The organism is Rhizobium subbaraonis, assembly GCF_900220975.1.
Lineage (GTDB): Bacteria > Pseudomonadota > Alphaproteobacteria > Rhizobiales > Rhizobiaceae > Mycoplana > Mycoplana subbaraonis.
Map to the genome: position 1 here is coordinate 54,979 of NZ_OBQD01000010.1, position 113,967 is coordinate 168,945.

General features: G+C 64.1%; 104 protein-coding genes and 1 riboswitch (2 of these 105 cut by a window edge). Of the genes, 41 read left to right on the top strand and 63 right to left on the bottom strand.

Going from position 1 to position 113,967, the window contains the following annotated elements; translation table 11 throughout:
* On the bottom strand, positions 1-928 hold the 5' portion of the coding sequence (locus tag CRO48_RS16350; RefSeq protein ID WP_097140933.1) for an AAA family ATPase. Its footprint begins 2 nt before the window's first position; the window shows 928 of its 930 coding nt (coding positions 1-928); the start codon lies at positions 926-928; the stop codon is cut by the window's left edge — 1 of its three bases falls inside, at position 1.
* Between the two features lie 24 nt (positions 929-952).
* A complete protein-coding gene (locus CRO48_RS16355; RefSeq protein ID WP_097140934.1) occupies positions 953-1,447 on the bottom strand; it encodes a flavin reductase in 495 nt (164 codons plus the stop codon).
* Between the two features lie 186 nt (positions 1,448-1,633).
* On the opposite strand from CRO48_RS16355, the gene CRO48_RS16360 reads away from it, so the two are divergent.
* The 6 genes from CRO48_RS16360 (at position 1,634) to purB (ending at position 7,121) form a co-directional block, all read left to right on the top strand.
* Positions 1,634-2,710, top strand: a complete 1,077-nt coding sequence (locus CRO48_RS16360) for an ABC transporter substrate-binding protein (RefSeq protein WP_097140935.1) — start codon at positions 1,634-1,636, stop codon at positions 2,708-2,710.
* 1 nt (position 2,711) lies between these two features.
* Positions 2,712-3,719 (top strand): P1 family peptidase, encoded by a 1,008-nt coding sequence (locus tag CRO48_RS16365; protein ID WP_097140936.1) that lies wholly within the window; start codon positions 2,712-2,714, stop codon positions 3,717-3,719.
* A gap of 94 nt (positions 3,720-3,813) precedes the next feature.
* Positions 3,814-4,491, top strand: coding sequence for a ribulose-phosphate 3-epimerase (gene rpe / locus CRO48_RS16370; RefSeq protein WP_097140937.1), 678 nt, complete (start codon positions 3,814-3,816; stop codon positions 4,489-4,491).
* A 14-nt stretch (positions 4,492-4,505) separates the two neighbouring features.
* On the top strand, positions 4,506-5,216 hold the full coding sequence (locus tag CRO48_RS16375; protein ID WP_097140938.1) for a DUF2259 domain-containing protein: 711 nt from the start codon (positions 4,506-4,508) through the stop codon (positions 5,214-5,216).
* Between the two features lie 122 nt (positions 5,217-5,338).
* Positions 5,339-5,752, top strand: coding sequence for a hypothetical protein (locus CRO48_RS16380; protein WP_245423550.1), 414 nt, complete (start codon positions 5,339-5,341; stop codon positions 5,750-5,752).
* A gap of 61 nt (positions 5,753-5,813) precedes the next feature.
* The gene (gene purB / locus CRO48_RS16385; RefSeq protein WP_097140940.1) at positions 5,814-7,121 is read left to right on the top strand and encodes an adenylosuccinate lyase; all 1,308 of its coding nucleotides are present in this window, start codon (positions 5,814-5,816) and stop codon (positions 7,119-7,121) included.
* A gap of 91 nt (positions 7,122-7,212) precedes the next feature.
* Here purB and CRO48_RS16390 read toward each other — a convergent pair whose 3' ends face one another.
* Positions 7,213-7,527, bottom strand: coding sequence for a DUF1476 domain-containing protein (locus CRO48_RS16390; protein ID WP_097140941.1), 315 nt, complete (start codon positions 7,525-7,527; stop codon positions 7,213-7,215).
* Between the two features lie 231 nt (positions 7,528-7,758).
* On the opposite strand from CRO48_RS16390, the gene purC reads away from it, so the two are divergent.
* The 11 genes from purC to CRO48_RS16445 all read left to right on the top strand — a co-directional run bounded on the left by purC (position 7,759) and on the right by CRO48_RS16445 (position 15,330).
* Entirely contained in the window at positions 7,759-8,523 is a 765-nt protein-coding gene (gene purC / locus CRO48_RS16395) for a phosphoribosylaminoimidazolesuccinocarboxamide synthase (RefSeq protein WP_097140942.1), read from the top strand.
* A gap of 66 nt (positions 8,524-8,589) precedes the next feature.
* Complete coding sequence (purS, locus tag CRO48_RS16400) at positions 8,590-8,832, top strand: phosphoribosylformylglycinamidine synthase subunit PurS (RefSeq protein ID WP_097140943.1); 243 nt, start codon at positions 8,590-8,592, stop codon at positions 8,830-8,832.
* Between the two features lie 19 nt (positions 8,833-8,851).
* On the top strand, positions 8,852-9,100 hold the full coding sequence (locus CRO48_RS16405) for a hypothetical protein (RefSeq protein ID WP_097140944.1): 249 nt from the start codon (positions 8,852-8,854) through the stop codon (positions 9,098-9,100).
* Positions 9,097-9,771 (top strand): phosphoribosylformylglycinamidine synthase subunit PurQ, encoded by a 675-nt coding sequence (gene purQ / locus CRO48_RS16410; protein ID WP_097140945.1) that lies wholly within the window; start codon positions 9,097-9,099, stop codon positions 9,769-9,771. Before CRO48_RS16405 ends, purQ begins: the two co-directional genes overlap by 4 nt.
* Before the next feature lie 48 nt (positions 9,772-9,819).
* On the top strand, positions 9,820-10,221 hold the full coding sequence (locus CRO48_RS16415) for a hypothetical protein (protein ID WP_097140946.1): 402 nt from the start codon (positions 9,820-9,822) through the stop codon (positions 10,219-10,221).
* Positions 10,222-10,282: 61 nt separating this feature from the next.
* Positions 10,283-10,651: an arsenate reductase (glutaredoxin) gene (gene arsC, locus CRO48_RS16420; RefSeq protein ID WP_245423551.1), complete on the top strand. Its 369-nt coding sequence runs from the start codon at positions 10,283-10,285 to the stop codon at positions 10,649-10,651.
* Positions 10,652-10,759: 108 nt separating this feature from the next.
* Positions 10,760-12,997: a phosphoribosylformylglycinamidine synthase subunit PurL gene (gene purL / locus CRO48_RS16425; protein ID WP_097140947.1), complete on the top strand. Its 2,238-nt coding sequence runs from the start codon at positions 10,760-10,762 to the stop codon at positions 12,995-12,997.
* 20 nt (positions 12,998-13,017) lie between these two features.
* On the top strand, positions 13,018-13,251 hold the full coding sequence (locus tag CRO48_RS16430) for a BolA/IbaG family iron-sulfur metabolism protein (protein WP_097140948.1): 234 nt from the start codon (positions 13,018-13,020) through the stop codon (positions 13,249-13,251).
* A 9-nt stretch (positions 13,252-13,260) separates the two neighbouring features.
* A complete protein-coding gene (locus CRO48_RS16435; protein ID WP_097140949.1) occupies positions 13,261-13,530 on the top strand; it encodes a hypothetical protein in 270 nt (89 codons plus the stop codon).
* Positions 13,531-13,664: 134 nt separating this feature from the next.
* Positions 13,665-14,000, top strand: a complete 336-nt coding sequence (grxD, locus tag CRO48_RS16440) for a Grx4 family monothiol glutaredoxin (protein WP_097140950.1) — start codon at positions 13,665-13,667, stop codon at positions 13,998-14,000.
* Positions 14,001-14,121: 121 nt separating this feature from the next.
* Entirely contained in the window at positions 14,122-15,330 is a 1,209-nt protein-coding gene (locus tag CRO48_RS16445; protein ID WP_097141111.1) for a multidrug effflux MFS transporter, read from the top strand.
* A gap of 77 nt (positions 15,331-15,407) precedes the next feature.
* On the opposite strand, the gene CRO48_RS16450 is transcribed toward CRO48_RS16445, so the two are convergent.
* The 4 genes from CRO48_RS16450 to rpsD all read right to left on the bottom strand — a co-directional run bounded on the left by CRO48_RS16450 (position 15,408) and on the right by rpsD (position 18,782).
* Positions 15,408-16,235 carry an inositol monophosphatase family protein gene (locus tag CRO48_RS16450; RefSeq protein ID WP_097140951.1) on the bottom strand — a complete coding sequence of 276 codons (828 nt, stop codon included), beginning with the start codon at positions 16,233-16,235 and terminating at the stop codon, positions 15,408-15,410.
* Positions 16,219-17,091, bottom strand: coding sequence for a tRNA 2-thiocytidine(32) synthetase TtcA (ttcA, locus tag CRO48_RS16455; protein WP_097140952.1), 873 nt, complete (start codon positions 17,089-17,091; stop codon positions 16,219-16,221). The genes CRO48_RS16450 and ttcA overlap by 17 nt, the downstream gene beginning before the upstream one ends.
* Before the next feature lie 55 nt (positions 17,092-17,146).
* A complete protein-coding gene (locus CRO48_RS16460) occupies positions 17,147-18,076 on the bottom strand; it encodes a glutaminase (protein WP_097140953.1) in 930 nt (309 codons plus the stop codon).
* An 88-nt stretch (positions 18,077-18,164) separates the two neighbouring features.
* Entirely contained in the window at positions 18,165-18,782 is a 618-nt protein-coding gene (rpsD, locus tag CRO48_RS16465; protein WP_097140954.1) for a 30S ribosomal protein S4, read from the bottom strand.
* Between the two features lie 335 nt (positions 18,783-19,117).
* On the opposite strand from rpsD, the gene CRO48_RS16470 reads away from it, so the two are divergent.
* A complete protein-coding gene (locus tag CRO48_RS16470; RefSeq protein WP_097140955.1) occupies positions 19,118-20,110 on the top strand; it encodes a TerC family protein in 993 nt (330 codons plus the stop codon).
* A 3-nt stretch (positions 20,111-20,113) separates the two neighbouring features.
* Here CRO48_RS16470 and CRO48_RS16475 read toward each other — a convergent pair whose 3' ends face one another.
* From CRO48_RS16475 to CRO48_RS16490, 4 genes are all read right to left on the bottom strand, one after another.
* Positions 20,114-21,628 (bottom strand): ATP-binding protein, encoded by a 1,515-nt coding sequence (locus tag CRO48_RS16475; RefSeq protein ID WP_097140956.1) that lies wholly within the window; start codon positions 21,626-21,628, stop codon positions 20,114-20,116.
* Between the two features lie 133 nt (positions 21,629-21,761).
* A complete protein-coding gene (murI, locus tag CRO48_RS16480; RefSeq protein WP_245423552.1) occupies positions 21,762-22,550 on the bottom strand; it encodes a glutamate racemase in 789 nt (262 codons plus the stop codon).
* Positions 22,537-23,370, bottom strand: coding sequence for an RNA methyltransferase (locus tag CRO48_RS16485; RefSeq protein ID WP_097140958.1), 834 nt, complete (start codon positions 23,368-23,370; stop codon positions 22,537-22,539). Before CRO48_RS16485 ends, murI begins: the two co-directional genes overlap by 14 nt.
* 105 nt (positions 23,371-23,475) lie before the next feature.
* On the bottom strand, positions 23,476-24,111 hold the full coding sequence (locus CRO48_RS16490) for a hypothetical protein (RefSeq protein WP_176526788.1): 636 nt from the start codon (positions 24,109-24,111) through the stop codon (positions 23,476-23,478).
* 285 nt (positions 24,112-24,396) lie between these two features.
* Between CRO48_RS16490 and CRO48_RS16495 the strand changes: the two genes are divergently transcribed.
* The 3 genes from CRO48_RS16495 to CRO48_RS16505 all read left to right on the top strand — a co-directional run bounded on the left by CRO48_RS16495 (position 24,397) and on the right by CRO48_RS16505 (position 27,903).
* Positions 24,397-25,611, top strand: coding sequence for an NADP-dependent isocitrate dehydrogenase (locus CRO48_RS16495; RefSeq protein ID WP_097140959.1), 1,215 nt, complete (start codon positions 24,397-24,399; stop codon positions 25,609-25,611).
* Between the two features lie 173 nt (positions 25,612-25,784).
* Complete coding sequence (locus CRO48_RS16500; protein ID WP_097140960.1) at positions 25,785-27,122, top strand: glycosyltransferase family 4 protein; 1,338 nt, start codon at positions 25,785-25,787, stop codon at positions 27,120-27,122.
* 1 nt (position 27,123) lies between these two features.
* Positions 27,124-27,903, top strand: a complete 780-nt coding sequence (locus CRO48_RS16505) for an HAD-IIB family hydrolase (protein WP_097140961.1) — start codon at positions 27,124-27,126, stop codon at positions 27,901-27,903.
* Positions 27,904-27,964: 61 nt separating this feature from the next.
* Here CRO48_RS16505 and CRO48_RS16510 read toward each other — a convergent pair whose 3' ends face one another.
* The 3 genes from CRO48_RS16510 to recA all read right to left on the bottom strand — a co-directional run bounded on the left by CRO48_RS16510 (position 27,965) and on the right by recA (position 33,420).
* Positions 27,965-29,200, bottom strand: coding sequence for a GGDEF domain-containing protein (locus tag CRO48_RS16510; RefSeq protein WP_097140962.1), 1,236 nt, complete (start codon positions 29,198-29,200; stop codon positions 27,965-27,967).
* 111 nt (positions 29,201-29,311) lie between these two features.
* Positions 29,312-31,975, bottom strand: coding sequence for an alanine--tRNA ligase (gene alaS / locus CRO48_RS16515; protein ID WP_097141112.1), 2,664 nt, complete (start codon positions 31,973-31,975; stop codon positions 29,312-29,314).
* Positions 31,976-32,334: 359 nt separating this feature from the next.
* Positions 32,335-33,420, bottom strand: coding sequence for a recombinase RecA (gene recA / locus CRO48_RS16520; protein WP_097140963.1), 1,086 nt, complete (start codon positions 33,418-33,420; stop codon positions 32,335-32,337).
* 231 nt (positions 33,421-33,651) lie between these two features.
* Between recA and CRO48_RS16525 the strand changes: the two genes are divergently transcribed.
* The gene (locus tag CRO48_RS16525; RefSeq protein WP_097140964.1) at positions 33,652-34,599 is read left to right on the top strand and encodes a carbohydrate kinase family protein; all 948 of its coding nucleotides are present in this window, start codon (positions 33,652-33,654) and stop codon (positions 34,597-34,599) included.
* A gap of 75 nt (positions 34,600-34,674) precedes the next feature.
* On the top strand, positions 34,675-35,601 hold the full coding sequence (locus CRO48_RS16530) for a pseudouridine-5'-phosphate glycosidase (protein ID WP_097140965.1): 927 nt from the start codon (positions 34,675-34,677) through the stop codon (positions 35,599-35,601).
* Between the two features lie 17 nt (positions 35,602-35,618).
* Here CRO48_RS16530 and CRO48_RS16535 read toward each other — a convergent pair whose 3' ends face one another.
* Together CRO48_RS16535 and cckA are read right to left on the bottom strand one after the other, a co-directional pair.
* Positions 35,619-35,978, bottom strand: a complete 360-nt coding sequence (locus tag CRO48_RS16535) for a VOC family protein (RefSeq protein WP_097140966.1) — start codon at positions 35,976-35,978, stop codon at positions 35,619-35,621.
* Between the two features lie 133 nt (positions 35,979-36,111).
* The gene (cckA, locus tag CRO48_RS16540; RefSeq protein ID WP_097140967.1) at positions 36,112-38,724 is read right to left on the bottom strand and encodes a cell cycle histidine kinase CckA; all 2,613 of its coding nucleotides are present in this window, start codon (positions 38,722-38,724) and stop codon (positions 36,112-36,114) included.
* 269 nt (positions 38,725-38,993) lie between these two features.
* Between cckA and CRO48_RS16545 the strand changes: the two genes are divergently transcribed.
* Positions 38,994-40,049 carry a flagellar biosynthetic protein FliO gene (locus CRO48_RS16545; protein WP_141402066.1) on the top strand — a complete coding sequence of 352 codons (1,056 nt, stop codon included), beginning with the start codon at positions 38,994-38,996 and terminating at the stop codon, positions 40,047-40,049.
* A gap of 310 nt (positions 40,050-40,359) precedes the next feature.
* Here CRO48_RS16545 and dksA read toward each other — a convergent pair whose 3' ends face one another.
* Complete coding sequence (gene dksA / locus CRO48_RS16550; RefSeq protein WP_097140969.1) at positions 40,360-40,779, bottom strand: RNA polymerase-binding protein DksA; 420 nt, start codon at positions 40,777-40,779, stop codon at positions 40,360-40,362.
* Between the two features lie 373 nt (positions 40,780-41,152).
* Here dksA and CRO48_RS16555 point away from each other — a divergent pair, with 373 nt between their 5' ends.
* The 4 genes from CRO48_RS16555 to CRO48_RS16570 all read left to right on the top strand — a co-directional run bounded on the left by CRO48_RS16555 (position 41,153) and on the right by CRO48_RS16570 (position 45,016).
* Entirely contained in the window at positions 41,153-41,677 is a 525-nt protein-coding gene (locus CRO48_RS16555) for a SixA phosphatase family protein (RefSeq protein WP_176526789.1), read from the top strand.
* Positions 41,678-41,771: 94 nt separating this feature from the next.
* On the top strand, positions 41,772-43,244 hold the full coding sequence (locus CRO48_RS16560) for a YcjX family GTP-binding protein (protein ID WP_245423553.1): 1,473 nt from the start codon (positions 41,772-41,774) through the stop codon (positions 43,242-43,244).
* The gene (locus CRO48_RS16565; protein WP_097140972.1) at positions 43,241-44,332 is read left to right on the top strand and encodes a YcjF family protein; all 1,092 of its coding nucleotides are present in this window, start codon (positions 43,241-43,243) and stop codon (positions 44,330-44,332) included. Before CRO48_RS16560 ends, CRO48_RS16565 begins: the two co-directional genes overlap by 4 nt.
* Before the next feature lie 135 nt (positions 44,333-44,467).
* Positions 44,468-45,016, top strand: coding sequence for a hypothetical protein (locus CRO48_RS16570; protein WP_097140973.1), 549 nt, complete (start codon positions 44,468-44,470; stop codon positions 45,014-45,016).
* Here the strand turns inward: CRO48_RS16570 and folK are convergent.
* The 3 genes from folK to folP are packed head-to-tail and all read right to left on the bottom strand — an operon-like array spanning position 45,009 to position 46,793.
* Entirely contained in the window at positions 45,009-45,542 is a 534-nt protein-coding gene (gene folK, locus CRO48_RS16575) for a 2-amino-4-hydroxy-6-hydroxymethyldihydropteridine diphosphokinase (RefSeq protein WP_097140974.1), read from the bottom strand. The genes CRO48_RS16570 and folK overlap by 8 nt on opposite strands.
* Positions 45,532-45,900 (bottom strand): dihydroneopterin aldolase, encoded by a 369-nt coding sequence (folB, locus tag CRO48_RS16580; RefSeq protein WP_097141113.1) that lies wholly within the window; start codon positions 45,898-45,900, stop codon positions 45,532-45,534. Before folB ends, folK begins: the two co-directional genes overlap by 11 nt.
* Before the next feature lie 14 nt (positions 45,901-45,914).
* On the bottom strand, positions 45,915-46,793 hold the full coding sequence (gene folP / locus CRO48_RS16585; RefSeq protein ID WP_097140975.1) for a dihydropteroate synthase: 879 nt from the start codon (positions 46,791-46,793) through the stop codon (positions 45,915-45,917).
* 200 nt (positions 46,794-46,993) lie between these two features.
* On the opposite strand from folP, the gene CRO48_RS16590 reads away from it, so the two are divergent.
* Positions 46,994-47,611 carry a DUF922 domain-containing Zn-dependent protease gene (locus tag CRO48_RS16590; protein ID WP_097140976.1) on the top strand — a complete coding sequence of 206 codons (618 nt, stop codon included), beginning with the start codon at positions 46,994-46,996 and terminating at the stop codon, positions 47,609-47,611.
* Between the two features lie 286 nt (positions 47,612-47,897).
* Here the strand turns inward: CRO48_RS16590 and CRO48_RS16595 are convergent, their stop codons facing one another.
* From CRO48_RS16595 to CRO48_RS16605, 3 genes are all read right to left on the bottom strand, one after another.
* The gene (locus CRO48_RS16595; protein WP_097140977.1) at positions 47,898-48,578 is read right to left on the bottom strand and encodes an NAD(P)/FAD-dependent oxidoreductase; all 681 of its coding nucleotides are present in this window, start codon (positions 48,576-48,578) and stop codon (positions 47,898-47,900) included.
* A 57-nt stretch (positions 48,579-48,635) separates the two neighbouring features.
* Positions 48,636-48,956, bottom strand: coding sequence for a 2Fe-2S iron-sulfur cluster-binding protein (locus tag CRO48_RS16600; RefSeq protein ID WP_097140978.1), 321 nt, complete (start codon positions 48,954-48,956; stop codon positions 48,636-48,638).
* A gap of 237 nt (positions 48,957-49,193) precedes the next feature.
* The gene (locus CRO48_RS16605; protein ID WP_097140979.1) at positions 49,194-49,559 is read right to left on the bottom strand and encodes a hypothetical protein; all 366 of its coding nucleotides are present in this window, start codon (positions 49,557-49,559) and stop codon (positions 49,194-49,196) included.
* 551 nt (positions 49,560-50,110) lie between these two features.
* Between CRO48_RS16605 and CRO48_RS16610 the strand changes: the two genes are divergently transcribed.
* Positions 50,111-56,104: an apolipoprotein A-IV repeat region-like domain-containing protein gene (locus tag CRO48_RS16610; RefSeq protein ID WP_097140980.1), complete on the top strand. Its 5,994-nt coding sequence runs from the start codon at positions 50,111-50,113 to the stop codon at positions 56,102-56,104.
* Between the two features lie 662 nt (positions 56,105-56,766).
* Here the strand turns inward: CRO48_RS16610 and CRO48_RS16615 are convergent.
* From CRO48_RS16615 to CRO48_RS16630, 4 genes are all read right to left on the bottom strand, one after another.
* On the bottom strand, positions 56,767-57,381 hold the full coding sequence (locus tag CRO48_RS16615) for an ABC-type transport auxiliary lipoprotein family protein (protein WP_097140981.1): 615 nt from the start codon (positions 57,379-57,381) through the stop codon (positions 56,767-56,769).
* Positions 57,382-57,651: 270 nt separating this feature from the next.
* The gene (locus CRO48_RS16620; RefSeq protein ID WP_097140982.1) at positions 57,652-59,022 is read right to left on the bottom strand and encodes an MlaD family protein; all 1,371 of its coding nucleotides are present in this window, start codon (positions 59,020-59,022) and stop codon (positions 57,652-57,654) included.
* A gap of 130 nt (positions 59,023-59,152) precedes the next feature.
* Positions 59,153-59,947 carry an ABC transporter ATP-binding protein gene (locus tag CRO48_RS16625; protein ID WP_407071934.1) on the bottom strand — a complete coding sequence of 265 codons (795 nt, stop codon included), beginning with the start codon at positions 59,945-59,947 and terminating at the stop codon, positions 59,153-59,155.
* Between the two features lie 14 nt (positions 59,948-59,961).
* On the bottom strand, positions 59,962-61,116 hold the full coding sequence (locus CRO48_RS16630) for an ABC transporter permease (RefSeq protein ID WP_176526790.1): 1,155 nt from the start codon (positions 61,114-61,116) through the stop codon (positions 59,962-59,964).
* Between the two features lie 147 nt (positions 61,117-61,263).
* Here CRO48_RS16630 and dgcA point away from each other — a divergent pair, with 147 nt between their 5' ends.
* On the top strand, positions 61,264-62,247 hold the full coding sequence (dgcA, locus tag CRO48_RS16635; protein ID WP_097140984.1) for an N-acetyl-D-Glu racemase DgcA: 984 nt from the start codon (positions 61,264-61,266) through the stop codon (positions 62,245-62,247).
* Here the strand turns inward: dgcA and CRO48_RS16640 are convergent.
* Positions 62,199-63,419, bottom strand: a complete 1,221-nt coding sequence (locus tag CRO48_RS16640; protein ID WP_097140985.1) for an MFS transporter — start codon at positions 63,417-63,419, stop codon at positions 62,199-62,201. The two genes, dgcA and CRO48_RS16640, sit on opposite strands and share 49 nt — an antisense overlap.
* Positions 63,420-63,548: 129 nt before the next feature.
* The gene (locus CRO48_RS16645; protein ID WP_097140986.1) at positions 63,549-64,391 is read right to left on the bottom strand and encodes a UDP-2,3-diacylglucosamine diphosphatase; all 843 of its coding nucleotides are present in this window, start codon (positions 64,389-64,391) and stop codon (positions 63,549-63,551) included.
* A 274-nt stretch (positions 64,392-64,665) separates the two neighbouring features.
* Between CRO48_RS16645 and CRO48_RS16650 the strand changes: the two genes are divergently transcribed.
* On the top strand, positions 64,666-66,978 hold the full coding sequence (locus CRO48_RS16650; RefSeq protein ID WP_097141115.1) for an NADP-dependent malic enzyme: 2,313 nt from the start codon (positions 64,666-64,668) through the stop codon (positions 66,976-66,978).
* A 72-nt stretch (positions 66,979-67,050) separates the two neighbouring features.
* Here CRO48_RS16650 and CRO48_RS16655 read toward each other — a convergent pair whose 3' ends face one another.
* Positions 67,051-67,416 (bottom strand): winged helix-turn-helix transcriptional regulator, encoded by a 366-nt coding sequence (locus tag CRO48_RS16655; RefSeq protein ID WP_097140987.1) that lies wholly within the window; start codon positions 67,414-67,416, stop codon positions 67,051-67,053.
* Positions 67,417-67,526: 110 nt separating this feature from the next.
* Here CRO48_RS16655 and CRO48_RS16660 point away from each other — a divergent pair, with 110 nt between their 5' ends.
* The gene (locus CRO48_RS16660) at positions 67,527-68,231 is read left to right on the top strand and encodes a glutathione S-transferase family protein (protein ID WP_097140988.1); all 705 of its coding nucleotides are present in this window, start codon (positions 67,527-67,529) and stop codon (positions 68,229-68,231) included.
* A gap of 90 nt (positions 68,232-68,321) precedes the next feature.
* On the opposite strand, the gene CRO48_RS16665 is transcribed toward CRO48_RS16660, so the two are convergent.
* Complete coding sequence (locus CRO48_RS16665) at positions 68,322-69,878, bottom strand: TerC family protein (protein ID WP_097140989.1); 1,557 nt, start codon at positions 69,876-69,878, stop codon at positions 68,322-68,324.
* A 359-nt stretch (positions 69,879-70,237) separates the two neighbouring features.
* Positions 70,238-71,302, bottom strand: coding sequence for a phytanoyl-CoA dioxygenase family protein (locus tag CRO48_RS16670; protein ID WP_097140990.1), 1,065 nt, complete (start codon positions 71,300-71,302; stop codon positions 70,238-70,240).
* Between the two features lie 286 nt (positions 71,303-71,588).
* Between CRO48_RS16670 and CRO48_RS16675 the strand changes: the two genes are divergently transcribed.
* Positions 71,589-72,695, top strand: a complete 1,107-nt coding sequence (locus CRO48_RS16675; protein WP_176526791.1) for a DUF2865 domain-containing protein — start codon at positions 71,589-71,591, stop codon at positions 72,693-72,695.
* 33 nt (positions 72,696-72,728) lie between these two features.
* Here the strand turns inward: CRO48_RS16675 and CRO48_RS16680 are convergent, their stop codons facing one another.
* Positions 72,729-73,604, bottom strand: a complete 876-nt coding sequence (locus tag CRO48_RS16680) for a LysR substrate-binding domain-containing protein (RefSeq protein WP_245423554.1) — start codon at positions 73,602-73,604, stop codon at positions 72,729-72,731.
* A 99-nt stretch (positions 73,605-73,703) separates the two neighbouring features.
* On the opposite strand from CRO48_RS16680, the gene CRO48_RS16685 reads away from it, so the two are divergent.
* The gene (locus CRO48_RS16685) at positions 73,704-74,204 is read left to right on the top strand and encodes a tautomerase family protein (protein WP_097140992.1); all 501 of its coding nucleotides are present in this window, start codon (positions 73,704-73,706) and stop codon (positions 74,202-74,204) included.
* A 43-nt stretch (positions 74,205-74,247) separates the two neighbouring features.
* Here CRO48_RS16685 and bluB read toward each other — a convergent pair whose 3' ends face one another.
* The 4 genes from bluB to CRO48_RS16705 all read right to left on the bottom strand — a co-directional run bounded on the left by bluB (position 74,248) and on the right by CRO48_RS16705 (position 79,416).
* Positions 74,248-74,934, bottom strand: a complete 687-nt coding sequence (gene bluB / locus CRO48_RS16690; RefSeq protein ID WP_097140993.1) for a 5,6-dimethylbenzimidazole synthase — start codon at positions 74,932-74,934, stop codon at positions 74,248-74,250.
* A 45-nt stretch (positions 74,935-74,979) separates the two neighbouring features.
* A riboswitch (cobalamin riboswitch) is annotated at positions 74,980-75,196 on the bottom strand.
* 69 nt (positions 75,197-75,265) lie between these two features.
* Complete coding sequence (locus tag CRO48_RS16695; protein WP_097140994.1) at positions 75,266-76,789, bottom strand: diguanylate cyclase domain-containing protein; 1,524 nt, start codon at positions 76,787-76,789, stop codon at positions 75,266-75,268.
* 116 nt (positions 76,790-76,905) lie between these two features.
* Complete coding sequence (locus tag CRO48_RS16700; protein WP_097140995.1) at positions 76,906-77,724, bottom strand: TolB family protein; 819 nt, start codon at positions 77,722-77,724, stop codon at positions 76,906-76,908.
* A gap of 15 nt (positions 77,725-77,739) precedes the next feature.
* The gene (locus tag CRO48_RS16705; protein WP_097140996.1) at positions 77,740-79,416 is read right to left on the bottom strand and encodes an NAD+ synthase; all 1,677 of its coding nucleotides are present in this window, start codon (positions 79,414-79,416) and stop codon (positions 77,740-77,742) included.
* 239 nt (positions 79,417-79,655) lie between these two features.
* Between CRO48_RS16705 and CRO48_RS16710 the strand changes: the two genes are divergently transcribed.
* A complete protein-coding gene (locus CRO48_RS16710; RefSeq protein ID WP_097140997.1) occupies positions 79,656-81,584 on the top strand; it encodes an LTA synthase family protein in 1,929 nt (642 codons plus the stop codon).
* Positions 81,585-81,861: 277 nt separating this feature from the next.
* On the opposite strand, the gene CRO48_RS16715 is transcribed toward CRO48_RS16710, so the two are convergent.
* The 9 genes from CRO48_RS16715 to CRO48_RS16755 all read right to left on the bottom strand — a co-directional run bounded on the left by CRO48_RS16715 (position 81,862) and on the right by CRO48_RS16755 (position 92,618).
* Positions 81,862-82,221: an RcnB family protein gene (locus tag CRO48_RS16715; protein WP_097140998.1), complete on the bottom strand. Its 360-nt coding sequence runs from the start codon at positions 82,219-82,221 to the stop codon at positions 81,862-81,864.
* Positions 82,222-82,392: 171 nt separating this feature from the next.
* Positions 82,393-83,424 carry an L-glyceraldehyde 3-phosphate reductase gene (mgrA, locus tag CRO48_RS16720; protein ID WP_097140999.1) on the bottom strand — a complete coding sequence of 344 codons (1,032 nt, stop codon included), beginning with the start codon at positions 83,422-83,424 and terminating at the stop codon, positions 82,393-82,395.
* Positions 83,425-83,573: 149 nt separating this feature from the next.
* On the bottom strand, positions 83,574-84,758 hold the full coding sequence (locus CRO48_RS16725; protein ID WP_097141000.1) for a Gfo/Idh/MocA family protein: 1,185 nt from the start codon (positions 84,756-84,758) through the stop codon (positions 83,574-83,576).
* Positions 84,759-84,769: 11 nt separating this feature from the next.
* A complete protein-coding gene (locus CRO48_RS16730) occupies positions 84,770-85,531 on the bottom strand; it encodes a sugar phosphate isomerase/epimerase family protein (RefSeq protein ID WP_097141001.1) in 762 nt (253 codons plus the stop codon).
* 42 nt (positions 85,532-85,573) lie between these two features.
* A complete protein-coding gene (locus CRO48_RS16735) occupies positions 85,574-88,054 on the bottom strand; it encodes a glycoside hydrolase family 2 protein (RefSeq protein ID WP_097141117.1) in 2,481 nt (826 codons plus the stop codon).
* 252 nt (positions 88,055-88,306) lie between these two features.
* On the bottom strand, positions 88,307-89,398 hold the full coding sequence (locus CRO48_RS16740; RefSeq protein ID WP_097141002.1) for an ABC transporter ATP-binding protein: 1,092 nt from the start codon (positions 89,396-89,398) through the stop codon (positions 88,307-88,309).
* A 4-nt stretch (positions 89,399-89,402) separates the two neighbouring features.
* On the bottom strand, positions 89,403-90,296 hold the full coding sequence (locus CRO48_RS16745; protein ID WP_097141118.1) for a carbohydrate ABC transporter permease: 894 nt from the start codon (positions 90,294-90,296) through the stop codon (positions 89,403-89,405).
* 67 nt (positions 90,297-90,363) lie between these two features.
* Positions 90,364-91,269, bottom strand: coding sequence for a carbohydrate ABC transporter permease (locus tag CRO48_RS16750; RefSeq protein WP_097141003.1), 906 nt, complete (start codon positions 91,267-91,269; stop codon positions 90,364-90,366).
* Positions 91,270-91,382: 113 nt separating this feature from the next.
* The gene (locus CRO48_RS16755; RefSeq protein ID WP_097141004.1) at positions 91,383-92,618 is read right to left on the bottom strand and encodes an ABC transporter substrate-binding protein; all 1,236 of its coding nucleotides are present in this window, start codon (positions 92,616-92,618) and stop codon (positions 91,383-91,385) included.
* A 417-nt stretch (positions 92,619-93,035) separates the two neighbouring features.
* Here CRO48_RS16755 and CRO48_RS16760 point away from each other — a divergent pair, with 417 nt between their 5' ends.
* Positions 93,036-94,067, top strand: a complete 1,032-nt coding sequence (locus tag CRO48_RS16760) for a LacI family transcriptional regulator (RefSeq protein ID WP_097141005.1) — start codon at positions 93,036-93,038, stop codon at positions 94,065-94,067.
* Positions 94,068-94,505: 438 nt separating this feature from the next.
* On the opposite strand, the gene gndA is transcribed toward CRO48_RS16760, so the two are convergent.
* The 5 genes from gndA to ccoG form a co-directional block, all read right to left on the bottom strand.
* Complete coding sequence (gene gndA, locus CRO48_RS16765; protein WP_097141006.1) at positions 94,506-95,942, bottom strand: NADP-dependent phosphogluconate dehydrogenase; 1,437 nt, start codon at positions 95,940-95,942, stop codon at positions 94,506-94,508.
* A 179-nt stretch (positions 95,943-96,121) separates the two neighbouring features.
* A complete protein-coding gene (ccoS, locus tag CRO48_RS16770) occupies positions 96,122-96,310 on the bottom strand; it encodes a cbb3-type cytochrome oxidase assembly protein CcoS (protein WP_097141007.1) in 189 nt (62 codons plus the stop codon).
* Positions 96,307-98,613, bottom strand: a complete 2,307-nt coding sequence (locus tag CRO48_RS16775; RefSeq protein ID WP_097141008.1) for a heavy metal translocating P-type ATPase — start codon at positions 98,611-98,613, stop codon at positions 96,307-96,309. Before CRO48_RS16775 ends, ccoS begins: the two co-directional genes overlap by 4 nt.
* Positions 98,610-99,113 carry a FixH family protein gene (locus CRO48_RS16780; protein WP_097141009.1) on the bottom strand — a complete coding sequence of 168 codons (504 nt, stop codon included), beginning with the start codon at positions 99,111-99,113 and terminating at the stop codon, positions 98,610-98,612. Before CRO48_RS16780 ends, CRO48_RS16775 begins: the two co-directional genes overlap by 4 nt.
* Positions 99,110-100,693 carry a cytochrome c oxidase accessory protein CcoG gene (gene ccoG / locus CRO48_RS16785; RefSeq protein ID WP_097141010.1) on the bottom strand — a complete coding sequence of 528 codons (1,584 nt, stop codon included), beginning with the start codon at positions 100,691-100,693 and terminating at the stop codon, positions 99,110-99,112. Before ccoG ends, CRO48_RS16780 begins: the two co-directional genes overlap by 4 nt.
* Positions 100,694-100,873: 180 nt before the next feature.
* Here ccoG and CRO48_RS16790 point away from each other — a divergent pair, with 180 nt between their 5' ends.
* Both CRO48_RS16790 and CRO48_RS16795 read left to right on the top strand, forming a co-directional pair.
* Entirely contained in the window at positions 100,874-101,287 is a 414-nt protein-coding gene (locus CRO48_RS16790) for a polyketide cyclase (RefSeq protein WP_097141011.1), read from the top strand.
* On the top strand, positions 101,287-101,643 hold the full coding sequence (locus tag CRO48_RS16795) for a VOC family protein (RefSeq protein ID WP_097141012.1): 357 nt from the start codon (positions 101,287-101,289) through the stop codon (positions 101,641-101,643). Before CRO48_RS16790 ends, CRO48_RS16795 begins: the two co-directional genes overlap by 1 nt.
* 75 nt (positions 101,644-101,718) lie before the next feature.
* On the opposite strand, the gene ccoP is transcribed toward CRO48_RS16795, so the two are convergent.
* From ccoP to ccoN, 4 genes are read right to left on the bottom strand one after another with little or no spacing between them, the layout of a single operon-like run.
* Entirely contained in the window at positions 101,719-102,597 is an 879-nt protein-coding gene (gene ccoP / locus CRO48_RS16800) for a cytochrome-c oxidase, cbb3-type subunit III (protein ID WP_097141013.1), read from the bottom strand.
* A gap of 4 nt (positions 102,598-102,601) precedes the next feature.
* Positions 102,602-102,754 carry a cbb3-type cytochrome c oxidase subunit 3 gene (locus CRO48_RS16805; protein WP_097141014.1) on the bottom strand — a complete coding sequence of 51 codons (153 nt, stop codon included), beginning with the start codon at positions 102,752-102,754 and terminating at the stop codon, positions 102,602-102,604.
* Positions 102,755-102,766: 12 nt separating this feature from the next.
* Complete coding sequence (ccoO, locus tag CRO48_RS16810) at positions 102,767-103,498, bottom strand: cytochrome-c oxidase, cbb3-type subunit II (RefSeq protein WP_097141015.1); 732 nt, start codon at positions 103,496-103,498, stop codon at positions 102,767-102,769.
* Positions 103,499-103,508: 10 nt separating this feature from the next.
* Positions 103,509-105,140 carry a cytochrome-c oxidase, cbb3-type subunit I gene (gene ccoN, locus CRO48_RS16815; RefSeq protein WP_097141016.1) on the bottom strand — a complete coding sequence of 544 codons (1,632 nt, stop codon included), beginning with the start codon at positions 105,138-105,140 and terminating at the stop codon, positions 103,509-103,511.
* Positions 105,141-105,338: 198 nt separating this feature from the next.
* Between ccoN and CRO48_RS16820 the strand changes: the two genes are divergently transcribed.
* Positions 105,339-105,830 (top strand): hemerythrin domain-containing protein, encoded by a 492-nt coding sequence (locus CRO48_RS16820; RefSeq protein ID WP_097141017.1) that lies wholly within the window; start codon positions 105,339-105,341, stop codon positions 105,828-105,830.
* A 21-nt stretch (positions 105,831-105,851) separates the two neighbouring features.
* On the opposite strand, the gene CRO48_RS16825 is transcribed toward CRO48_RS16820, so the two are convergent.
* From CRO48_RS16825 to CRO48_RS16850, 6 genes are all read right to left on the bottom strand, one after another.
* The gene (locus tag CRO48_RS16825) at positions 105,852-106,796 is read right to left on the bottom strand and encodes a lipid A biosynthesis lauroyl acyltransferase (protein WP_097141018.1); all 945 of its coding nucleotides are present in this window, start codon (positions 106,794-106,796) and stop codon (positions 105,852-105,854) included.
* Positions 106,797-106,801: 5 nt separating this feature from the next.
* A complete protein-coding gene (locus CRO48_RS16830) occupies positions 106,802-107,830 on the bottom strand; it encodes a zinc-binding dehydrogenase (protein WP_097141019.1) in 1,029 nt (342 codons plus the stop codon).
* 344 nt (positions 107,831-108,174) lie between these two features.
* The gene (locus CRO48_RS16835; RefSeq protein WP_097141020.1) at positions 108,175-109,461 is read right to left on the bottom strand and encodes a beta-ketoacyl-ACP synthase; all 1,287 of its coding nucleotides are present in this window, start codon (positions 109,459-109,461) and stop codon (positions 108,175-108,177) included.
* A 10-nt stretch (positions 109,462-109,471) separates the two neighbouring features.
* Complete coding sequence (locus CRO48_RS16840) at positions 109,472-110,674, bottom strand: beta-ketoacyl-ACP synthase (protein ID WP_097141021.1); 1,203 nt, start codon at positions 110,672-110,674, stop codon at positions 109,472-109,474.
* A gap of 14 nt (positions 110,675-110,688) precedes the next feature.
* Positions 110,689-111,165 carry a 3-hydroxyacyl-ACP dehydratase FabZ family protein gene (locus CRO48_RS16845; RefSeq protein ID WP_097141022.1) on the bottom strand — a complete coding sequence of 159 codons (477 nt, stop codon included), beginning with the start codon at positions 111,163-111,165 and terminating at the stop codon, positions 110,689-110,691.
* A gap of 130 nt (positions 111,166-111,295) precedes the next feature.
* The gene (locus CRO48_RS16850) at positions 111,296-111,574 is read right to left on the bottom strand and encodes an acyl carrier protein (RefSeq protein ID WP_097141023.1); all 279 of its coding nucleotides are present in this window, start codon (positions 111,572-111,574) and stop codon (positions 111,296-111,298) included.
* 400 nt (positions 111,575-111,974) lie between these two features.
* Here CRO48_RS16850 and CRO48_RS16860 point away from each other — a divergent pair, with 400 nt between their 5' ends.
* Positions 111,975-112,700 (top strand): Crp/Fnr family transcriptional regulator, encoded by a 726-nt coding sequence (locus CRO48_RS16860; RefSeq protein ID WP_097141025.1) that lies wholly within the window; start codon positions 111,975-111,977, stop codon positions 112,698-112,700.
* Between the two features lie 4 nt (positions 112,701-112,704).
* On the opposite strand, the gene cbiB is transcribed toward CRO48_RS16860, so the two are convergent.
* Positions 112,705-113,685: an adenosylcobinamide-phosphate synthase CbiB gene (gene cbiB, locus CRO48_RS16865; protein ID WP_097141026.1), complete on the bottom strand. Its 981-nt coding sequence runs from the start codon at positions 113,683-113,685 to the stop codon at positions 112,705-112,707.
* A 3-nt stretch (positions 113,686-113,688) separates the two neighbouring features.
* Positions 113,689-113,967, bottom strand: the 3' portion of a protein-coding gene (cobD, locus tag CRO48_RS16870; RefSeq protein ID WP_097141027.1) for a threonine-phosphate decarboxylase CobD. It continues 726 nt past the right edge of the window; only the last 279 of its 1,005 coding nucleotides appear in the window; its start codon lies beyond the right edge, outside the window; it ends in the stop codon at positions 113,689-113,691.

Genomic DNA, 113,967 nt, shown 5'->3' on the forward strand with positions numbered 1-113,967 from the left:
AGCCCGTCGCGCGAAGTTCGGACCTGACCTCGTCCAGGAGCTTGCGCCCTTCGCCGCCCTCGATCCGGGCTATGTCGTCCTGATACTTCAGAAGCGTGCCGAGCGTGTCGGAAATCGTCTCCGGGTCGAGTGCGGAGCGATCCAGCTCCGTCAACGCCGTCGCCCAGTCGATCGTTTCGGCCACACCGGGATTCTTGAACAGATCGAAAGTGCGCAACTTCTGGACATAGGCGACGATCTGGCGCGACAGGGCCTCGTTGCAGCCCGGCACCTTGCGCCGGATGATCTCCAGTTCCTGCTCCGCCAGCGGATAGTCGACCCAATGGTAGAGACACCGCCGCTTCAGCGCGTCGTGCACCTCTCGCGTGCGGTTCGTCGTGATGATGACGATCGGCGGCTCCGCCGCCCGGATCGTCCCAAGCTCCGGCACCGTCACCTGGAAATCGGAAAGCACCTCCAGCAAGAAAGCCTCGAACGCCTCGTCGGTGCGGTCGAGTTCGTCGATCAGGAACACCGGCGCGCGCCCGTCCGGCGATGATAGCGCCTGCAGGACAGGACGGCGGATGAGGTAACGGTCTGAGAAGATGTCCGCCTCGATGCGTTCCCGGTCGGTGGTGCCCGCAGCCTCGGCAAGCCGGATTTCCAGCATCTGCGCGGGATAGTTCCACTCGTAGACCGCCGAAGCGATATCCAGCCCCTCATAGCACTGCAGCCGGATCAGCGGCCGGTCCAGCGCCTTTGCGAGAACCTTGGCGATTTCCGTTTTGCCGACGCCGGCCTCTCCTTCGAGGAACAGCGGTCGCTGCATCTTCAGCGACAGGAACAGAACGGTCGCAAGCGACCGCCCGGCAAGGTAGTTGCCGGCGGCGAGCATTTCCTGTGTCTCTTCGATCGATCGGGGAATGCTCCCCTTCTGGCGGGCTGTCATGCTTCCTCCACTTTGGAGGCAAAGTTACAGCGAGCGGTAGTCGCGGTCCATATAGATCAGGGCCGGTTTTTGTGGCCCGTACGCGATGCCGAGAACCTCGCCGAACAGGATCATGTGGGTCGCCATAACCTTCACCTCGGTCAGGCGGCAATCGAACGACGCCAACGCATCGTTTAGGATCGGCGAGCCGGTGACAAGTTCGCCCCACTGCCCCTCGGTGAACCGGTCGCCGGGAATGGTGGGATCGCGACCGGAAAAGATGTTGGCAAGCGCCACCTGATCGGCGGCAAGCGCGTTGAGAGCGAAATGCCCGCTGCGCCGGAAGATCTCATTGCGCGGATTGGAAACGTTCAGGCAGGCAAGCACCATCGCCGGATTGTCGGATACCGAGCAGGCGGCGGTAATGGTCACGCCGCGCCTTTCACCCTCGAATGCAGTGGTGACGATCTGGACGTGCCCCGCATAGCGGCTCATGGCATCGCGGTAGAGCGGCGGATCCAGCATCAGTCGGTCCAACACAACAAACTCCCTTGTTACAAAAGGGGATACATGGAAAGAATAAAAAAATATGTAAGCCCGAAGATGGCGTTTTCCAATGCCTTTTTGCCTGCACGGCATCGGATTGCGTCGTGCCCCTCGCGCGCCCTTGCGGCCCGGGGCGCTTCATTCCTTCAGTAGTTGCAGCCAGATCGCCCGGACCCCTTCATGCCACGCCGCCTTCTAGCCCTCGCTACCGCAGTCGTTTTGTTCGCCGGCGAGACCGACGCCGCGGCGCCGAAGATTGCCGTCGTCGCACCCGACCAGGGACCGCTCGCAATCCTCGGCGACCAGGTGCGGGCGGGCGCGCGCTTCGCGGCACGGGCAGGCGGCGCCGAACTGGTGGAGATCGGCGAGGCCTGCACCGAGGGAGGCGACGAGAGCATCGCGTCAGCCATTCGCGCCTCCGGGGCGACGGCGGCGATCGGCTTCCTTTGCAACGAGGACCTGCAGGCTACCCTGCCCGCGCTGGCAGACGCCGGCGTCGCAGCGCTCACGCTGTCGGCGCGCTCGGGCGTGCTGATGGAGGACGCCCTGAAAAAGGGCTGGCCGCTGTTCCGCCTGGCTCCCGCACCGGGCATGGAGGCAGAAGCGGCAACGGACATCATCGTTGCGCATTGGGCGGCCGAACCCTTCGCCCTGATCGACGACGGCACGATCCACGCCCGCGAACTGGTCGAGGCGGTTCGCATCAAGCTTGAGGAGAACGGCATGAAGCCGGTCTTCGTCGATACCTATCGTCCCGCCCAGGAGCAGCAGATTGGCCTGGTGCGCCGACTGGCCAAGGCCGGCGCCACGCGGATCTTCGTCGGCGGCGACCGGGGCGACATGGCGGTCATCCAGCGCGATGCGCGCGCCGAGGAACTGCCCCTCACCTTCCTCGGCGGCGAAACGATGATGGCGGCCGACGGGCCCGTACCCCTGCCGGAGGGTGCGCAGGCGATCGTCCTGCCGCTCGACGGCGCCACGAAGGCAAGCGCAGCCCTTGCAGACGAGATGAAGGCGGACGACATCGCCGCGGAAGGCTACGTCCTGCCCGCGCATGCGGCCGTCACGCTGCTCACGGAAGCCACCGCAGCGTCCGAAAAAGCAGGCGTGCCGTTGATCGAAACGCTTTCCAGCGAGACCTTCCCCACCGTACTCGGCACGATCGGCTTCGGCGCCGACCATGAACTGCGCACGAACCCCTATCGGCTGATGGAATGGACGGGCAGCCATTTTGTGCCGGTCACGGAGAGCAATTGAGATGAGACCCGGTCCGCGCAATCTGATCACCGACGTACAGGGCCTTACTGTCGGCAACGCGACGGACGAGAAATTGAAATCCGGCGTCACGGTGATCGTCTGCGAAGAGCCCGCCGTCGCCGCCGTCCAGGTGCTGGGCGGAGCACCGGGAACGCGCGAGACGGACCTGCTCGACGTCCACAACACCGTGCAGACGATCGACGCGATCTGCCTTTCCGGCGGTTCCGCCTTCGGGCTCGACGCCGCCTCGGGCGTTCAGGCGGCCCTGCGTGAACAGGGACGCGGCTTCGAAGTCGGCGCCTTCCGGATCCCGATCGTTCCGGCAGCCATCCTCTTCGACCTGACGAACGGCGGCGACAAGGACTGGGGACGCTATCCGCCCTATCGGGAACTCGGTCACGCGGCCACGTTTGCTGCTGCGGCCGATTTTGCGATCGGAACGGCGGGCGCAGGCGCAGGCGCCACGACCGCCACCTTCAAAGGCGGCCTCGGTTCGGCATCGACCGTTCTCGAAAATGGCGTCAGCGTCGGCGCCCTCGTCGCCGTCAACGCGCTCGGCTCGGCAACGGTCGGGAGCAGCCGGCACTTCTGGGCGGCACCGATCGAGGAAAATGGCGAATTCGGCGGTCTCGGCCTCCCGGCAGCACTTTCGGACGATGCCCGGCAGATCAGGACGAAGATGAACGCCCCGGCCTCCGGCCTGCAGAACACCACCATCGCCGTGATCGCTACCGACGCCGTCCTCACCAAGGCCGAGGCGAAGCGGCTGGCCGTCTCCGCCCATGACGGCTTTGCGCGCGCCCTCTGGCCGGCGCACACCCCGCTCGACGGCGACCTCGTCTTCGCGATCGCCACTGGTCGTAGCGGCAAGGCCATGACGCTGGAGGATTTCGTTCCGCTGTGCGCCGCCGCCGCCTCGACGATGGCGCGCGCGATCGCCCGCGGCGTCCATGCGGCAACGCCGTCTGCCGGCGATCTGGTACCGACATGGCAGGAGGCGATACGCTGAACGTTGACGCGAGCGGCGATCCGGCGTTGTCCGCCGCTGCCGCCGGTGCTATGGGCACGCCAGACCAATCATGACTTGACGCCTGGAGCAGAACATGACGCCGCCCATCCGGATCGCCCCCTCCATCCTCGCCGCCGACTATGCCAAGCTGGGCCAGGAAGTGCGCGACGTCGTCGCTGCCGGCGCCGACTGGATCCACCTTGACATCATGGATGGACATTTCGTTCCGAACATCTCCTTCGGGCCGGATGTCATCAAGGCGCTGCGCCCGCATACGGACGCCTTCTTCGACTGCCACCTGATGATTGCGCCCGCCGATCCCTATCTCGAAGCCTTCGCCAAGGCGGGCTGCGACAGCATCACCGTCCATGCCGAGGCCGGTCCCCACCTCGACCGGTCCATTCAGGCGATCAGGGCCCTCGGCAAGAAGGCGGGCGTCTCGCTCAATCCGGCCACGCCCGAGGCGGTGCTGGACTACCTCATGGACAAGCTCGACCTCATCCTCATCATGACCGTCAACCCCGGTTTCGGGGGGCAGAAGTTCATCCCGGCGATGGAAGAGAAGATTGCCCGGGTGCGCAAGATGATCGGCGACCGCCCAATCGAGCTTCAGGTGGACGGCGGCATCACCGTGGACACGATCGCACGTCCCGCCGCTGCCGGCGCCAATGTCTTCGTCGCAGGCTCGGCGATCTTCGGTGGCGGCCATGTTGACGCCTATCGAAAAACAATCGACACTCTGCGCGCAAATGCGGAAAGGGCTCGCGATTGAGGAAAACCGGAGTATTGGCCGCCTTTGCCGCCTGCACGATGCTGGCGCCCGCGGCTGCCGTGGCAGGCGATTTCGCGCAGGTTCGGCCGATCGGGTTTTCCGCGGACGGCGGAATTTTCGCCTACGAGGAGTTCGGAATCCAGGATGGTTCCGGCTCCGCCTACTCCAATATCTACTTCATCGACACCGCCAAGGACGAATACCTGCCGGGTTCTCCGATCCGCGTGCAGGCGCCGGAAAACGACTCGAGCCTGCGCCGGGTCCGCGCCGAAGCCGCGGCAAAAGCGAGCCCGGCGGTTGCCCATTACAGTCTGAACGAGCATCCCGGCCAGCTCGTGGCGCTCAATCCCTATAGCGAGGTCGGCCCGGCCGGCGACACGCTTCGATATTATGCCTTTCCCGCAGAGCCGCGTGTTGGCCAGCCATACACGATCAAGCTCACCGAAACGCCTGCGCCGGTGCCGGAAATCTGCAGCGGCCTGGTCGAGAAAAGCGTCGGTTTCCGGCTCGAGTTCACCGAGAAAGCCGGAAAGCCCTCCAATCAATCCGCCTACTCGGAAAACCGCACGCCCCAGAGCCGCGGCTGCCCGACCGGCTACCGCATTGCCGGCGTCGTCACCTACGACGGCGCGCCGCAGACGATCCATATGGCGCTTGTGATGGTGCTGCGGCTGGGTTTCGAGGGGATGGACGGGCGCTGGCTCGCCGTCCCGCTAAAGCCCTGACCATGGACGCGCAGCCCCGGCATATCCGCCTCCGGAATGCCGGCCGCGGTGACCGACTTTCGGTGTCGCTTCCCTCCCGCATCGCCCGCCTATTCGCGGGCGCACTCGCATGGGGCGGCCTCATGGCATTGTCGGCGTCGATCTCGCTTTACTTTCGCAACGGCTTCGAGACGCTCCATCTGACGGAACTGGTGACGCTTTTCTTTCTGGGCGGAGCACTGGCCTGGCCGCTTATCGTGCTCATGGCAGGTCTGTTCGCAAGAGGCGCCGCATTGGAAACCCGATTTGCCGCCTGCTTCGTGCTGCTGGCTCTCGGCACGATCGGCGTGACTGCGCTGCTCTTTGCGATGGACTACCGGGTCTTCTATGCGGAATGGCACGAGCCGGTCCTGTCGAAGATTGGCTTGAAGCAGCTCTTTGGCACGACCGTGTCCGCCTCCTACCAGTTCGCCGTGCTCGGCATGCGGCTTTATCTGCCGGTCGGTCTGCCCATTCTTGGCGGCGCGAGCCTGTGGCTGGCCAAAGCGATGCGTTGAGCTTTTCGGCCATTCTTGGTAGAGGGGCGCCAACGCCCCTTCCAACGAAAGCAGAAAGCCTATGATCCCCCGCTATTCCCGTCCGGAAATGGTCGCCATCTGGTCGCCCGAAACCAAGTTCCGCATCTGGTTCGAGATCGAGGCGCATGCCTGCGATGCGCTGGCCGAACTCGGCGTCATCCCGAAGGAAGCGGCAAAGACGATCTGGGACAAGGGCGGGAAGGCCGTCTTCGACGTGGCCCGTATCGACGAGATCGAGGCCGTCACCAAGCACGACGTCATCGCCTTCCTGACCCACCTGGCGGAGATCGTCGGTCCGGACGCCCGCTTCGTCCACCAGGGAATGACGTCGTCCGACGTGCTCGACACCACCTTGAATATCCAACTCGTGCGCGCCTGCGATATCCTGCTTGCAGGTCTCGACCGTGTTCTCGCCGCGCTCAAGGCTCGCGCCTTCGAGCACAAGGACACGGTTCGCATCGGCCGCAGCCACGGGATCCACGCCGAGCCGACCACGATGGGCCTGACGCTCGCCCGCTTCTATGCCGAGATGGACCGCAACCGCGCCCGCCTCGTCGCGGCCCGTGCTGAAATCGCAACGGGTGCGATTTCCGGCGCCGTCGGCACCTTCGCCAACATCGACCCGCGCGTCGAGGAGCACGTCTGCGCCGCCCTCGGCCTCGTGCCCGAGCCCGTCTCCACGCAGGTCATCCCGCGCGACCGCCACGCGATGTTCTTCGCAATTCTCGGCGTCATCGCGTCGTCGATCGAGAACGTCGCCATCGAGATCCGCCACATGCAGCGCACCGAGGTTCTGGAAGCCGAGGAATACTTCTCGCCCGGCCAGAAGGGCTCGTCCGCCATGCCGCACAAGCGCAACCCGGTGCTGACCGAGAACCTCACCGGGCTCGCCCGCCTCGTGCGCATGTCCGTCGTTCCGGCAATGGAAAACGTCGCCCTCTGGCACGAGCGCGACATCAGCCATTCGAGCGTTGAGCGCGCGATCGGCCCCGACACGACCGTGACCCTCGACTTCGCGTTGCACCGGCTGGCCGGCGTCATCGAGAAGCTCGTGGTCTACCCGGAGAATATGGAGAAGAATCTCAATAAGTTCCGCGGACTTGTTCACTCGCAGCGCGTGCTTCTCGCCCTCACCCAGGCCGGCGTATCCCGTGAAGACAGCTACCGCCTCGTCCAGCGCAACGCAATGAAGGTGTGGGAAGAGGGCAAGGACTTCCTTGAAGAGCTGCTGGCCGATCAGGAGGTGCGGGCCGCCCTCTCCGAAGAACAGATCCGCGAAAAGTTCGACCTCGGCTACCACACCAAGCATGTGGACACGATCTTCAAGCGCGTCTTCGGCGAGGCCTGATCTGCAGGATCCGCAATCCCGAGAATGAGAAAGGGCGCAGCCAAGGCCGCGCCCTTTCTTTTTGGCGTCTCGAAGGAAGTAAGGTCGACCGTCAGTCTTTCTGGAGCTGGTCGATGGCGACGCCGAGAAGCTCGACCATCTGCAGACGGATATCGTCCTCGCTCTTGGCGATACCGGCCGCATCGAAATCGGCCTTGACCTTGCGCACGACGTCCTCGTGGCCGGCTTCCTCGAAATCGGCCGCCACGACTTCCTTCGCATAGGCCTCGGCATCGCTCTTGCCGAGAAGCTGAGCGGCCCAGAGACCCAGAAGCTTGTTGCGCCGCGCCTCGGCCCTGAAGCGAAGCTCCTCGTCCTTGGCGAATTTCGCTTCGAAGGCCTTTTCGCGATCTTGCATGGCGGTCATGTCTCGACTCCCGTATATTTGGATCTGTTCCGGTTGGGACTACGATCCATAAATCAAAGCCTGTCGAAAGTGCAATGTGTAGTTTTCAGGCGCACGATGCCGATTGCGTGAAGGCCCGGAAATAAGGGGATCGATCGACGGACCGATTGTTAAACTGGTACAATTCGTTTATGGACCCGGGAAGAATTGATATTTGCGCTACCCAAGGGCGCCAACTACAGAGAAAAATCCATGAACCGTCGCCGCCGTATCTACGAAGGCAAGGCCAAGATTCTCTATGAGGGTCCTGAGCCGGGCACGCTGATCCAGTTCTTCAAGGACGATGCCACCGCCTTCAACAAGAAGAAGCATGACGTCATCGACGGGAAGGGCGTGCTCAACAATCGCATTTCCGAATATCTCTTCACCCATCTGAACAAGATGGGCATCCCGACCCATTTCATCCGCCGCCTCAACATGCGCGAGCAGCTGATCAAGGAAGTCGAGATCATTCCTCTGGAAGTTGTCGTGCGCAACGTCGCCGCAGGCTCCCTTTCCAAGCGCCTCGGCATCGAGGAAGGCACGGTGCTGCCGCGCTCGATCATCGAGTTCTATTTCAAGGCCGACAACCTTGAGGATCCGCTTGTTTCAGAAGAGCACATCACCGCCTTCGGCTGGGCAAGCCCCCAGGAACTCGACGACATCATGGCGCTTGCCATCCGCGTCAACGACTTCCTCTCCGGCCTCTTCCTCGGCGTCGGCATCCAGCTCGTCGATTTCAAGATCGAGTGCGGCCGCCTCTACGAGGGCGACATGATGCGGATCATCATCGCCGATGAGATCTCGCCGGACAGCTGCCGCCTGTGGGACGTCAACACTCAGGAGAAGATGGACAAGGACCGCTTCCGCCGCGATATGGGCGGACTGCTGGAAGCCTACCAGGAAGTGGCGCGCCGTCTCGGCATCATCAACGAGAACGAGCCGATCCGCGGAACCGGCCCGGTTCTGGTCAAGTAAATCAAGGGCGGAACTTTTACCGCCGGGCCTGTGTGGCCATATAGGAAAGCGACTGAAGAGGAACACATGATCAAGGCACGCGTAACGGTGACGCTGAAGAACGGCGTTCTCGACCCGCAGGGCAAGGCGATCGAAGGCGCGCTCGGCAGCCTCGGTTTCGACGGCGTAGGCCACGTCCGCCAAGGCAAGGTCTTCGACCTCGAGCTGCAGACCGCCGACAAGGCAAAGGCGGAAGCCGAGCTGAAGGACATGTGCGAGAAGCTTCTGGCCAACACGGTAATCGAGAATTATACTATCGCCCTCGCCTGATGGTTGAAAGAGCGCGCGAATGGCTGAGATCGACGGCACCCTCATCTACGAAATGCTGAAACGCATTCAGACGGACATCGGTACGCTGAAGGATGGCCAACGCGACCTGCGCCAGGACAATCTCTCGCTTCGAAACCAGATACACACGCTGCAGGGCGACGTGAACAACCTTCGCGGCTCGGTAGCTCATATCGAAGACCGTATCGAAAACCGCCTCGAATTGCGCGAGCTTGGAGAGGCCCAGGCAAAGTTTGAGCCACACCCATGAAATCAGCCGTCGTCCAGCTCCCAGGCCTCAACCGTGACCGTGACATGATCGCGGCCCTCACCAAGATCGGCGGCAAGGCGCCCGTCACCGTCTGGCAGACGGAGACCGAGATTCCAGCCGGCGTCGACCTGATCGTGATCCCCGGCGGCTTCTCCTACGGCGACTACCTGCGCTGCGGCGCGATCGCCGCGCGCATGCCGGTGATGCAGGCGATCAAGTCCAAGGCCGAAGCCGGCGTGAAGGTGCTGGGCGTCTGCAACGGGTTCCAGATCCTCCTCGAAGCGGGAATGCTGCCGGGCGCGCTGATGCGCAATGCCTCGCTGAAATTCGTCTGCAAGGAAATCCGGCTGGAAGTGACCAACGCCGAGACGGATTTCACCCGCGCCTATGAGAAGGGCCAGATCCTGCGTTGCCCCGTCGCCCACCACGACGGGAACTTCTTCGCCGATGCGGAGACGGCAGAGAGGATCGAAGGAAACGGCCAGGTGGTGTTCCGCTACGCCGAGGGCACGAACCCGAACGGCTCGCTGAACGACGTCGCCGGTGTGATCAACGAGCGGGGCAACGTGCTCGGCATGATGCCGCACCCGGAAAACCTCATCGAGGCGGCCCATGGCGGCTCGGACGGACGCGGCCTTTTCGCTTCCGCGCTCGACGTAATCGCCGCTTAACCATAAGCCTCTATTCAGGGGCGCGTGTTCCCGTCTGAAAGGCCCTTCATGCGCCCTCATGCCCTCTCAAAGGCTGTCTGCGCGGCTGCGCTCGCAGCCGCTGCATCCCTCACCGCCTGCCAGTCGACGCCACCGGCACCGAAGGCAAATACCGCAGCCTTGCCGACGATGGAACGCATCGCCCTGGGGGCCAACGGTTGCTGGTTCAAATCGGGCGACGCAGCCTTCAAGACCTATCGCCTCGCCCCCGAGCTGAACTCCTTCTCGGGTAAGCCGCGCATCCTGGTGGTCCCGCGGCGCTCGCCGGAATCGCGCCCCCTCCTTGTCGTCCAGGCGGAAGGAAACCCGGCACGGCTCAGTGCCTTCGGCCCGCTGATGGACGAGCCGGTGTCGGCCCGCATTGCCAGCGACGTCAAGCGCTGGGCCGCTGGCGCAACCGGCTGCAGCTGACACGCTTTCCACAAGTTCATATAATCTCAAGAAAAAATCGCCGTGCCGGAACCTTTCGGCGGTGGCGTCGTTTCTGGCCACCATGACCATACAGATCCTTCATAATCCCCGCTGTTCCACTTCCCGAAACACGCTGGCCAGAATTCGCGACACCGGCGCCGAGCCGGAAATCATCGAATATATGAAACACCCGCCGACCCGCGAGGAACTTCTCGGTATCCTCGTTTCGATGGGCGCTGAGCCCCGCGATATCCTGCGGACGAAAGAACCACTGGCCAGGCAACTGGAACTTCTGGATCCCGCCCGCACCGATCGCGAGATCATGGACGCCATGCTGGACAATCCGATCCTGATCGAGCGCCCGATCGTCATATCCGCCAGGGGTGCACGGCTGTGCCGTCCGATAGAGCGGGTCGACGAGATCCTCTGACCTCCTTCGGATCGTAGGTTGTTGGCGCGGGCATTTTCCTGTCGCGCCGTCCGTGCTCATGCGATAAAGAGACCGCAAAGCCCCCATTCACGGACAAGACGAGAGACGATGACCATCTCCAACAGCCGCCCGATCACCCCGGAGCTCATTGCCGCCCATGGTCTGAAACCGGATGAATATGAGCGCATCCTGTCGCTGATCGGTCGTGAGCCGACCTTTACCGAGCTCGGCATCTTTTCGGCGATGTGGAACGAGCACTGCTCCTACAAATCCTCCAAGCGCTGGCTGCGTACACTGCCGACCAAGGGCCCGCGGGTCATCCAGGGTCCGGGCGAAAATGCCGGCGTCGTCGACATCGACGACGGCGACTGCGTCGTCTTCAAGATGGAGAGCCACAACCACCCCTCCTACATCGAGCCCTACCAGGGGGCTGCCACGGGCGTCGGCGGCATCCTGCGCGACGTCTTCACCATGGGCGCACGTCCGGTCGCGGCCATGAACGCGCTGCGCTTCGGCGCGCCGGATCATCCCAAGACCCGCCACCTTGTCTCCGGCGTCGTTGCCGGCGTCGGCGGCTACGGCAACTCCTTTGGCGTGCCGACGGTCGGCGGCGAAGTCGAATTCGACGAGCGCTACAACGGCAACATCCTCGTCAATGCCTTTGCGGCGGGCCTTGCGAAGTCCGACGCGATCTTCCTGTCCGAAGCCAAGGGCGTGGGCCTGCCCGTCGTCTATCTCGGCGCCAAGACCGGCCGTGACGGCGTGGGCGGCGCGACCATGGCATCGGCGGAATTCGACGAATCGATCGAAGAGAAGCGCCCGACCGTGCAGGTCGGCGACCCCTTCACGGAAAAGTGCCTGCTGGAAGCCTGCCTTGAGCTCATGCAGACCGGCGCCGTCATCGCCATCCAGGACATGGGTGCGGCCGGTCTGACCTGCTCGGCCGTCGAAATGGGCGCAAAGGGCGACCTCGGTATCGAGCTGAACCTCGATCTCGTGCCGGTCCGCGAGGACCGGATGACGGCCTATGAGATGATGCTGTCCGAAAGCCAGGAGCGCATGCTCATGGTTCTGGAGCCCGAGAAGGAAGAAGTCGCCAAGGCGATCTTCGTCAAGTGGGGTCTCGACTTCGCCATCGTAGGCTACACGACCGACGACCTGCGCTTCCGCATCCTGCACCAGGGCGAAGAGGTCGCAAACCTGCCGATCAAGCAGCTTGGCGACGAAGCGCCGGAATACGACCGCCCGTGGCGCGAGCCGAGCAAGCCCTCGCCCCTGCCTGCGTCCCTGGTCGCCGAGCCCAACGACTACGGCCTGGCGCTGCTGAAGCTCGTCGGCTCGCCGAACCAGTCGAGCCGCCGTTGGGTTTACGAGCAGTACGACACGCTGATCCAGGGCAACTCGCTGCAGATCCCGGGCGGAGACGCCGGCGTCGTGCGCGTCGAGGGCCATCCGAGCAAGGCGCTCGCCTTCTCCTCCGACGTCACCCCGCGCTACGTCGAGGCCGACCCCTTCGAGGGCGGCAAGCAGGCGGTTGCCGAATGCTGGCGCAACATTACCGCCACCGGTGCCGAGCCGCTGGCGGCCACCGACAACCTGAACTTCGGCAACCCCGAGAAGCCGGACATCATGGGTCAGTTCGTCATGGCCATCAAGGGCATCGGCGAAGCCTGCCGTGCGCTCGATTTCCCTATCGTTTCCGGTAACGTCTCGCTCTACAACGAGACCAACGGCGTGGCGATCCTGCCCACCCCGACCATCGCCGGCGTCGGCCTGCTGCCTGACTGGTCCAAGATGGCCAAGGTCGGCGGCGCCAGGGACGGCGACGAGATCGTGCTGATCGGCATCGACGGCAGCCATCTCGGCCAGTCGGTCTACCTGCGCGACGTTCTCGGCATCGTCGACGGCCCGGCGCCGGAAGTCGACCTGGTGGTGGAACGCCGCAACGGCGATTTCGTCCGCTCGGCGATCCGCAACGGCCAGTTCTCCGCCTGCCATGACATCTCCTCGGGCGGCCTCGCAGTCGCGCTTGCCGAAATGGCGATCGCCTCCGGCAAGGGTATGCAGGTCAGCCTGAAGGACTGCAACGGTCCCGCCCATGCGCTGCTGTTCGGCGAAGACCAGGGGCGCTACGTCGTCGCCATGCCCGCGGACATGGCGAACTTCCTCTGCGCCAATGCGGAAGGTGCGGGCGTGCCTTTCCGCCGCCTCGGCAAGGTAGGCGGCAGCGAACTCGTCGTCGACGATCTTCTCAGCGTGTCGATTGAGCAATTGCGCGACACCCATGAATCGTGGTTCCCTGACTTCATGGATGGCAGCTCGAACGCAGCCGCTGCCGCCGAATAAAACAAAAGGGAGCACGCATTATGCCCATGGCACCAGGTGAAATCGAAGACATGATCAAGGCCGGGATTCCCGGAGCCAAGGTCACGATCCGCGATCTGGCAGGCGATGGGGATCACTATGCCGCAGAGGTCGTCGCGGAAGCCTTCCGCGGCAAGACCCGCGTTCAGCAGCACCAGATGGTCTACAACGCCCTCAAGGGAAACATGGGCGGCGTCCTGCACGCCCTCGCCCTGCAGACGTCGGCGCCGGAGTAAGCGATCCACATGGCCGGTGTCATCGAGGATTTCGTATCCAGTGTCGTCAGCAGTGCCTTGCAGGAAGTGCTGAAGAAAACCGGCGTCAGGAAAACCACCAGACGCACTCGCCGGCGCGCCGCCAAACCGAAGTCAGGCGGCCTGATCGCCGACATCGTCGAGGCGGCGTTGAAACCCCAGTCCGCGCGCAGCAAGCCGGCTCGCAGCAAGCCCGCGCGAAAGCAGGTGAGCCGGCGGCGAACGGCGGCTGCCCGCAGCAAGCAGCGCAGCCGGGCCTGAATCCGAAACCGAGCCCGACATCATTACATTTGATGAATCAATTCCGTGCGAGTGGTGGAAAATCGCCTCGCACATGTTATCTAAGGGACAACAGCGGTCCGGACCTTGCATCCGGGCAGGAAAGGATTCGGACTATGAGTGGCATTCACGATTTCATCGACAACGAAGTCAAGAACAACGACGTCGTGCTCTTCATGAAGGGCACCCCGCAGTTCCCGCAGTGCGGATTCTCCGGCCAGGTCGTGCAGATTCTCGACTATGTCGGCGTCGACTACAAGGGCATCAACGTGCTGGCGGATGCCGATCTGCGCCAGGGCATCAAGGACTATTCCAACTGGCCGACGATCCCGCAGCTCTACGTCAAGGGCGAGTTCGTCGGCGGCTGCGACATCGTCCGCGAGATGTTCCAGTCGGGTGAATTGCAGACACATCTTCAAGGACAGGGTATCGCGGTGAAGGGCGCCGCCTGAGCGTCAACCGCGTGACATCATCAGATTGTTACAAGGCGCCGTTACCGACGGCGCCTTCTCTCATTTTTGGATTTTCATCATGACCGCAATTTCACCCGAAGCGTCCCAGCGCCTGAACGGCATGGGAAAAGGGGAATTCATCGCGCTGATGGCGATGCTGATGGCACTCAACGCGCTCGCCATCGACATCATGCTGCCCGGCCTGCAGGAAATCGGCGCGAGCCTCGGCGTTGCCAACGAAAACCATCGCCAGTACGTGATCTCGGCCTACCTGATCGGCTTCGCCTGCGCCCAGCTTCTCTATGGCCCGATTTCGGATCGTTTCGGCCGTCGTACGCCCATGTTCGTCGGGCTGGCGATCTACATCGTTTCCGCGCTCGCCGCCGTCGTCGTCCCCTCCTTCGCTGCGCTGCTTTTGCTGCGCTTTGTCCAGGGCATCGGTTCGGCCGCCATGCGCGTCATCACGATCTCGATCGTCCGCGACATCTTCGGCGGCCGCGCCATGGCTGAGGTGATGTCACTGATCATGATGGTCTTCATGGTCGTTCCGGTTCTGGCGCCCGGCACCGGCCAGATCGTCATGCTGTTCGGCGACTGGCACCTGATCTTCATCTTCATGGGTGTCATTGCGGCCGCTGTGGGCGCCTGGATGTACCTGCGGCTGCCCGAGACACTGGCGCCGGAAGACATGCGCCCGTTCACGCCGGCCTCCGTCATCGAAGGCTTCCGCATCGTGCTGACCAATCGCGTGGCACTCTGTTACACGCTTGCCAGCACCTTCATCTTCGGCGCGCTGTTCGGCTTCATCAACTCGGCGCAGCAGATCTATGTCGGCATCTATGAGCTGGGCGTCTGGTTTCCCGTCGCCTTTGCGGGCGTCGCGGCCTTCATGGCGTTCTCCTCTTTCGTCAATGCCAGGCTGGTCGGGCAGTTTGGCATGCGGCAGCTGTCGCACGGCGCGCTGCTGGGCTTCCTCGCCATCAACGCCTTGTGGCTGGTTCTGACGCTCAGCTGGACGAACCATCTCGTGCCGTTCCCGATCTTCATCACGCTGTTTGCGCTGTCGATGTTCCAGTTCGGCTGGATCGGTTCGAACTTCAATTCGCTGGCGATGGAGCCGCTGGGCCATGTCGCGGGCACCGCCTCCTCGGTCCTCGGCTTCATGGGCACCGCCGGCGGCGCCGTCATCGGCGGCATCATCGGCCAGGCCTACAATGGCACCGCCCTGCCGCTTGTGACGGGCTTCTTCGCGCTGGCGGTCATCGGCCTGGTATTCGTTCTGATCGCCGAGCGCGGCAAGCTGTTCCAGCCGCACAACAAGGCGGTCTGAGCGGCGAGCGGACACCCAGAATACAAAAGGCCCGGACAATCGCTCGTCCGGGCCTTTTGCCTTGAGTGTGACGTCTATCAGTCGAGAACGAAGACTTCCCGGCGCATCATCTCCCAGCTGTCCTTGTCGGGTGCGATCAGAAGGCCACCTTCGACATGCCGCGGCAGGTAGGGCGAGCCGTCGAAACGCGCCGCATGGGCGCCGGCCTCCTGGCTGATCAGGGTACCGGCCAGGTGATCCCAGGGCATCAGCTTGTTGTACATCAGGAAATGGACGTGACCTGCGGCGAACGTGCGGTACTCGTGCGCAGCGCAGCGATAGTTCGAGGCGAACGCGACCTTTGCGAGGTTGGCCATGATCCCTGCGCGCTTGTCCGCCGGCAGGAATCCGGTCGAGGCCATGCCGGTCATCTCGGCGAGTGGCACGGCATCGGCAGCCTTGAGCCGTGCAGCCGGTCGATGGCCGCCCGTCTGCCACGCACCGGCGCCCTTTTCGGCCAGCACGAAATCGTCGCCCATCGGATCGTAGATGACGCCCGCGATCGTCTCGCCGCCGGAGACGACCGATGCCATGACGCCGAAGAGCGGCACGCCGGCTGCAAAGTTGAAGGTCCCGTCGATCGGATCGACGATGACGGCGAGATCCGCATCGGCAAGCTTCGGCAGCAGCGCAGGATCGGCCGCCACGCTCTCCTCGCCGATGAACAGCGCTCCCGGCAGCACTGCATCCATGCCGGCCTTGATGAAACGCTCCGCCGCGACGTCAGCCTCCGTCACGAGGTCGATGGCGCTGGTCTTTTCCCGTATGTCGTCTTTCCCGAGCGCCCGGAAACGCGGGCGAATCTCGGCCTCGGCCGCCGAACTCAGCAGGAACGCAAGCGCATTGATGTCAAAATTGATCGTCATTTGAAGTTACCGTTGCCAGGGAGGAAAAATCGAAGAGCTTGGGATCGAGCAGATGCGACGGGTTCACATGCGACAGCGCCCGCAGCATGGTGTCCTTGCGGCCCGGCATGCGCGCCTCGATATCGGCCAGCATGGCCTTCATGGCGTTGCGCTGCAGCCCGTCCTGGGAGCCGCACAGGTCGCAGGGAATGATCGGAAAGCGCATGGCGGCGGCGAATTTGGCAAGGTCGTCCTCTGCCGCGTAGGCAAGCGGCCGGAGCACCATCAGGTCGCCGTCGTCGTTGAGCAGCTTGGCCGGCATCGCGGCCAGCCGGCCGCCATGGAAGAAATTCATGAAGAACGTCTCGAGGATGTCTTCACGGTGATGGCCGAGCACCAGCGCGTCGCAGCCCTCCTCGCGGGCGATGCGATAGAGATTGCCGCGCCTGAGGCGTGAGCAGAGGGAGCAGTAGGTCGCCCCCTGCGGCACCTTCTCCTTCACGATCGAATAGGTATCCCGGTATTCAATGCGATGTTCGACACCGATCGAGGCAAGATAGTCCGGCAGGACGTGCTTTGGAAAATTCGGCTGGCCCTGGTCGAGATTGCAGGCGATCAGGTCCACCGGCAGGAGACCCCGCCATTTCAGATCCATCAGCAGCGCCAGCAGGCTATAGCTGTCCTTGCCGCCGGAGACGCCGATGAGCCAGCGCTTCTGCCCATTCAACATGGCAAAGTCGTCGATCGCCTGGCGCACCTGCCGCAGCAGCCGCTTGCGCAGCTTGTTGAAGGAGACCGACGAGGGCGCATCGGAAAACAGCGGGTGGCGCGGGCCGCCATCGTCGGCCTCTTCATCGGTCCTGAGCGCGAGCGTCATCAAAGCTTCCGTCGTTAAGTCGTCCGCGTTGGAATGCCCCGAACGGGCGCGACAATCAAGCGCCAAAAACCGACCAGCCGGTGCGCGCAGCCAGCATCTCCAGGGCGACCGTCCCGAGTGCGGAGTTGCCCACGTCGTTCAGCCCCGGCGACCACACCGCAATGGAGGCATTGCCGGGCGCGATGGCGAGAATCCCCCCGCCGACGCCGCTCTTTCCCGGAAGGCCGACGTGATAGGCGAAATCGCCCGATCCGTCGTAATGTCCGCAGGTGAGCATCAGCGCGTTGATGCGCCGCGCGCGCTGGCGCGAGACGACGCGATGGCCGGTCAGCGGATTGCTGCCGCCGGCGGCGAGGTAGAGACCGGCGCGCGCAAGCTGCCGGCAACTCATGGCGATGGCGCACTGGTGGAAGTAGACGCCGAGCACATGCTCGACGGGATGGTTCAGCCGGTCGAAGGAGCGCATGAAATTCGCAAGCGCGGCATTGCGATATCCTGTTGCAGCCTCCGAGCGGGCCACCTCGTGATCGATGACGATGTCCTCGTCGTCGGCGAGGTAACGCACGAATCGGAGGATCTCCCCGATCGCCGCCTTCGGCGGATGGCCCGCAAGCAGAAGGTCGGTGATGGCAAGCGCCCCGGCATTGATGAAGGGATTGCGCGGAATGCCCGCCTCGCGCTCCAGCTGCACGATCGAATTAAACGCAGTACCGGAAGGCTCCCGCCCCACCCGCTTCCAGATCGCATCGCCCAGCTTGCCGAGCGCGATCGTCAGCGTGAACACCTTCGAAATGCTCTGGATGGAAAAGGAAACGTCCGCGTCGCCCGCAAGATGGACGCCGCCGTCGACCGTCTGCACCGCAATTCCAAACCGGTCCGGCCGGACCCTTGCCAACTGCGGAATGTAATCCGCCACGCGCCCTTCGCCGAAGCGCGGCGACAGCTCGCGATGTATTTCGTCGACGACCGTCTGCAGGTCCGGCATGCGGCAATCCTCCGGTTTCAGACTGCGTATGACAAAAAAGCCGCCCGTTTCGGGGCGGCTTTCGTATTCGATAGGCCTTTGGCCGAAATTAGCGCGAATAAAATTCGACGACCAGGTTCGGTTCCATGACGACCGGGTACGGTACGTCGGAGAGGCCCGGAACGCGTGCGAAGGTGGCAACCATCTTGTTGTGGTCGACTTCGATGTAATCCGGAACGTCGCGCTCTGCGAGCTGGACCGATTCCAGAACCGATACGAGCTGCTTGGACTTCTCGCGGACTTCGATCACGTCGCCGGCCTTGCAGCGGTAGGAACCGATGTTGACGCGAACGCCGTTGACCTTGACGTGGCCGTGGTTGACGAACTGGCGGGCAGCGAAGACCGTCGGAACGAACTTGGCGCGGTAGACGATCGCGTCAAGACGCGACTCGAGCAGGCCGATCAGGTTCTCGCCGGTGTCGCCCTTGCGGCGGTTGGCTTCCTCGTAGGTGGCGCGGAACTGCTTTTCGCGCAGGTCGCCATAGTAGCCCTTCAGCTTCTGCTTGGCGCGCAGCTGCACGCCGAAGTCGGAGAGCTTGGACTTGCGGCGCTGGCCGTGCTGGCCCGGGCCGTATTCGCGGCGGTTGACCGGGGACTTCGGACGGCCCCAGATGTTCTCGCCCATACGGCGGTCGATTTTGTACTTGGATGAAGCGCGCTTGCTCATCGCATTTCCTTTCATACTGTTACACCGGATCGTTGCCGAACCGGATCAAGGAAACACGCCCTCCTCTGAATGCCGTTTTAGGCTTTCTGACAGGTTTCTCACGATACGCGACCGGAGAAACCACGGGACATGTCAATGAAACACCGGACATTTCTGCCCGGCGTTGAGCGGGTCTCTAGGACGTTTTCACAAGAATGTCAACGCATCTTGCGGATGCAAAGCCCCACCCCCATCTGCCGCCTCACGCAGCGCCGGGCCCCTCTGACGTGTGAAGCCGGATGACCCGTGATGTCGGAGCTGCAAACATCAACATATCCGGCATAGGAAGCCCTTTCATGGATTTTCTTATGCACGACTTCCAGGGGACCGCAGTTTGGATGTGGCTCTCCTTCCTCGTGATCGTTCTCGCTCTCCTCGCCATCGATCTTGGCGTTCTCCACAAGGAAAACAAGGAGATCGGCATTCGCGAGAGCCTTCTTCTCTCCGCCTTCTACATCGCGCTCGGTCTCGCCTTCGGCGGCTTCGTCTGGCTTCAGTCCGGCCAGCAGGCCGGCATAGAGTACCTGACCGGCTTCATCGTGGAGAAGAGCCTGGCGATGGACAACATCTTCGTCATCGCGATGATCTTCGGCTATTTCGCCATTCCCCGCCACTACCAGCACCGCGTCCTGCTCTACGGAATCCTCGGCGTCATCGTGCTGCGCGGCATCATGATCGGGGCTGGTGCGGCCGTCGTCGAGAACTACGGCTGGGTGCTCTACCTCTTCGCAGCCTTCCTCGTCTTCACCGGAATCAAGATGCTCTTCGCGTCGGAAGAAGCCTATGACGTCGCCAACAACCCGCTGCTGAAATTCCTGCGCCGCCGCCTCCCCGTCACCGACCGGCTGCATGGCGACCGCTTCCTCGTCCGCCAGGCCGACGAGAAGACAGGCCGCATACGCACCTTCGTCACCCCGCTCCTGCTGGCGCTGGTGCTGGTCGAATTCGCCGATCTCGTCTTCGCCGTCGATTCGATCCCGGCGATCTTCGCAATCACCACCGATCCGTTCATCGTATATACGTCGAACATCTTTGCGATCCTCGGCCTGCGGGCGCTCTATTTCGCGCTCTCCGCCCTGATCCACCGCTTTGCCTATCTGAAATATGCGCTGGCGACCGTGCTGATCTTCATCGGCTCGAAGATCTTCGTGGCTGACATGTTGGGTCTCGCCAAGATCCCGCCGATGATCTCCCTTGGGGTCACCGTCGCGATCCTTGCCGCCGGCATCGTCGGCTCGCTGTGGGCCACCCGCAACAAGGAGGCAAAGCCGCTGACGGAAGACGTCTAAACCCTACTCGGCGGCGGCGCGGGAATCGGCGCCGGGGTCCGACGCGTTCGGATCGCCCGGCGCCGTTTCGCATGCGAGATCCGGGAAGGCGACGATGCGGTGACCCGCGATATCGCTGTGGACGACGACGAGCCCCTGCTCCTCGAAATAGCCGAGCAGCCGCCGGGCGCGACGCGCCGAATGCGTGCCGTAGGCGCGCGCGATCATCGCGTCCGACGGGCAGGCAAGCCCGCGCACCGCCGACTGCGCGACCAGCAGGAACACGCCCTGCAGGTCCTCGCTCACCTGGCGGGAGAGGTCGAGCGCGGTCTGCCAGACCTCGGTGGCCGCCGTCTCGGCATCGACGCCGGAGCGGGCCACCGCCATCTTGCGGCGGAATGCCGGCAGCGACAACGGCGCGCCAGGCACGCGACGAATGCGGCAGCGCACGAGGAAGTCCTGGAACAGCTCGGCATCTGCCCGGAAGGCAGCGCCCGGATTGTCGAGGATCTCGGCCAGCACGTGATCGAGCATCGCCTCGCGCTCCTCGGGGGCCATTTCGGGGGCCGCAGGCCGGGCGGTCTCGACCGCGACGGGTTCGGGCCGCGCGCGCGACAGCTCGGCGAGGATGTCGGTCGTCGGCCGCGGTTGCGGCGGGGCGCGGCGCACGATCGGACGGGTGAATTCCTCCGGATCCGGCGTGAAGATCAGATCGGCGACATCCTCCGGCGCTTCCGGCAGCGGCATCAGTTTCGGGCTGGTCGAGCGGGCCGAGGTCTCCACCGCACCGATCGTCACCGCAAGCGGGCGCCTCGACAGGGCCGGTCCGAGTGCGACGAAGGAGCCACGCTTCAGGTCGCGGAACATCTCTGCCTGGCGGCGGTCCATGCCCAGGAGGTCGGCCGCCCGTGCCATGTCGATATCGAGGAAGGTACGCCCCATCAGGAAGTTGGACGCTTCGGCGGCGACGTTCTTGGCGAGTTTTGCAAGGCGCTGGGTGGCGATCACGCCGGCAAGCCCACGCTTTCGCCCGCGGCACATGAGGTTGGTCATGGCGCCGAGGGAAAGCTTGCGCGCCTCCTCGCCGACGTCGCCGGCAACCGACGGCGCGAACATCTGCGCTTCGTCGACCACGACGAGCACGGGATACCAGTAGTCACGGTCGGCATCGAACATCGCGTTGAGGAAGATACCGGCGGTGCGCATCTGCTGCTCCACCTCCAACCCCTCCAGCGACAGGACGCAGGAGACGCGGTGCTGGCGGATACGGTTCGCGATGCCGACCAGCTCGGCATCGGTCCGCTCACCCTCTATGACGATGTGGCCGAACTTGTCGGCAAGCGTGACGAAGTCGCCCTCGGGATCGATGATGCACTGCTGCACCCAGGGCGCCGACTGTTCCAAAAGCCGCCGCAACAGGTGCGACTTGCCCGAACCGGAATTGCCCTGGACGAGAAGACGGGTCGCAAGCAACTCCTCGATATCGAGCGCGGCCGGCGCGCCGCCCTGCGCCGTTCCCATGTCGATGCCGACCTTCATGCGACCCTCGTGCCCAACCAATCGATTCGTCCGGCGCGCGTGGCCGGGAAAAACGGCGAAGACCTAGCATGAAGAGAGTGCCTGCGGGGACGCGAAATGCAAAACCCACAGGAAGGTTTCGCCTCGCCCGAAACTACACGCGCAGCCCGAAGCCCTGCATCAGCCGCCGCGTCGAAAAATCGGGATTGCCGGAGGTAAAAACGGCAACGTCCTCGCCGGGCGCAATGGCTTCGAGCGCCGGCACCAGTCGCCGCGCCTGGCGGGCGATCGCCTCGGCGGGATCCAGCCAGTCCACCGGCCACGGCGCCAGCCTGCGAAAGAGGTTGGCCATGAACGGATAGTGCGTGCAGGCCAGCACGACGATGTCGGTCTTGCGGCCGTCCTGTTCCAGAAAGCACTGCGCGATCTCGGCAAGAACAGCCTCGTCCGAAAGCGTCTCGCCGCGAATATAGGCTTCCGCCATGCGCGCGAGGTTTTCCGAGCCCACCAGCCGCACATGGCATTGGCTGGCGAAGGACTGGATCAGGTCGCGCGTATAGGCGCGCCTGACCGTTCCCGGGGTGGCCAGTACGGAGACGAGACCGGAGCGGGTGCGTTCTGCCGCAGGCTTGATCGCAGGCACCGTGCCGACGAAGCGCATCTGCGGAAACGCCGCGCGCAGATCCGCGCCGACCAGCGTGAAGGCGGTATTGCAGGCGATGATGCAGATTTCCGGGTCGTGCAGGGCCAAAAGCTTGTCGAACAGGGCGACGATCCGTGCCTTCAGCGCGCCCTCCTCCCAGCCGCCATAGGGAAAGCCGGCGTCGTCAGCAACATAGGTGAAATGCCGCTCCGGCATCATCACGCGCGCCTCGCGCAGCACCGTCAGCCCGCCGATGCCGCTGTCGAAAACCAGGATGGGCTTGGGGCTATTCGTCGTCACGTTCGGCCTTCGGCCTTCTGTTGCGCGTGCGGTTCGGCGATGGAGTCCCGCGTGGCGCATCCCGCGTGAAACGATCGAGACAGGAAACGATGCCGCGCAAGACCTGGATTTCCGAGCCGGTGAAAGAGGGGCGGGTAAGGGCGGAACGCAGGTTTTCGATCAATTTCGGCTTTTTGGCGGCGGGGCGGAAATAGCCGCGTGCGTCCAGCGCCTCCTCCACATGGTCGAACAGGCCCTGCAGTTCGTCCTTCTTCGCCGGCCGTTGCGGCAGGGCGGAAAAGGCGGTCTCCTCGAGCGAGCCCATGCCCGTCTTCATCCATTCGTAGCTCATCAGGAGCACGGCCTGCGCCAGATTGAGCGAAGCGAAGGCGGGATTGACGGGAAAGGTGACGAGTTCGTCGGCAAGCGCGATTTCCTCGTTGGTCAGCCCGGTGCGTTCGCGTCCGAACAGGATGCCGGTCGCCTCCCCGGCCCGGAACCGGGTCCTCAATGTCTCTGCAGCCACCACCGGCGAGCGCACTTCCTTGTAGCCGTAGCGGTCACGCGCCGTCGTCGCGTAGACGAAATTGAGGTCGGCGACCGCCGCCTCCAGCGAGGAGTACACCTTCGTCGCCGCGATCACATGGTCGGCCTTGCTCGCCGCCGAGATCGCCTTCTCGCTCGGCCAGCCGTCGCGCGGATTGACCAGGCGCAGTTCGGCAAGGCCGAAATTGGCCATGGCGCGCGCCACCATGCCGATGTTTTCGCCGAGCTGCGGATGCACCAGGATGATTGCCGGTCCCTCCGCGATCAGTTGCCGCTCGCTGTTCGTGCCCGCCATGCCTTCTTCAATCCTTCGTGCCGGTTTACGGCCTCACTGGCATAAATGGCGCGAAATGAGAAGGTGCCCCGTGAGGCGGCATGGCTGGCATTTTCCGCGCGGCCGCTACTGACCGTCCTGAAATGCACCGCTCTCGCCTGAGCCGCTCTGGCCTGCACCGTCCTGACCGGGACCTTCCTCACCGCCGCCATCCTGCGGGGTGGAGGCCGCTTCTGTGCTGATTTCCTGCATCTCCGCCTTCAGCGAGCCCGGATCGCCGTCCTGCGGACGAAGAATGTCGTCGATCACGGCGCGGCCGTCTTCCTCGATGACGTTGAAATCGACCTCCGCCGGCTTCCAGTCCGGCTCGCGCTCGCCGAAGCAATAGGTGTTGTCGAAGGTGGTCTTGACCACGGTCATGCCATTGACGGGCGGCTGCGCCTCGATCTTCAGATCCTTGAAGGAGCAGCCGTCCTGCCCCATCGCGATGACGTCGTAGTCGAACGGCGAGCCGCTGTCCTCGAACACGGGATACTTTGCGGCGTCGCGATATTTCGCGACGAAATCCTTGCTGTAGAGCCGCGACAGGAAGGTGTCGTCGAAGTAGTCGACATAGTCGGGCGGCGTGGCGTTGTCGTCGGGCGCATCGGCCCAGTTCTTTGTCGCCAAATCCATGATCTCGCGCACCGGCGCGGTCGCGTCGGCAGCGACGGCCAGCGACGGCAGGGTGAGAAGGGCGGCAGCAAGGCTCATTCGTATCATGGTCGTCTCCCGAGCAGGTCGGCTATCGGGCCGATGGCCCTATCGTGATGTGTCAGGCGACAAGCCTAACAGCGTCAATTGGGACAAATTCCGGCAGCGCGAATCAATTCGGGGCGCAGCCGGTACGAGGCGGCGCGGACCATAGTCGAAGCCGTGGCGAAATGGAAAATAATCCCTCCGCGGGCCGCGCCGCCTTTGCCTTGCGCACGCGCGATGCTATAGGCGCACACGATCCATCCTTTCACGAAACGGGGCCATTCGCCCCATCAGGCAGCGAGGAATTTCATGGCTAAGATCAAGGTCGCAAATCCGGTCGTCGAGCTCGACGGCGACGAGATGACCCGCATCATCTGGCAGTTCATCAAGGAAAAGCTGATCCACCCCTACCTCGACATCGACCTGAAGTACTACGACCTCAGCGTCGAGAACCGTGACGCCACCGACGACCAGGTGACGATCGACGCCGCCAACGCCATCAAGCAGTACGGCGTCGGCGTCAAGTGCGCGACGATCACCCCGGACGAGGGCCGCGTCGAGGAATTCGGCCTGAAGAAGATGTGGAAGTCGCCGAACGGCACGATCCGCAACATTCTTGGCGGCGTCATCTTCCGCGAGCCGATCATCTGCAAGAACGTGCCCCGCCTCGTTCCCGGCTGGACCAAGCCGATCATCGTCGGCCGACACGCCTTCGGCGACCAGTACCGCGCCACCGACTTCAAGTTCCCCGGCAAGGGCAAGCTGACGATGAAGTTCGTCGGCGAGGACGGCAAGGAGATCGAGTACGACGTCTTCGACGCGCCGTCCGCCGGCGTCGCCATGGGCATGTACAACCTCGACGACTCGATCACCGAATTCGCCCGCGCCTCGTTCAACTACGGCCTGCAGCGCAAGGTGCCGGTCTACCTGTCGACCAAGAACACCATCCTCAAGGTCTATGACGGCCGCTTCAAGGACATCTTCCAGGAGGTCTTCGACGCCGAGTTCGCCGAAAAGTTCAAGGAAGCGAAGATCTGGTACGAGCACCGCCTGATCGACGACATGGTGGCGTCTGCGCTGAAGTGGTCGGGCGGCTATGTCTGGGCCTGCAAGAACTATGACGGCGACGTTCAGTCCGACATCGTCGCACAGGGCTTCGGTTCGCTCGGCCTGATGACCTCGGTGCTGATGACGCCGGACGGCCAGACGGTCGAAGCCGAGGCCGCGCACGGGACGGTCACCCGCCACTACCGCCAGCACCAGAAGGGCGAGGAGACCTCGACCAACTCGATCGCCTCGATCTTCGCCTGGACCCGCGGGCTTGCCCACCGCGCCAAGCTCGACGGCAATACCGAACTCGCCAAGTTCGCAACCACGCTGGAAAAGGTCTGCGTTGACACCGTCGAGTCGGGCTTCATGACCAAGGACCTGGCGCTCTTGATCGGGCCCGACCAGCCCTGGCTCTCCACCACCGGTTTCCTCGACAAGATCGACGAGAACCTGCAGAAGGCCATGGCCGCCTGATCGGCCACACCTGCAGAAGATACAATCGGAAGGACCCGGCCTCGCGCCGGGTCTTTTCGTTTGCGGGGTTCATCCCCAAGGGAGAACCGAGTATTGCGTAACATGATCGATGGAACAAAATGCGGGCACAGGGGTTGACGCTCAACTCCCCTACCCTATCCTAGATCAGCGACATGATTGAAAAGACAGAAACTGAATCTCTCCCGCGAATAGCCCTCGTCTCTACACACGGCTATGTTGCGGCAATTCCACCGCTTGGCGCGGCCGATACCGGCGGACAGGTCGTCTATGTTCTTGAACTCGCCAAGAAACTTGGTCGGCTCGGCTTTCTCGTGGACATATACACGCGACAGTTCGAGGAGCAGCCGCAGTTCGATGAAGTCGACGATCGGGTCCGCGTCGTGCGCATCCCCTGCGGTGGTCGCGACTTCATTCCCAAGGAATATCTGCACAACCACCTGATGGCCTGGTGCGAGGCGGCGATCCGCTTCATCAAGTCGAACGACCTCGACTACTTCTTCATCAACAGCCATTACTGGGACGCTGGCGTCGCCGGCCAGCGGCTTTCCGAAGCGCTCGCAGTGCCGCATATCCACACGCCGCATTCGCTCGGCATCTGGAAGAAGCGGCAGATGGAGACCGACTATCCCGACAAGGCCGACAGCTTCGAGGCCGAATTCAATTTCTCCGAACGCATCAAGCACGAGCTCATCGTCTATCGCAGCTGCAACCTCGTCATCGCCACGACCCCGATCCAGCTCGACATGCTGACCACCGACTATGGGCTCAAGCCCGACCGCGTCCACATGATCCCGCCGGGCTACGACGACAACCGTTTCTTCCCTGTCTCCGGTGCAACGCGGGAGATGGCCCGCCAGAAATTCGGCTTCCACGGCAAGACCGTGCTGGCGCTGGGACGGCTTGCGACCAACAAGGGGTACGACCTGCTCATCGAAGGCTTCTCCGTTCTGGCGGAGCGCGAGCCGGAAGCGCGGCTGCATCTGGCCTTGGGCGGGGAACACCTGGACGAACAGGAAAAAGCGATACTCGACCAGCTCAAGCAGTTGGTTGACGAGCGCGGGCTTATAGACCGGGTCGATTTCGCCGGCTTCGTTTCCGACGAGGACCTGCCGGATTATTACCGCGCGGCCGATCTCTTCGTTCTGTCCAGTCGCTACGAACCCTTCGGCATGACTGCCATCGAGGCTATGGCCAGCGGAACGCCCACCATCATCACGATCCATGGCGGCCTGTTCCGTTCGGTTAGCTACGGCCGGCACGCGCTCTTTGCCGATCCCTTCGACAAGTACGATCTCGGCATCACGATGATGAAGCCGCTCAAGCATCCGCGGCTCTACAACCGCCTTTCGCGCATGGGTGCCCATAAGGCACGCAGCCTGTTCACCTGGACCGGCATCGCCCAGCAATTGATCGCCCTTGTCGAGGGACGGCCGATGCGGCACGCGCTCGACGGCGACGACTGGGCAGAACCCTGGAACGATGGAGACTGACATGACCGTCAGGCTGCTGTCATCGGATCTCGACGGCACGCTGCTCGGCGACCACCGGGCGACCCAGCGCTTCCGAAGCTTCTGGGAAAGCCTAAACCCGGCGAACCGCCCGGTTCTGGTCTACAACAGCGGCCGGCTGATTGACGATATCGAAGCCCTGCTCGCGGTCTCCGACCTGCCGCAGCCGGACTACCTGATCGGCGGGGTCGGAACGATGGTCGGCGGCGAATTGAATGAGACACGCCGTCGCCAGTTCGGCGAGATGCTCGGCGCTCCGTTCGACCGCGACGCACTGCTGCGCGTCATGCGTCACGTGGACGGCATAGCGCTGCAGGACGCGGTGTACCAGCATGACCACAAGTCCAGTTGGCATCTGCACGACGCGAGCGAGGAGGTGATCGCCGAGCTGGAACAGGCGCTGGCCGACGCCGGCGTCGAGGCGCGGCTGGTCTATTCCAGCAAGCGGGACCTCGACGTTCTTCCGCGCCAGGCCAGCAAGGGCGCGGCACTTGCCTGGCTCTGCCGCGAGCTCGGCATCGATCTCGATGAGGTCGTCGTGGCAGGCGATACCGGCAATGACGCCGACATGTTCCTGCTGCCGGCCGTCAACGGGATCGTGGTGGGCAATGCGCTGGACGAACTGCGGCAACTCGCATCGACCACCGGCAGGCACTATCAGGCGCGCCGGGCAAATGCCGACGGCGTCGTGGAAGGCCTGCAGCACTGGATGGATGCGGCGTCGTCCCGGCAACGACCGCGGTCCGCTGACGCACGCGGATAACGCGGTCTAGTCGCAACAACGGCAACCCCGTCCTAGCGACTGCGCGAGCGAACGGGCTGCTCTAGCGCGCCACAGACGTGAGCGGAGCCTCGAAATCGGCCAGACGCATGCGGCCGGCGATCTGCATCAGACTTTCCGCGGGCCCGGCGACGCAGCTCCGGTTCCGCCCTTCCGCCTTGGCCCGATAGAGTGCGAAGTCTGCCGACGCCACAAGGCTGTCGATGTCGCCGCCGCTGAGGACCACGGAAGAGACCCCGATGCTGACGGTCGCCGATATCATCGTGCCGTAGTGGCCGATCTCCAGACCTTCGATATCCCGGCGCAGCGCATCGGCAAAGGCAGTCGCCTCGTCGAGGTCCAGCGCCGGGGCGAAGAGCGCGAACTCCTCGCCGCCAAACCGGCCGAAGACCATTTCGCCCCGGAGCTTCGCCGACACGGCCCCGGTGAACCGCTGCAGCACCTTGTCTCCGGCCTGATGGCCGTAGGTGTCGTTGATCGCCTTGAAATGATCAAGGTCGAGCAACATGAGCACGCCCCCCTGCGGATGCCGCCGCAGCATGCTCGCTGTCTCCTCCATGAACGCGCCACGGTTCAGGATCCCCGTGAGCGCATCCGAGCGTGCAGCCTGACGATAGATCGCCTCGCTGCGCTCCTTGAGGAGGATCAGGACTGAAACCGAAAGGACAACCGTGTGAACGAAGATCTCCACGGCGAACGCGGCGAACCAGGGCGATACATAAGGTTGCGCGCCATCGGATACCGGCGCAAGCAAGGTGAACGGAATGCGCAATCCGTAGAAAACGGCATGCAGTGCGAGAAGGACGGCGATGAACCGGCGCGATGGAAGCGGCTCCCCCTTCCGGCCCCGCATCACTTCCGCAGCGATCGCCAGCGAATAGACCACGACGATGACCGACATCAGGATCACGCGCAGGTTCATGTCGGCGGCGAAGGTATCGGAGAGGCCATAGGCGAGACACCAGGCCACCGGGGCGGCTGCGACGGCAAGCCGCGACACCCGCCGGCCGTCGAAGGAGCGAAACCCGCCCCAGGTCATCGCATAGGCCAGGGCCGCAAGCGCGTTGCCAAGACCGATCGACAGTTCCGGCGCGATAACCGCGCGCAGCGCCAGAAAAACGCTTGACGCCGAACCGATCCACATGGCCACGCACCAGTAGACGGCAGCGGCGGGCGCGCGCCCCGATGCCCAATGCTGGCTGAGGAAAACGGCGACGACGAGCGTCGACAAAAAGGTGCAGAGCAGCAGCGTCGGGACGCTGACGAGAACTTCGAGCAAGGAATCACACTCCGTCGGGACTGGGAAGCTACCACGGAAAATTGAAGACTTCACAAACAGCAACGGCGGGAAAAATCCCGCCGTTGCCAAAATCTTCTAAGGTGCAATGCGTTATCCGGCCAGTGCGGCCGCGACGGATTCGATCGCATCGTTCGCCCGCTGGCCGTCCGGCCCACCGGCCTGCGCCATATCCGGCCGCCCACCACCGCCCTTGCCGCCAAGTGCGGCCGATGCGACGCGTACGAGATCGACGGCGCTGAAGCGGCCGGTCAGATCGTCGGTGACGGCGACCACGGCGCTGGCCTTGTCGTCGGCGGATACGCCGACGAAGGCGACGATGCCCGAGCCCAGCCCCTTCTTGCCTTCGTCGGCCAGGCCCTTGAGGTCCTTCGGCTCGACGCCGCTGACGACCTTGCCGAGGAACTTCACGCCGGCAATCTCGCGCACGGCGTCGCCGCCACTTGCCCCGCCGCCGCCGAGCGCCAGCTTCTTCTTGGCATCCGAAAGTTCGCGCTCCAGCTTGCGGCGTTCGTCGAGAAGGGTCTCGACGCGGGAAAGAACCTCGGCCGGCTGAACCTTGAGGCTTGCGGCCAGCGTCTTCACCCGTTCGTCCTGCTCGGCAAGGTAGGCCCGCGCAGCTTCGCCCGTCAGCGCTTCGAGGCGCCGTACGCCCGAGGCGACAGCACTTTCGCCGACGATCCGCACCAGGCCGATCTCGCCGGTGGCGCCGACATGGGTACCGCCGCACAGTTCCACCGAATAGGGCTTGCCGGCCTTGGCGCCGCGGATGCCCGTGCCCATCGAGACGACGCGAACCTCGTCGCCGTATTTCTCGCCGAACAGCGCCATCGCACCCTCGGCGATCGCGTCGTCGACGCTCATTAGGCGGGTCGTCACCGGCGTATTCTGCACGATGATCTCGTTTGCCATTTCCTCGACCACCTTCAGCTCGTCCGCCGTCATCGGCTTCGGATGCGAGACGTCGAAGCGAAGCCGCTCCGGCGCCACCAGCGAGCCCTTCTGCGTGACGTGGGTGCCGAGAACCTCGCGCAGCGCCTCGTGCAGCAGATGTGTGGCGGAGTGGTTCGAGCGCAGGCGTCCGCGACGGGCATGATCGACGTCAAGGGCGACCGCATCGCCAAGCTTGACCGTTCCCTCTTCCACGATCGCGTTGTGGACGAAGAGGCCGTCGGCCTTCTTCTGCGTATCGGTGACGCGCAGCCGCGCATGGTCGTGGCTGATGACGCCGGTATCGCCCATCTGGCCGCCGGATTCGCCATAAAACGGCGTCTGGTTCAGCACGAGCTGGACCGTATCGCCAGCCGATGCAGCATCCACGGTTCTCCCGTCGCGGACGATCGCCTGGACGACGCCTTCGGCAACCTCGGTGTCGTAACCCAGGAACTCGGTGGCACCGTGCTTCTCGCGCAGCTCGAACCAGATCGTCTCGGCGGCCGCATCGCCAGAACCCGCCCAGCTCTTGCGCGCCTCGGCCTTCTGACGCTCCATCGCATCGCTGAAACCGGAAAGATCGACGCCGATGCCGCGGTTGCGCAGCGCGTCCTGCGTCAGGTCAAGCGGGAAGCCGTAGGTATCATAGAGCTTGAAGGCCGTTTCGCCGTCGAGGATGTCGCCCTTGTGCAGATCGGAGGATGCATCCGAAAGCAGCGACAGGCCGCGCTCGAGCGTCTTGCGGAAACGGGTTTCCTCGAGCTTGAGGGTCTCGGAGATGAGCGCCTCGGCGCGCACGAGTTCCGGATAGGCGCGACCCATCTGCTGGACCAGTGCCGGCAGAAGCTTCCACATCAGCGGATCGCGCGCACCCAGCAGCTGGGCATGGCGCATGGCACGGCGCATAATGCGGCGAAGCACGTAGCCGCGGCCCTCGTTCGAAGGAAGAACGCCGTCGGCAATCAGGAATGCGGACGAGCGCAGGTGATCGGCGATCACGCGATGGCTCGCGCGCCGTTCCGGATCGTTCGCATCGACGCCCGTCGCCTCGACCGAGGCGGAAATCAGCGCCTGGAACAGGTCGATATCGTAGTTGTCGTGCTTGCCCTGCAGCAGGGCCGCGATGCGCTCGAGCCCCATGCCGGTATCGATAGAGGGCCGCGGCAGATCGATCCGCTCCTCCTTCGTCAGTTGTTCGAACTGCATGAAGACGAGGTTCCAGATCTCGATGAACCGGTCACCGTCCTCTTCCGGCGAACCTGGAGGGCCGCCCCAGATGTGGTCGCCGTGGTCGTAGAAGATCTCAGAGCACGGACCGCACGGACCGGTATCGCCCATCGCCCAGAAATTGTCGCTGGTCGCGATGCGGATGATGCGGCTTTCCGGCAGGCCTGCGATCTTCCGCCACAGGTCGAAGGCCTGGTCGTCGTTATGGTAGACGGTGACGAGCAGGCGATTCCTGTCGATGCCGAACTCCTTGGTGATCAGCCCCCACGCAAGCTCGATCGCGCGTTCCTTGAAATAGTCGCCGAACGAGAAATTGCCGAGCATCTCGAAGAAGGTGTGGTGGCGGGCGGTATAGCCGACATTGTCGAGGTCGTTGTGCTTGCCGCCGGCGCGGACGCATTTCTGCGCCGTCGTCGCCGTCGAATAGGGACGCTGCTCCAGGCCGGTGAACACGTTCTTGAACTGCACCATGCCCGCATTGGTGAACATCAGTGTCGGATCGTTGCGCGGCACCAGCGGACTGGAGGCCACGACCTCGTGGCCGTTCTTGCGAAAATAGTCGAGAAAGGCCGACCGGATCTCATTCACGCCGCTCATCTTGCGTCCTTCATACCTACCGGCGGCCGGGCCGAGCCCCGCCGTCCACCACATGTTCCATCGGTTCGCCGCAGCTTCGAACCATCCGCCCGCCTGCATCCGCGTCGTGCAGTGCCGGTTCAAGTCGCGGTCGATCGCTCGGCATAGCCGTTTCCATTACTGGCAGGATGGCGAAAGACGCCGGCGCCCGACCGTGCGGCCTCGGCATTCTGCGGCGCAAACGCACCGGCCTCCTCCCGGACCTCGGAAAACTGAAGGCTTTTATCGTTCGCCTTCCTGCCTGTCCAGACACGAAAACCGGTCCCCGCAAGGCGAGGACCGGTTCGTCGAAGCAAATTCACCCTGCAGTGGCAGGCGGCTCACATCTCGGCGAGATTGTCACCGTCGTCTTCTTCCGGCTTGCCATCCAGGAGCTTTTCGGCGATCAGGCCCGCGTTCTGCCGCAGCGCCATCTCGATCTCGCGTGCCGCATCGGGATTGTCGCGCAGGAACTGCTTGGCGTTCTCGCGGCCCTGCCCCAGACGCTGGCTGTTATAGGAGAACCACGAGCCGGATTTCTCCACGATGCCCGCCTTGACGCCGAGGTCGATCAGCTCGCCGGTCTTGGACACGCCCTCGCCATACATGATGTCGAACTCGACCTCCTTGAAGGGCGGCGCCATCTTGTTCTTGACGACCTTGATCTTCGTCTGGTTGCCGATGACCTCGTCGCGCTCCTTCACCGCACCGATACGGCGGATGTCGAGACGCACGGAAGCGTAGAACTTCAGCGCATTGCCGCCCGTGGTAGTCTCCGGCGAGCCGAACATGACGCCGATCTTCATGCGGATCTGGTTGATGAAGATGACCATGGTGTTCGACTTCGAGATCGATGCCGTCAGCTTGCGCAGCGCCTGACTCATCAAACGCGCCTGAAGTCCCGGCAGGCTGTCGCCCATCTCGCCTTCGATTTCCGCACGCGGCGTCAATGCCGCGACCGAATCGATGACGAGCACGTCGAGCGCGCCGGAACGCACCAACGCATCGGTGATTTCCAGCGCCTGCTCACCGTTGTCGGGCTGCGAGATCAGGAGATTTTCCAGATCGACGCCGAGCTTGCGGGCATAGACCGGGTCGAGCGCATGTTCGGCGTCGACGAACCCGCAGATGCCACCCTTCTTCTGCGCTTCCGCAATCGTCTGCAGCGCGAGCGTGGTCTTGCCCGAGCTCTCGGGACCGTAGATCTCGATGATGCGCCCCTTCGGCAGGCCACCGATTCCGAGCGCGATGTCCAGGCCGAGAGAGCCGGTCGGGATCGTCTCGATCTCGACGACGCTGTCCTTCGAACCGAGCTTCATGATCGAGCCCTTGCCGAAGGACCTCTCGATCTGAGAAAGTGCCGCTTCGAGTGCCTTGCTTTTGTCCACCGATTTATCCTCTACGAGCCGCAAAGAGTTTTGTGCCATTTGCTCCACCTTTAGGTTATTGGGGCCAGACAGGCAATGAAGCCGCCGATGAAAGCTATGTACACTCTTTGTTCTCTTTTGGCAACCGCACACCATGCAATTGATTAGTTTGGCGTTTCAGGGGCGTGTTCTCATTATGTTTCGAACGCCTTCCAAGACAGTATACCACCGCACGTGCGGCGACCAAAACCGCGTTGTCGGTGCGAATCGGCTGATAGCGGGAGCGGCACGATGACGGGTGCCGGCATCCTTGTTCTCGGCGGCGCCCATGTGGACCGGCGTGGCCGCATCCATGGCGATACCGCCCCCGGCGCCAGCAATCCGGGCAGCTGGTTCGTGGAAGCCGGCGGCGGCGCCTTCAATGCCGCGCGCAACCTTTCCCGCCTCGGCCACGCCGTCCGCCTGATCGCCCCGCGCGGCGGCGATGCCGATGGCGAGATCGTTGCCGCAGCCGCCCTTGCCGCCGGCGTCGAAGACACGCCCTTCACCTTTCTGGACCGCGCCACGCCGAGCTATACGGCGATCATCGAGCGCGACGGCAACCTGGTGATCGCGCTCGCCGACATGGAACTCTACCGGCTGTTTTCCCCGCGCAGGCTGCAGCAACGCGCCGTGCGCGACGCCTTCGCACAGGCCGACGCGATCCTGACCGACGCCAACCTGCCGGCTGAAACGGTCCTGGCGATCGCCGATACGGCGCACGCTGCGGGAAAGCCGGTCTACGGCATCGCCATCTCGCCGGCAAAGGTCGTCCGCTTCCGCAACGCCCTTCCCGCGCTCACCGGCCTCTTCATGAACGAGGCCGAAGCACGCGCACTGACGAATGCGCGGCCCGACGATCCGCGGCACTGGCCAAATCTCCTTCGCGACATTGGCCTGACGTCCGCGGTCGTGACCCGGGGCAAGGATGCGGCGATCGCCTTCGATCCGACCGGCGTCGCAACATTGGCGCCTCCCGCCCTGGAAACGCTGGGCGACGTGACGGGTGCCGGCGATGCGATGGCGTCGGGCTTCCTTTCCGCCCGGCTGGAGGGCAGGCCGCTGGCTGCGGCGCTGCGCCAGGGCGCGGCTGCGGCGCTGATCGCCGTCCGCTCGCCGCTGGCCGTCGCCGAAGAACTGGAGTCGGACCTGCTCGACCGCGTCACGGGGCTTGTCCCCGAGGCGGAAATGCTGTCATGAGACAATGAGAATGCCGGCAACCGCCAATCGACCCCACGTATCGAAGCCGGCACCCAGATATTCGAGGTAATCAAGATGACCAGATCGGCTTCCGGGCTGTTGCCAATCGCCTATTCCGCAGAGGTCGCGGCCGCCAAGGAACGCGGCGCTCCGCTCGTGGCGCTCGAATCCACCATCATAACCCACGGCATGCCCTTCCCCGGTAATCTCGAAATGGCGCGCAGCGTCGAGCGGATCATCCGCGAGGAAGGCGCCGTACCGGCCACGATCGCCGTCATCGACGGCGTCCTCCATGTCGGCCTTGACGATGCGGAACTGCAGGCGCTGGCGCAGACGAGCGGCGCGATGAAGCTGTCGCGGGCCGACCTCGCCTTTGCCATCGCCGAACGCCGCACCGGTGCCACGACCGTCGCCGCCACGATGATTGCGGCAAGCCTTGCCGGAATCCGCGTCTTTGCGACCGGCGGCATCGGCGGCGTCCACCGCAAGGCGGAGGAAAGCTTCGACATCTCTGCAGATCTGGACGAGCTTTCGCGGACCGGCGTCATCGTCGTCTGCGCCGGCGCCAAGGCGATCCTCGACATTCCGAAAACGCTGGAAGTGCTGGAGACGCGTGGCGTACCGGTCGTAACCTATGACAGCCCCAGCTTCCCGGCCTTCTGGTCGCGCGATTCGGGGCTTGCAAGCCCGCTGATGCTCAACAGCCCGGCCGCGATCGCTAACTTCCAGAAGGTGCGCGAACAGTTCGGCATCGACGGCGGCATGCTGATCGCCAATCCCGTCCCGCAGGAACACGAGATCCCCCGCCGCGAGATGGAAATCTACATCGAACGGGCGCTCGACAATGCCGAGCGCGACGAAATCTCCGGCAAGGCGGTGACCCCCTACCTGCTCGATACCATCTTCCGCCTCACCGATGGGCGCAGCCTGGCGACCAACATCGCACTTGTGGAGAACAATGCGCGGCTGGCGGCAGAAATCGCGGTGGCGCTGGCAGACTGAGAGCTGCCGCGCCTTCGCTATATGGATAGGCGAAAGGCTCGGCTCGAAACCTGGATCGGAGTGCCGGAGGGATCCTTCGCATTGGCAAAGGCATAACCCTCCGCCCTGTGTACCGGGCCGAACTGAAGACCCGCCGCGGCACTATCCCGGCAGAAGGCATCGACGTCTTCCACATCGAACACGAGCTTCACCGTCGACTGCCCCAAGCGCTGGCCGCGGGCGGCAGGGTGCAGCATGATGTTCGCGCCGCCATCACCGAGCAGTTCCACGATGCGGTCATCATCCCGCCGCGACACCTCGTAGCCGAAGAAGCGCTGATAGAACTGCGCAGTCTCCTCGATATCCCTGACGTAGAGAAGTATCCGGCCGAGCCTCATCGGGATCCTTTCGCACGAACACGGGAAGAAAGCGGGGCGGACAGGCCTTTTACCAATGATCGATGATCGGCCCCCTCGCGTGGACTGTATCCGGTCATCCGGCGCACTTGGCCCCGATCATCGATCTTCGGTTCTATCCGTCCAGCATCTCGCGCACCGCCTCGGCCAGTTGCTTCAGCGAGAACGGCTTCGGCAGGAAGCCGAACTTCGCGTCCGCCGGCAGGTTGCGGGCAAAGGCATCCTCGGCATAGCCGGAAACGAAAATAAACTTAAGGTCGGGATAGTTCTTGCGCAGTTCGCGCAGCAGCGACGGCCCGTCCATTTCAGGCATCACGACGTCGGACACGACGATATCGACCGCACCGCCGAGCTCTTCCATGATGTCGAGCGCCTCCACCCCGGAGCCAGCCTCGTGCACGGTGTAGCCGCGGGTCTCCAGCATGCGCTTGCCACCGCGGCGCACCGCCTCTTCGTCCTCGACGAGCAGGACTACCGCGGAGCCGGTCAGGTCGCGCGGCTCCTTGGAGGGGTCGATCGCCGGCGCAGGAACGGCGCGCGGCACAGCCTCGCCGCCGGACATGCCAGGGGCCTGCAGCGCCGGTGCGGGAATCTCCTCGACATGGCGTGGCATGAAGATGCGGAACGTGGTTCCTCGGCCCACTTCAGAATCGACGAAAATGTAGCCGCCGCTCTGCTTGATGATGCCGTAGACCATCGACAGGCCGAGACCGGTCCCCTTGCCCACTTCCTTGGTGGTGAAGAAGGGCTCGAAGATCTTGTCGCGGATCTCCGGCGGAATGCCGGTGCCCCGGTCCATGACGTCGATCTCGACATAGTCGCTTTCCGGCAGCTCGCGGTAACCGAGCGCCGGCACGTCCGCCGCATCGACGTTTCTCGTGCGGAACGTAATGGTTCCGCCGTCCGGCATCGCATCGCGGGCGTTCACCGCCAGGTTGACCAACACCTGTTCGAACTGGCCGAGATCCGTCTTCACCGGCCACAGGTCCCGGCCGTAGTCGACCTCGATCTTGACGTTGGTGCCCGTCATCCGGTCGACCAGCATACGCAGGTCGCCGATCACATCGGTCATCTGCAGCACGGTCGGGCGCATGGTCTGCTTGCGCGAGAAGGCCAGCAGCTGGCGCACCAGCACCGCCGCCCGGTTGGCGTTGCGCTTGATCTCCATCAGATCGGCAAAGCTGGCATCGGCAGGCCGCGCCGACAAGAGTAGGTGGTCCGACGAAAGCAGGATCGCCGTCAGCACGTTGTTGAAATCGTGCGCGATGCCGCCGGCAAGCGTGCCGACCGCGTTCATCTTCTGAGTCTGCGCCATCTGCTTCTCGAGCGCCTTCTGCTCGGTGATCTCGACGGCATAGACGATCGCGGCCTCTTCGGGCGACTGGTCGTTCTGGTCAATGACGGCGTTCACGTAGAAGCGGAAATGGCGCCCCTCGTCGCCCGGAAGCAGCGAATCGATCGGCGCGATGTCGCCCTGACGGTCGCGCGCTGCCTCAAGCGCCGCCACTAGCCGCGAGCGGTCGGTCGTGTGCACGATGCTTTCCAGCCGCGCGCCCTTGTCGATGTCGTCGCGCGAAACGACGCCGGAGAACAGCTTCAGGAACGGCGCGTTCGTGCGCAGGATTCGCCCGTCGCCGTCGACCGAGGCGATCGCCATCGGCGTGTTGTTGAAAAAGCGCGTGAAGCGCATGGCGGCCACCGAGGCCGACTGGTCGCCGTCATCGGTAACGTCGCGCGCAAGGACGATGGTCCGGCTTTCTCCAGGCGCGCCGTCGCGGTTGGCGGTGACGCGGTGAACGAGACGGACCGGCAAGCTCTGGCCGTTCGACTTTCGCAGGTCCAGGTCGAGCACCTCGGTCTTCTTCGCCCCCGGCTCGGCCTGCACCGACTGCACAAGCGCCAGCCCCTCGCCCGCGATCAGATCGCCCATCGACAGCGAACCGGGATGGAATTTCGTCAGGTCGATGCCGAGCCAGTCGGCCAGCGTCGCATTGAGATAGACCACCTCGCCCTTGCGCCCGGCGGAGAAGAAGCCGGCCGGAGCATGGTCCAGATAGTCGATCGCGTTCTGCAGTTCCTTGAAGAAGCGCTCCTGATCGTCGCGTTCGGAGGTAATGTCGGCGATCTGCCAGACATAGAGCGACGGACCGCTTCTTTCGCGATTGGGCAGGACCCGGGCCTTCAGCCGGTACCAGCGGGCGCCGGTTCCGCCCGCAGCGGCGGGGTTCAACGGCTTCAGCAGCCTGAACTCTTCCGCCCCCTCCTTGCCCTCATGCAGGCCGTTGGTGAGGCGGTAGACCGATTCGGTGGCCTCCCGGTCACGCGAGAACAGCGTCTCCAACGTCTGCGCCTCGTTCTCGTGGGCGGCACCGGTGAGCGCGCCGTAGGCCGCATTGGCATAGATGATACGCCCCTTGCGATCGGTGATCAGCGTCCCTTCCGGCTGGGTATCGACGAAGGTGCGCGCCAGTTCGTCCGGACGAGACTGCGGCATGATCTCGATGAAACCGATCATGGCCGAGACGAAGAAAAAGATGCCCACCATCGCAAGCACGCCAAGAATGCCCAGCACGATCTCGTTCTCGAGCTGGTTCTTGAAGAGAATGAAGGCGCCCGCCGATGCGGTCAGCACGATCGCCAGAAGCACGATCCGCAGGATCACGCCCGGCCGGCTGCTCCGCTCGACGATCGGTGCGTGATACTCAATCTCCTGCCGGATCTTAGACATCGCCCTCTCTCTTGGCCTGAAACTCCTGAAGGCCGCGCGGCGCGGGAGCCATTGGAATCACTTTAGCTTTTTGAGGGAAACCCAAAAAGCAAAGGAATGAAAGCTGCAAGCCCCAATTCACAGGGAATATCGCTCGCTCACGTCTATGTCCCGGCCGGCGATTGCGTGGGCCGGTGGCAGCCGTTAGAGGACAACCTGCCCGCCGAACTTGTGCGAGCCCGAAAAAAGCCGTCAAATGAACGCAACCTGTGGCCAAGGAGTTAGCCTTCATGTTCGAGGAGACCATCGCTCAACACGGCACGAAGTTCCTGGTTGCCGCACTCGCTGTTCTGATTGGCCTGGCTTGCCTGGCGCTGGTGCTGTGGATCGTCCGGCGCCGCCCGTCATCGCCCTTCATCCGTGGCGGGCGCAACCGCCAGCCGAGGCTTTCCGTGCTGGATGCCGCCGCCGTGGATACGCGCCGCCGGCTCGTGCTTGTCAGGCGCGACGACGTCGAACACCTGCTGATGATCGGCGGCCCCACCGACATCGTCATCGAAAGCCGCATCCTCGCCCCGACGCAGGATGACGCACAGGAAACGGCGCCTTCCGGTATCGTCACAGCGCCCATACCGGGCGAGCAGAAGACGGCAGAGCCGGCGATTGCCGCAACTGTTCCCGCCCAGGAACCAGCACCGGCCGCGATTGCGGCTCGCCCCGCCGCCGCCCCGATCGCAGTTCCGCCAGCGCCCGCCGCGGTGCGCACGACTGCGAGCGTCCTGCCGGCGCGCGCCGAACCGCCGGCACCGCCCCTGCCGGCTAGCGGCATCTCCGCGATGGGGAACATGTTCTATGGCGCAGACACCGGCCCGGCCGCAGCGGTGCCGCGCGCGAGCCAGCCGGAGCCTGCGGCCGCGCCCGCGCGCCCTGCGCCGACCACCCCGCCGTTCCAGCAGCCCCATGCGCCCGCACCGTCGCTCGAACGCAACGCCATCGACGCGCTCGATCGCGCCCGCGATCGCGTCCTGACAAGTCCGGTCGGCACCGGCAGCGAACGCCTTGCACCTCAGGCCATGCCGACGCCGTCACCGGCACAGCCACAGGCTCCGGCCGTCGCACAGCAACGACCAGCGGTCGAAAATGCAGCGCTGGTCAGCGAGTTCGAACGCATCCTGGAGCAGGAGATTGCAACCGCCCCGTCCCGCAGCACCGGGGCCGTCGCCCCTGGCGCGCGAATGGAGCCGGCAGCACCCGAGGCAGGCCCGCAACAGCCCAAGAGCCGTGAGGAAACCGAAGCCGAGATGGCGCGCCTGCTCGGCGAGATATCCGTCACCCGCAACTCCTGAAAAGGTCGCAGGAGCGCCGACCGGATGTTTTCGGCGCCGGTGGTGCGCTGAATAGCGCTGCAATATCAACAAGCCGGGTGCGGCGCGGGAGATCCCTTGCCACTTTACCACCCATTCTCGAGCCGGCGGATGCCGCAGCCGGTCGGTGTCCTGCTGATTCCATCAACATTGAGGCCATCCCTTCCGAAACAGAAAAGCCCGCCGACAACAGCCGGCGGGCTTTTGTTCGCCCCCTTCTACAGGGACAGACTGGACGCTCAAGTAAGCCAGCTGACGGCGTGACGACCTCCTCGTCGCACGCCGCAGCCGATCACTCGTCGCGGTAGACCTTCTCGCGACGCTCGTGGCGCTCCTGCGCCTCGATCGACAGCGTTGCGATCGGTCGGGCGTCGAGGCGCTTGAGACCGATCGGCTCGCCGGTTTCCTCGCAATAGCCGTAGGTGCCTTCATCGAGCCGCTGCAGGGCTGCGTCGATCTTCGAGATCAACTTGCGCTGACGATCGCGGGCTCTCAGTTCGATGGCACGGTCGGTTTCGGAGGATGCCCGGTCCGCAAGGTCGGGATGGTTGGCACTTTCTTCGGCGAGGTGATCGAGGGTTTCGCGCGCCTCGCGCAGAATGTCGTTTTTCCAGGCGTTCAACTTCGCTCGAAAGTAGGCACGCTGGTTGGCATTCATAAACTCTTCGTCTTCATTGAGGACAAAGGTACTAAGATCGATCTTCTCACTCAACGCGATTCTCCTGAAGAACATCTCAAGGGCGCTGTATATCCCTCTGAAAGAGCCGATTCAAGCCTGACTGTTCTTGCACACCGTTTTTTGAATCTGCTCGAATTTCAGACTATCCGGCTAATATTTCATCACGATAACAGCAGCTTGCCAATTTCGCCCGTTTCCTGTCTCACGCCACGTCAGTCGCGCCCTCCACAGGGATGTTCACCGTTCCTTCCGCCGACGAGTCAGGCGCCTGCGGCGTAGACAAGTAACGCGCGGTCGATCTATTTGGTTCCCCGCCTTGCCAGGGAAGCAAAATGAGTTGATCTTTTTGCCCCGGGGACCGAAAACGGAACGCGAAGGCAGCGCGGCGGGCAAAGGGGAACCGGACTTGGCAACGACGGCATCAGGCGTCTACAGATTGTACCTGCTCAGGCATGCCCGCGCAGGCTGGGCTGCTCCTGGAAAGACCGATTTCGACCGCACGCTCGACGACGAGGGTTATGCGGAAGCGGAAGTGATCGCCGCCGAAATGGCGGATCAGGGCTATCACCCGCAGCTTGTCATCTCTTCCACAGCCATCAGGTGCAAGGAGACGGCCGAACCGCTGCGCCGCGTGTTCGGCGAGGAACTGCCAATCCAGTATGTCGACACGCTCTATGGCGGCACGATCGATTCCTATGCGGAAGTTGCCTTTGCGGAGCGCCAGGAGACGGCCGTGCTGATCATCGGCCACAATCCGATAGTGGAGGAATTCTTCCGCATCCTGGTCGGCCAGCCGATCGCCGATGCGACCGCGCCAAACGGCTTCCCGACGGCTGCGCTTGCCACGATCGACTTCGACCGTCGGCCGAGCGACAGGGATTATATGGGCGGCCGCCTATCCTGCTTCATGACGCCGCGCTCCGGCCGCTGAGCGGCTGTTACGGCATTTCCGTTCGTCCTCGCCTTTTCCCGGCTGCCGCCGGCACCTATATCGCCATTGAAGCCGACTGACGTGGAAGATGCGATTGCCCACACTGACAAACCTTGCTGACGATGCGCTGATCGCACTCGACAATCTGGGCGACCGCGCCGCCAGCCTTGTGAACCCCACGATCAGGCTCGGCGTGACCGGCCTTTCCCGCGCCGGCAAGACCGTGTTCATCTCTTCCCTCGTGCACAACCTCCTCAACGGCGGCCGCCTGCCCCTGTTCGAGCCCATGCGCTCCGGCCGCATCTCCCGCGTCCGCCTCGAGCCGCAGCCGGACGACGCCGTGCCCCGCTTCCAGTACGAGGACCACGTCCGCGCGCTGGTCGGCGAGCGGATATGGCCGGACTCGACGCGCGCGATCTCGCAGTTGCGCATCACGCTCGACTACGAGAGCGCCAGCGGCTGGGGTAGGCTGTGGTCTCCCGGCCGCCTTTCGGTCGATGTGATCGACTATCCGGGCGAATGGCTGCTGGACCTGCCCCTGCTCTCCCAGGACTTCCGCACGTTCAGCGAGACGACGATCGCGCTCGCGCACACGGGTGTCCGCCGCATCCTGTCGGCGGAATGGTTCTCCGCCATGGCGCTGTCCGATGCGCGCGCGCCTGCGGAAGAGGCCGATGCCCGCCGCCTGGCAGACGCCTTCACGGCCTATCTGAAAGCCTGCAAGTCCGACGAGCGGTCTCTGTCCACGCTGCCGCCCGGCCGCTTCCTCATGCCCGGCGACCTTGAAGGCTCGCCGGCACTCACCTTCGCGCCGCTGCCGAAACTGCCGGAGGGCCGGGCAGCGAAGGGGTCGCTCTGGGCCATGATGGAGCGCCGTTACGAGGCCTACAAGGCCCATGTGGTCAAGCCGTTCTTCCGGGAGCACTTCGCGCGCCTGGATCGCCAGATCGTGCTGATAGACGCGCTCCAGGCCGTCAACCGCGGCGCCGAGGCCGTGCAGGACCTCGAACGCGCGCTGGGCGACGTCATGGCGTGCTTCCGTCCTGGCGCAAACGGCTTCCTTTCTTCGTTCCTGACGCGCCGCATCGATCGCGTGGTGGTGGCGGCGACCAAGGCCGATCACCTGCATCACGAAAGCCATCCGCACCTGGAGGCGCTGACGCGCCGGCTGGTCGATCGGGCGATCACCCGCATCGGTCTCAGCGGGGCGGGCGTGGAAGTGATGGCGCTGGCGTCCGTCCGCGCGACCCGCGAGGCGACGGTGAAGCAGGACGGCATGACGCTTCCCGTCATCGTCGGCACACCGATGGCGGGCGAGCGCATCGACGGCGAGACCTTCGACGGAAAGCGGAAAACCGCCATATTTCCCGGTGACTTGCCGGAGAATCCGGATTCATTTTTTCAAGCCATTGAATCGAATTCCGAAGAACCGCTGGCGCCGACACTCAACTTCGTCCGCTTCCGCCCGCCGGAGATGGAGGCGCCCGGCGGCGAGCTCAGGCTCGCAATCCCCCACATCCGCCTCGACCGCGCGATGCAGTATCTGATCGGAGACCGGCTGGCATGACCGACAAACCCAACGCCGGCCGGCGCCCCGCAGCCTTTGCCATCCCCGGCGATCCGCAGGGAGATCAGAACGAACCGAAACAGGCGCGCAAGGCGCCGCGCGCGCCCTCTCGCCATGACGAGGGCCTCGTCCTGACGCCGGACACGGACGATCCGTTCGCGGAGACCACGATCGACCTGCCTGAACTCGTCCGACAGGAAGAGGCGCTTCCACGGCGGCGCCGGCTGACCCTCGGCAAGGTTGCCTCCGCCGCATTCGCAATCCTGTTGTCGCTTGCGATCGGCCTGTGGATCGACAGTCTCATCCGCGACCTTTTCAGCCGCAGCGACTGGCTTGGCTATCTCGCCGCCGGTGCCGCCGCCGTCGGCGTGATTGCCGTCCTAGCCGTCGTGGCGCGCGAACTCTTCGGTCTCCGACGACTGGCAGCGGTGCAGGACATCAAACAGGAGGCGATCGAAGCGGCGGCCCTGCCCGCCCCCGCGCCTGCCAGAAAGGTCGTTGCCCGCCTCGTCCACCTCTTTGCCGGCCGGCCGCAGACAGCCCGCGGGCGGACCCGCCTGCAGGAAACCGAAGGGGACATCATAGACGGGCCGCATCTCCTCGATCTTGCCGAGCGCGAGATGCTGGCGCCGCTCGACCGCGAGGCCCGCGCCCTCATCCTCGCCGCATCGAAACGGGTCTCCATCGTCACCGCGGTCTCGCCCCGCGCGCTGGTGGATCTCGGCTACGTTCTCTTCGAGAGCAGCCGGCTGATCCGCGCCATGGCGGAGCTTTACGGCGGCAGGCCGGGCAGTCTCGGCTTGCTGCGCCTGATGCGCGACGTTATCGCCCACCTCGCCGTCACCGGTTCGATCGCCGTCGGCGACAGCCTTGTCCAGCAGGTTCTGGGCCACGGGCTGGCGTCGAAGCTGTCGGCGCGGCTCGGCGAAGGCGTGATCAACGGGCTGATGACCGCCCGGATCGGCATTGCCGCCATGGACCTCTGCCGTCCCATGCCCTTCCGCGCCTTGAGGCGTCCCGGCATCGGCGATTTCCTCTCCGACCTCGCTCCCGGAGCGCTCGGCGGCAGGGGCAAGGACGCAGTGTAGCACGTGCGGCACGGGCGGTGGACAACCGCTGCAAGTCGCCTCAAAACCATGCTGGCGGCCCGGCGCGAAACCGTTCGTTAACCATTTTAGCGCAAGGCTGGACCCAACAACCGACCAGCCCGTCAAGGATCGTTCATGTACTCGCGCACCTCTTTGATTGCCCGCGGCGCCGCAGCGGTTCTCCTCGCCGCCTCCACCGTCGCAAGCCCGGTGCAGGCTGCCGAGCGTGACAAGGCGTTCTTCGACCAGGTCAGCGGAAGCTGGCAGGGCCCCGGCGAAATCGTCGCCGGCAAGTACAAGGGCACGAAGTTCACCTGCAATCTCAGCGGTGATTCCGAAGTTTCTGAAGGCACCGGCATCAAGCTCGACGGCCATTGCCGCGTCGGCGTGTTCAAGCAGCCGATGTCCGCCCTCATCACGCGTGCGGGCGGCACCTACAAGGGCAAGTTCCTCGACGGTGCGGCCGGCAAGGGTCTGGATATCCTGTCGGGCAATGTCACCGGCAACAAGGTCGTCGTCGCAATCAACCGTCAGAAGCTGAACGGTGCCATGATCGCCCGTCTCCAGGACGACAACACGATGAACATCACGATCTCGGTCAAGGTCGAGGACAAGATGGTGCCGGTGATCGGCATGTCGCTGAACCGCAAGTTCCACACGATGGCGGTCGGCTCGATCAAGTAGGATCGGCCGGTTTCAGCCACCAGTCGCCATCGTCGCTCGCCTGTTCGATTCCCGTGGCGTCGGCCTGCTCAAGCCATGACCAGACCGGACTGCCCTCCACGACGAGGTCCGGCGCGATATCGGCAAGCGGCATTAGCACGAAGCCGCGCTGCGTCATGCGCGGATGGGGAATTTCCAGCGTCTCGCCGGCAAGCGTCACCTCGTCATAGGTCAGCACGTCGATATCGATCGTCCGCGGCCCCCAGCGCTCGATGCGCTCGCGCTTCATCTCCCGCTCCATCGACAGGCATGCGTCGAGCAAGGCCTCAGGAGAAAGGTCGGTCGCAATCAGCGCACAGGCGTTGAAGAACCAGTCCTGGTCGGTCTTTCCCCATGGCGGCGTGCGGTAGAGACGCGACACGGCAAGGACGCGGCAATCCCCCCGCCGGTCGAGACCGGCAAGTGCCTTGCGCATCGCCCCAACGGGATCCCCGATATTGCCGCCGAGGCCCAAAGCCGCGCGATGAGGCCGCACCTCAGACGACATGATCGACAGTAACCTGCACGTAGTCGAGCACCCCGGCCACAGGCGCGTTCGGCTTGCGGACGGAAATTTTGGCGCGCCGGATCTGCGGGAAGCGCGCACAGAGCGCGACGGCGATCTCCTGCGCCAGCGCCTCGATCAGGAAACGCCGGCGTCCCGTCACGATCGCCTCGATCGCCTCGAATGCCACGCCGTAGTCCACGGTCGATTCGATCTGGTCGTCTGCCAGCGGCTGCGACGGCGAGACCTCCAGTTCGGCATCGACGAAGAAGCGCTGGCCGAGAAACTCCTCGGCATCATGCAGTCCGTGCCGGGCGAAGAACGCGCAGTTCTTGAGTGTAATGGTGTAGATCGTCGTCATCTTGCGTTCTTTCTTCAGGCGCCCGTGCGCCCGCAAAGCCTAAGTCGTGCGTCCACCATAGCATCAGCCATCATCAGCGCATCCCTGTTGATTGCGACATCGTGGACCCTGAATATCGCCGCGCCCGCCTGTCGCAGCAGCGCCGTCGTTGCCGCTGTGCCAGCGTCGCGGTCCGCGGCATCGCGCCCGGTGACAGCGCCGACGAAACGCTTGCGCGAGGTACCGACGAGGATCGGCCGCGCAAATCGCGCCAGTTCCTCGAAGCGGACCATCAGCTCGATGTTCTCGTCCGTATCCTTGGCGAAGCCGAAGCCGGGATCGAGCACGATCGCGTCGTCGGAAACGCCCGCCTCGCGGGCGATCCGAAGGGACGTCTCAAGGAAGGCGAACTGGTCTTCAACGACATCGGGCAGCTTCTGCCGGTCACGGCCGGTGTGCATGATGCAGAGCCCGGCGCCGGTCGCCGCGGCCACTTCGGCGATCACAGGTTCCCGTTGCAGGCCGTGCACGTCGTTGACGATATGGGCGCCGGCGGCGATCGCCAGCCGTGCGGTTTCGGCCCGATAGGTGTCGATGGAGATCACGGGTTGTCCCGCCTGCACGAGAGCCTCGATGACAGGGAGCACGCGGTCCTGCTCCTCGCCGGCCGAAACCGATGTCCCGCCGGGTCGGGTGGACTCGCCGCCGATGTCGATGATGTGCGCGCCCTGCTCCAGACAGCGCAGCGCATGTTCGACTGCCCTGTCGACCGTATCGTGGCGTCCACCATCGGAAAAAGAATCGGGCGTGACGTTCACGATTGCCATGATCAGGCCTTGTGGCCCGAGTAGCAGGCTGCGTCCGTGCGCAAGGGACCACTGAAAAGGCTGGAAAGGCGTGAAGGCAGAGAACATGGCAAGATCCTTCAACAGGACGCGATCAGTCCGGAAAGCTGTTGCGCGCGCTGAGGCTATGCCTCAAGCTCAGACCGAGTTCAACTGCCATCGACGACAGCCGTCCACAGCGACCGAGACCGCATTAAACCTTTGAACAATAAACCAGCCTAGAGTGGCGCCATCTCACAGACCGACCGACCCGGCGCCCGAGGAAAATCATGCAGTCCATCGCCAAGAAGCTCCGCCCGCTCCTGGTTCTTGCCTCATTGACCGCCGCAGCAACGCCGTCTCACGGCGACACGATCACCAACAAGACCTTCTCCTATTTTTCGGTCGGCGGACGCACCGCGGCCGAGCTTGACGACGAACTCAGCAAGCGCGGGCCGAAGATGAAGAACACCGGTTCGCGTCATCCGGGCGCCACGCGCATTCGCTTTGGCGGTTCGGTCACCTACGTCAAGCGAGGCGGGAAATGCTATGTCGGCGATACGAAGGTCACGCTGACGACCAATATCATCCTGCCCCGCTGGAAACATCGCCGCTCCGCTTCCAAGTCGCTCGGTCTGATCTGGGATACGCTTTCATCCGACATCAAGCGACATGAAGAGCGCCACGCGGAGATCGCCCGCAACCATGCCCGGGACCTGGAACGCTCCCTGAAGGCGCTGCGCCCCGAAAGGGACTGCACCAAGCTGCAGGCCAAGGTCGATCGCATCACCGCCGCCGCCGTCGAGGCACATGACAAGGATCAGGCCCGCTTCGACCGTGTCGAAGCCCACAATTTCAACGAGCGGATGCTACGGCTTCTGACCCACCGTCTTGAGCGCACACAATAGCTCTTCACCATACGTTACGTGTCGCACGGTTCCGCGACGGATCAGAGCCCACAAAATGAATGGTGAATTCTAGCGATGGCGTGAAGGGGCGAATCAGCCTAATTTGGCAAATGACAAATGTTCGAAGACTTCAAGAAGTTTTCGATAGGAAGTTTGCGGATTTTTAGCGGTTTCTCCTGGCGCGTCCTCTCTGTGATGCTGGCGTCACCTCCCACGCGAGCTAACGATGCGCCCTCCTCGCCTCGCTTGTCCCTGGACCGGCGAGGCACTTTTTTGGACGTTGTCCTCAATCCCTCCCGAGCATCTCCCGAATCCGCTTCGATGTGGTCGTATATTCGATCGGAACGCGTCCGCCACCTGCCACGCGCTTTCGGATTTCCTGCGTTGCAAGCGCAGCTTCGTGAAATGCCGACAGGATGAGCTTGACCTTGCCGGGGTAGTCGCAGGCATCACCGATCGCAAAGATGCCTGCGCAGGACGTTTCGAATGTCGAGGGATCAACAGTCATGCCGCCGCGACTGCGCGCGAACGGCCAGTCCGCAACAGGACCGGAAACCAGCTGCGCCTCCTCCGTCCGTCCTTCGGGAGGTACCGAAAAGAGCCCGAGACCGGCTGCCAGGATGATATATCCGGCCCGCACGCAGGTGCCGTCATCCAGTCGCAGCTGCCACCGCCCGTCCCCCTGTGGTGCAACGTGGAGCACCGTACAGCCGAAGCTGAAACGGGGATTGAAGGGTGCGGCCTGCGCCAGAAGCCGCTCGGTCAGCGCGCCGCCGTCGATCTGCACAAAGGCCGGCACATCATAGATCGGCTTGTCTGGATAGAGCACGACACACTGGCCGCCTGCCTTGTCGAGCCCGTCCACCAGATGGCAGCGCAGGCCGTAAAGGCCGAGCTGGAAGACGGCGAACAGGGCCGCAGGTCCGGCCCCTACGATCAGTACGTCAGCGTCCGTGCCGCCCGTCATCGCCTCTCCCGTCGGCCCTCACAGGCTCGCTCATGCAGCCGGGCTCAGCCCTGCTGCTCAGCCCTGCCGCTCTGGTACATGGACCACGAGGCCGTCCAGCGCATCCGACATCTTGATCTGACAGCTGAGCCGCGAGGTCGGGCGGACGTCATAGGCAAAGTCTAGCATGTCCTCCTCCATGGCCTCCGGAGGCCCCACGATCTCGGTCCATTTTTCGTCGACATAGACATGACAGGTGGCGCAGGCGCAGGCACCGCCGCATTCGGCTTCGATCCCTGGGATCGAGTTGCGCACCGCATTTTCCATGACGGTTGAGCCGTTGGCCACCTCCAGCTCGTTGGCGGTTCCATCGAATGCGACGATTGTAAGCTTGGTCATCGTGAATTCCGGATCGATTGTTTCGTCTCGCGTCGAATGCGGGCATGTTGCGCCCGCAACTCCCGAAGGGAGCCGCAATATGGCGTTGCCGGTTACTTCCAACAATTCCAAACGACAGTCAACATGGCCTCCCGCCAGGGCCTACGCCATCACGACGGGCGCAAGCACAGGCGCCACACCCGTTTATTCTGCGTCATAACGTTTCCATGACGAAGGGCGGGATGCCGCCGGCCTTCCCTATCGCAGGCCGGCGATGAACGCCTTTGCGGAAGAGACGGCTGCCGCCAGGTCGCTCAGACAGTTCGAAGACGCCGGGTGGGCTTCGAGCGCTTGGGCGGCTGCGGCGACCGAATGCGCTCCGATGCCGCGCGCGGCCCCCAGCAGCCGGTGGGCCAGCGCTGCGCGCTTCACCTCGTCAGCGATGGCAAGCTCAGTGAGGACATCGTCAGCGACATCCACGAACAGGGCCAGCACCTCGCGCCGGACGTCGTCGTCCCCCATCGTCTGCCGGGCCAGATGGTCGAGATCGACTGCCGGCGCCTCCGACTGCCCCGACCCTGCATGTGCCGGAGCCGTCTGCGAAAGCGCGCTTTCCGTTGTCATGGCGATATCTCCCTGTTCGGCGCGCGGCACGAAGCCCTGAAGGCGCGCACCGGCGAATTTGCGCCCATGGCAGCCACACCGGCCGCGCGTGCCGGCCGGTGTAGTCTGGATGCGAGAGATGTGCGCTCAAGTAATTCCGTCCCCCGGAGCCCGAAAATCGCCAACTATGGTTAACAGCTAGCGGAATGTGCGAATTTCGTGTCTTTCCGCTATGATACACCGGATTTTGTCATTAACTTTCTGTTAGGAACCATGCCAGCCGGCATGCCCGTCAATTGTGCGAGACACGCTAATGTGTCACTACGATACGATTAGGTCACGTTCATGCCAGATCGGCGGGACAGTCCTGGTGGATAAACGAATTCCAAAGGTAACAGCGTTAGGAAATTCGGGTTATCAGACGCGTTTAGAGTAGGAAGTGGCGGACACGCCGCAGACGGCATGATGCCTCTGCATTTGGCGCCCGCCGCGATCGGAAGGACGGTTCGGTCACCTGACTTGGCGGCAGGAGACCCATATCGCTTCCGTACAATGTAACGAGGCGTATTCGCATGGCGACGAAGAAAACAACAGAGTCGATCGACGACACCGCCTTCCAGGCCCTGGAAGAAGCGCTGAAAATCGACTTCGACGATCTCGCACCGGCGACACCAGCAAATCCGGCCCCCTCGCCTTCCGCAAGCTCGGCATCCGCAAGCTCGGCCGCGGCGAATAGTGCCGATGCCTCGGTCAAGCCGGCTCTGCGTGCCGGCGCAAACACGGAGAGGGCCGATAAGAAGGCCGCCTCGCCCGAACCCGCCCCCAAGAGCCCGGCCTTTACGCCGGCCAACGACGCATCTCGCAAATCCCCGGCTGCGATCCTGCGCACGCTCGAAGTGCGATCCAGCCGTTCGGCGATCCGCATGGCGGCGCTGATCTCGCTCTTCTGGGTCATCGGTGGCCTCGGTATCGCCAATCTTCTCTATGCGCCGCAGATCTGGCAGATCCGCTCGGTCGCCGATCTGATCGCCCTGCCAGGCGCCATCGGCATGCTGGTCGCGATCATCATGCCGATCATGCTGTTCTTCGCCTTTGCGACGATGATCGCCCGCGCCCAGGAACTGCGCAACGCGGCGCGCTCCATGGCCGAGGTCGCCCTGCGCCTCTCCGAGCCAGAAACGGTCGCCGCCGAACGCATCATGTCCGTCGGCCAGGCCGTCCGCCGGGAAGTCTCGGCGATGAACGAAGGGATCGAGCGGACCATCGCGCGCGCCACCGAACTCGAGACGCTCGTCCATTCCGAAGTCAACGCGCTGGAGCGCAGCTACGCCGACAACGAAATCCGCGTCCGCACACTGGTGCAGGAACTCGGCACGGAACGCGAGGCGATCGTCAATCACTCCGAGCGCATCCGCACCACCATCTCGAGCGCCAACGAACAGCTCCGCCAGGACCTCGAGTCGGCCAGCGAAAACATCGCATCCCGCATCGCCACCTCGGGCGAGGCCTTCGCCGCGATGATCGATACTCGTTCCGCCATGCTGATGGAGAAGTCGGACGGCGCGACGCAGACGATCGGCGCCATGCTCGCCGCGCGCACCGATTCGCTGCTGTCGACGCTCAATTCTTCCGGCTTCGCGCTGGCGAACGAATTCGACAATCGTCTGGAGAACCTGTCCTCCACCCTCGACAAGCAGGGCCAGGCCCTGCTGAAGCAGTTCGAGACCCGGGCCACGTCGCTGGATGCGAACACCGAAAAGCTCAACGCCGCGCTCAACGAACGCGCCCGCCAGCTCAACGAGACGCTGATCGCCCGCACCCGCGAGATCAACGAAAGCCTGACCGTCGGCCAGCACGCCATCACCAGTGGCCTCGACGACGTGATCCAGACGATGAACGCCACGCTCGACGAGAAGGGTGCGCAGTTCCGCCAGAACCTGAAGAACGCTGCCGACGATACCATCATGGATCTCGACCTGCGCTCCGGCTTCTTCGACGAGAAGCTTCAGGCGACGATCGGCCATGTCGCCGGCGCCTTCGACCAGCGGCTGTCGGACTTCGCCGAAGCGTTCGACCAGCGCGCAGGCTCGCTCGACACCAAGCTCATGGAAAGCCTCGGTCGCCTGAACGAGACCCTCAGCGGCGGCAACGAAGCAATTGAGGGTATCCTCAATTCGAGCATCGAACGTATCGGTGCGACGCTCACCGACCAGTCCTTCGCCATCACCACCGCGCTCGGCACTGGGCAGGAGGTCTTTGAAAGCGCCGTCAAGGGCCATGCGGACCAGATCCGCGCTTCCGTCGATGGTGCCCAGGAACAGATGCGCACCGTCATGAAGGACGCCCACAAGCGTCTGCAGGGTTCGCTCGTGGATGCGCAGGAAAAGATGCAGTCCGCTCTCAGCGAGCGCACCGACGCCCTGCTCGGCAGCCTTGGCCAGACCCAGGACCGCCTTGAAAGCGGCTTCGGAGCCCGCGCCGACCGCCTGGTCGAGACGATTGCGGCGAGCGAGGAACGCCTCACCGGCGCGCTTGACGCGCGCACGCTGGGTTTCGTCGCCAGCGTCGACACCGCCCGGACCCGCATGGAAGAGGCACTGGCAGACCGCTCCGACCGTCTGGTCGAGACGATTGTCGCCGGCGAGGAACGCCTCACCGATGCACTCGATGCCCGCACGCTGGGTTTCGTCGCCAGCGTCGACACCGCCCGGACGCGCATGGAAGAGGCGCTGGCAGACCGCTCCGACCGTCTGGTCGAGACGATTGCCGCCGGCGAGGAACGCCTCACCGATGCGCTCGATGCCCGCACGCTCGGCTTCGTCGCCAGTGTCGATACGGCACAGTCACGCATGGAAGAAGCGCTCGCAGGCCGCGCCGACGAAATCACCTCGACGATCGCTGCAAGCCACAGCCGGATCGACAACGCGCTTTCCGATCGCACGGCCGCGCTGACGGCGATGCTGGAACAGTCCGGAGGCGCGCTGGAATCGACCGTGCGCAGCGCGGCCGACCGCGTCGAAAATGTGGTGACCGGAGCGGCCCGCCAGATCGCCGGCGCGGCCCAGGATATCGACGACGTCGTCAGCGTCCGTACCGCGGCGCTCGGCACGCTGCTCGATAGCAGCACGCAGACGATGAAAGCTGCGTTGACGGAGGCTGCGGACCGCGTCGAAGGCGTTCTCTCCGAGGGCACCCAGCAGATCGGCGGCGTGCTCCACGGGCAGGTCGCAGAGTTTGCGGATGCCTTCTCCGGCCGCGCCGCGGAGATCGCCGGCACGCTGTCCGAGCGCGCCACCGAACTGGCCGGATCTCTGGTTTCGACGCATGAGCAGATCCGCTCGACGCTGGACGACCGCATCAACGCGATCAACGTTGCGATCACCGACGGCAAGCAGCAGCTTTCGGATACCCTGAGCGACCAGGCCACCGCCATCGGCACGTCGATTGCCACGAGCGCCGGCATGCTGGAAATGTCGCTCGAGCAGCACGAAGAGAATTTCCGCAAGGCGATCGACGAGAGCGCCGCTAACCTCGAACGCCGCGTCCGGGACGGCGCAGGTGCCGTGGCCGATCGTCTCAGCGCCGCGTCCGAGGAAATCACCCAGGCCGCCGACAGCTTCGGCAACCGGATGGATGCGACGCTCAACAACGTCAACGTTCGCCTCGACAACACCGGCAGCCGTCTCGAAGGCAATCTGGGCGCACTCGAAAACCGCATCCAGAGCAGCGTGGAACATGTGTCCGGTCTGGTCGACGCCGCCGGCAACCGCATTGCCGACACCCTCTCCGATCGCCTGAGCGATCTCGAACGGGCTGCGAGCGACGCATCGGCGCAGATTGGTTCGTCGATCTCGGGCAGCATCGTCGAACTCGAGCGGGCCTCGGCGGCTTCCGCCGATGCGATCAACGTTGCGATCTCGGGCAATCTCGACCAGTTCGAACGCGCGGCTTCCGCTTCCACCAGCACGATCGGCCGCGCGGTTTCCTCCGGCATCGGCGCTCTGGAAAGCGCCAGCGATGCCGTCGCCGAGCGCATTTCCGCAACGCTGACCGGCCATGCCGCCGAAATCGACCGCGTGACCGAGGTAGCCACGAGCCGCATTTCCGGAACGCTCGACGAACGTACCGGCCGCATCGAGGAACGCCTGTCCACCATGGACAAGGCCCTGTCCATCGGCCTCGAGAACGTCAACCGCACGATCGACGGCAAGGCTGCCGGACTGGCGCAGACGCTTCGTCAGGCGGTAACGCAAGCCGCGCAGGAAATGGACACCGAAGCGGTCCGCTCCGCCCAGTCCCTCGCCAAGACCGGCGAGGAATTCGCAAGCCTCAGCAGTTCGCTTAGGGGTGCGGTCTCGCGTGCGGCACAGGACATGGGTACGGAAGCGCAGCGAGCGGCCGAAGCCATCTCCCGGGCCGGCGAGGAATTCGCCGAGAACCTGGCCGCTCGCAACGAGGCGTTCACCCGAAACGTCGAGGAGACGACGAGCGCCGCCGTCACCCGCTATGCCGAAGTCGAGGGTCGCATCGAAGGCCACAGCCAGTCGATCCGCACTGGCCTCTCCGACATCGAGAAGGCGCTGGACGCCCGCGGCAACTCGATCCGCTCGACGCTCGACGACCGCACCCGCGAGCTCAACTCGATGCTCGCAAGCCGGTCGGCCGAACTCGGCAGGCTCATCGACGAGCAGGCCAAGCCGATCATCGATCAGTACGCCGCGACCGGCCGCGAAGCCGCCGAGCGCATCTCGGCTACGATGCAGGAAAGCACCGACCGGCTTCGTTCGGAAAACGCCGCCCTGCTGAATGCGATCTCCGCCCGCACCAACGACACGCTCGAAGCGATTTCCGCCCGTACACAGCAGGCGGCGACCGCCCTGGGCGAAGTCGAATCGAGCCTGCAGAGCAGCGTTCTCAGCCTGATCGACCGACTTTCCGGCAGCAACGACGCGATCGCAAATCTCGTCAGCGAGGCGACATCGAACCTCTCCAAGGTCGATCACCAGCTAACCGCATCAAGCGAACGCTTCAGCGCCTCCGCCGACATGGTCTCGACCACGTCGCGCCTGCTGGAAGGCAAGATCGACCGTCTCTCGGACGTCGCGTCCGGTACGCTTTCGCAGATCGGCGGCATCGTCGGACGGTTCGAGGACCACTCCAAGCTGCTGTCGCAGGCCTCCGACCTGCTGTCGGCCGCCCAGTCGAACCTCGTCAGCACGCTCGAGGAACGTCAGGACGCGCTCCGCAACCTGTCGGTCGGGCTGGTCCAGCGTTCCGAGGAAATCGAAAACTCCATGCGTTCGCTTGAAGGCATGGTGGAAGGCGCCTTCGCCCGCGCCGAGGAACGTTCCGGGCAGGTCGCAACAAATCTGCGCAGCGGCATCCAGGCATCCTTCGCCGACGTCGGCCGCCTGCTGAGCGAAACCGAAGAACGCGCCCAGACCGCGTCGAACACGCTGCGCGACACGCTGTCGCGCGCCGGCGAGGATGCCGGAAAGGCTGTCGAGGAAGCATTCGCCAACGCCGAGGAGCGCAGCCGTTCCGTCGCCAACCGCCTGCGCGGCAGCGTCGGCGCCACGCTTTCCGACGTGGATCGCCTCGTGGCGGAGACGGGCCAGAAGTCCGACGAGACGACCAGGCAGATGGGCGAGACGCTGCGCCAGGCCGTGGAGGATGCGCTCGGCAAGTTCTCCGGCGCCACCGACGAGATCCGGCGGGCCGCCTCCGAGATCCGTCGCGAGCTCGACCAGACCCGGACCGAACTCAAGCGCGGCGCCTTCGATCTTCCGGAAGAAGCCAAGGAAAGCGCGGCCAGCATGCGCCGTGCCGTATCCGAGCAGATCAAGGCCCTGCAGGACCTTTCCGATATCATCGGCAAGTCCTCGCACGGTCTTGAAATCTCCAGGCCGGCGCCCCGTCCGACCGCAGCCCAGACGGTCGCCCAGGCGATCCAGCAGGTCTCCACCCCGGCGCCGCAGCCGCGTCAGGAAGAGTCTGCACCGGCACTGCGGGGCACACTCGGCATCGAACGCGCAGCATCCCCGACAATCCGCGAAGCGGCACCGGCAACTCCGGCCGCCGAACCGGTCCGCCCGGCAGCAGCGGGCGGCGGCTGGATGAGCGACCTCCTGCGCGGCGCCTCGCGCGAAGAGCAGCAGTTCGGCCAGCCGCAGCGGCAGGAAAACCAGCCGCAGCGCGCGGCCGACACCCGCAACCCGCATCACGTCGTCGAATCGCTGAACTCGCTGTCCGTCGATATCGCCCGCGCCATCGACCATGATGCATCGGTCGACCTGTGGCGCCGCTACCAGCGCGGCGAGCGCGACGTCTTCACCCGTCGCCTCTATACGCTGAAGGGCCAGCAGACATTCGACGAAATCAAGCGCAAGTACGAGCGCGAGCCGGAGTTCCGCACGGCCGTCGACCGTTACATCAGCGACTTCGAGAAGCTTCTCGCAGACGTCGCCCGCAACGATCGTGACAAGGTTCTGACGCAGTCCTACCTGACGTCGGACACCGGCAAGGTCTACACGATGCTGGCCCACGCCGCCGGTCGCTTCAACTGAGACGTAGCGTCAACCGATAACGAAGACACGGCCGCGCGAGCGGCCGTTTCTCTTTTCTGAATGACCGCACAGCTCGACCGCGACCCTCTTCGCCTGGAATCAGTTCCTGAGTTCGACCCCGCAAAGACGCTCGTGGTCGAAGAAGGGCATCGCTGCTCGGGCTGTGTCCCATGCGGCCGTTCCATCCGGCGCCGACAATCACATTTATGACATCCGGCGTGATGTCGCGCGCATCCGCTGCCGGCATGATTAGCGCGATAGTAGCTGTCGCCGCCAAGCGGCCCCGGCAGCGGCGCGCCCCGATGCCGATCGTCAGACACACTCTTTTTGCGGCAGGCCTCGTGGCGCAACGCGTCTCGACTACAGGGGCTGATTCGAACGTACTGCCGTCACGCCTGCACCGTTGTCGCTGCGACAGGCTGAGTCGGCACCATCGACCGCCTCAACCCACGACAGGCCAAGGCGGGATCGGCCATGCGCCACCGGCGTGTCTACGACCGCGACAGCCGCCGCGCGTCCTTCGGGCAGAACGCCTGCAACATGCGGCGACCGGAAGCGCGTTCGAATGCCGCAACGGGCCTGATGAAGATTGGTGAGCAACAAGCTGCGGGGCGATCAGGGCGCACCCAGTTCCTGCTGGACACGCCCGCCCGGTCGAGCCGTCAGATCGCCTTCAGCGTCCAGCCGACGATATCGGCGGTGGCCCTGGCGAAGGCCGCATCGAGGGCGGAGACGAAGGCTGGGCCGCCGCTGCCGGAGACAGGCGCGGTTGCGCGGAAAAGCTGCTGGGCCCGCACAGTGCCGTTCCGGTCGTTGACGATCTTGACGTAGAGTTCGACAACGGCCGTCGCCGGACCGTTCGTGCGCACCTCGAAGGCCCTGAGCGTGGTCACGACCTGATAGTCGATCGCCAGCCCCTCGCCCGGCTTGCCGACGCCGCCGAGCGCACCCGAGGCCTCGAAGGCCTGGACGAGCTTGGACTGCACCAGCTTCGGCAGCGTATCGCTCCATTGCGCCTTTGCGAGATACTGGATCTCGGACGTCGCCGGTCGCACCACGACCTGGTCGCTTCCCAGTGCCTTCAGCGCCGTCGGCTCGGGAACCAGGATCTGCTTGCCGCGGACCGATCGTCCTTCGACGACGGGCACGGACGTCAGGCTGTAGGTGTCGTTGACGGGCTTGGTGCCGCAGGCGGGCAAGACCGATAGCGACAGGAACGCGAACGCGACCTTCGTCGTCCACCCGTATCCCCGTCTCGCCGTTTCAGAACTCGTCATGCTGTGCGAATCTCTCCGATATGCAATCTGTAGCAGCGGCGCAGCGGGCTGTCACCGCTGGCAGAAGGCACAAATGCTAGGAAAGCCAATCGCTTCACGCGCTGTGGAGTTGTCGCCACAGTTTCAAGCGCGGCAGGCGCGGGCGACGCGATGGCGATCGCCTCCTCCACCGTCGATGCGATATAAATCGGCTATTGGGAACGGTTGCTGCGGCCCCGCGCGGGTCAACGCCGGCGATTCGCTTTCAAATGTCTCTTGGCAGGATGTCCGTTACCGGCGGGTGCGGCCGTCGTACTGCTTTACCGTTTCGCCGCCGAACAAAAGCCGGCTCGGGTTCTTGTCGAAGTCGGAGATGGTGCTCTGCAGGCTCTGGACCGTCTGACGGGTTTCGCTGACGAGCGCCTCGACATTGCGCAGACCACCGCCGGAGAAGCGCTGCAGATTGTCGGCGATCGGCCCGATCCGTGCATTGAGCGTGTCCGCCGCCTGCTTGAAGGATTGCAGCGTTGCCTTCGCATCCGCAAACAGCGACTGCGAATCGCCCTCGCCCAGGAAGCTGTCGAGCTTGGCCAGCACTCCGTCGACGCGGCTGGATGCAGCATTCAGCTTGCCGGCCATCTGGCGGATGTCCGTGATCGTCTGGTCGATATCGTCCTTGCGGGCGCCGAGCTTGTCGGCCACCTGCCGGATGGAGGCGATCGCCTGGCGGGCGTCAGAGCTTGCCGCGTTGATATCGTTGATCGTCAACTGGACCTTCTGGCTGTCCACGGCCGCGACGAGCTTGTCCACCTTGTCGAGCGTTGCGGTGGCGTTGCGACCGACCGTGTCGAAGGTATCCGCCGTCCGCTTGAAGCTCTCGATTGTGCCCTTCACGTCGCCCGACGCCGCAGCCAGGTCCGACGTCACCTTGTCCACGTTGGAGACGACGCGGTCGATCTTCTGAGCATCCACGGCCTTGATCAGCGAATCGATCGCCGCCATCGTCGAATCCAGTCGGCCCGAGACGCTGCTGAACGTGTCGGACAGCCCGCCGACGCTCTGCAGGAACTTGTCGATATTGCCGGAGTTGCGCGTCAGTGCGTCGGAGAACTTCTCCGCATTGCGGATCGTCGTCGTCAGCGGTCCGCGCGCATCGGCCACGAAGCCCTGCACGTCGGAAATGGCGTCGTCTGCACGCTTGAGAATCTTGTCGGCGGTGGCAAGCAGATTGGTGACGCTCGATTGCTCGGCGATCAGAACGGCCGTCCCTTCCGACTCCAGAGCCATCTTGAGGATGTTCTGGTCTTCCGGCCGCCCGCCGGAAAGCTCGACATAGGCCGCACCGGTCAGCCCCTGCACTTCGAGGACCGCGGAGGTGGACTGCTTGACGGGTGCTTCCGTGGAGACCTCCGTCAGCGCTATCGAATAGCGCGGATCGTCGGAATCGATGGCAAGACTGCGCACCGATCCGACCGGAATGCCGTTGAAGCGCACGGGCGAACCGACGCTCAGGCCATTGGCCGAACCCGGAATTCGGATCGCCAGCGGCGCCATCTCGCCGCTGCGACCGTACTGTGACATCCAGTAGACGAACCCGAAGGCGGCCGCGATCACCAGAAGCGTGAAGAACCCGACGATAGCGTAGTTTGCCTTGGTTTCCATATGTCTCTCAGTCCATCCGTATCCACCGCAACCGCCAAAGGGCGCAGTCGCAGAATACCCAAGCACCGGGAATCGGCGCCCGGACGCGGAAATTCAACCCCACCCTGCGGGCGGCGTCCAGTCGGCGGCGCTACGACCGCACGATCGTGCGGGCGCGCTTTCCCTTGAAATAGGCCTGCACCCAGGGATCGTCAAACGTCAGCATGTCTTCGACCGTCCCTTCGACCAGCACCCGCTTGTTACCAAGCACGGCGATACGGTCGCAGACCGAAAACAGGCTGTCCAGATCGTGAGTCACCATATAGACGGTAAGCCCGAGGGTGTCTCGCAGCTTGGCGATCAATTCGTCGAATTCGGCAGCCCCGATCGGGTCGAGCCCGGACGTAGGCTCGTCCAGAAAGACGAGATCCGGGTCCAGCGCCAGTGCGCGCGCAAGGGCCGCGCGCTTGATCATGCCGCCCGAGAGCTCGGAAGGATATTTTTCGGCTGCTTCCGGCGCCAGACCCACCAGCTCGATCTTCAGCCGCGCCAGTTCGTCCATCATCGCCTGCGGAAGGTCCAGATATTCCCGCATCGGCACCTGGATGTTTTCCAGAACCGTCAGTGAGGAAAACAGCGCCCCCTGCTGGAACAGCACGCCGAGCCGCATGTCGAGCGCCAGCCGTTCCGCCTCGCTGGTCTTGTCGAAGTCGGCGCCGAGGATGCGGATCGTGCCGCCGCGGCGCGGCAAAAGCCTCAGAACGGTCCGCATCAGCACCGATTTGCCGGCACCCGAGGCGCCGACGAAGCCGAGAATCTCACCGCGATAGATATCGAGGTTCAGCTTGTCGAGGACGAGGTGGTCGCCAAAGCCGACGGTCAGGTCCTTGACCGAGAGCACGACCTCGCGATTCGTCTTTTCGCCCTGTGCCGTCTTGCTGTCCAAGTGCGTCTCTTCCATCAGAAATCGATCGCCGCATAGAACATGGCAAACAGCCCGTCCATCAGGATGACGACGAAGATCGATTTCACCACCGACGTCGTGACGTGCAGGCCGAGCGATTCGGCGCTGCCGCCCACCTTCAGCCCCTCGACCGAAGCGACGATGCCGATTACCAGCGCCATGAACGGCGCCTTGATCATTCCGGAAACGATGGTGGAGATGTCGATCGCTTCGCGAAGGCGCGAAAGAAAGGTGTCGTAGGTGATGCCGGAATACGCGTTGGCGACGACGGCAGCACCCGCCAGCGCCGCGAAGTTGGCGATGATCGTCAGAAGCGGCAGCGCCACCGTCAACGCCACCAGCCTCGGGAACACCAGCACGCCGACGGGCGAAAGCCCCATCACCTTCAGCGCGTCGATCTCCTCGCGCATCTTCATCGAACCGATCTCGGCTGTGATCGCGCTGCCGGAGCGGCCGGCAATCATGATCGCGGTCAGGAGAACGCCGATTTCGCGGAGCTGCAGGATGCCGACGAGATCGACGACAAACACCTCGGCGCCGAAGTACCGCAGCTGGAAAGCGCCCTGCTGGGCGATGATCGCTCCGATCAGGAACGACATAAGCATGATGATCGGAACCGCCTTGACGCCCATCTGGTCGATCTGGTTGACGATCGCCGCGGGCGACACACCGCTGCGCCGGCCGAGCTTGAGCTGCGCCCCGCGAACGGCCGACCCGAGGATGTACATCGCCGCAACCGTGTCGTTCCACACCTCCGCCACGTTTCGGCCGATGGGGGTGAAGAAGCGCACGAACAGGCTCGGCTTGCCCGCCTTCGTGCCCGCCGCCTCGCGTAATTTTTCCGGCAGCGCCTCGATCAGATCGGAGAAGCGTCCCTGGGGGTCAGTCAGCTTGACCTCTCCGCCCGCGTCCTCCCGTTCCCCGATCGCCTGTCGCACCAGCCAGGCCCCGGCGGTATCCATACGCTCGACCGCGCTGAGATCTATCTCGAGCGGCGCATTCGAATTTCCCTTCTCAAGCGAATCGAGCTTGCGCTTGGCGACGACGGCCGTCTGTGCCCCCCACGCCCCCTTCAGTCGCCAGACAGACCCGCTGCCTTGCGGATTGTCCGCGACCTCGATTTCAGCGGCTGGAACGGCTGAAGACTTCAATGCTCTTGCTTCTTCCCGGACGACTCGACCGAATGGTGATATGGATCAGATGACCGCGATTCATATCGGCTCGACCATGATCTGTCACCGACAGAAGCCGCTGCAAGGCACTGATCAAGGTAAAAAGTCCGGGAAGGAGCACGAGAGATGCGCAGATACCTGAGCTCGTCCGTCGAGCGCTTCCCGATCGCCGGCAGCTTCACCATTTCCCGAGGCACCAAGACCGAAGCGATGGTCGTCGTCTGCCGAATCACCCAGGACGGTCGTACCGGTTGGGGCGAATGCGTTCCCTATGCCCGCTACGGCGAATCGATCGAAGGCGTCCAGGCCGAAATCGAGACGGCGAAAGCGGCCGTCGAGGCAGGCGCCTCCCGCGAGGAGGTGCGAAGAGCCATGCGTGCAGGCGCTGCCCGTAACGCCATAGATTGCGCGCTTTGGGATCTTGAGGCGAAACTGACCGACCTTCCGGTGTGGAAGAGCATCAATCCCGGCGAACCGGGGCCGCTTGTGACCGCCTACACGATCTCGCTTGGCGAACCCGCCGAGATGGCCGCGAAAACGGCGGAACATGCCGACCGGGCCCTTTTGAAGGTCAAGGTCGGAACGGGCGACGACGCCGAACGCATTCGTGCCGTCCGCGCCGCAGCCCCAAACGCGCAAATCATTCTCGATGCCAACGAGGGCTGGAGCGAAGAGACGCTGGAGCACCACATGGCGGTCTGTGCGGAGGCGAATATAGCGCTTGTCGAGCAGCCCCTGCCGGCGGGCAACGACGCGGCCCTTCGTCAAATCGAACGGCTGGTCCCCATCTGCGCCGACGAAAGCGTTCATCTCGCCGCCGATCTCGTGCATCTGCGGGATCGCTACGATGCCATCAACATCAAGCTCGACAAGGCCGGCGGCCTGACCGAGGCGCTTGGCCTGCGCACGGAAGCCTCCCATCTCGGCCTGAAGGTGATGATCGGCTGCATGGTCGGCTCGTCACTGGCAATGGCGCCAGCGGTGCTGCTGGCACAGGGTGCCGATTTCGTGGACCTGGACGGCCCGCTGCTCCTGGCGCGCGACCGCGATCCGGGCCTGCGCTACGAGGGCTCGCTGGTCTTTCCGCCGAAGGCCAGCCTCTGGGGTTGAACGGCGCGCGCCGCCAGCACCAGCGCGCAACCCAGTGCCGCCACCACCGACATCGCATAGAAACCTGCGATACCGTACCAGGCGTAGAGATAGCCCGACAAGAATGTCGTCAGCGCCATCAGGATACCGTTGTAGAAGAAATAGAGGCCCTGCGTGGAGGCCTCTTTCTGCTCTGCGACCCGTTCGACGATCCGCCCCTGCACGCCGACATGGATGCTCGCATAGGTGAGCGCATGCAGACATTGCAGGACCATGTATCCGGAAAAGCCCAGGTCGTGCGGAAACACGATCCAGCGCAGAACGGCGAAAAAGCAGCCGGTGATGATCATCGCCCACAGGCTGAAATGCCGCCTCATGCGCGCGGCAAAGACGAAGAAGACGATTTCGGCTGCCACGCCGACGCTGAAGAGCAATCCGATCGTGGTGCCCGAAAAGCCTTCGGCCCCCCACAGGATCGCCGCGAAGGCATAGAACATGCCGTGGCTGGCGTTGACCAGCGCCGCACCGACCAGCATCAGCTGGACGTCGAGTTGACGCGCTGGCGCGGCAGGCGCCACCGCCAGAGCGGATATCGGCGAAGGCCGGCGCGGCTTGCCGATCCTGGGCGCGATGAACGCGGCGATGACGGTGGAGACGAACCCGACCGTCATCGCCGGCAGCACCATCGCGCCGCCGAAAATGCCTGCGAGCCACCCGCCTGCCATGGTCGCGACGATGAAGGCGACGGAACCCCAGAACCGCATGGAACTGTAGTCGAAGTTCCAGCGGCGGACGCCGCTGAGCGCGATCGCATCGGTGATCGGCAGGTACGGAGCGTACACGATGCCCTGCAGCGTGTAGAGCAGCAGCACCGGCCAGAAGTTTTCGGCAAACAGCAGGGCCACCGCCGTCGCCAGGGACATGGCACCAGACCAGACGAGCACGCTGGCGCGATCCCCGATGCGGTCCGCGATTGCGCCCGCAATCGGGGCGGAGATGACACGCACCACGAGCGGCACGGCCAATACCATGCCGATTTCCCAGTCGGTCATCGAAAGGGAGCTGAGCCATATCGGGAAGAACGGCAGGGCTATGCCGTTGACGAGCATCGGGGCGCAGAAGACGATCGCAGTTCGCAGGACGAAATGGCGCGGCGGAGCACCGATCGCGACCATGCCGTGAGGCGCGTTCATGATGGGAAACCTGTCAAAAGGAACGGTGCAGGATTATCACGCCGACAGGCGCCCGCCAATCCGCGATTTTTTACTGTCCCGATGGCGAGCGCGCGCGCTCCGCCAGGCCGCCACGCGCGTGGAAAGCGCTCAGGCGGCTTCCTGCGCCTTGTCGCTCAAGGCCGCCTTTTCGGCCTGCCGCGGCAGCGCCGCGACCGCCGCCGCTCGGGCGGCCGGCATTTGCCAGGTGATCAGCTCCATCGTGCCGTCCCAATGCTCGACGACGGCCGTGCAGCTCTCGACCCAATCGCCAGTATTGATGTAGCGGATCCCGTCGATGTCCTCGATCACGGCGTGGTGGATGTGGCCGCAGATCACGCCGTCTGCGCCGTGCTTGCGGGCTTCCTCCGCCACCACATTCTGGAAGGCGCCGATGAAGTTCACCGCATGCTTCACCTGCAGCTTCGCCCAGGCCGAGAAGGACCAGTAAGGCAGTCCGAGCCGCCGGCGGATCGCCGCGAGCGCGATATTGACGACGATGGCTGCGTCATATGCCCAGTCGCCAAGATAGGCGAGCAGGCGGGCATTGCGCACGACGACATCGAACTCGTCGCCGTGCAGCACCAGGTACCGCTTGCCGTCGGCCGCCTCGTGAACAATCTGCCTGGCGACTTCGATGCCGCCGAAATGGACACCCGGAAAATCGCGCAGGAATTCGTCATGGTTGCCGGGGATGTAAACGATGCGAGCGCCCTTGCGCGCCTTGCGCAAAAGCTTCTGCACGACGTCGTTGCAGTTTTGCGGCCAGTACCAGCTTCGCTTCAGCCGCCAGCCGTCGACGATGTCGCCGACAAGAACGATGGTCGCCGCCTCGTGGCAGCGCAGGAAATCGAGGAGGAAGTCGGTCTTTGCCGCCTTCGAACCGAGATGAACGTCCGACAGGAACAGGGTTCTCACGCGGCGGACGTTCGATGCTGCGTTGTGGACTGTCATGGTCTGCACTCCGGCAATCGGGCTCGAGCGGGCGTATGCCGCATGCACGCTCAAAACCAGACTCGTGTTGCAGCAGCATGACAGCGCCCTGCCGCCTTGCAGCTATCCGCCGGTTTTGCAGGACTGACGGTTCCGATCCGCCGATTGAGGCCCATGCGGCGGGATTGGCGGTTGCAAGGAACGGCAATTGGCGCTTTATGACATGGGCGCGCTTCGCTCAGCTCACCAGGGGCAGCAGAAGAGACGCGGCAGGATTGGACTTGGCAGGATGACGATGACCACTGGCGACAAATCGAAGACGAAACCCACTCCGGCAAGCGGAGACATCGATCAGCAGGCCCTCTTCTTCCACCGCCATCCCCGCCCCGGCAAGCTCGAAATCCAGCCGACCAAGCCGCTCGGCAACCAGCGCGACCTCGCGCTCGCCTATTCGCCGGGCGTCGCAGCGCCCTGTCTCGCGATCCGCGACAATCCGGAAATGGCGGCCGAATACACCGCGCGTTCCAACCTCGTCGCGGTGATTTCGAACGGCACCGCCGTCCTCGGCCTCGGCAATATCGGCCCGCTCGCCTCCAAGCCCGTCATGGAAGGCAAGGCGGTCCTGTTCAAGAAATTCGCCGGCATCGACGTCTTCGACATCGAGATCGATGCGGCGACGGTCGACGAGATGGTGAACGTGGTCTCCGCGCTGGAACCGACGTTCGGCGGCATCAACCTGGAGGACATCAAGGCGCCCGAATGCTTCGAGGTCGAGCGCCGGCTGCGCGAGAAGATGGACATTCCCGTCTTCCACGACGACCAGCACGGCACCGCCATCATCGTCGCCGCCGCGATCCTCAATGGCCTCGAACTGGCCGGCAAGGATATTTCCAAGGCAAAGATCGTCGCCTCCGGCGCCGGCGCTGCCGCACTCGCCTGCCTCAACCTGCTCGTCATCCTCGGTGCGAAGGTCGAGAACATCTGGGTCCACGACATCGAAGGCGTCGTCTACAAGGGCCGCGAGGTCCTGATGGACCAGTGGAAGTCCGTCTATGCGCAGGAAACCGACAAGCGCAGCCTTTCGGAGACGATCGACGACGCCGACGTCTTCCTCGGCCTGTCCGCGGCCGGCGTACTGAAGCCGGAGCTTCTGGCCCGCATGGCCGAGAAGCCTCTGATCATGGCACTCGCCAACCCGACGCCTGAAATCATGCCCGAGGAAGCGCGCGCGGCCCGTCCCGACGCGATGATCTGCACCGGCCGCTCCGACTTCCCCAACCAGGTCAACAACGTCCTCTGCTTCCCCTACATCTTCCGCGGCGCGCTCGATTGCGGCGCACGCACGATCAACGAGGAAATGAAGATGGCGGCGGTCCGCGCGATCGCAGCCCTTGCCCGCGAGGAAGTCTCCGACGTCGCCGCCCGCGCCTATTCCGGCGAGACCCCGGTCTTCGGCCCGAATTACCTGATCCCTTCGCCGTTCGACCAGCGGCTGATCCTGCGTATTGCGCCCGCCGTCGCACGGGCCGCGGCCGAAAGCGGGGTCGCGACCCGGCCGATCACCGATTTCGACGCCTATCTTGACCAGCTGAACCGCTTCGTCTGGCGCTCCGGCTTCATCATGAAGCCGATCTTCGTCGCTGCGAAGAACGCCGACAAGAAGCGGGTGATCTTCGCCGAAGGCGAGGATGAACGGGTGCTGCGGGCAGCCCAGGTGCTGCTCGAGGAAGGCACCGCGAACCCGATCCTGATCGGCCGTCCGCAGATCATCGAGACGCGGCTGAAACGTTACGGCCTGCGCATCCGCCCGGGTGCCGACTTCGAGGTCATCAACCCCGAAGACGACCCGCGCTACCGCGAGTATGTCGACGACTACTTCAAGCTCGTAGGACGCCAGGGCGTGATCCCGGAAGCGGCGCGCACCATCGTGCGCACCAACCAGACGGTGATCGGCGCGCTCGCCGTGCGCCGCGGCGAGGCCGATGCACTGATCTGCGGCGTCGAGGGACGCTACGCCAAGCACCTGCGCGACGTCCGCCAGATCATCGGCCTGCGTGAGGGCGTCACGGACTTCTCGGCCCTCAGCCTGTTGATCTCCCAGCGCGGCGCGACCTTCTTCACCGACACCTACGTCAGCTTCGACCCCTCGGCCGAGGAAGTGGCGCAGATGACGGTGATGGCGGCCAAGGAAATCCGCCGCTTCGGCATCACCCCGCGCGCGGCGCTGGTCTCGCATTCCAATTTCGGTTCCCGCGATTCCGTCAGCGCCTTCAAGATGCGCAAGGCCATGACAATCGTCCGCGAGACGGCGCCGGACCTGGAGGCGGACGGAGAGATGCACGGCGATTCGGCGATCTCCGAGGCGCTGCGCCAGCGCGTCATGCCGGGAAGCACTTTGACCGGCGAGGCCAACCTGCTCGTCTTCCCGAACCTGGACGCAGCCAACATCACGCTGGGCGTGCTGAAGACCATGACCGACGGCCTGCATGTCGGCCCGATCCTCTTGGGTGCGGCGATGCCCGCCCACATCCTTTCGCCGTCGGTGACCTCCCGCGGGGTCGTCAACATGGCAGCCCTCGCCGTCGTCGAGGCATCCTATCCGGCCTGACCATCGTATTCGGCTCCGAGCAAAAGGCGCGCCCGCACGGACGCGCCTTTTTTTATTTTCGCCGCCAGTTGCTCAGGACGCGACTTGCGGCGTTGGCATCTCGGCAACGTCCGAAGCCGCGGAGCGGGCCGGTGCGTTTTGCTCCCACCAGTCGGAGATGGCGTCGATCAGCGGCACCAGCGCCAGTCCCGCCGGCGTCAGGTCGTATTCCACGCGCAGCGGATAGCCCTCGAATGCCGTCCGCTGTACGACACCCGCCGCCTCCAGCTTGCGCAGTTCCAGGGTCAGAATGCGGTGCGAGACTGTCGGATTGTCGCGACGCAGGTCTGCGAAGCGCTTGGTGCCGTCCTTCAGGTAGTAGACCAGCAGGGTCGGCCACCGGCCGCTCAGCACCTGCATGACCTCTTCGATCGGACAGCGCGAGACGAGATCCTTCATGACATTCTCCGGCATGGTGACAAAAAGGTGCGTAATTTACATGGGGAATGGCGCGGTATAGGTCCAGTGTCGCTGCGCAGCGTGATCGACAGAAATCACGGAGAAAGACATTGGAACCGATCCTTATTTACGGCTTCCCCGCCGGAAGCTCCATGGGACTCGTCGCCGCGCTCGAATGGCTCGGCAAACCCTATCGCCTCTGCCGCGTCGACATGCTCGGCGAAATGCGCGATCCGTCGTATGCCCGCATCAACGGCCGGCACGAGACGCCCGTGCTGGTGACCGACGACGGCCGCGTCGTCACTGAAACGATGGCGATCGCTCACTGGCTGGCGGCGCGAGACGACGAGCGCCGCATAAGCTTCGCACCGCGCTCGCAGGAAGCAGACCGCATGGTCCAGTTGATGGCGTTCATCAACACCGGCTTCACCGGTGCCTTCGGTCCGCTCTGGACTGCGTTGGAACTGGACCGGCCCGAGCCGGCCTACGAGGCGGCATTGCGCCGCTTCGGCCGGGAGGCGGCGCTGCAGCGGCACGACAAGCTGGAGGCGATGATCGGCAACACGCCCTACCTCGTCGGCGACCGGCCGACCCTCGCGGACGGCGTCTTCGTCGGCGTCGCCCGCTGGCTCGATGTCCACCAGGTGGCGTCCCCGGATCGCTGGCCGAAGCTTGCCGCTCTTCGGCGCCGGCTCGAGCACGATCCCGCCGTCCGCTACGCCATTGCGCTGGAAAAGGGCGAGACGCCGGAAGGCTCCGGCGCCTGCCGCGGCCACGTGGCGCTGCGCGATATCATCGACCGCTACGGCGACTGAGGCGAACGCCCGGGTCGCATCGCCCGTCCCAAGGCGCTCACCGTCGTCGTCACGCCCTGCCAGGCCCGGTGCCTGGCGGGGCCGCCCGTCTCAGCCGTCCACCGCTTCCACGGCTCGCACCCGGATCTTTCCGATGCTGCGCTTGTCGAGCGAGACGATTTCGAACTCGAGGCCGTCGACCAGGAGCCTCTCGCCGGCAACAGGCAAGTGCGCAAGCTGCGTCATGACGAAGCCGCCGAGCGTGGAATAGCGGTTGGCGTCGTCCACCAGATCGTGGCCGATGGCGCTGCTGAACTGGCGGATATCGATGAAGCCTTCGGTCAGCCAGCTGCCGTCTTCCTGCTGCTCGAACGTGGCGGCCTCTTCGCCCATATCCGGAAACTCGCCAGCGATCGCCTCCAGAACGTCGGTCGGCGTGGCGATGCCCTCGAGCGAGCCGTGCTCGTCGACGATCATCGCCATCTGGACCGGCGAACGGCGAAGCTGTTCCATTACCTTCAGCACGTCGGTGGTCTCGTGGACGATCACCGGCTGGCGCGCGACGCGCGCCCAGTCGATCGACTTGCCGTCGATCAGCGCATTGAGCAGTTCCTTGGTGATCGCCACGCCGACGAACTCGTCCACCGTGTCGCGCGCCAGGATGACGCGGCTGTGCGTCAGCTTGCGGATGGCGGCATTCAGATCCTCGGGATCGTCGTTCAGGTCGAGCCATTCCACCTCGGTTCTCGGGGACATGATCGAGCTGACCGGACGGTCGCCAAGATCGAGCACGCCGCGGATCATCTCCTTCTCTTCCGGCTTGAAGAGGGCGCCCTGCGCCGCCTGTTCGGCCATGACGTCGGCGGCCTCGCCAAGCGTCTCGTCCCCGACGCGTCCGCCGAGAAGCCGCAGCACCGCCTCTGACGTGCGCTCGCGCAGGTCGCCCGTCGTGATGCGCTTCTCGCGGTTGTGGCGGCCGAGCTGGTTTGCGGCCTCGATCAGAACCGAGAAGCCGATCGCGGCATAGAGGTAACCCTTCGGAATGTGGAACCCGAAGCCCTCGACGACGAGGCTGAAGCCGATCATCAGCAGGAAGCCCAGGCAGAGGATCACGACCGTCGGATGCTTGGACACGAAAGCCATCAGCGGCTTGGACGCCAGCATCATCACGGCCATGGCCACGCAGACGGCGGTCACCATCACCCAGAGATTGTTGACCATGCCGACTGCCGTGATCACGCTGTCCAGCGAGAAGACCGCGTCCAGCACGACGATCTGGATGATGACCTGCCAGAAGACGGCGTGCACGACCTTGCCGTCCTTCGGCTTGTGCGCGCCCTCCAGCCGTTCGTGCAGTTCCATCGTTCCCTTGGCGAGCAGGAACACGCCGCCGAGAATCAGTATGATGTCGCGTCCGGAGAACGAAAAACCGCCGACGGCGAAGAGCGGCTGCGTCAGCGTCACGATCCACGAGATCGAGAACAGCAGCGCCACGCGCATGGCCAGCGCCAGCGAAAGCCCCAGCATCCTCGCCTTGTTGCGCTGGTGCGGCGGCAGCTTGTCGGCAAGGATCGCGATGAAGACGAGGTTGTCGATGCCAAGCACGACTTCAAGGACGATGAGGGTAACGAGGCCGATCCAGATGTTCGGATCTGCGAGGATTTCCATGATGAGACCTGTCAGAAGATAACGGTAAAACGCCGAAAGCCCCGGACGGATGATCCAGGGTCTATGGCGCGCTGAAGGAAATGAATTGAACTGTAGTTTCGCTGGCATCGCAGAAACGATGCCAGCCCGGATCGGTATCGACTTTCGCTGGTACTGTCGCCTTCGTCAGGCATGGCTGTCTTTGCTTCCGTTCCGGCCAAACAATTCGGTCGGACGCGCTGATAGCACGATCGCGGCGAACGGAAAAGCGCAGGCGGCGTCTTTTTGACACGCTGCCGGATGAACAAAACTTGATGAACCCGTCCTGCGGGCCGCCGCGCTGCGGGAACGCAGACGGCGCCGCCCGCCCGGAACCGGCATCACGAACCGGGCTGCTTCAGCCGCTTCGACCATTCGCCTGCTTTGCCGAGACCCGCAGGCACCCAGGGCGAACCCTTCAGGCCGAGCTTGCCCCGCAGCCCCATGGCGCCGATGATCAGGCGGTTCATCTGCGACTTGATGAACGGCAGCGAAGCAATGTGCAGGCCGGTGAAGGGGAGGAACGGATTGCGTCGCAGCGAGCCGTAGATCTCGATGCGGGTTGTCTGCTTGTAGCTCGGGCAACGGGCGTGGAAGCCGTGCGTGTCGGCGACGATCAGCGTGTTGGCCTTCACCACCATCTTGACCGGCTGGCCGTAGCCGAGCGCCGTCAGTTCTTGCGGCATGATGCGCAGCGAGCCGCGGGCGGAATACTTGTTCTCGATCGTATCGGCGCTCTCGCTGATGCGCTGCTCCCAGGCAAGCCGCTGCGGCGTGACCTTGTGCGAGCCGGGCACGTAGGAGAACGGCCCGTCCTCCTCGCCGACGTCCTTCAGGAACAGCCAGGCCTTGGCGGTCGGCTGGAAGGTGTCGCTGTGGAGTGCAGTCTGCGGATCGGCGGAACTTTCGTTCGACGGGGTCGAGGCAAGCGCCATCACCACCTGCACGACGAGAAGAGGCTGGCCGTCGCTCGAGGAAACGTAGCGCAGGAGGTTGCTCATGCGCGGATCGTTACGGGCAGCCTTGAAGCCCGGCAGGCGCTCAAGGTCGCTGTCGTCGATCAGGGCCCGGCGCGTGACCGTGGTACCCTGCAGCATGTCGTAACGGTCGAAATCACTGTTTTCCAGTTCGGACGTGACCTTCGAGAACACCTCCGGCGGCAGGAAATTCTCGATCTTGACGAAGCCGTTTTCGTCATACTCCCGGCGCTGCTCCGGTGTGACCAGCCCCGCCAGCGACTTTCGCCGCCAGTCGGCCATGTCCATGGCGAGCGACACGCGCTTTGCGTGCAGCCCCATACGGTTCAGCGTCTTGCTGCCAATGATCGGGTTGTCCGCGAAAGACTTGGCGCCCGAGGCAAGCTGGAGGGCATAGAACGGGCTCAGCAGAACGGAAGAAAGGCGCATGCAAAACCTGCTTTTGCTGATGATCTGAAGAAACCGGCGAAATCGGCTGCGCAGATGCAGACGCCACGCGCAGGATCAGCCGGTCCGGCTGCTTTTTGCTACACCATGGGCAGGGCGATAGCAATTCTGGCACCGGAAACATGAGTTGGGAAATCATCTATTTTGACATTCGTCATGCCGGTTAATCACATTTCCAGGAGCGCGTTGCGCAAACAGGAGAGCCACCTATGATCGAAGCATGTTCGCGCCCTGGCTCGGCTACAGAGACGAAAAAGGAACAGTTCAAGTGCCCGCTTGGCTCCGCCGCTCGAAAATCCTGGCAGCCGCCGTCGTGCTGTCATGCGTTTCGCTGCCGGCTGCGGCGTCGGAGATTTGCGCCAAATTGCAGGCCCGCCTGGCGAGCGTGCCCGTGACTGCGGATGCTCAGGACCGCACGCAGGTCTATTCCAGCGCGATCAGCCGCCAGAACCTCGAACTGCGCAAGGCGCGCTCCGACCTGCGCCAGCTCGGCTGCAGTGGCGGCAGCATTACTGTCTACGGCTCGTCCGGAGGCGGCGAATGCGCCGCGATCACCGCCTCCGTCAGCGAGATGGAGCGCAACCTGCAAATCCTGGAAAAGAAGCGAAGCGAAGCATCCTTTGTCGCCGACGACCGTGCCCTCCGCATGCGGATCCTGTCAGAGATGTCCCAGAACGGCTGCGACACCACCGCATCCATCGAATTGGGGACAACGGATGACAGGGATGCCGTGGCGACCGGAGCAGGAGAAAGGGACGCCGACACGCGGCGCAACGCGCCCACCACCTTCAGCAATGCCGCCGGGGCCGCCATGCCGGTTGGTGCACCATCCGGTGGAGCGCTGAGAACGGTCTGCGTCAGGACCTGCGACGGTGGCTTCTTCCCCGTATCCTCCTCTGCCTCGCCGATCGATTTCCGCCGCGACCAGCGCGCCTGCGCGGCAATGTGCCCGCAGACGGAAACGGAACTCTTCTACCAGCCGCTCGAATCGCCCGACAGCCGCGATATGGTGTCCACCGTTACCGGCCAGCCCTATTCCGCCCTGCCCAATGCGTTTGCCTATCAGAGCCGCGACCTTTCCGGGGATAGCAGCTGCGGCTGCGACCTCGGCGCCTACCATCGCAAGATGAGCGTGACGGATCCGTCCTCCCCGAACGGTAGCGGCGGCGGAAGCGCGTCCGGCACAACGCGGCAGGATGTCGGGTCGGTCACCACGATCCGTATCCATCCCGTCGCCAAGGCTCCCGAGCAGGCAAAGGCCGCCGAGGAGCGTCCCTACGATCCGGAGGAGAGGAAGGTTCGCATCGTTGGCCCAATCTTCCTGCCGAACGACCAGCCGGCGCTCGATCTGCGTCATCCCGCCGGCTCCGACTGAAGCATGCCGCGCGAAAGTCCTTTCGAAGCCGGATTAATCCGCCCTATGGATCACGGCTTCCTGAAGCAGCGTTCGCAACTCCTGCGCGGCCGTTGTCATCGCCTCGGGCTTGGCGTGGACCGCAAGTTCAATCGTTCCAAGCTCGGGCAGGCCCGCTTTGCCAGCATCGAGCACATGGAGATGCGCAGGCTTCCCTTCGGCCGTGCGCGCGGTCACACCAAGGCCCGCCGTTACGGCCGCCCAAATGCCCGCCAAACTAGGGCTGGCAAAGGCATGTCGCCATTCAATGCCTTGGGCTTCCATCGCGTTGACAGCAGCCTTGCGGAATTCACAAGGCGCGTCGAACGCGATAAGCGGCAGAGCTGCCTTCGGATCGCGCTGGAAGCTCTCCGGGCCGATCCAGACTATTTTCCTCTTGGCGACCACGTCGCACTGGGGACTGTCCAGGCGCCCCCACGTCAGCGCGAAATCGAGCTTTCCCGCTTGCACAGCCTCCAGCAGCGCCGAGCCGCGTTCGACGCGCGCTTCAACCCGAACTTTGGGATGCGCCCGCTCATAGCGGGCGAGCAAGCCGGGTAACCACGTTTCGGCAAAATCCTGCGGCAGCCCTACGCGCACCCATCCTTCAAGCTCGGCCAATCCGCGCAGCACTGTACGGGCTTCGTCATTGAGGTCGAGAATGCGACGGGCATAGCCGATGAGGATTTCGCCCGCCTCCGTCATGACAAGGCCCCGACCCTGTTTGTGGACGAGCGGCTGACCAATCTGATTTTCCAGCTTGCGCAGTTGCAGACTGATGGCCGAAGGGGAACGACCGAGACGATCGGCCGCCTTGGCGAAGCTCCCGAGGTCGATTCCGGTAACGAAGGTGCGCAGCACATCCATGTCGATGTTGACGAGACCCGTCATTGAGTTTTCCAAAACAGTCGATTTAAAACTACGAGATATTCCGAATGAATGTGTGATGCGATGATGCGCCGGTCAAGCAAAAGATCGGGAGCAATCACAATGCCCTTCGTGCATATCCGTATCGCCGGTGGCGACTTTGCCGCCGCTCAGGTTCAACAGCTTCAGACCGTGGTGACACAGTTGATGGCGGAGATCATGGGAAAGAAGGCCGATTTGACCGCCGTGCTGGTGGAGCACACGGCCGATACACTTTGGAGCATCGGCGGTGAGCCAGTCAGCGTTGCCGCCCATCTCGACGTGAAGGTGACGGCCGGGACGAATACCCCGGAGGAAAAGGCGGCATTCGTTGCAGCGGCTAGCCAGCTTTTCAAGGACACACTCGGCCCGAACTTGCCCCTGGCGACCTATGTTGTCGTGCATGAGATCGAGGCAAATGCGTGGGGCTATGACGGCCGCACGCAGCAGGCACGCCGGGCCAGTGCGCCCGTTGCGCCTCGATCCGTCGAGCGCGCAATTGCACCACGCTCGGCCTTGTCGGACACGCTGATGGCTGTTGTTCGCTTGCTCACCTTCAGCCGGGAGCGACGTAGACTGTCGTAGAACTCCCTCCTGGCGCGACAAGCTTCAAGCGCTTCGAACGGGCCTAACCCTGCTGCCCCCAGCGGTCCGCATGGACGAGTTCTTCCAGCGGCAGCCGCTGCCGCCAGCCTTTGACAGCCAGTTCCGGCTCCTCGTAGAGCGCGTCGACATAGCCGAGGCAGAGCCACGCCACGATCTCGATCCGATCGGGAATGCCGAGCAGCGCGCGGATGTCGTCTTCGTGAAAGATGCTGACCCACCCGACGCCAACCCCTTCGGCACGCGCGGCAAGCCACAGGTTCTGCACGGCACATACCGTCGAATAGACGTCCATCCGCGGATTGTGCGTGCGCCCCAGCACGACGCTGCCGGCCCGGTCCGGATCGCAGGTGACACAGAGACTGACCGGCGCCTTGAGGATGCCCTCCAGCTTGAGCGAGCGGTAAAGCTCCTGCCGCTCGCCCTCAAAGAGGTCGGCAGCCTCGGCATTGGCCCGCTGGAACGCCTGGTGCGCGCCCGCCTTGACCACGGCGTCGCGGATGACGACGAAGCTCCAGGGCTGCATGAAACCGACCGAAGGCGCGTTGTGGGCGGCCTGCAGAAGCCGGCGCAGCACCGGCTCGGGAATGGGGTCCGGGAGAAACTGATCGCGAACGTCGCGGCGCGTTTCGATGGCGCGATAGACCGCAGCCTTCTCGGCGGGCGAAAACGGGTGCGCGGGGGCCTGTTCGCCCCGCCTGGAAGGTCGCATCGTCATCTCCCCAACAATGCCTTCGACCGTCCGCCGTCCGCGCGGGCAGGCCCATCTCGCCAGGCCGGTCTTCTGACTTCGGTTCAACCGGCAAAGCCAGCCTTCCCGGCCCGAAAGCCAGTGGCATTAAGCGGAAGGATGCCTTCCCGACCTTGCCGTCCCCGTCACAGCGTTGGGCACGTTCCGGATTCGGGCGCCGCCCCCACCGGATTCCCGATTCTCCCCGCGCATGACGCGAGGCACCTGGCGGCGCCATTTGCCCATAGCCGGGCGATCTGCGCAAGCCCGTCCGCGGCTCAGCGATGTCGCAAACGACGCAAGCCGTCTTCCTTCAAGCGGCCCGGGTATCGGTATCCGGATCGTCCTTGGCGAATTCCGCCCCGGCGAAGATCGCGCGATTGCGGCCTCCCTTCTTCGCCTCGTAGAGGGCGTGGTCCGCCATCTGCATGATCCCGTCCAGCGATCGACCGTGCTCGGGGAAGCTTGCAGCGCCGGCGCTTCCGCCGACGCCGAGAAGCTGCCCGGCAAAGGGGATCGGCACCTGTGCGTCGCGCACAAGCGTCTGTGCCAGCGCAAGGATCGCTGCCGGATCGCCTTCGCCCGGGATCACCACAGCGAACTCGTCGCCACCGAGCCGCGCAAGCGTGCCGCGGGCGCCGATTCTCGTCCGGAAGCGATCCGTGATCGCCCTCAGCACCGCATCTCCGGCGGCATGACCGTGGCTGTCGTTCACCTGCTTGAACCGGTCCAGATCCACGGCGATGACGGCGAAGGGCGCGATCGCCTTCGCCGTCAGACCGCGGACGATTTCTTCGAAGCCGGACCGGTTGAGGGCGCCTGTCAGGGCGTCGTGTCGGGCGAGGCAGGCGTTGCGCGCCTCGCTCCGCTCCAGCGCCCGCACAAGCGAAGAGAACTTCCAGGCAACAAAGCCCATGACGGCGACGAAGATCGCCACCAGTGCTGCAATCTGGGGGACCGCCATCGTCCAGACGAACGAGCCGGGCCGGTTCGGACGCCAGGACGCCACCATCGGATTGAACGAATCGCCGCCGACGCCGGTGGTCAGCAGGTCGTCGTCCACAAGCGTGATCGGCGAGAAGCCGAGATCGGTCAGCCCCAGCCGCTGCTGAGACCGCAGAAGCATCTCCGCCGTCATCGGCTTGACCGTGACCATCAGGACCGGCGTCTTGCGATGATCGGGAATGAAGAGCCGTCGCGGCACCACTGCCTGCACCACGACGATACTCATGGTTCCCTCGATCATGCGCATGCCGGTCACGCTGATCGTGGGGATGGACGGCGAGAGAAGGTCGTCGGAGGCTTTCTGTGTCTCGATGAGCCAGCCGTCGCGCGTGCGCTGCAGCGCTTCGTAGTAGCTTGCCTCTGCCCGCTTCGTCAGGTCGATGATCCAGTAAAGCAGGTTGCCAGAGGTCTCGGCCTCTACGACGCGCCCGTCCCTCATCGCAAATACCGGTCCACCGGCGCTAGTGGCAAACACCATCCACGAGAATCCGGAATCTGCTCGAATGAGATGGCGCAGGTCGCGCCGGACGAATTCTTCGCTGATCGTTCCGGTACCAAGCTCGTCGAAGCTCTTGTCCCAGAATGAGATTCCGCTCTGGTAGAGCACCACCTGTTCTATCTGGTGACGGAACTCGTTCTTGACGAGCGTCTTTTCGGTGGTCGCGACGAAGTCGTTTGCCCGCCGGACAGAATAGTCCAGCACCATGAAATTGGCGCAGGCGAAAAGCGCGACGATCGCGACAGCCGCGATGCCGATCGTAATCTTCATCCGTCTGCGGCGCTGAGCCCCCAGCTCAATCACCAGATCCGACTTGCCAATCCCGGCCGACATGCGCGCTCATTCTGCCGCGTTTCGTTCTTCTTGGCCGGAGAGTAGCGGGGAAGGCGGAATATTCGCTTAAGCAGGCTGGTATTCAAAACGTTAAGGCCGGCGCCGACCGGCGCGCTTCACGGCGAGTAGCGCACGTAGGCGAAGGCGGATCCGTCCGGTGACCAGTTCGGAACGTTCATCGTCCCCTGCCCGCCGAAAAGTTCGAACAGTTCGCGTGCATTGCCGCCGTCCGCATCCATCAGTCGCAGGCGGACATTATGGTCGCGAGGATGATCGACCACGTCGCCGTCATAGGACAGGACCAGCAGCGACTTTCCATCCGGCGAAGGATGGGGGAACCAGTCGCCATAGATGCTGTCGGTAATCCGCTGAAGGCCGCTTCCGTCGGGCCTGATCCGCCAGATCTGCATGCGCCCGGTCCGGCTGGAGTTGAAGTAAATCCACCCGTCAGAAGACCAGTCGGGCCCGTCGTTTCGCCCCTCGCCGAATGTGAGGCGCGTTTCCTCGCCGCCGGCGACCGGGATCGTGTAGATGTCGAAGACATCGTTGCGGATGCCGCAGTAGCAGACATGCGCCCCGTCCGGCGACCAGCCGTGCCAGTAGGACGGCAGCGCCTTGGTCACAAGGCGCGGCATGCCGCCTTCGGCCGGCAGCACGTAGACGGCCGACTTGCCGAACATCGTCTTGTCGGTGATGGCAAGCCACAGTCCGTCCGGCGAAGGACCATGATCGTTGTTGCAACGAATGGCGAACCCCGTGTCGATCGGCTCCGGTTCGCCCTCGTCGAGCCAGAGCCTGAACAGCACGCCGTCGGCGTTGACGATCAGATGGCTGCCGTCGGGCGCGAAGTTCGGCGCCTCGACAAGATCGTCCGTCTGCCAGACGATGTAGGTCTCCCCGGTTTCGATGTCATGGATCTCGACGGAGCTGCGCATCGCAAATCCTGTTCTTCAGCGGTCGCGGAACCGGTTGGTGATCGGATAGCGGCGGTCGCGACCGAAGTTCTTCTTCGTGATCTTCACGCCCGGCGCGGACTGCCGGCGCTTGTATTCCGCGATGTAGAGCAGGTGCTCGACGCGATGTACGGTCGCCTCGTCATGCCCGCGCGCCACGATCTCCTCGGTGCCCATCTCGTTTTCCACCAGGCATTCGAGGATGTCATCCAGCACCGGATAGGGCGGCAGCGAATCCTGGTCGGTCTGGTTCGGCCGCAGCTCCGCGGAAGGAGCCTTGTCGATGATGTTCTTCGGAATAACCTCGCCGGAGGGACCGAGCGCGCCAGGCGGTACGACGGTGTTGCGCCACCGCGAAAGCGCGTAGACCTGCATCTTGTAAAGGTCCTTGATCGGGTTGAATCCGCCGTTCATGTCACCATAGAGCGTGGCATAGCCGACGGACATCTCCGACTTGTTGCCGGTCGTCACCACCATCGAGCCGAACTTGTTGGAGATCGCCATCAGGATCGTGCCGCGCGCCCGGCTCTGCAGGTTTTCTTCGGTGATCCCCGGCTCGGTGCCCTCGAACATGTCCGAAAGCGCCTCAATGAAGCCCGTCACCGGCGCCTCGATCGGCACGATGTCGTAACGGCACCCAAGCGCCCTGGCGCAGGCGGCCGCATCCGTCAGCGATTCCTGCGAGGTGTAGCGGTAAGGCAGCATGACGCAGCGCACGCGCTCCTCGCCGAGCGCATCGACCGCGATCGCCGCACAGATGGCCGAATCGATGCCGCCGGAAAGGCCGAGCACCACATTCTTGAAGCCGTTCTTGTTGACATAGTCACGAAAGCCCAGGACGCAGGCGCGGTAGTCCGCCTCCTCGCGTTCGGGAAGCTTGGACATCGGACCGCCGTCGCAATGCCAGACGCCGTCCACTTTCTTCCAGGTCACCAGCGCGACCGTTTCCTCGAACTGGCTCATCTGGAAGGCGAGCGTCTTGTCGGCATTGAGCCCGAAGCTCGCGCCGTCGAACACCAGTTCGTCCTGACCGCCGAGCTGGTTGGCGAAGACGAGCGGAAGCCCGGTCTCGATCACCTGCTTCAGCGCCACCTGGTGTCGCACCTCCACCTTGCCGCGGTAGTAGGGCGAACCGTTCGGCACCAGCAGGAGTTCGGCCCCGCTTTCGGCCAGCGTCTCGCAGACGCCGAGATCGTTCCAGATCTCCTCGCAGATCGGAATGCCGAGACGGACGCCGCGAAAATTCACCGGCCCCGGCATCGCCCCTTCGACAAAGACGCGCTTTTCGTCGAACTCGCCGTAGTTTGGCAGGTCGAGCTTGTCGCGCAGGACAAGGACCTTGCCGCCATCCAGGACGGCCACCGAATTGTGGCGTCCGGCCTCGCCCTGGCGGGGATACCCAACGATGACGCCGGGACCGCCATCGGCCGTGTCCGCGGCAAGTCCATCGACCGCCGCCTGGCAGGCCTTGAGAAAGGCAGGCTTGAGCACGAGGTCCTCCGGCGGGTAGCCGGAGATGAAAAGCTCCGTCAGAAGCAAAAGGTCGGCGCCCTGGCGCGCCGCATCCTCGCGGGCGGCCCGCGCCTTGGCCAGATTGCCGGCCACATCGCCCACCGTCGGATTGAGCTGCGCAACCGCGATGCGAAGTGTCGTCCTGTTGTTGTTCCCGGTCATTTCGATCCTCAAGCGTCTCGCCCGAACGCGTCGGGTCCGAATGCTCTTTAGAGGATGACGGGCCGTTTGAAAACGAAGGCTTTTCGATTGACGCCTTTGGCGGTGGCCACAGCGACGGACGGCCCGCCCGCCGAGGATGGACAGGTCACGGCGCTGTCTTCAGGTGCGCATTCATCCCCTGTTCAAGATGACAACGATATGACAGATAAGCGAAAATTTTGTGAAGTTTGGAGTAGCGTGTGAGATCTTCGACCTCTGCCGTAGCGGCCACAGCCGTCAAGGAAAACGTTTCCGTCGGCGTCGGCACGTCCACCCGCCTCGACGGGCTTTCGAAGACGTACGCATCACTTGCGCTGACGCTGCTATTTGCCGTCGTCAGCGTGGCGGTGGTTGAACTCATCACCCGCAAGTCGTTCGGCGACACGTTCACATTCCTCACGTCCGCCGCCCAGCCCGGCTGGACCACGTTCGGCCTCTTCTTCATCGCCTTTCTCGGCCTCGACGCCCTGATCGGCAGGCAGCACAAGGCCGTCCTGGTGCTGGCGCCGGCGGCCGTCCTGCTGGCCCTCATCTCCGAGCAGAAACAGATCTTCCTTACCGACCCGCTTTATCCGACCGACCTGCTCTTCGGCCGCCAGATCATGGAGCTGATGCCTGCGCTTGTGCGTGATCGCCCGATGACCGCGGTCGCCATCGTCGTCGGGTCGATCGCGGTCCTTGCAGCCCTCGTCTCGCTCTGGGTCTTCGCCTGGCGCCGTTTCCGCCCGCTGAGCCGCAAGGAACGGCTCGCCCGGCTTGCTGTCGCCCTGCCCCTCATCGTCGGCTTCGCCTCGATCATGGACTACAACCAGTATTTCTGGGTCCGTGACCGCCTGAAAGTCTCGCCAATCATGTGGGACCAGGCCGAGAACTACCGACACAACGGGTTCATGCTGGCTTTCGCGATCAACCTGCCGATGGCAAACGTCAAGGCGCCGGGCGGTTACTCTGCCGATGCCATCGACCAGATAAGCCAGGATCCGTTGCCGGCCGGCACGAGCCACCGCAGCAAGCCGGACGTGATCGTGATCATGAGCGAATCCCTGTGGGATCCGACGAAGCTCACCAGTCTCAAGGTGAGCCCCGATCCGATGCCGACGATCCGCAGGAATGCCGCGGGCGCGGTGTTCTCGCCGGAATTCGGCGGCCTGACCGCCAACGTCGAGTTCGAGGCGCTGACGGGTTTCTCGAATGCGTTTCTGCCCACCGGCAGCATCCCTTACCAGCAGTATGTGCGCGATCCGGTTCCCTCGCTCGCCACCTTCTTCCGCGGCGAAGGTTACACAGCGCGCGCCATCCATCCCTTCGCCGGCTGGTTCTGGAACCGGACATCCGTCTACAACTCCTTCGGCTTTCAGACTTTCAAGACCGAGGAGACGATGCCGCCGATGACCAAGCGCGGCATCTTCGCCTCCGACGAATCCCTGACCAAGGAGATCATGCGCCAGGCAGACGCGCAGGAAGACCCGTTCTTCTTCTTCGCCGTGACGCTGCAGGGTCACGGTCCCTATGAGGCGAGCCGCTACGCGAAGAATACGATCAAGATCGAGGGCGATCTTCCCTATGCGGACCGCCAGATGCTTGCAACCTATGCGCAGGGCGTCAAGGAGGCGGACGATAGCCTCAGGACGCTGATGAACTGGGCAAGGGAACGCGATCGCGAAACCATCATCGTGATGTTCGGTGATCACCTGCCGCCGCTCAATACCGTCTACACCTCGTCCGGCTACATGAACGATATCACAGCGGCACGCCGCGCCTCCGTGGAGCAGATGAAGCGCGAGCACGAGACCCCGCTGCTGGTCTGGTCCAACAAGACCGGCGCCCGCAAAGATATCGGCTCGATCAGCCCGGCGCTGCTGCCCTACCATATCCTCAAGGAGGCGGGCTACGAGCACCCCTACTACACCGGCTTCCTCGGCCGCGTACAGGAGCGCTACGACGTCATCGACCGCTACCAGCTGATCCGCCACGACGGAAAGTCAGTCACCGACTGGTCGCGCAACAAGAAGATTGATCCGTTGATCCGTGATTACCGCTACCTGCAGCACGACATCATGTTCGGCAAGCGCCGCGGCCTGGAACGCTTCTTCCCCGCCCACGCGGATGTGGTCAGCGCCGGCTCGTAAGGGACCCGCACCACGCAGATTGCAGCAGAGACTGAGATCGAAGGGCCCGTGCGATAAGAGCGCGGGCCTTGTCCGTTGGGCACGGTGGAAAGTCCGCTTCCGACATTCAGGCAAGGTCTGCCTGTAACCTGCGCTTGAAGTTATCGTCGAACCAGAGATCTGAAGCGGCCGTACGGCAGGCACCGGCAAGAGGCTCGCCGCTGATTCTGCAGGCACCGGCTGCAAACGCAAAAAGGGCGGCAAAAGTGCCGCCCTCTTGGTCACATACAGGAGTTGGTCAGTTCGCGGCTGCCATCCCGAGGATCAGGCCCGTTGCGGCACTGATGAGCAGGAACTGGTTGTCCACCCGCACCCACTGTTCGCCGCGGCGCGGCTGATGCAGGTGATGACGCCTGTAGTCGCGAGCATTGATGATCTGCCGCCGCTCGGACCGCGTCAGCTTGTTGCCCTTGGTCCACCGGTGCTTCCTGGTCACTTCGCGGGTCCTGGTCTTCGTCGTGGTGGTGGTCGTGACAACCTTCCGTTCCACCTGATGCCCGCGTGCCGGCCCGCGATGATCCTGTGCCTGGGCCTGCGCCGCAGCCAGCGGTGTGACCAGAACCGAGGTGGCGATGAGAAGCGTGAGGAGCTTTTTCATGGGTGTTTCCTTTCGTCTTGACGGCCCGAAACTAAGGCGCGGCCGATGAACGGAAACTGAAACTTAAATTAAAGTTTCGTAATGATATCAGTATTTTATATATAAATAATAATGCAAATTACAAGGAAGGAAGCGCCGCCCGGCGAAACGACTGGACGGCGCCTCATTTCATCAGACCAGTTCGGCCGAGCGGGTCCAAAGGTTGATGTGCGCCTCGCGCGCGTAGCCGTCGATCGCCTTCAGTTCCTCGGCCGTGAAGTCCGCCTTCTCCAGCGCCTTCACGCAATCGACGATCTGCGGAGAACGGCTTGCGCCGATCAGCGCCGACGTGATGCGGCCGCCGCGGAGCACCCAGGCGATCGCCATCTGCGCCAGCGTCTGGCCGCGCGCCTGCGCGATGTCGTTCAGCTTGCGGACATTGTCGATCGTCTCCGGGCGGATGAAATCCTTCTTCAGGAAGTGGTTCTGCGCCGCGCGGCTATCTTCGGGAATGCCGCCGAGATACTTCGTCGTCAGCATGCCCTGCGCCAGCGGCGAGAAGACGATGGAGCCGATCCCGAGTTCTTCAAGCGTATCGACCAGCCCGTCGGTTTCGGTCCAGCGGTTGAGCATGGAGTAGCTCGGCTGGTGGATCAGGCACGGCGTGCCGAGATCCTTGAGGATCGCCGCCGCCTCGCGGGTGCGCTGCGAATTGTAGGAGGAGATGCCGACATAGAGCGCGCGGCCCGAGCGGACGATGTGGTCGAGCGCAGCACAGGTCTCCTCCAGCGGCGTCTCGGGATCGAAGCGGTGCGAATAGAAGATGTCGACATAGTCGAGCCCCATGCGCTTCAGACTCTGGTCGCAAGAGGCGATCAGGTACTTGCGGCTCCCCCACTCGCCATAGGGGCCGGGCCACATGTCGTAGCCGGCCTTCGACGAGATGATCAGCTCGTCGCGCAAACCGGCGAAATCGGTGCGCAGGATCTCGCCGAATGCGGTCTCTGCCGAACCGGGGGGCGGTCCGTAATTGTTGGCGAGGTCGAAATGGGTGATGCCGAGGTCGAAGGCGGTGCGGCACATGTCGACCTTTCGCTCATGCGGCGTGTCGCCGCCGAAATTGTGCCAGAGGCCGAGCGAAATGGCCGGGAGCTTCAGGCCGGAGCGTCCGAGGCGGTTGTACTTCATTGTTTCGTAGCGGTTTTCCGCCGGCTGCCAGGCCATGGCTGTCCTCCATTTCATGTATCGGGCGGGAATGGATACTCCCGCCCGCCCCGATCCTGCAAGTGGGCTGGCAAGTGGCAGGGCAAGTGGTCCGGCGCACCCACGCCTCCTTGCCGGGAGAAGGGTCGCAATCGCTGTGGATCACTTTTTCAGGCGGCATCCTCCGTGCCAGACACTGCGACATCCTCCCGCAGCAACGCCCGGGCCTCCTCAATCCCGAACGCCTCCGGCTGGGTGCAGGTGGTGACGATGTCGATCGCCCGTCCCTCTTCCGCCGAGCGCAGGATCGCCGTCAGAACGTCGATCGTGTGCAGCGAGCGGTCGAGCGAGCAGCGGTAGTCACGGCCCGTCGCCACCGCCTCCATCATGTCGGCAAGGCCGACGCCGCGGTAGTTGGCCTGCGTACCCCAGTCGAAGGCATAGTTCTTCGCCGTCAGCGGATGGTCCCACACCTCCACCGGCTTCGGTTCCCGATCCATGCCGGCCACCTCCACCTCACCGCCGAAGAAATTCGGATCCGGCACGAAGATTGCTCCGTCGGTGCCGTAGAGTTCCATGTTCTGGTGGCGATGGGCCCAGACGTCCCAGCTCGCCATCAGCGAGACCTGCGCGCCGCTTGCGAATTCGAGCACAGCATGGATGTTGGTCGCAACGATGACCGGAACACTCTCGCCCGTGCGAGGGCCTATGCCGATCGTCCGCTCCGTGCGCGCCCTGTTGGCCAGCGCCACGACGCGCTTCACCGGCCCGACGAGGTTGACGAGGTTGTTGACGTAGTACGGCCCCATGTCGAGGATCGGCCCGCCGCCGGGGGCGAAGAAGAAGTCCGGGTTGGGATGCCAGCTCTCCATGCCCGGTCCGAGCACGTGGGCGGTCCCCGACATGACCTTGCCGATCCGGCCGCTGTCGATCAGGTGCCGGGCAAACTGGTGCGACCCGCCGAGATATGTGTCGGGTGCGGATCCGACCTTCAGCCCCTTCGCATCGGCGGTCCGGCGCAGTTCTTCGCCCTGCTCCAGCGTCAGCACGAACGGCTTTTCCGAATAGACGTGCTTGCCCGCCTCCAGCGCCTGCTTCGACACGGGATAATGCGCCTCGGGAATCGTCAGGTTGACGACGACGTCGACCGCCGGATTGGCAAGCAGCGCCTCGATCTCCTGCGCCGGGACGCCGAACTCGTCGGATCGGGCCTTCGATGCCGCCGGATTGATGTCGGCGCAGGCGACTATCTTGAGGTTGCGGAAGAGCGGGATCAGCTTGAAGTAGGCGCCGGAAATGTTGCCGCAGCCGATGATGCCGACGCCGAATTCCCCCGTCCCTTTTTCCTTGTTCATGGTAGCCATCCTCAGAATGCCTTGATCGTTGCGATGGACCGGTCGGCAAGCCGCTTCAGGTCCTTCGGGTTGTCGTGCTCGACGATGAAGTATTTCGCCTTCGTGGCCGAAAGCGCCTTCATCAGTTCGCGCCAGGGCAGCGTGCCGTAGCCGACGTCCGCCCAGCCATCCTCGTCGGCGTTCTCGCCGGCGGGTGCTATGTCCTTGACGTGCACCGAGGTGATGCGGTCGGCATATTTTTCAATCCAGGCCAGCGGATCCGCTCCGCCGCGGACGATCCAGGCGATGTCCGCTTCCCAGGAGAGGTCGGGCCCGCCCGCGAAGATCTCGTCCTGCGGGAAGCTGCCGTCCGGCAGGGCGATGAACTCGAAGTCGTGGTTGTGCCAGCCGAAATCCAGCCCGGCCTTGCGATAGGGCACAGATGCCTTCTGCAGCCGCTCGCCGAAGGCGCGCCAGCCGCTCGCATCGGTCGGACGATCTTCCGGCATCAGATACGGGCAATAGATCGCCTGGATACCCAGCGTGCGGACGATCTCCAGCACGCGTTCCGGCTCCTCCTCCAGCATGTCGATGCCGAAATGGGCCGTCGGCATGGAGAGCCCGTTCCCGTCGAGATCGGCTTTGATCGCGGCGATTGCGGTACTATCGAGCGTGGCATAGAGCGCGCTGTAACCTTCGACCTGGCTGTAGCCCGCCTGCGAGACGACGCGGAACACCTCTGAAAAGGGCTGGAAGTTGCGGGCACTGTAAAGCTGGAAGCTTATTTTCTGCACGGGGCTTTCTCCTTGAAAGTTCTAAAGTGGCAGGTGACGAAGCTAGCCGCCGGACGACAGCGGCCCGGCGTGGCAGGAATGCAGGTCGAAGGCATGGAAGGAAGGAGCCGCCCCGTCGGCAATCGGTTCGGATGGCGTGAAGACGAGCGCCTTACGCTCGCCGGCGGTCAGGTCGAACACATTGTCGGACCAGCGGCCCGCGATACTGGCCTCCACCATCGCGTAAAGCGCCAGCCCGTGGGCAGCCGCTAACACATCGAAACTGCCATCGCTGCGCGGCGTTGCCTTCACGTTAAGCCCCGATGGCGCAAGGTCGAGGGTCTTGTAGGCCGCCGGTGCATGGTGGCCCTCGCCACGCATGCCGTTCGAGGCCTCGAAGCTCCAGAAGAGCAGCGTCCCATCCGGCAGGTCGACCGCATCGATCGACACCAGCGTTTCGGGCCGGTCCGTCCCGCAGGCGCCGGCAACCTTTCGCAGAATCCGGCGCTCCCCGGAAAGGCTGACGACATACGTCACGAGCGCAACCTCGACCGCCTCGGGCGTGTCGTTCACCACAGAGAGATCGATCCGCAGCCCGTCCTTGGAAGGAATGGCGGCGACCGCGACCGGCTGGAAGAACCGGCGCACCATGTAGTGCATCGCCTTCCAGCCACCGCCATGGTCGAGGCTCGACCAGGAGGCGACCGGCCAGGTGTCGTTCAGCTGCCAGTAAAGCGTGCCCATGCAATGCGGCTTGAGCGAGCGCCAGTATTCCACCGCGGTGCGGATCGCCAGCCCCTGCTGCACCTGACTGAGATAGACGAAGCCCGGAAAATCCTTAGGAAAGCGGAACGATCGGAACATCGTTGCAGCGATCCGCTCGTTGCCGCCGGCGTTTTTCTGGTGCCACTCCATCACCGGCGAGGCGATGTTCATGTCCCTTTCGCAGGCGAAGCGTCGGATCACCGGCATGGACGTGTAGGACTGGAAGCCGAACTCCGAGCAGAAGCGCGGACGGACGGTGCGGTAGTCCTCGAACGGCTTGTTCTCGTGCCAGACCGACCAGTAGTGCATGTCGCCGGAACCGTCCGCATGCCAGGCGTCGCCGAAGTCGAGATAGCCCGAAGCCGGGCTCGATGGCCACCAGATCGCCCCCGGCGCCGCCTTCTTCATCGCAAGTTCGATCGTCCTGTTCAGCCGGTCATAGGAGACGAGATAGCGGTCGCGGTCGCGGCGCGAGACGTCGAACCAGGTCAGCGCGCCGACGAGCTCGTTGTCGCCGCACCACAGCACGATCGAGGGGTGCGAGGACAGCCGCCGCACCTGGTAGTCCACCTCAGCCGTGACGTTGTCGAGGAACTCCAGTGTCGAGGGATAGAGGTTGCAGGCGAACATGAAGTCCTGCCAGACCATCAGCCCCATCTCGTCGCAGAGATCGTAGAACCAGTCCGGCTCGTAGAACCCGCCGCCCCAGACGCGGATCATGTTCATGTTGGCGTCGACTGCCGATTGCAGCAGGTCGCGCACGCCCTCCTTCGTCACGCGCGAGAACAGCGCGTCGGCGGGGATCCAGTTGGCGCCGCGGCAGAAGATCTCGCGCCCGTTGATCCGCAGCGCGAAGCGGCTTCCCGCCTCGTCGCGATCGGTCAGAAGCTCGACCCGCCGGAAGCCAACGCTGCGCGTCACGCTCTCCGTCGGAGTCTCCACTGTAACCTGTGATACCGCCTGCTGGCCGTGGCCGGCCGGCCACCAAAAGTCCGGCTCGTCCACGTGGAAGAGATGCGTCAGCACCGTCTCGCCGGCATTCACGCCGATGTCGAGCCGCACGCGCTCGCCGTCGAGCGAGAAATGCACCGGCAGGATGCCCGGCTCCTCGGCGTGGAAGGTCGCGGTCACGTAGAGATCGACCGAACCGTCGGCGTGGTGGAACTGCCGCGTGGTGACATGCTCGATCCGGGCGATCTCGAGCTTGCGCAGCACGATCGGCGCATAGATGCCGAGCGGCGCGATGGCGAGATTCCAGTCCCAGCCGAAATGGCATTGCGGCTTGCGCAGCATGTTGCCATTGGCGATCGGCGAGTTGCCCTCGTGCCAGGGCACGAAGAAGGGCTGCTCCGCCTGCCGGGCCGCACCCGCCGCAATCGCAGAATGGATGACCACGCGGATGGTGTTCTCGCCGGACTTGAGCGCCTCGGTAACGTCCGGCCGGTAGCGCCGGAAGCAGTTGTCGGTGTCCTGCACCAGCACCCCGTTGACATAGACCGACGCCACCGTGTCGATGCTACCGATGTCGAGATACCAGGCCGCCTCCAGCATCTCCGGCTGAACGAGGAACGTCCGCTCCATCGCCCAGTCGGCCTCCGCGACCCAACGCACGTCGAGCTCGTTGCGGCCGACATAGGGGTCGGCGATGATTCCCGCCGCCATCAGCGCCGAATGAACGTCGCCGGGCACCCTCATGGAGGCTGCATGCGGGCCCTCCAGCATCGAGAGCTGCCAGGTGCCGCTGAGGTCAATGGCCGTGATGTCCTGTCGTGTCGTCATCGCTTCAGTCTCGAAAATCCTGCTTTCATCCATGATGGGGAGCGGAAGCTGCGTCCCCTTGGCGGCCGCCGCAGCCCACTCCAGCGCTCCCCCCGAGGGGAAAGGAAACATGCCCTAAACAGCGCCAACGTCTGCCGAGGCTGCCACACCCTCCCTTCTCCCCGCCTGCGGGGAGAAGGTGCCGGCAGGCGGATGAGGGGCTGGCACCCACATGCACCGCCCGGTTCGCCCCGCCCCGCCCCGCGAGCGCCCTCAGATTCGCTCCTCCGTCGCAGCGTCGAACAACGAGGCCAGCGACATGTCGAAGGAGAGCCGCACCTTCGTGCCCGGGCTGAAGCGCCGCGAACCCGCTGTCCGCACCGCCATGGTGTGCCCGGCGTTCTTGAGCCAGAGCAGGTTGTCCGCCCCCATCGGCTCCTCGATATCGACCACGGCCTCGTGCCTCTCGGCTGCAGCCACACCCGGCTCATCCACCTTCACATGCTCCGGGCGGACGCCGAGCACGACCCTGCGCCCGGGCAGCAGCGGCTCGCCCGTCCTGTAGCCGTCGAGCGAGAAGGTTACGCCCTCGGCAACGAACACCGGCTTGCCGTCCACAGCCGCTGCGATCTCGCCCTTCAGGAAATTCATCGACGGCGAACCGATGAAGCCGGCGACGAACATGTTCTTCGGCGCGTTGTAGATCGTGTTCGGATCGGCAAGCTGCTGGATGACCCCGCCCTTCATGATGGCGATGCGGTCGGCAAGCGTGAGCGCCTCGATCTGGTCGTGCGTCACATAGATCATGGTGTTCTTCAGCGACTGGTGCAGCCGCTTGATCTCCACGCGCAGCTCCGAGCGCAGCTTTGCGTCGAGGTTGGACAGCGGCTCGTCGAACAGGAAAACGTCGACGTCGCGGACCAGCGCCCGGCCAATCGCCACGCGCTGCCTCTGCCCGCCGGAAAGTTCAGACGGCTTGCGTTTCAGAAGCGGCCCTATCTGCAGGATCTCGGCTGCGCGCTTGACCCGCTTGTCGATCTCGGCCTGCGGCAACTTCGCCACCTTCAGGCCGAAGGAGAGGTTCTTCTCCACCGTCATCTGCGGATAGAGCGCGTAGGACTGGAACACCATGCCGATGCCGCGGTCCTTCGGCTCGTCCCAGGTGACATTGCGGCCGTTGATGAAGATCTGCCCGTCGGTGATGTCGAGCAGGCCGGCGATGCAATTGAGCAGGGTCGACTTGCCGCAGCCGGACGAGCCGAGCAGCACCAGAAATTCGCCCTCCTGGATGTCGAGGTTGAGCTGGTCGAGGACGGTGACCTGGCCGAAGCTGAGCCTGAGGTCTTTGACGGAAACGCTGGTCATGCGCTTAGCCTTTCACGGCGCCGGCGGCGATGCCGCGGACGAACAGCCGGCCGGAGACGAAGTAGACGAGGAGCGGAACAGCGCCCGTCAGGATCGTCGCGGCCATGTTGACGTTGTATTCCTTCACACCCTGGACGGAGTTGACGATGTTGTTGAGCTGCACCGTCATCGGGTAGTATTCGGGCCGTGTGAACACGACGCCCATCAGGAAGTCGTTCCAGATGCCTGTCACCTGCAGGATCATCGCCACGACGAAGATCGGCAGCGACATCGGCACCATGATCTTGAAGTAGATGCCCCAGAAGCCGGCGCCGTCGACGCGCGCGGCCTTGAACAGCTCCTCCGGCAACCCGGCGAAATAGTTGCGGAAGAGCAGCGTCAGGATCGGCATCCCGAAGATCGTGTGGACGATGATCAGCCCGTAGAGCGAGCCGTAGAGGCCAATCTCGCGCAGGATGATGACGATCGGATAGATCATCACCTGGTATGGGATGAAGGCGCCGACCACGAGGATGGTGAAGAAGGCGTCCGCCCCCTTGAACCGCCAGTTCGACAGCGCATAGCCGTTGACCGAGGCGATCGCGATCGAGACGACCGTCGAGGGCACGGTGATCAGCACCGAGTTCCAGAACCCGCGCGACAGCCCGTCGCAGTTCAGCCCCGTGCAGGCGCTCGACCACGCCTTCACCCAGGGCTCAAAGGTGACCTCCAGCGGCGGGGCGAAGATGTTGCCGAGCCGGATCTCCGGCATGCCCTTCAGCGAGGTCACGATCATCACGTAGAGCGGCAGGAGATAGTAGGCGGCGGCGACGAACAGCGTGCCGTAGACGATCACAGTGCGGGTCGAAAGCATGCGGCGCGGCTTGGCGCCCCTCGGCCCATCGGCCAGCCCGGTCATGGGTCCGGCCGTCGTTATCGACGCGGGCGCAGTCGCGGCAAGGTTGGTTTTCTTCAAGTGGCCTCGATCAGACACGCTTGCGCCCTCCCCCGAATTCCAGATAGGCCCAGGGCACGATGATGATCGCGACGGTGATCAGCATCATGGTGGAGGCGGCAAAGCCCTGGCCGAGGTTCTGCGCCTGGAACATGTAGTCGTAGACGTATTTCGCCGGCACCTCCGAGGCGATGCCCGGCCCGCCGCTGGTCTGGGCGACGACGAGGTCGTAGACGCGCACGATGCCGCTGGCGATGATGACGAGCGTGGTGACGAATACCGGCCGCATCATCGGGATGACGACGAACAGGTAGGTCTTCCACATCGGGATCCCGTCCACCCGCGAAGCCTTCCAGATGTCCTCGTCGATGCCGCGCAGACCGGCCAGCATCAGGCACATGACGAGCCCGGTGCCCTGCCAGAGCGCGGCGATCAGGATTCCGTAGATGACGATGCTGGAATTGTAGAGCGGATCGAAATCGAAGCCCGCCCAGCCCATGGCGCGCACCGCCGACTGGATGCCGTGCTCGGGATTGAGCAGCCACTGCCAGACGAGCCCGGTGACGATGAAGGACAGCGCGAAGGGATAGAGGAAGATCGTCCGGAAGGTGTTCTCGAAGCGGATCTTCTGATCCATCAGTGCCGCGAGGACGAAGCCGATCACCAGGCTGAAGACCAGCGAGAAGATGCCGTAGATCGCGAGATTCTCGATCGAGACCAGCCAGCGCGGCGTCGACCAGAGGCGCTCGTACTGATCGAGGCCGACGAATTTCAGCCGCGGCAGCAACTTCGAACTGGTGAACGAATAGACGACCGTCCACACCGTGCCGCCGAGAAAGATCACCACGGCGGTGAGCATCATCGGAACAGATGCGATCTTGGCGCTCAGGTTGCGCGTGAGACGGCTAGGCCGTCCGGCGCGCGCATTGCTCGACATGGGTTCTCCTCCCCTGCTGTCGTCTCCGCTGTACCGGCTTCCGACGGAAGCCGACCCGAACCGCCGGCTCCGTCCGGAGACCGGAGCCGGCGGCATCACCGCAAACAAACCGATCAGTCGGCCGTCGCGATGATTTCAACAAAGCGCTTCTGCGCATCGTCCGGGGTCATCGAAGGATTGGCGAAGAACTCGGAGAACAGGTCCTCCTTCTGCTTCTGGCTGTCGGCTGAAAGCAACTGGTCGGTCCATTGGATGACGTCGCCCTTGGCGAGGATGTCCAGACCCTTCTTCATGCAGTCGTTGGCGGCGGCGAGATCCACGTCGCCGCGTACCGGCAGCGAACCCTTCTTGAGGTTGAAGGCAACCTGCGCCTTCGGATCGACGAGCGTTTCGGCCAGCGCTTCCTGCGCCTTTGATTTAGCCTCGTCTTCCAGAAGCGGGAAGTAGAACGCGTCGCCGCCGGTGGCGATTACCTCGTTCACGCCAAGGCCGGGAAGGCAGCTGTAGTCCTCGCCGGCCTTGAGGCCCGCCAGTTGGAACTCGCCCTGCGCCCAGTCGCCCATGATCTGCCCGCCGGCCTTTCCGGTGATGACCATGTTGGTCGCCTGGTTCCAGTCCTGCACGTTGGTGCCCTTGGACATGCGGCGGGCGTCGTCCGCCGCCTTGAACACCTTGGCCATCTCAGGTCCTGCGGCCACGTCCGCATTCTTCTCGCCGAACACCTGCAGGAACGTGTCCTTGCCGGCGAGCGCTAGAATCAGCACGTCGAACGCCCCGTTCGCCTGCCAGGGCTGCCCGCCGACGGCGAGCGGTACGATCCCGGCCTTCTCCAGCGCCGGGGCGGCTGCGACGAGCTCGCCCCAGTTCTTCGGCACCGGCACGCCGGCCTTCTCAAAGGCGTCGTTGGAAAGCCACAGCCACTGCCAGGAATGGATATTGACCGGGGCGCAGTAGATCTTGCCGTCGATCGTGCAGGACTCGAGCAGGCTGGCCGGGCGGATGATCTCCTTCCAGTTGCCGCGCTCGGCGACATCGGTCAGATCGCGCATCAGGCCTTCCTGCACCAGCTCCTCCGCCTGGCGGCCGTGATTGAACTGCGTCGCCCCCATCGGGTCGCCGCCGGTGATGCGGCTGACCATGATCGGCCGCGCGGTACCGCCGGCCCCGGCGATGGCGCCGTCAACCCATTTGTTGCCCGTCGCGTCGAAGGCCTTGGCCAGCTCGCCGACCGCCGCCGCCTCGCCGCCGGACGTCCACCAGTGCGTCACTTCCAGGTCCGTCGCATACCCGGCTCCGACCGGCAGCGCGACGGTTGCAGCCAGGACTGCGATCACCGAACGAAATCTCATGAGTCTCCTCCCTCACTGAAACGTTACAGTAAAAACGTAGAGCAAGAGTGCTGTTCGCGCAACCCGACGAAAGTTGGAATTTTGGGGAAACGTCCCGAAGAGTTCACACGCGGACGGCAGCGTCCGCCATCGCGGCGGCTCTCATCAACTGGAAAATCCTAGTTTAGTCTTACTTTTTCAATTAGTTACACCGTAATCACTCAACAGGAAAACGAGATCCATATTCGCCTTCTGGCCCCACACCGGAGAGAATGCCCGTCTGGGCCGCGTCCGTAAAAAAGCAGAACGAGAACAATGCGCTTGGCTGAACAGCCTCGACAAACGATCTGTATCGTTTCAGTATGATCATCTTGGTTACAGGCATGTTGGCGGGCCGGCCAGAAGCATGATAACGCCGGAACGGGAAAGGGGCGCAGGATGGAAAAGCCCGACAAACATTTCGATGCAGCCGCATCATCTGCCGAACGGCCGACGTTGAAGACGATCGCCTTCATGACCGGGCTGGGCATCACCACCGTTTCGCGCGCCTTGAAGGATGCGCCGGATATCGGCCACGAAACAAAGGAACGCGTACGCCTCGTCGCCCGGCAGATCGGCTACCAGCCGAACCGCGCGGGCGTTCGCCTGCGGACCGGCAAGACCAACGTCATCAGCCTTGTCCTCTCCCTGGAAGAGGAGATCATGGGTCTGACGAGCCCCCTCGTCGTGGGCATCTCGGAGATACTGGCCGGCACGCCCTATCACCTGGTCGTGACACCCTATCGTACCGTGAACAATCCGCTCGACCCGATCCGCTACATTCTCGAGACCGGCGCTGCCGACGGCGTCATCATCTCGCGCACCGAGCCGCGCGACGCACGCGTGGCGCTGATGATGGAGCGGAATTTCCCCTTCGTCACCCATGGCCGCACCGTCATGGGACTGGATCACCCCTTCCACGACTTCGACAACGAACGCTTCGCCTACGAGGCCGTGCGCCGGCTGATCGAGCGCGGACGCCGCAGGCTGATGCTGCTGGAACCGCCGCCGCACCTGACGTTCAACATCCACATGCGCACCGGCTTCGAACGCGGCGTGCGCGATTTCGGCGGCACGATCGTCCCCTTCAGCCAGGTCAATCTCGATTCGAGCCTGCCGGAGATCCGTGCGGCCTGCGAAAGGGTCATGCAGTCGACCGATGCGCCGGACGGCATCGTGTCCGGCAGCGGCTCCGGCGCCGTCGCGCTGATCGCCGCCGTCGAAGGCAGCGGGCGACGGATCGGTCAGGAGATCGATATCGTCTCCAAGGAACCCAGCACCTTCCTGCAATGGCTCCGGCCCGAGGTCTCTACGATGCGCGAAGACACCCGCCTCGCCGGCCGCGAACTCGCAAAAGCCGTGATCGGCCGCATCGACGGCCGCCCGGCGAGCGAACTGCAGACGCTGAGCTACCCGATCACGACGGATTGAGCGCGGGACCGAGCGTGAAAAGTTGGATGTTAGCGCTCTGCGAAACATCTCTCGCGACGCCATGTTTCCGGTTCGACAGCCCTACTCCGGGATATCAGCCTGGCCACGTAAATCCCGCCTTTTGCCACCCCTCCCTCTCAGTGCCCTACACCTCCACTGTCATGCCGGGCTTGATCCGGCATCCAGCAGCGCCGCGTCGGCGGCGCGGGAATTGCTCTATCGCGCAAGGACTTGTGCGATCTGGATCCCGGATCAAGTCCGGGATGACGGTGGGGAGCAGCATGGGCGCGTCATCGGCCGCTTCGATGACAAGCCCCCGGCGGAACTGCAAACGTGGCGCTGCCGCATCCCGCCCGACAACAGAAGGGGCCGGCGCAAACGCCAGCCCCTTTTTCCTTGCGTCCGATGTCCACACCGGCCGCAGCTATAGAATCCCGATCAGGCGCCGGCGCCCAGGCCGCTGCCCCAGGGGCCGTGATGGCTGTCGGCGCCATCGATACGGTCGAAGCCGTGTGCGCCGAAGAAGTCGCGCTGGGCCTGGATGATGTTGGCCGTACCCCGGCCGCGGCGGTAGCTGTCGAAGTAGCCAAGCGCGGAGGCCAGTGCGGGAACCGGCAGGCCGGCCAGGACGGCCGCCGAAACGACGCGGCGAAGCGAACCGTCGGTCTCCTTGACCATGTCGGCGAAGGCCGGCGTGACGATCAGGTTGGCCGCGTCCGGAGCCTTGGTGAAAGCCGAGGTGATCTCGTCCAGGAACTGCGAACGGATGATGCAGCCCGCGCGCCAGATCTTGGCGATGGTCGGCATCGGCAGGTTCCAGTTGAACTCCTTCGAGGCTGCCGCCATCACTGCGAAGCCCTGCGCATAGGCGCCGATCTTGGCTGCCAGAAGCGCGCTTTCCAGATCCTTGATGAAGGCCGCCCTGTCGGAAACCGAAAGCGGTGCCACGGCGGGAAGGCCCAGGATCTTTTCCGCCGCTTCGCGCTCGCCCTTGAGCGAGGACAGGCTGCGGGCGGCAACGGCCGCCTCGATCGCGGTCGCCGGAATGCCCATGTTCTGCGCCTCGATCACCGACCATTTGCCGGTGCCCTTCTGGCCGGCCTTGTCGAGGATCATGTCGACGATCGGCTTGCCGCCGATCGGATCGGCCGCTTCGAGTACCTTGGCGGTGATCTCGATCAGGTAGGAGTTGAGCCGCCCCTTGTTCCAGGTCGCAAAGACCTCGCCTATCTCCGTGGCGCTCATCTTCAGGCCGTCGCGCAGGATGCCGTAGATCTCGGCGATCATCTGCATGTCGGCATATTCGATGCCGTTGTGGATGGTCTTGACGAAATGGCCGGCTCCGTTTTCGCCGAGCCATGCGACGCAGGGTTCGCCGTTGTACTTCGCGGCGATCGAGGTCAGCACCTTCTCGACGCGCTTCCAGCTGTCTTCCGTGCCGCCGACCATGATCGACGGGCCGTGGCGCGCACCTTCCTCGCCACCGGAAACGCCCATGCCGATGAAGGTCAGGCCGCTATCCTTCAGCGCGTCGAAGCGGCGCATGGTGTCGCGGAAGTTGGCGTTGCCGGCATCGATCATGATGTCGTTCTTTTCAAGGTGCGGGCGCAGCAGTTCCATCTGCTGGTCGACAGGCTCGCCGGCCTTGATCATGATAATGATCGGCCGCGGCGGGCGGATCGCCGCAACGAACTCTTCGATCGTGGCGCACGGCACGATATTGTCCTTAAGGGCGCCCGCTTCCTCGACGAATTCGTGGGTACGTTCGACGGTGCGGTTGAACACCGCGATCTTGTTGCCCTTTTCGGCGATGTTGAGCGCCAGATTCGATCCCATGACGCCGAGACCGATCAACCCGATTTCCGCCTGTGCCACGTTCTTACCTCCGTATGGAATGGTGCAACCCGGCCGACGGCAGCGCGTGGCAGGGGAATGCGCAAAGATACTTCCCCGCAATCGGAACATGGAAGTGCCCCGTCTGCGGTTAGGCGGTTGTTTTGGCATTTAAATCGATTAGGGACAAGCCGTTGTTTGGCCTCAAACACGCATGGCTGCTATCCGCGTTTGGCGCCGCCCCGAACGCCTCCCCCGGCGTCGTTCCCTGCCTCCCCGTCGTCGAGCACGCGCCAGGCGGCACCGTCCAGGTCTTCGTACTGGCCGCTGCGGATGGACCAGAGAAAGGCGCCAAGCCCGAGGCAGCCGAGAAAGAGCGCGATCGGAATGAGATAGATCAGCGTGTTCATGCGGTGCGCACCATTCCGGTTGCCTCTGGCCGTTCGGCCTTTCGTTCAGGACCGTTGGGTGCGGCCCCCTTCAGCCGGAGCGAGTTCGCCACCACGACGATCGACGAGGTCGACATCGCGATCGCCGCGATCAGCGGCGTCGCATGACCGAGGATGGCGATCGGCACGGCGATGACGTTGTAGCCGATGGCAAGCGCAAAGTTCTGCCGTATCAGCCGGTCGGCCCTGCGCGCGGTATCGAGTGCAAAGGAAACCGAATCCAGCCCGTCGTGCAGGAAGACGAGGTCGGCTGCCTGGCGGCCGATGTCGGCCGCCGTCGCCGGTGCCATCGAGACATGCGCAGCCGACAGCGCCGGCGCATCGTTGATACCGTCGCCGACCATCAGCACTTTCGCCCCCGATGCGGCAACCCTGCCGACGGCCTCGGTCTTCTGCCGCGGGGCAAGCCCTGCCATCCAGCGCTCCACACCGAGCTTCGACGCAACCCGCGAAACGGCCGCCGGACGATCACCGGAAAGAATGCCAAGTTGCACGCCGTTCTTTCGCAGGCTGTCGATCGCCGCCTGGGCCGCGGGCCGCAACCGGTCCTCGAAGCGGAAGGTCTCCAGAAGATGGCCGTCGAGAGACAGCAACGCCTCCGAAGCGGCGGAGCCGTCCTCCTCCACTGCCGCATCGCCGGATGCGAAGGCGCGGTTGCCCAGGCGCCAGACACCCTCCGCAGTGACGGCCTCAAGCCCGCATCCGGGAATTTCAGTAACCGTTTCGAATTCCGGCAACGGACCGGAATGGGCAGCAGCAAGTGCTGCCGACAGCGGATGACGGGAATGAGCGGCAAGCGCTGCGGCAACGGCAAAGGCGCGATCGGGCGGACATGTGGCATACTGCGCTTGCCCGGTTTCGCGGCCGATCAGACGCGGCGTTCCCATGGTCAGCGTGCCGGTCTTGTCGAACAGCGCCGTGTCGATCTCGGCAAGCCGTTCCATCGCCGAGCCATCCTTGACCATGATGCCGTTGCCGAACAGCCGCCCGGCCGCGACCACCTGAACCACCGGCACGGCAAGGCCGAGCGCGCAGGGGCAGGTAATGATCAGCACGGCGACCGCGACAAGCAGAGCATGCTTCCAGTCTCCATCGTAGAGGCCCCAGCCCATGAAGGAGACCAGCGCCAGCAGGTGTACGGCCGGGGAGTAGTAGGCGGCTGCCCGGTCGGCGATCCGGCGATAACGGGCCCGCCCGCCTTCGGCCGCCTCCATCAGGCCGATGACTTCTGCCAGGAAAGACGCCTTTGCCACGGCAATCGCCTCCACCTGCAGCGCGCCCGTCAGGTTCATCACGCCGGCTTCGAGAACGGTCCGCGGCCGCGCCGTCACCGGCACGCTTTCGCCGCTGACGAGCGACCGGTCCACGTCGCTGACGCCCGAGACGACCCGGGCATCGACGGCGATGCGCTCACCCGCCGCAATCGAAAGCCGGTCGCCGACCATGATCTCCTCCACCGGGCGAAAGATCCGTGTTCCGTCCGGCTGGAGCACCATCGCGCCGCGCGGCGAAAGCCGTGCAAGCCCGGTGATCGCCGAACGCGCACGGTCGCGCATCACGTGATCCAGGGTGCGGCCAATGAGCAGGAAGAACAAAAGCGTCACCGTCGCGTCGAACCAGGCATGCTCGGCGCTGTGGATCGTCTCCCAAAGCGAGACGCAGTAGGACAGCATCACGGCAAGCGAGATCGGAACATCCATGTTGGTACGGCCGTGCTTCAGCGCACCCCAGGCCGAGCGGAAGAAGAAGCGCCCGGCATAGATCAGCACGGGCCCGGCAATCAGCGCGGAGATCCAGTGGAACAGGTCGCGCGTCGACGCCTCGGCGCCCGACCAGACTGAAACCGACAAGAGCATGATGTTCATCGCCGCAAACCCCGAGACGGCGACGGCGCGGATCAGGTCGTTGCGAAGCTCGTCGTCCAGCGCAAGCGGTGCCGCATAGAGATGGGCGGCATAGCCGCGCGACGTAACCGCCGTCACGATCGAGCGCGGATCGAAGCCCGCGCCTTCCCGCCACCGCACCGCCACGCGCCTGGCCGTCAGGTTGACGCGGGCATCCTCGATGCCGGGAACTTCGGCCAGAGCGCCTTCGAGCGTTGCTATGCAGGCGCCGCAGTGTACGCCGGGGACGCTGAGGTCGGTCTGGTGGAGACCGCCGCCAAGGTCCTTGCTGGCCAGCAGCAATTCCTCGGCCGAAGGTACGGCCCCCGTGCCCGACGCAACGTCGAGCGCGCCTTCCGTGCCGGGTGCGCAGCAGCTCATGGCCTGTCTCCTGCAACGATCAGCCGGATCGTCTGGTGGAAGAGAACCTCCCCGCCGCGCGTCGCGCCGATGTCGGCAATCCACTGGCCGGGCTCCATTTCCCGCACGGCAGAGTAGTTGCCGCCGCCGTCCGCCGCAAGCGCCAGCTGGAAATCGTCACGCTCATCGACGGGTCGCTTGAAGGTGATCGAAACGCTGTCGGCTGCGACCCCCGCACCATCCACATCGCGCAGCGTATAGGTCACGCGCCCTTCGGCGATGACGAGCTGGCCATTCATCCCGCTCGCCGCAAAGATCTTGGCCTTTTCGACCTTGTCGTTGAACTGCTGGCTGGCGACGTAGGTGTTCTGCACCACGAGCCCGCTCCAGCTGCTGACGGCGTTCCAGGCCATGAACGCGTTGACCGAGATGATCGTGCCGAAGAACAGCACCATTACCCCCAGCATGTGCCAACCGGTAAAACGGAACGGTAGTTTCTCGCGCTTGGCGATCGGGCTCATTTCGCGTCTCCGGGGGTATTGAAGTTGGCATCATAGGTACTGCGCTCGTTGCCCGGCCGGTCCTCGGCTATCAGGCGGAACCCCTCGCCCGCCTCGTTGCGGAAGTCCTTCGGCAGCGTCACGAACACCTTCATGGCGGTCACCTTGTCGGGTGGAACCGGAATGTTGAAGCTGCGGCCGTCGGCACTTTCATGTCCGGCGATGCGAAGGGTGGCACTGGGCAGTCCCTCGATCGAAAGCGTGATGATGCGCGGCTCGGGGATCATGTTGAGAAGCTTGACTTCGTAGCCGTTGCGGATCGAGCCGTCCGATTCGATGACGTATTGCGGATTGCGGTCGTGGATGACGTTCAGCCCCAGCCGGTCTCGCGAGACTAGCGCGAACACGAGCCCGAGACCGGCGGCGGTCCAAACGAGCATGTAGAAGATCGTCCGCATCCGGAAGATTACCCGCCAGTCGAAATGACGCAGCTTGGGCGACAGGCTGCCATCGGCCGCACGCACGCGGGCCGGATCAATCGGCAGCGCCCCGCCATCGGTCGCAAGCGCCATGTTCTCGGTGTAGTCCGACAGCGTCGCATAGGCGATCAGCCCACGCTCCTTGCCGAGCTTGTCCATCACGCCATCGCAGGCGTCGATGCAAAGGGCGCAGGTGATGCATTCGAGCTGCTGCCCGTCGCGGATGTCGATGCCCATGGGACAGACCGCGACGCACGCATTGCAATCCACGCAATCGCCGACACGCTCGCCCGCCGCTGCAACCTTCTTCGCGTGCCGCGAGCGCGGCTCGCCGCGCCAGTCGTTGTAGGTCACGACGAGCGAGTTCTCGTCCACCATCGCGCCCTGAATACGCGGCCAGGGGCACATGTAGGTGCAGACCTGCTCGCGCATGAGGCCGCCGAAGACATAAGTGGTGGCGGTCAGGATCGCCACGGTGATGTAGGCGACGGGCGGCGCGTCGAAGGTGACGAAGCTCATCAGAAGCTTCGGCGCGTCGGCAAAGTAGAAGATCCACGCGCCGCCGGTGGCGATCGCGATCGCAAGCCAGATGGCGTGTTTCGTCACGCGCTTGCTCAGCTTGTCGAAGCTCCACGGGCCGGCATCCAGCTTCATTCGCGCGTTCCTGTCGCCCTCGATGGCGCGTTCGACCACGAGGAACAGGTCCACCCAGACCGTCTGCGGACAGGCGTAGCCGCACCAGGCTCGCCCCACCGCAGAGGTCACGAGGAAGAGGCCGAATCCGGCCATGACGAGAAGCCCCGCCACGAAGAAGAACTCCTGCGGCCAGATCTCGATGAAGAAGAAGTAGAAGCGCCGTCCCGCAAGGTCCACCAGCACCGCCTGGTCCGGCGCATGGGCACCGCGATCCCAGCGAATCCAGGGCGTCAGATAGTAGATGCCGAGCGTGATCAGCATCACGATCCACTTGAACTGCCGAAACCGCCCTTCGGCGCGCTTCGGAAAGATCTTCCTGCGCTTTTCGTAGAGCGGCTTGCGCAGCTTCGCCGAATTGACGGCTTCAGCGTCTAGCCGTTCGACCACTGCATCTTTCCGGGGTTCCAAGGCGTTGTATAGGTTCATCACGGGCACCATTTCAATTCCCCGTTTGTGCGCCCCGGACGCCCGACGCTCCTTGACTTAAGTCAACATCGGGGCTTGGAGACGCCATCGGTGGATGCGACAAATGAGCCGGCCGCAATCTTGACGCGGCGTTGACCGAGGCCGCCCTCGATCCATGTCCCCGTGCAGGAGGAGACAGCAATGACGCTTTATCCCGTCCGGATCATCCACCGGTCGATCGCCCGCGACTGGCGCGAGGTTTATGCCTTCGCCTCACATCCGGAGAACATCCGGCAATGGGCATCGGGCCTTTCGGCCGGACTGACGCAGGACGGCGAAGACTGGATCGGCGACGGTGGCCCGATCGGCAAGCTGCGCGTGCGCTTCGCGCCCGCCAACGAATTCGGGGTGATCGACCATACGGTGACGCTGCCCGACGGCACCCGCGTCTACAATGCGCTACGGGTCGTTCCGAATGCGGATGGCGCCGAGGTCATGTTCACCCTTTACCGCCTTCCCGGCGTAAGCAATGAAGCGTTCGAAGCCGATGCCGCCCATATCGCTCGCGACCTGGAGGCGTTGAAGGTCATTCTGGAAAACACGGGGACATTTTGATGAACACTGCCGGCAAGGATCGCAAGATCGACTACATCGAGTTCAACGTGGCCGATATCGCCCGGTCCAAGGCATTCTACGGTTCCGCCTTCGGCTGGACCTTCACCGACTACGGGCCGGAATACTGCGAATTCCAGGACGGCCGCCTGACCGGCGGTTTCACCACGCTGGCGCCGGTGAACGCCGGCGGCGGACCGCTGGTGATCCTCTTCGCTGACGACCTGGAGGACGCGCTCACCCGTGTGGAGATGGCGGGCGGCAGGATTGCCAGGCCCATCTTCCCGTTTCCCGGCGGAAGGCGCTTCCACTTTTCCGATCCGGATGGATACGAGCTTGCGGTCTGGTCCGACCGCTAGACTGGCTTGCAGACGAAAGACGGCCGGGGCATTGCCTCCCCGGCCGATCCTGAACGGCGCATGTCTGGCCGGCCTCTACTCGCCGCCGCCCAGCGAGTGGACGAAGACGGCCAGTTGCTTGACGGTCGGCTCGCCGAGGCGTGGCAGCCAGGCGGGCATGACGCCATGCTTCGGCGACCGGATCTGGGTGGCGATGGCGGCCTCGGCCTCTCCCTTCAGCCAGATGGCATCGGCAAGGTTCGGCGCGCCAAGCTCGCGATTGCCCTTCGCATTTTCGCCGTGGCAGGAGGCGCAATTGTCCGCAAAGAGCTGCTTGCCGGGCTCGACCATGCCCTGGTCGGCAGGCGTGCCGGTGAGGCTGACCACATAGGCGGCCACCTGCCTGATCTCGTCGGGCTGCAGCATGTCGCCGAAGGCCGGCATTTCGGAGACGTGCGTGTCCGGATCGCTTTCAAAGCGAATGCCGTGTGCGATCGTCTTGTAGATCTCGTCGACGCTGCCACCCCAGATCCAGTCGTCGTCGTTCAGGTTCGGAAAGCCCTGCGAGCCGGCCGCACCGGAGCCGTGGCACTGCGCGCAGTTGACCTTGAAGGCCGAGGCCCCGCCGGCGATGGCGAACTGCGCCAGTTCCGGATCGGCGACGATCTCCGTCAGCGGCGTTGCGGCGATCCGCTCGACATAGACGTTCTGCGCAATGCGGGCGGTCTCGAGGTCCCTGGCGACGTTCGCCCGGCTCGAGTATCCGAGCACGCCTTGCGTGGCCCCCGTCAACAATGGCCATGCCGGATAGGCGATCGTATAGCCGATCGCCCAGATGATGGTCGCGTAGAAGGTCCAGACCCACCAGCGCGGCATCGGATTGTTCAGCTCACGGATTCCGTCCCACTCGTGGCCGGTGGTCTCGACGCCCGAGATCTCATCGACGTGCTTTTCGGCACTTGGTCTATCGAGCATGATATCAGTCCTCCTTGAGAGGGATTTCAGCGGCGTTTTCAGCGGCTTTTCGCGCGCCGGGCCGGAAGGTGAACAGAACGACCCCGACGAAAAAGATCGTCATGGCGAGCAATCCCCAGCTGTCGGCGAAGTGGCGCATGGCGGTATAGGTTTCCATATCGCGCCCTCCTCAGCGATAGCCGCTGGCGTTGTCGTAGGTGGAGAAGTCCACAAGCGTGCCGAGCATCTGCAGATAGGCGACGAGCGCGTCCATCTCCGTCAGCTTCTGCGGATCGCCGTCGAAATCGCCGATTTTCGCCTTCGGATAGCGCTCCAGCAGGCCGGCGGTGTCGGCGTTCGGATCGGCCTGCGCCTTGAGGTCGGCGACAGCGTTTTCCAGCATCGCATCGTCATAGGGCACGCCCACGGCCCGGTTCGCCTTGAGGTTCATGGTGACGTCGGTCACCTTCAAGGGCGTCTCCTTCAGGAAGGCATAGCTGGGCATGATCGATTCCGGCACGACCGAGCGCGGCTCGATCAGGTGCTGCACGTGCCATTCGTTCGAATAGCGGTCGCCGACGCGGGCGAGGTCCGGCCCCGTGCGCTTGGAACCCCATTGGAACGGATGGTCGTACATGCTTTCGGCGGCGAGGCTGTAATGGCCGTAGCGCTCCACCTCGTCGCGGAACGGCCGGATCATCTGGCTGTGACAGACGTAGCAGCCTTCCCGGACGTAGATGTCGCGCCCCGCAAGTTCCAGCGGCGAGTAGGGACGCATGCCCTCCACCTTCTCTATCGTATTCTCGAGATAGAAGAGCGGTGCGATTTCCACGATGCCACCGACGGTGACGACGAGCAGCGAGCCGACCAGAAGCAGGGTCGCGTTGCGTTCGATGAGTGCGTGTTTGTCGAGGATCGACATGGTCGTGCTCCTATTCGGCCGGCTGCAGTGCGGGCACGACGCCGGGAATCGGCGCCTCGTCGCGCTGGTAGCCGAGGATGGTCATGGTGACGTTGAAGGCCATGATCAACGCGCCGGCGAGGAACAGGCCACCGCCGATGGCGCGCAGGACGTAGTAAGGGATCATCGCTGCCACGGTTTCCGCGAACGAATAGACGAGGAAGCCCTGGCCGTCGTACTCGCGCCACATCAGGCCCTGCTGGATGCCGGCGACCCACATCACCGCGGCGTAGACCACGATGCCGAGGGTGGCGAGCCAGAAGTGCCAGTTGACCATGCGGATCGAGTAGAGCCGCTCGCGGTTCCACAGCTTCGGCACCAGGAAGTAGATCGCGCCGAAGGTGATCAGCCCGTTCCAGCCGAGCGCGCCCGAATGCACGTGGCCGATGGTCCAGTCGGTGTAGTGGCTGAGCGAGTTGACCGCACGGATCGACATCATCGGCCCCTCGAAGGTCGCCATACCGTAGAAGGCGATGGCCATGACCATCATGCGCACGATCGGATCGGTGCGGATCTTGTCCCAGGCGCCCGAGAGCGTCATCAGGCCGTTGATCATCCCACCCCAGGAGGGCATCCACAGCATGATCGAAAACACCATGCCGAGCGTCTGCGCCCAGTCCGGCAGCGCGGTATAGTGCAGATGGTGCGGACCAGCCCAGATGTAGAGGAAGATCAGTGCCCAGAAGTGGATGATCGAAAGACGGTAGGAATAGACCGGGCGGTTCACCTGCTTGGGCACGAAGTAGTACATCATGCCCAGGAAGCCGGCGGTGAGGAAGAAGCCCACGGCATTGTGGCCGTACCACCACTGGGTCAGCGCATCCTGCACGCCCGAGAACGCCGAATAGCTTTTTACGCCGAGGAAGGAGACAGGCACCGCCAGGTTGTTGACGATGTGCAGCATGGCGACCGTGACGATGAACGACAGGAAGAACCAGTTCGCCACGTAGATATGCGGCTCCTTGCGCTTCAGGATCGTCCCGAGGAAGGCGACGAGATAGGCGACCCAGACGACGGTGAGCCAGAGGTCCACGTACCATTCCGGCTCGGCATATTCGCGCCCCTGGGTGATGCCCAGCAGATAGCCGGTCGCGGCCATGACGATGAACAGCTGGTAGCCCCAGAACACGAACCAGCCGAGATTGCCGCCGAACAGACGTGCGCGCGAGGTCCGCTGGACAACGTAGAACGACGTCGCGATCAGGGCGTTGCCGCCGAAGGCGAAGATCACCGCGGACGTATGCAGCGGACGCATGCGGCCGAAGTTGAGCCAGGGCTCGATGTTGAGATCGGGGAAGGCCAGTTGCAGCGCCACGACCACGCCGACGAGAAAGCCGACGACGCCCCAGAACACGGTGGCGATGACGCCGTACTTGATGACGTCGTCGAAGTACGGGTTCGCGCCCGCCTTGTTGCCGTAGCCGCCGGGAACGGGGTACGGCGCAAACGACACGCGCCGCAGCATCACCACCGTGCTGCCCAGCAGCACGAAGAACAGCACCCACATATGGGACTGGAACAAATTATCATGCGCAAATGCCGCGCCGAGAAGCGCGAAGAACGCCCCCACGGCAAGCAGCGCGGTTTCAAATCCATATTTCATCGTTGGCATCCCCAACTCAACGTGCCCAACTCAACGAGCGTTGCGTGCCGGAAGGGGATTCGCTCGAAACCCGTCACGGCAGTCAGGGCAGTGCTCGCAGAAGCGTGAAGGCTCAGCCTTGATGCAGATCAACGCGAGGTTTCAATCACGCAGGCATCAATGTCGGCAGATTGAAGTCTCAGGACGAGGAACGTGCCAATGACGCTGGCAAACCAGGAACACGACCGGGTCGAGCACCTGCTTTCCGCCATGCCCCGCGACACCGTGTCGCTCGACTGGCTGGCGGGCGCCCACCGTGAACAGCTAAAGCTGTGCGACGCACTGGAGGAAATCGCCGACAGCCTGCCGTCGGCCGTGAACCGGCAGAAGTGTATCTATGCGGCAAAGGTCCTGGGGCCTCTGATCCACGGGCTGCATCGCTACGAGGAACAGGTGCTGTTCCCCCACCTCGCCGCAAAAGCTGCGAGCGACGGCGCGCTGAGGCAGACGCTGAACCGGCTGAAGTTCGAGCATTGCGAGGACGAGTGTTTTGCGGAGGAGCTGGTCGATACGCTTCTCAAGCTCGGCAGCGGCATGCCGGACGTCAACGCCGAGGCGGCCGGCTACATGCTGCGCGGCTTCTTCGAGACTATTCGCCGCCACATCGCGTTCGAGCGCGAGCACCTCCTGCGCGGCATCTACGCCGCCTGAAGTGGCCACGTCCCTCGCCCGTCAGGCCTTCTTGACCTTCAGCGTATGCTTGATGTCCCAGCGGTCGTGATACCAGAGCCACTGGCTCGGATACTCGCGAACCCACTGCTCGACCTTGTCGTTCAGCTTCTGCGCCGTCGCATCGACATCGACCGAACCGTCCGCCTTGCGCGGGATCTCCATCGCCGGTTCCAGCTCTAGCCGGAAACGATTGTTCGGCAGGCGGATGCAGCGGGCCGGATAGACCTCGCAGTCGAACTGGCGCACCAGCTTGGCCAGCAGCGGGTTGGTCTGGACGGGCTGACCGAAGAAGCTTGTGGGCAAACCCTTCCGGTACTTCTGGTCGACCAGAACCCCGACGGGCTGACCGCTGTCCAGCTTGCGGGCCAGCGTGAACGACGAGCCTGCATGCGACGGCACGAGGTTGCCCATACGCGCGCGGCGGAAATCGAAGACCTTCTCGGCGATGTAGGGATTGTTGGGCGGCCGGAACAGCACTGTCACCTCGATGCCGAAGGCAGCGCCTGCGACCGGCAACATCTCGAAGTTGCCAGTGTGGCCGGTAAAGACGATGAAGGGCCGGCGGTTTTCGTAGAGATCGATGAAAATGGGGACGCCCTCGACCTCCACCCTTCCGACCTTGTCGCTGAACGGATCGAAGTCGAACAGTCGATCGAGGAAGACGTACTCGGCGGCCATCCGACCCATATTGCCCCAGCTCTCCATGGCAATGGCGGAAAGCTCGGCGTCGGGCTTTTCGGGAAAGGCGTTGCGCAGGTTCGTCATCATCAGCGCGTGCCTGCGCGTCTTCGGGCCGATAAAGCGGGCGACGCGGTCGGCGAAGTTCATCGCCCCGTCCGCCGGAAACAGCTTCAGCACGTTCAGAAGGCCGAACACCAGCTGCGCAATCAACCACTGCTCGAAATTGCGCAGCGCCAGCACGACGCGAGTAATGAAACGACGCACGATCGTCAGTCCAGCCGCAGGACGATCTTGCCGAAGATCTGGCGCGATTCCATCCGCTCCAGAGCGGTTGCGATGCCGTCGAAGGTGACCTCGGTGTCGATCACCGGATGAACGATGCCGCGGGCCATCTTCTGCATGGCGTTCGCCATGTTCTCCATCCGGCAGCCGAACGAGCCGAGCAGCTTCAATTGCTGCTGGAACAGCATCATCAGGTTCATCTCGGTCGAAACGCCCGACGTCGAGCCGCAGGTGACGAGGCGGCCGCCGCGCTTCAGGCACAGCATCGAGCCGGCCCAGGTGTCCTTGCCGACGTGCTCGAACACCACGTCCACGCCCTTCTTCTTCGTCAGCTTGCGCACGACACCCTCGAAGCGGTCTTCGCGGTAATTGATGACGTGATCGGCGCCAAGCGCCTTCGCCTTCTCGATCTTGTCGTTCGAGCCGACCGTGGTGATGACGGTGCAACCGATCTTCTTGGCAAGCTGGATCGCAGCCGTACCGATGCCCGATCCGCCGGCGTGGACGAGGATCGTCTCGCCGGGCTCAAGCCTGGCGTTGTCGAACAGCATGTGCTCGACGGTGCCGAAGGTGACGGGCGCCAGCGCCGCTGCGACCGCGTCGATGCCGGGCGGTGCCGGAACGAGCTGGCGCGCGGGAATGTTGATCTTCTCCTGCGCGAAGCCGTCGAGATGGAACCCGTGAACGCCGCCGACATGTTCGCACAGGTTGTCACGCCCCTCGCGGCAGGGCTTGCACAGGCCGCAGACGCGCGCGCCGTAGACCGATACGAGCTGCCCCGGCAGCACGTTTGCAACGCCTGGGCCGATCTGGTCGACGACACCGGCGGCTTCCGCGCCGATCACCAGCGGCATCTTGCGCTTGGCAAACGCCATGCCGCGCCAGCCCCACACGTCGATATGGTTCAGCGCCACCGCCTTGACCCGCAGCGTCACCTCGCCGGGCGCCGGAGCCGGCGGCTCGGGAATGTCGGTCAGTTCGAGCTTGCGATCATCGAGAAGCTGCAGTGCGCGCATTTTTCGGTCCTTTGCCGCGCTGGCGGCATGATGTTTATGGGCGGCGTCGGCTGGCGCCTAAGGCGCGCCACGTTTCGGATCGTTCCTCTAGCGCATGCCCCGGAAAATCGAAACATCTTTCGCAAGAGGGTCGCAGGTGGCATACGCCTGTCGCGGGCCGGTGGCCGATCGTCATGCTCGGGCTTGTCCCGAGCATCTGGCCACGTCGCCCGTGGAGCAGGGTAAGCCATCTTCGTCAAAGGGTTTGACCAGCGACACCGGATCCTCGGCACAAGGCCGAGGATGACGGCAGCGATGCGTATTATCGGCTGAGGCAGACTTATCGCCCCTTCACTACAGTTCCGTCAGGCAGGCTCCGCCGTCATCACCAGGCTGGCGTTCTGCCCGCCGAAGCCGAACGAGTTCGACAGCACGGCCGAAACCTGCTTGTCGCGCTTCACGTTCGGCACGACATCGAGAACGATCGTCGGATCCGGGTTCTGGTAGTTGATCGTCGGCGGCAACGTGCCGGTAAGCATCGTCTGCAGCGAGAACACCGCCTCGATCGCGCCAGCCGCCGTCAGCGTATGGCCGATCATCGACTTGTTGGAGGAGACCGGGATCTTGGAAAGCCCTTCCCCGAACACCGTCGACATGGAGAGATACTCCATCTTGTCGTTTTCCGGCGTCGAGGTGCCGTGCGCGTTGATGTAACCGATGCCGTCTTCGGCGATGCCCGCGTCTTCCAATGCCGCGCGGATCGTCGCGATCGCAGGTCCGCCATCCGGCGAGGACCGGGTACGGTGGAAATGGTCAGCCTTCTCGCCGCAGCCCTTCATGATGCCCAGCACGCGCGCGCCGCGGGCGACGGCCGACTCCAGTGATTCCAGAACGAGCGTCGCAGCCCCTTCGGCGATCACGAAGCCGTCGCGGTCCTTGGTGAAGGGCTTGGAGGCCTTCTGTGGCGGGTCGTTCTGGGTGGAGAGTGCTGACAGGAGCGCGAAGCGGATCAGCGCTTCGGCCGTGACCGAGCCGTCGGTTCCCACCGTCAGCGCCCGGTCCGTTCGTCCCTGGCGGATCGCCTCGACACCGAGCTGGATCGCCGTCGCACCCGAAGCGCAGGCAGTCGACAGCGTCACCGGCAGGCCGCGCGTGCCGAAGCGATCGGCGAGGCGCTCGGAAATCGCGCCGAACAGCCAGGCCTCGTGCAGTGCCGGGTCGGGCTTGTCGCGCAGTACCGTAAGGAAGCGGTCATAGGCATCGCCCGGTCGCTGCGACGGTGGTGCGCGATCGGCAAGTGCGAAGCGCGCGCTCCATTCCGGCTCGATCGGCGGTGCGGCGAGAAACAGCGGCCCGCCGAAATGGCCGGACAGGCCGGCCTGCGCCAGGGCCTCGTCAGTCGTTTCGCGGGCATAGAAATAGGACCGCTCCACCGGGTTCTCCGCCGGCAGTTCGACGAAGTCGACGGTGCCGGCGATACGGGTGTTCAGCCCGTCGACGGGGAAGCGGGTGATGCCGTGGATACCGGAAACGCCGCCTGAAAGCGCGGCCCAGTTGTCCTTCAGGCCTTGCCCGAGCGAGGTGATGACGCCCATGCCTGTCACGGCGACGATCGGGCGTCCGAGATGATCCCTAAAGGCTGCCTTGGTCATGCGCCCGTCCTCACTTCTCTGCCTTCAGGATTGCAATGCCCTCGCCGCGCGCATGGCCGATCGTCGTGACGATCGCCGTATCGGCAGCGCCGTCCATCGTCCCTTCGCTCAAGGGATCGAAGGCAGGAACCTTCGCCTCGTTGGCAAGCGCAAGTCCGGCAAGCGCCAGCCCGAGCGGGAACTGGCTTTCCAGCGCATGTCCGGTCACGCCGCCATAAGCGCGCACCGGTACGCCGGCAAAGCGCCCATCGAGCCAGGTCTTCTCGCGATCGGCAAGCGCGTGCATGCCCGATGCGCCCGAGAAGACGATCGCGGATCCCGCCTTGGCCTCGAGGCCGTCCACCAGCGCGTCCAGCCGGCGTTCCAGCCGCCCATCCTCGCGACGACCGCGGTCGCCGCCGATTTCCGCAATGGACGCATAGATGCGGGCGCCGCGACCTTCGGCGTGCGCGCGCGATTCCAGCACCAGGAAGGCACCGACGGACCCGCCGATGATGCCGCCGCCGGCATTCTCGTCGCGCGACCAGAGCGGCGTCCAGCCACCTGTCGCGTGGGCGCCGAGTGCCTCGTAGAGCAGGATCACGTCCGGCCGCTCGGCGACGAAGGCGCCGCCGACCAGCGTGTGCGTCGACTGGCCTGCGCGAATGCGGGCGAACGCTGTCTCGATGGCGCTGATGCCGGCCGCCTCCTCGCCCATGAAGGTGCGCGAGGAACCGGTCACCTTGTGGACGATCGAGATATTGCCGGCCATCAGGTTGGAGAGCTGGGCCAGAAACAGCGTCGGACGCAGCTCCGTCGTCAGCTTCTCGTTCAGCAGCTGCTCGCGGTCGTTGCGCTTCAGCCCCTCGTCGACGATCAGCGAATCGACGTTGATGTCGCGTTCACCGCCGCCGGCGGCGACGATCATGTCCATCGTGCCGCAAGCATCGGCATCGTCCTTCAGTCCGGCATCGTCGAGCGCCAGGCCGGCTGCAAAGACGCCGAGGCGCTGCCAGTTCTCCATCTGCCGCTGGTCGCCGCGCTTGGCGATCTGCTGGGACCAGTCGATCTCCGGCATCGGATGCACCGGATAAGGCGCGAACCGCTCCGTGTCGATCTTCAGCTCCGGTGCGGTCGTAGCCTTCAGCAGCGCGATGTGCGGCTCGGTCCCGACACCCTGGCAGGTGACGATGCCGATGCCGGTGATGACGACGTCGTTTTGCGCCTTCGTCATGCGTCAGTTCCTCTTTATTGGGCCGTTGCGGCAAGCGCATCCGTCAGACCGACTTCGCCGGCCCGGCGGCGCACGATGTCGGCCAGCGGCACTTCGCTGAACGGCATGGTGCGCAGCTTCAGCTGAGCGTCGCAGATCTTCTTGCCGCCGGAGGTGATCTTTGCCTTGGTCACGGCGAAACCCGAACCGTCGTGCTCCAGCACCGCCTCGATGTCGAGCACGGCGTCGGGCTCGACGAACGCGCGCATCTTGGCACCGTCGACCGACATCAGGAACGGCATCGCGTTGAAATTCGTGGCGGCCAGCACCAGGAAGCCGGATGCCTGCGCCATCGTTTCGATCAGAAGGACGCCCGGCACGAGCGGCATGCCCGGAAAATGCCCTTCGAAGACGGGACTTTTCGACGGCACAATCGAACGCGCCGTGAGCGTCTTGCGCTCGGCGTCCACGGCTTCCACCCGATCGATCATCTGGAAATATTCAAGCAGCATCACAATCCCATATAGCCGCAAGTTACCGCTTTGTAACCGAAGCCCGGAACGTCAAAGGCCTGCCATATTCGGCAGGCCGTCAGCGCCCGGCAACGGAATGCGGGAGGCCGCGCGTGGCGGCACTGGGCGTTTACGCCTTTGCGGCGCGCAACTCGTCGATCTTCGCACAGAGGTTCTGCAGAACGAAATACTCTTCCGTCGCCACCTTGCCTTCGTTGACGTCCTGCGTCCACTGCTCGAGCGGGATCTTGATGCCGAACTCCTTGTCGATCGCAAAGACGATGTCGAGAAAGTCAAGGCTGTCGATGCCGAGATCGTCGATCGTGTGGCTCTCGGGCTTGATCGTCTCGCGATCGATCTCGCTGGTTTCAGCGATGATGTCGGCAACCTTGTCAAATGTAGCTGTCACGCCAGTACCTCATGAATTCTTTGGTCGGCCGATCCTATAAGTAAATGCGGCGGAAATGCCAATGGGGCAGTGTCAGCGCTGCTGCGATTTGGCAACATGGTGTTGCGCAAACATCAACCGCCGCTTCCCGAGGCGCATCGATGGCCGCAAGCCTATCCTATGCATCGAAACCTGCAAGAAGACATGCAATGAGAAAGCCGGCGCCGCCTGGGGATATCCCTCACAATCTTTCCGCGAATTGATTTCGATCAAATCGGCGCGCCCGATCTGGAATTAACAATTGTCAATCAGAGGTCGCGATATTCTGCCGCGGATGGGACCGGGGCAACAATGTCGCATTGCAACAACGCCCGATCTCGTTCAGGGATCGCGCAGCGGCAGACAAGTCGGGGGCAAATTCATGGATATGCAGCGCAAGGACATCCACAGCTCCGAGATACCGGTCGTATGCCGGGCCTGCGAAGCGCGCCATGGAGGCGTGTGCGGCGCATTGTCTCCCGAACAGCTTGTGGAACTGAGCAAGCACTCGACGCGCAAGCGTCTGGTGGCCGGCACGGAAGTGGTCGGCCAGGGCGAGGACATGGGCGCGTTCGCCAACATCATGCGCGGTGTCGTCAAGCTGACCCGCATGATGCCGGACGGGCGGCAGCAGATCGTCGGCCTGCAGTTCGCGCCCGATTTCCTCGGCCGTCCCTTCGCCGAGGAAAGCCCGCACAGCGCCGAGACGGCAACCGATGCGGAGATCTGTACCTTCCCGCGCCAGATGCTGGAGCGTCTGGTGGGCCGCACGCCCGACCTGGAGCACAAGCTGTACCAGCAGTCGCTCAAAGAACTGGACGAAGCCCGCGACTGGATGCTGACGCTCGGCCGCAAGAACGCGCAGGAAAAGGTGGCGAGCTTCCTCTTCCTCATCGCCACGCACTACGATCCCGAGACGGTGGACGGCTCCGTTTTCGATCTTCCGCTTTCGCGCGCCGACATCGCCGATTTCCTCGGCCTGACGATCGAGACGGTCAGCCGCCAGTTCACCCGCCTCCGCAAGGACGGCGTCATCCAGATCGAGAACAACCGCCACGTGATCGTGCCGGACATCGAGCGCCTGCAGCATTCTGCCGGCATCGATTGACGCCTCAGATAGCCGCAGCCACTAGCGCGCCCGTCACCGCCAGCAACGCCAGCCCGTCGCAGGCGCGGCCGAAGACGGAGAGACCGCGCCGGATGTCGGCGGATGTCGCGACCGTCCGCCCGCCCGCATTGATCATCGGCTCGTCCACCCGCACGCCGCCATAGATGCGCGGACCGGCGAGTCCGATGCCAAGCGCGCCGGCCATGGCCGCTTCCGGCCAGCCGGAATTGGGCGAACGGTGCAAGCCGCTGTCGCGCAGTCCGACGTCCAGCGCCGCCTGCGCCGCACGCCTGCCCTCCGTGCGCCAGGCACCTAAGGCGATCAGCAGGATGGAGAAGCGCGCCGCCGGCCAGTTGGCGATGTCATCCAGCCGGGCCGAAGCCCAGCCGAAGTCGAGATACTTCGCGTTCTTGTGGCCGATCATCGAATCGGCGGTGTTCAGCATCTTGTAGGCGAGCAGTCCCGGCAGGCCGAGCAATGCGTACCAGAGCGTCGGCGCGACGACGCCATCGGAAAAGTTCTCCGCCAGGCTCTCGATCGCCGCCCTGCAGACGGCCGGCTCGTCGAGCGTCGCCGGATCGCGGCCGACGATCATCGACACCGCCTGCCGCCCGCCCTCCAGTCCGCCGGTCTTCAGGCCCTGCGCAACGGCGCCCACATGGTCGGCGAGGCTCTTCTGCGCAAGGAACAGCGCCACGATGACCGCCTCGACCAGCAGTCCGGCCCATCCAAGCAGCAAAAGCAGCATATGGATGACGTAGCCCGTGACGAGCGCCAACGACAGCAGGGCGCCGATCGCGACCACGCCGTTGAACCGGCGCGTTTCCGCCCGCATCCTCTTGCCGTTGAACATCCCATCCAGCGCCGAGATGGCCCAGCCGAACAGGACGACCGGATGAGGCACGCGGTTCCAGAGCCACGGCGGATCGCCGACGAGGCGGTCGAGCAGCAGGGCGATGGCGAGAACGAGCAGTGTAACGGTCATGGGTCAGGCGGAAAAATGGCTGAGCGCCTCGGCAAGGCGCCGGTCACAGGCTTCGTCCGGCGTCAGGCCGAAACGCAACCAGTTGCGATCATAGTCGAAGACCCGCACGAGTACATGCCTCGCGCACAACCATTCATGGATTTCCGCAGCACGCCTGTCAGCCACCAGCGAAAAAAGCGGCGTACCGCCAAGGATCTCCAGGCCAGCGCCGCCGAGCACTTCGTCGAGCGCCGCCTTGCGCTTCAGGATCGACCGCCGGATCGGCGCGCAGTCGCCGTTCAT

What these genes read in the sequence shown, in the direction of transcription:
- CRO48_RS16360 (WP_097140935.1), top strand. Translation starts at nt 1,634, where the DNA reads ATGCCACGCCGCCTTCTAGCCCTCGCTACCGCAGTCGTTTTGTTCGCC.
- CRO48_RS16365 (WP_097140936.1), top strand. Translation starts at nt 2,712, where the DNA reads ATGAGACCCGGTCCGCGCAATCTGATCACCGACGTACAGGGCCTTACT.
- rpe (WP_097140937.1), top strand. Translation starts at nt 3,814, where the DNA reads ATGACGCCGCCCATCCGGATCGCCCCCTCCATCCTCGCCGCCGACTAT.
- CRO48_RS16380 (WP_245423550.1), top strand. Translation starts at nt 5,339, where the DNA reads ATGGCATTGTCGGCGTCGATCTCGCTTTACTTTCGCAACGGCTTCGAG.
- purB (WP_097140940.1), top strand. Translation starts at nt 5,814, where the DNA reads ATGATCCCCCGCTATTCCCGTCCGGAAATGGTCGCCATCTGGTCGCCC.
- CRO48_RS16390 (WP_097140941.1), bottom strand. Translation starts at nt 7,527, where the DNA reads ATGACCGCCATGCAAGATCGCGAAAAGGCCTTCGAAGCGAAATTCGCC.
- purC (WP_097140942.1), top strand. Translation starts at nt 7,759, where the DNA reads ATGAACCGTCGCCGCCGTATCTACGAAGGCAAGGCCAAGATTCTCTAT.
- purS (WP_097140943.1), top strand. Translation starts at nt 8,590, where the DNA reads ATGATCAAGGCACGCGTAACGGTGACGCTGAAGAACGGCGTTCTCGAC.
- CRO48_RS16405 (WP_097140944.1), top strand. Translation starts at nt 8,852, where the DNA reads ATGGCTGAGATCGACGGCACCCTCATCTACGAAATGCTGAAACGCATT.
- purQ (WP_097140945.1), top strand. Translation starts at nt 9,097, where the DNA reads ATGAAATCAGCCGTCGTCCAGCTCCCAGGCCTCAACCGTGACCGTGAC.
- CRO48_RS16415 (WP_097140946.1), top strand. Translation starts at nt 9,820, where the DNA reads ATGCGCCCTCATGCCCTCTCAAAGGCTGTCTGCGCGGCTGCGCTCGCA.
- purL (WP_097140947.1), top strand. Translation starts at nt 10,760, where the DNA reads ATGACCATCTCCAACAGCCGCCCGATCACCCCGGAGCTCATTGCCGCC.
- CRO48_RS16430 (WP_097140948.1), top strand. Translation starts at nt 13,018, where the DNA reads ATGCCCATGGCACCAGGTGAAATCGAAGACATGATCAAGGCCGGGATT.
- CRO48_RS16435 (WP_097140949.1), top strand. Translation starts at nt 13,261, where the DNA reads ATGGCCGGTGTCATCGAGGATTTCGTATCCAGTGTCGTCAGCAGTGCC.
- grxD (WP_097140950.1), top strand. Translation starts at nt 13,665, where the DNA reads ATGAGTGGCATTCACGATTTCATCGACAACGAAGTCAAGAACAACGAC.
- CRO48_RS16445 (WP_097141111.1), top strand. Translation starts at nt 14,122, where the DNA reads ATGGGAAAAGGGGAATTCATCGCGCTGATGGCGATGCTGATGGCACTC.
- CRO48_RS16450 (WP_097140951.1), bottom strand. Translation starts at nt 16,235, where the DNA reads ATGACGATCAATTTTGACATCAATGCGCTTGCGTTCCTGCTGAGTTCG.
- ttcA (WP_097140952.1), bottom strand. Translation starts at nt 17,091, where the DNA reads ATGACGCTCGCGCTCAGGACCGATGAAGAGGCCGACGATGGCGGCCCG.
- CRO48_RS16460 (WP_097140953.1), bottom strand. Translation starts at nt 18,076, where the DNA reads ATGCCGGACCTGCAGACGGTCGTCGACGAAATACATCGCGAGCTGTCG.
- rpsD (WP_097140954.1), bottom strand. Translation starts at nt 18,782, where the DNA reads ATGAGCAAGCGCGCTTCATCCAAGTACAAAATCGACCGCCGTATGGGC.
- CRO48_RS16470 (WP_097140955.1), top strand. Translation starts at nt 19,118, where the DNA reads ATGGATTTTCTTATGCACGACTTCCAGGGGACCGCAGTTTGGATGTGG.
- CRO48_RS16475 (WP_097140956.1), bottom strand. Translation starts at nt 21,628, where the DNA reads ATGAAGGTCGGCATCGACATGGGAACGGCGCAGGGCGGCGCGCCGGCC.
- CRO48_RS16485 (WP_097140958.1), bottom strand. Translation starts at nt 23,370, where the DNA reads ATGGCGGGCACGAACAGCGAGCGGCAACTGATCGCGGAGGGACCGGCA.
- CRO48_RS16490 (WP_176526788.1), bottom strand. Translation starts at nt 24,111, where the DNA reads ATGATACGAATGAGCCTTGCTGCCGCCCTTCTCACCCTGCCGTCGCTG.
- CRO48_RS16495 (WP_097140959.1), top strand. Translation starts at nt 24,397, where the DNA reads ATGGCTAAGATCAAGGTCGCAAATCCGGTCGTCGAGCTCGACGGCGAC.
- CRO48_RS16500 (WP_097140960.1), top strand. Translation starts at nt 25,785, where the DNA reads ATGATTGAAAAGACAGAAACTGAATCTCTCCCGCGAATAGCCCTCGTC.
- CRO48_RS16505 (WP_097140961.1), top strand. Translation starts at nt 27,124, where the DNA reads ATGACCGTCAGGCTGCTGTCATCGGATCTCGACGGCACGCTGCTCGGC.
- alaS (WP_097141112.1), bottom strand. Translation starts at nt 31,975, where the DNA reads ATGAGCGGCGTGAATGAGATCCGGTCGGCCTTTCTCGACTATTTTCGC.
- recA (WP_097140963.1), bottom strand. Translation starts at nt 33,420, where the DNA reads ATGGCACAAAACTCTTTGCGGCTCGTAGAGGATAAATCGGTGGACAAA.
- CRO48_RS16525 (WP_097140964.1), top strand. Translation starts at nt 33,652, where the DNA reads ATGACGGGTGCCGGCATCCTTGTTCTCGGCGGCGCCCATGTGGACCGG.
- CRO48_RS16530 (WP_097140965.1), top strand. Translation starts at nt 34,675, where the DNA reads ATGACCAGATCGGCTTCCGGGCTGTTGCCAATCGCCTATTCCGCAGAG.
- CRO48_RS16535 (WP_097140966.1), bottom strand. Translation starts at nt 35,978, where the DNA reads ATGAGGCTCGGCCGGATACTTCTCTACGTCAGGGATATCGAGGAGACT.
- cckA (WP_097140967.1), bottom strand. Translation starts at nt 38,724, where the DNA reads ATGTCTAAGATCCGGCAGGAGATTGAGTATCACGCACCGATCGTCGAG.
- CRO48_RS16545 (WP_141402066.1), top strand. Translation starts at nt 38,994, where the DNA reads ATGTTCGAGGAGACCATCGCTCAACACGGCACGAAGTTCCTGGTTGCC.
- CRO48_RS16565 (WP_097140972.1), top strand. Translation starts at nt 43,241, where the DNA reads ATGACCGACAAACCCAACGCCGGCCGGCGCCCCGCAGCCTTTGCCATC.
- CRO48_RS16570 (WP_097140973.1), top strand. Translation starts at nt 44,468, where the DNA reads ATGTACTCGCGCACCTCTTTGATTGCCCGCGGCGCCGCAGCGGTTCTC.
- folK (WP_097140974.1), bottom strand. Translation starts at nt 45,542, where the DNA reads ATGTCGTCTGAGGTGCGGCCTCATCGCGCGGCTTTGGGCCTCGGCGGC.
- folB (WP_097141113.1), bottom strand. Translation starts at nt 45,900, where the DNA reads ATGACGACGATCTACACCATTACACTCAAGAACTGCGCGTTCTTCGCC.
- folP (WP_097140975.1), bottom strand. Translation starts at nt 46,793, where the DNA reads ATGTTCTCTGCCTTCACGCCTTTCCAGCCTTTTCAGTGGTCCCTTGCG.
- CRO48_RS16590 (WP_097140976.1), top strand. Translation starts at nt 46,994, where the DNA reads ATGCAGTCCATCGCCAAGAAGCTCCGCCCGCTCCTGGTTCTTGCCTCA.
- CRO48_RS16595 (WP_097140977.1), bottom strand. Translation starts at nt 48,578, where the DNA reads ATGACGGGCGGCACGGACGCTGACGTACTGATCGTAGGGGCCGGACCT.
- CRO48_RS16600 (WP_097140978.1), bottom strand. Translation starts at nt 48,956, where the DNA reads ATGACCAAGCTTACAATCGTCGCATTCGATGGAACCGCCAACGAGCTG.
- CRO48_RS16605 (WP_097140979.1), bottom strand. Translation starts at nt 49,559, where the DNA reads ATGACAACGGAAAGCGCGCTTTCGCAGACGGCTCCGGCACATGCAGGG.
- CRO48_RS16610 (WP_097140980.1), top strand. Translation starts at nt 50,111, where the DNA reads ATGGCGACGAAGAAAACAACAGAGTCGATCGACGACACCGCCTTCCAG.
- CRO48_RS16615 (WP_097140981.1), bottom strand. Translation starts at nt 57,381, where the DNA reads ATGACGAGTTCTGAAACGGCGAGACGGGGATACGGGTGGACGACGAAG.
- CRO48_RS16620 (WP_097140982.1), bottom strand. Translation starts at nt 59,022, where the DNA reads ATGGAAACCAAGGCAAACTACGCTATCGTCGGGTTCTTCACGCTTCTG.
- dgcA (WP_097140984.1), top strand. Translation starts at nt 61,264, where the DNA reads ATGCGCAGATACCTGAGCTCGTCCGTCGAGCGCTTCCCGATCGCCGGC.
- CRO48_RS16640 (WP_097140985.1), bottom strand. Translation starts at nt 63,419, where the DNA reads ATGAACGCGCCTCACGGCATGGTCGCGATCGGTGCTCCGCCGCGCCAT.
- CRO48_RS16645 (WP_097140986.1), bottom strand. Translation starts at nt 64,391, where the DNA reads ATGACAGTCCACAACGCAGCATCGAACGTCCGCCGCGTGAGAACCCTG.
- CRO48_RS16650 (WP_097141115.1), top strand. Translation starts at nt 64,666, where the DNA reads ATGACCACTGGCGACAAATCGAAGACGAAACCCACTCCGGCAAGCGGA.
- CRO48_RS16655 (WP_097140987.1), bottom strand. Translation starts at nt 67,416, where the DNA reads ATGAAGGATCTCGTCTCGCGCTGTCCGATCGAAGAGGTCATGCAGGTG.
- CRO48_RS16665 (WP_097140989.1), bottom strand. Translation starts at nt 69,878, where the DNA reads ATGGAAATCCTCGCAGATCCGAACATCTGGATCGGCCTCGTTACCCTC.
- CRO48_RS16670 (WP_097140990.1), bottom strand. Translation starts at nt 71,302, where the DNA reads ATGCGCCTTTCTTCCGTTCTGCTGAGCCCGTTCTATGCCCTCCAGCTT.
- CRO48_RS16680 (WP_245423554.1), bottom strand. Translation starts at nt 73,604, where the DNA reads ATGACGGGTCTCGTCAACATCGACATGGATGTGCTGCGCACCTTCGTT.
- CRO48_RS16685 (WP_097140992.1), top strand. Translation starts at nt 73,704, where the DNA reads ATGCCCTTCGTGCATATCCGTATCGCCGGTGGCGACTTTGCCGCCGCT.
- bluB (WP_097140993.1), bottom strand. Translation starts at nt 74,934, where the DNA reads ATGCGACCTTCCAGGCGGGGCGAACAGGCCCCCGCGCACCCGTTTTCG.
- CRO48_RS16695 (WP_097140994.1), bottom strand. Translation starts at nt 76,789, where the DNA reads ATGTCGGCCGGGATTGGCAAGTCGGATCTGGTGATTGAGCTGGGGGCT.
- CRO48_RS16700 (WP_097140995.1), bottom strand. Translation starts at nt 77,724, where the DNA reads ATGCGCAGCTCCGTCGAGATCCATGACATCGAAACCGGGGAGACCTAC.
- CRO48_RS16705 (WP_097140996.1), bottom strand. Translation starts at nt 79,416, where the DNA reads ATGACCGGGAACAACAACAGGACGACACTTCGCATCGCGGTTGCGCAG.
- CRO48_RS16715 (WP_097140998.1), bottom strand. Translation starts at nt 82,221, where the DNA reads ATGAAAAAGCTCCTCACGCTTCTCATCGCCACCTCGGTTCTGGTCACA.
- mgrA (WP_097140999.1), bottom strand. Translation starts at nt 83,424, where the DNA reads ATGGCCTGGCAGCCGGCGGAAAACCGCTACGAAACAATGAAGTACAAC.
- CRO48_RS16725 (WP_097141000.1), bottom strand. Translation starts at nt 84,758, where the DNA reads ATGAACAAGGAAAAAGGGACGGGGGAATTCGGCGTCGGCATCATCGGC.
- CRO48_RS16735 (WP_097141117.1), bottom strand. Translation starts at nt 88,054, where the DNA reads ATGACGACACGACAGGACATCACGGCCATTGACCTCAGCGGCACCTGG.
- CRO48_RS16740 (WP_097141002.1), bottom strand. Translation starts at nt 89,398, where the DNA reads ATGACCAGCGTTTCCGTCAAAGACCTCAGGCTCAGCTTCGGCCAGGTC.
- CRO48_RS16745 (WP_097141118.1), bottom strand. Translation starts at nt 90,296, where the DNA reads ATGACCGGGCTGGCCGATGGGCCGAGGGGCGCCAAGCCGCGCCGCATG.
- CRO48_RS16750 (WP_097141003.1), bottom strand. Translation starts at nt 91,269, where the DNA reads ATGTCGAGCAATGCGCGCGCCGGACGGCCTAGCCGTCTCACGCGCAAC.
- CRO48_RS16755 (WP_097141004.1), bottom strand. Translation starts at nt 92,618, where the DNA reads ATGAGATTTCGTTCGGTGATCGCAGTCCTGGCTGCAACCGTCGCGCTG.
- CRO48_RS16760 (WP_097141005.1), top strand. Translation starts at nt 93,036, where the DNA reads ATGGAAAAGCCCGACAAACATTTCGATGCAGCCGCATCATCTGCCGAA.
- ccoS (WP_097141007.1), bottom strand. Translation starts at nt 96,310, where the DNA reads ATGAACACGCTGATCTATCTCATTCCGATCGCGCTCTTTCTCGGCTGC.
- CRO48_RS16775 (WP_097141008.1), bottom strand. Translation starts at nt 98,613, where the DNA reads ATGAGCTGCTGCGCACCCGGCACGGAAGGCGCGCTCGACGTTGCGTCG.
- CRO48_RS16780 (WP_097141009.1), bottom strand. Translation starts at nt 99,113, where the DNA reads ATGAGCCCGATCGCCAAGCGCGAGAAACTACCGTTCCGTTTTACCGGT.
- ccoG (WP_097141010.1), bottom strand. Translation starts at nt 100,693, where the DNA reads ATGAACCTATACAACGCCTTGGAACCCCGGAAAGATGCAGTGGTCGAA.
- CRO48_RS16790 (WP_097141011.1), top strand. Translation starts at nt 100,874, where the DNA reads ATGACGCTTTATCCCGTCCGGATCATCCACCGGTCGATCGCCCGCGAC.
- CRO48_RS16795 (WP_097141012.1), top strand. Translation starts at nt 101,287, where the DNA reads ATGAACACTGCCGGCAAGGATCGCAAGATCGACTACATCGAGTTCAAC.
- ccoP (WP_097141013.1), bottom strand. Translation starts at nt 102,597, where the DNA reads ATGCTCGATAGACCAAGTGCCGAAAAGCACGTCGATGAGATCTCGGGC.
- CRO48_RS16805 (WP_097141014.1), bottom strand. Translation starts at nt 102,754, where the DNA reads ATGGAAACCTATACCGCCATGCGCCACTTCGCCGACAGCTGGGGATTG.
- ccoO (WP_097141015.1), bottom strand. Translation starts at nt 103,498, where the DNA reads ATGTCGATCCTCGACAAACACGCACTCATCGAACGCAACGCGACCCTG.
- ccoN (WP_097141016.1), bottom strand. Translation starts at nt 105,140, where the DNA reads ATGAAATATGGATTTGAAACCGCGCTGCTTGCCGTGGGGGCGTTCTTC.
- CRO48_RS16820 (WP_097141017.1), top strand. Translation starts at nt 105,339, where the DNA reads ATGACGCTGGCAAACCAGGAACACGACCGGGTCGAGCACCTGCTTTCC.
- CRO48_RS16830 (WP_097141019.1), bottom strand. Translation starts at nt 107,830, where the DNA reads ATGCGCGCACTGCAGCTTCTCGATGATCGCAAGCTCGAACTGACCGAC.
- CRO48_RS16835 (WP_097141020.1), bottom strand. Translation starts at nt 109,461, where the DNA reads ATGACCAAGGCAGCCTTTAGGGATCATCTCGGACGCCCGATCGTCGCC.
- CRO48_RS16840 (WP_097141021.1), bottom strand. Translation starts at nt 110,674, where the DNA reads ATGACGAAGGCGCAAAACGACGTCGTCATCACCGGCATCGGCATCGTC.
- CRO48_RS16845 (WP_097141022.1), bottom strand. Translation starts at nt 111,165, where the DNA reads ATGCTGCTTGAATATTTCCAGATGATCGATCGGGTGGAAGCCGTGGAC.
- CRO48_RS16860 (WP_097141025.1), top strand. Translation starts at nt 111,975, where the DNA reads ATGGATATGCAGCGCAAGGACATCCACAGCTCCGAGATACCGGTCGTA.
- cbiB (WP_097141026.1), bottom strand. Translation starts at nt 113,685, where the DNA reads ATGACCGTTACACTGCTCGTTCTCGCCATCGCCCTGCTGCTCGACCGC.